Below are 112,621 nucleotides of genomic sequence, written 5' to 3'. Positions count from 1 at the left end.
CCGGTCCGCCGGGTCGTTCCGGGCCGGGCTTAGGAACTTCCTACGCTACGAACGCAGCGCCGTCAAATGGGCGGTGTTCGCAGGAGTCTGCTTCGGAGCGCTGGCGCTCGCCTGGCAGGGGTACACCTACCTCGTGGCGATCATCGCCGTGTTCATCTTGATCACGATGATCATCGAGCGGATCCGGCGCGTCGATTCCTTCGGGGTCTACGTCGTCACCTGGATCGTCGGGCTCGTGGGCTTCCCGCTCGCGGTGCCCTACTACCTCGTGCAGGGAGAGTTCACGAACTGGTTCGACCTGCCGCTCCTCTTGTTCTTCGGCACCCTTCTCCTCCTGCTCCCCTTCCTGCTGATGCGGGACTACCCCTGGGTGATCTCCCTCCCGATCCTCGTGGCCATCGTGGGGTTCGCCACCCTCGCGTTGTCGATCGTGAGCCCGGTCTACTTCACGAACCTGGTCACGGGACAGGGCTACTTCACCAAGACACTCATTTACTCGACCGTCGCCGAGGCCCAGTCGCCCTCGATCGACCAATTAATCGTCAGTTACGGAGTGATCACGTTCTTCCTCGCCTTCGTGGGCGTGGCCCTCGTCGCTTGGGATTTGGTCCGCAACAAGTTCCAGCGCTGGCTGACGCTGTTCCTCGTCTTCGGGATCCTCTCGCTCTACCTGCCCTTCTCGGCGTCGAAGTTCCTGCTGCTGGGGGCCCCGGCGTTCGCGCTCCTGCCCGCGTTCGCGATCAAGCGGCTCTGGGATGTGGGCCGTTACTCGGAGATGCGCGAGAGCATGAGCTCCCTCGCCGAGGAGCGTCGCAGTCGCTGGAGGGCGTTCCGACGCTCGATCAAGCCGCGTCACGTGCTCGTGATCATCGTCGTGGTCGGGCTCCTCGTCCCCAACGTCTGGTACGCGATGGATGCGGGGATCCCGAGCAACGAGAAATCCCAGTACTCGGCCCAGATCTACCACTCGCTACCGTCCTGGCTCCAGGCGAGCGGTGCGGGCGCGAGCGGCTACTACCTCGGAGCAGCCGGCTCCTCCATCGACACGCCGAACCTGTACGATTCCGCCGCGTACAACTGGCTCGCCATGCAGGACTCGAACGTACCGGCTCCGCAACGTCCGGCGTTCATCAGTTGGTGGGATTACGGATTCCAGGCGATCGATCAAGGTCAGCACCCGGCCGTCGCCGACAACTTCCAGAACGGGATCGACCCGAGCGGCCAGTTCCTCCTGAGCCAGAACGAGTCGATCGCAATTGGCGTGTTGGTCGCCACGCTGCTCGTCGGGGCCCAGGGCCAACCGGGCGCGACCCTGTCCGCACCGATCAACCAGATCCTCGCGGCCGACGGGGTCAGCCCGACGATCATCAAGGGGTTCTTGGTCAACCTGACGACCGACTACTATCAGGTCATCAATAACCCGCAGATCTTCCTGGCGGTCAATCCGAACACGCTCACGAGCCTGAATGCGATGTACATGGTGATCTCGTACTACATCGCGCAGGTCCTTCCCCTCAACGGGGTCGCGAAGCTCTACAACGACCTCCAGTCCTACACGGGCTGGTCGATTCGCTACTCGATGAGCGACAGCCGCCTCTTCCCATTCAGCGGCCAGAACACGGGGATCTTCTACGCTCCGGCGGACCTGACCGGGCGCGTCATCGACTCCGGTGGCAACCCCAAGACGTACTTCAACGTCACGATCCTCGGGTCCGATGGGAGGTACTACGACGCCGGCACCTTGCCGGCGTCTGTTAGCGCGGTTCAGTACTACATCAACTATTTCACGCCGTTCTACCGGTCGATGATCTATCACATCTACATCGGGTACAACGGAACCGATATCGGACTCGCGAACGGGATCCCGGGGCTCCAGGGCGCTGCCGCGAGCTCTCCGATCGAGCCCGGCTGGATGCTCCAGCACTTCCAGGTCGCCTACAAGACCGCCTACTACTGTCCGCCGGGGGAGACCTCCTCCAATCCGAACTGCAATGTCGCCATGAACCTGCCCGCCGCCACGGCGCTCGCGGCGCAGACGGGCGGGACCGCCGACACCTCCGCCACGTCGTACTTCAACGGCGGGGAGTCGATGCTGGTCTACTACGCCGGCCAGCCGCTCATCGGCACGGTCAACCTGCCGAACGGCGCGCCGGTCCCGGGAGCGATGGTGACCGTCTACGACTCATGGGGGATCCCGCACCAGATGGCCCGGACCAGCGCGGACGGCTCCTATTCCGTGATCCTTCCTCCCGGGGAGGACACCGTCAACGTGACGACCGGGACGTTCCAGGGACTCTCTCAGGCCGGCAATGTGCTCCTCTCCTCGATGAAGATCAATGTCTCCGCCGCGCAGGGGTTCGGGTACAACACCCCGAACATGGTCGTCCCCATTGTCGTGCACTCCTCCAGCCTGCAGGGTTTCGTGTACTGGAACAACGCCAACCAAACCTCCTACAACTCCTCGATCGACCAGCTCCTGGTGGGCGCGAAGGTCGTCTTCTGGGGGACCGTCAACCAGACCAAGCTCACGGCGACCACGGACGCGAGCGGATCGTTCCTGCTGTCGAATGTTCCGCCGGGCGTCTACAACTACAACATCCTCTACGACGGAACGAACTACACAGAGAGCGCGGTCACCGTGAAACCGAGCACTCCCGAGAACGCCACGGTCGGGCTCGCACCGGCGATCTTCCAGGGCACGGTCACCTTACCGAGCGGTGCCTCCGTATCGGGATCGACCGTGACCGCGATCTCGGCGACCGGCGTCGTATCCAGCACCACGTCCAACTCCACCGGCAGGTTCGTGCTCGGGAACCTCGGGCCCGGAAACTACACGGTCAGCGCGAGCGGCCCGTACGCGGGCTACCGATCGCTCGGGGAAGCCGCCATCGTGACGAAGCCCGGCGAGCGGATCAACCTGACCCTCGTGATCACCCCGAGCGTCTCCTTCGACCTTTCGGTGACGGCGAACGGGCAGCCCGTCGCGGGGTTCCCCGTCCGGTTCGTCCCGATACCGACGCTCTCCTCGAGCGCTTCGGCATTGAGCTACTACGCGACGGCCCAGGCGACGGCGATGGTCTTCACCACGAACTCGAACGGAGTGGTCTCGGGGACCCTGCCCACGGGCAACTACTCGATCTACGCGGTGGGGTACGTGGGGAACCGGCTGTATAGTGGCCTGACATCGATCCATACTCCCGCGAGCCTCGACTTTACCAATCCGACCACGCTTGCCCTCGCGCCGGCATTCCCTCTCTCGGGCATCGTGGGCAAGGCCGACGCTCAGAATTCCACGAGCACGTTCGTGATCGCCTACAACGCGGCGGGCATTTCGATCGTGACCCCTGTGAACGCGAGCGGAGCGTTCACCCTGCTCCTGCCCTCGGGCCCGTACACCGTGCAGGCGGTCCAGGGATTGAGCACCGCCGCGACCCCGGTCTACACGACGATGACCTCGGTCTCGCTCGTCTACGGCAGCACGATCTCGCTGACTCCCGTCGTCGGCAACTTCGTCCACTTCCAGTCGGGGAGCCCGATCAACTCCACCGGTCAGCTCTATCCGGCCGCATTCGCGATGGTGAACATCTCGGCCGGTCCGGGGGGTCCGACCGAGACCGCGTTCGCAGATGCGGAGGGGAGCGTGACGATGCTGGTGGCGGCACAGGTCTCCGGCGGCAGCTACTGCGTGCGAGCCTCCGACTTCGGTTTCAACACGACCCAGCAATGCGGGATCACGCCGACCGGACTGGTCGCCCTCACGCACTTCGTCGTGCCGCTGACCCCCGTCCCGGTGACCCTGACCGTCTACGGGGTGCCGGCGGGCGTTCCGATCACCGTGAACCTCACGAGCTCGAGCCCGACCGCGAGGTCGTTCACGGTCGCGGGCGGCCCGGTCTACTCGTTCACCATGTACCCCGGAGTCTACGGGGTGGGCGCTCGCGCGACGATCGGGAATAGCACGATCTTCTTGCCGCCGCAGGCGCTCTCGACCACGATCCTCGTCGGCACCAGCCAGACCCGGCTCTCGCTCTTGTTGATCTCCCAGGTCCTGGTCACCGGAACGCTCGTCGTACCGGCCGGCGTCCCGCTCTCCTCGGTCACCGTTCACCTCCGCTCCGCGCTCGTCAACACGACCGTGACGGGAACCCAGTTCGAGAAGGGCTTCTTCGCGATCCCTGGAACGTACTCCCTCTACGCGACCGGAAAGGGGAACGGACAATACTACGGAAACCTCTCTCTCGTACAGGTCGGCGACAATGCCAAGGTCACGACGCCCGTCGATCTGTCCCAGCGGGCCAACCTCGTCAACGGGACGGTCGTGGACTCGTCCGGCCAGATCCTCAACTCGAACGCGACATTGACGTTCCACGCCCCGGACCTCGCCAACGTCACCGGCAGCGCGAGCGCCGGATCGTACTCGGTCCTCCTACCGGCCGCGACGACCTACACCGTCACCTTCGGCGACACCCTCCTCGGCCCCGGCCCCAACGGAAGCATCTACACCACCTACTCGGCCGTCGGAGCGACCTGCACGGTCCCCGCGACGACGAGCACCGTCTGCACCATCGTCACGACCGCGAGGATCGACCCGGTCTGGTTCAACGGAACCTTGACGAACCCCGCTGGGACGCTTCCGGTATCGGGAACCATCCGCATCTCGGGCCCCTACCCGTCGCTGAACGTGACGACGCTCACCGCGACGAACGGGACGTTCTCCGTTCTCCTCGCCCCTGGGGAGTACACGATCTATGCGTCCGGTGGAGGTCCGAGCGACCCCCTCGCCGCGATCGGTCAGGTGATTCTGATACCGTCCGTCGGCCCCTCGTCGATCCCGCTCCAGCCGACCTGGAGCTACAGCGTAACGGTGGTCGCTCCGACGGCGGGCGGGATCGCGGGTGGGACGGTATCGTTCAGCGTGGGAGCCACCGGAACGAGCGCCACCGCCGTGTTTACGGGCCTCGCGCTCGGCGTGCCGTACACCGTCTCGTTGCCCGTGGGAAGCTACACCGTCCACGCCTATGCCGTGGGCACGCCGTACGGACCCCCCGCGAACGCGACCGTGTCCCAAACCATCTCGATCGTGCGGGGCAACCTCGCTTCGACCCTCACGCTCGCCTACGCCTTCGAGTACCGGGTCACGGGCACGCTTTCGGGGCCGACGTCCTCTACGATCCCCGGAGGAGCGAGCACGGGCTTTTCCTTCCGGCTGACGAGCAACGGCACCGGACCAGAGACCGTGCACTTCGTCGGAAGCCCGTCCTACTGGAATTTCACCTTCTCTCCGTCCACGGTCACGCTCCCGGCCGGAGCGACCTCCGGCGCCGTGAACGTCGGGGTCACCATCCGGGTGCCGGCGGGCGAGCTCGTGGCGCATCCGCCGATCGTGCTCTCGATCGTCGCCTCGAACGGGACGACCCTCGCCCAGGTCGCGCCGGCTCCGATCGTCCATGTCGTGCCGTACTACGGCCTCTCGCTCGGTTCGGTGCCGTCGACCTCCCCCGTTCAGGTCGCCCCCACGCGGATCCTGATACCGTTCTACATCGCCAACACGGGCAATATCAACGAGACGGCCACGATGAACGTCGTGGACGGGACCCGGCTCGCGAGTCTCGGTTGGTCGTACAACATCACGCGGAACGGCGCGGTCATCTCCGGGCCCGTCAAGCTCGCCGCCGGTGCGAACACCACTTACCTGCTCAACCTGACCGCCCGGGGATCGATCTTCATCCTGCCGGGATCGGTCACGATCAGCGCGGCGACGTCCTCCGCGAACTCGAGCCTCGTGCGCACCTCCCAAGTGACGGTGCCGGTCGTGACGATATCGGTCGACCCGTCGACCTTCCACCTGGTCGGAGCAGGGGTAGGTAGTCCCCCGGCGACCCTGCCGGACTGGCTCGTCCCGGTCCTGGTGTTCGTCCCGGCGATCGCGCTCCTCGTTCTGGTGGTCGTCTGGCGCTGGAACCGCACGCGCCGGTGGGAGCGACGATGAGCGGAAACCCTCGCGGCCGCATGGCCGGCCCGGTCTTCCTCGCGGTCCTATTGACGACCCTCCTCGCCGCCGGCGCGATCGGCTTCGCCGGTGGCGCGGCGGCAAGCCCGACCGCCCCACCGCCATCAGCCAACCCGATTGCCACCGCCGCATCGCCCCCCCTGACCGGATCGATCACGGGCCCGACGGTGCTCGGATACAACGCGACGCAGTTCTACACGATCAATGCGGTTGGGGGCCCGGCCTACAGCTCTTCGGGCGTGATGATCGGGAACATCACCTACTACATCGCCCTCAGCGCGACCAACCTCACCAAGGTCTCCATGAGCCCCACGAAGGGGGCCCTCATCAACTCGACCGCTCAGTTCAGCAGCCTCACCGTAAGCAACGTCAGCGAGACGGTCACGATCCACGTGATGATCTCCTCCGTCTACCTCGACAAGAACCAATCGATCAACCTGACGTACGCCGTCCTCGTCGTGAAGCCCTACACGCTCACGGTGACGATCACCGCCGGACCGAACTCCACGATCCTGAGCTTCCTGATCAACATCTATCTCGACGGCTCCTATGCGGGCAACTACAAGGTGCCCACGCTGACGCCGGGCGAGGTCTACACCATCAACTGGGCCTACCCCTCGGCGCCCCTCTCCGCGGGTTCGCACACCTTCACGCTCGCGATCCCGACCGCGGACAAGGGCCTCGTCACGTTCCCGAACGGGCAGGGCAGCTACTCCTACTCCTTCTACATCACGGGGCCCGCACCGGACTACACGCTGTGGATCGTGCTCGGCGTGGTCGCCTTCGCAGCCGTGGCCTTTATATCTCTCATCTTGGTGGGCGGCCGCCGGCGGAACCGAGGCCGTTCGTAGACGGTCCGCGGGCGGTTGGAAGATCCATCATGGCAGAGGCTGCGACCCTCGAATGCACCAGCTGCGGCAACGCCCTGCCCGTCAAGGGCTCGACCCAGTTCGTGTGCCCGGGCTGCGGGGAGGCCACGATCGGCCGCTGCCCGCGCTGCCGCGATCAGAGCGTGCTCTACACGTGCCCGAAGTGCGGGTTCACGGGGCCCTGAGCGGGCCGGGGAGTCGAGCGATGGGTCAAGTGGCCGTGCTCTTCCGCCTGATGCCCACGGGTGTCGAGACGAACATGGAAGGGATCGCGCAGGCCGTGCGGGCCGCGATGCCCGAGGGCGTCCGGGTCCGCGGCATGCAGGTCAAGGACATCGCGTTCGGGCTCAGGGCCCTCCTCGTGAGCGTCGTCATGACGGACGAGGGCGGCGTGCTCGATTCGACGGAACAGGCCCTGGCCAAGATCCCCCACGTAGAGTCCGTCGAGGTGATGGAGGAAGGCCTGCTGTAAAGCGGCGCCTCCTCTCCCCTCCGTGGACCTCTTCACCCACGTCCTCGTCGCCTACCTCATCACATTCGGGATCACGGGGCTTCAGCCCGGATACCTCGCGGCCGGCGCGCTGGCCGGTGGGCTCCCGGACGCGGACGCCCTCCTGTTCCCGTTGAGCAAGCGCTGGCCGCTGTTGCGCCACCATGGGATCACCCACTCGCTGCTCGGGGTGACCGTCATAGCGGTCGCGGGCGCCTTCCTCGCGCCTCTGATCCTCCCGGGGAGCCCCTGGATCTACTTCATCGTCATGGAGATCGGAGGCTGCGCCCATATCCTCCAGGATGGGTTCACGAACTTCTCCGTGCCACCGCTCGCTCCGTTCTCCGAGCGCAAGCTCGAGCTCGACGCCGACCGGGCGATCAACTTCTTCACGCTGATCGTGAGCGTCGTCGCCTTCTACCTCCTCCTCGGGGTCGAGCGTAACAGCGTGGCCTACTCGATCTACCTCGGCACGCTCTGGGCGCTCGCGGGGTTCTTCATCGCGTACTTCGCGTTGCGACTCTCGGCCCGCCTCTACGTCGGTCGTCGCTTGCATCGCCTCGGCGACTACGATCACGTCGTCCCGACGTCCAACCCGTTCGTGTGGATCGTGATCTCCGAGCGCAAGAGCGCCGACCGGATGCGCACGAGCTTCGCCCGCTACGTCTTCGGGCGTGGCATCACCCGGGGGCCCCTCACGGTGGACGTCCCGCTCGAGTCCCCCGGATCCCCCGACCGGCCCGTCACGAGCGCGGAGGACGCGCTCGAGCGCTCGTACCCGCTCGCACGGAACTCGAGCCGCTTCCTCGCCGACAGCTATCACTTCGGGTACGTGTGGGACGACGGCACGACGGGGTACGTCGTCACCTGGTACTCGCTCGAGTTCGGCGCGTTCGGCCGATCCGCCGCGGTGGACGTGCGCTTCCCACGGAGCGGAGGCACGCCCACCGTGAAGCACGCGTTCCGGCGGATCCCCGCGCCTTGGACCGTCTGATCGCACGACCGCGGATGCGCCGCCCCGCCTCCCCCCGGGGCTCCGACCGGCGATCCCACCGAGTCGGGGACCCGCCCGGCACGGTCATATTTCGCCCAGGGCTCCGATGAGGTGACGGATGGCCGCCATCACCTTCGATCTATGGCACACGCTGATCCAGCTGGCTCCCGAGGCCGAGGACCGGTACATCGGGCTGCAGGAGGCTACACTTGCCGAAATCCTCCGGACCTCCCCTCCTGCGCCCGGGCGCGAGCCGGGACGGGCGATAGATCCGGCCGATGCCGCCCACGAAGCGTGGACCTCGGCGCTCGCGCGCGAGGGCCGAGGTGCGCCGATCTCTGACCTCGCCCGCGTCGCGGCGGGCCACGCGGGACGGCGACCGGAGCCGGAGCGCTGGGTCGCCGCCATCGAGACCCTGGTGGCGGCCCAGCCCTTCGAGGAGGTCCCGGGGGCCCGGGACCAGCTTCGCCGGCTGGTCGACGAGGGCTACCGAATCGCGGTCGTTTCGAACTTGGTAGGAGAGAGCGGCCAGAGCATGCGCAGGGTCTTGGAGCGCCTCGACATGGCCCGGTTCATCGAGTCCTGGGCGCTCAGTGAAGAGCTTCCATGGGCGAAGCCCGCGCCGGAGATCTTCTGGAAGGCCCTCGAGCCGATCGGGACGTTGCCGGCCGATGCGGTACACTTCGGGGATCTCGGCAGTGACGTCCACGGCGCCCGGGCCGCGGGGTTCCGCTGCTCGGTCCTCTTCCAGGGAGCGCGCAACTACGGGGCCTTGTACGCGGCGCTTTCCCACACCGAGGACCGGATTGACCCGCCTCCGGAGCGGGTGCTCTCATCGTGGAAGGATCTGCCCCCGCTGCTCGAGGACCTCTTCCCCCACGATCGCCCCTCCGGCCGCGCGCCGTAGGCCGGGCCGGGGCCCGCGTCGGTGGGGTCTACTTGTACGTGGACTGGTGGACCTTGCCCTCGTCGTCCACGATCGTGATGCATTCGCCCTCGCACTCCGCGAGACACGCTTCGCACATGATGCAGTCCGGTCCAGCGATGACGGCGGACTTCTCGACCCGGAACTGGAACTTCGCGGCTACGGCCGGGTCGTCCACGGCGTCCGGGAACTTCTCGCGGGGTTGCATCTCGAACACCGTCACAGGGCAAACATCGCGGCAGTGCTGGCAACCCGTGCACTTGTTGTGCTGGACTTCTACGGTAACCATGGTCCCTTCGTCCGGGGGGTTTCCCCGATATGTACACCTGCCAACTTCCGGGGCTTATAACGGTGAACGCTCGAGGCGGCGAGGAGGGCCCCTCCCGCAACCGCCAAGGGTCCCCGGGAGCGTGGCGCCCCGGTACCTTTCTCGTGACCGGCCGAGGACCCCCGGAGGACGCATCCACCCGCACCGGACCCGTCTGCCTGCTCACGGGAGCGACCTCGGGCATCGGGGAGGTCGTGGCCGCCCGTCTCGCGGCCCAGGGCGCTCGGATGCTTCTCGTGGGCCGCTCCGCGGAGCGCGGAGCGCAGACGATCGAGCGAATCCATAGCACGGTCCCCGGCGCCGATCTCCGCTTCTACCTCTCGGATCTCTCCCGACCGGTGGAGGTCCGCCGTCTCGCGACAGAGGTCCGGGCCTCTTCGGACCATCTCGACGTGCTGATCAACAACGCCGGGGCGATCTTCTTCACCCAGACCCTCACCGCCGAGGGCAACGAGGCCACGTTCGCGCTGAACGTCCTCGCTCCGTTCCTTCTGACCGAGCTCCTGCTCGATCGGCTCAAGCCCCACCACGGGCGCGTGGTGAACGTCTCCTCGGCGGCCCATCGGACCGCCGGCCTCCACCTCGAGGATCTCGACCGCGCCCGGGGATACTCGGCGTGGGGGGCCTACGGCCAGTCCAAGCTCGCCCTGCTGATGGTGACGTACGAGGCCGCTCGGCGCCACGCGGGCCTCGGGGTCACCTTCAACGCCTGCCACCCGGGCTTCATCCGCAGCCGATTCGGCGACGCGGGGGGAACGTTCTCGGCCCGGGCCTTCCGCGTCGCGAAGCGAATGTTCGGGCTATCTCCTGAGCACGGGGCCGACACCCCGACGTACGTCGCGACGGCTCCGGAGCTCGCGGGCGTCACCGGCCGCTACTTCGTCCAGAGCCGACCCCACGGCTCCTCGCGCGCCTCTCGCGACCGCGAGGCGGCGGGTTGTCTGTGGGAGATCTGCCTCGAGCGGACCGCGGCGTACCGGGCGCCTCTTCCCTGACCGATCCGGCCTAAGCCGGAGTCGTGCGGAACCGGCTGGGCCGGCCCATCGCTTGGAGCTTGGCGTCGTAGCCCCGGAGCTGCGCGACGTGCTCGGAACACAGGGAAAAGCGCTGCCGATCGGCGTGGGGAGAGGCCGGATCCGCGAGCGCGGCGTACAGCTCGAAGCGCGTCGGTCGATCGTCGCAGGGTCCCCCCGTGGTCGGTTCGGTCTCGCCGGTCAGCGGTCGGAACGCAAAATCGTACGCCCGTCCCATGTCGCACAGCGGCCGCTGGAAGATGTGGCTCATCCGGAGCGCGCAACCGGCCGCCGAACGTAAAGCCGGCGGTCGATCGCCCCCACGGGCCCGCGACACCGCCCGGGCCGCCCTGCGGGCACCGATATAGCCGCCGAGGGGTCGGCAGGACGTGACCGATCGGATCGAACTCGCCCCCGAGACGCGCCGGTTCGCGCGAACGCTTCTCGATACGTACTCCCACGCGACGCTCGCGCTGATGATCGACCTCGGGTCCCGGACCGGCCTATGGAAGACCCTCGCGGAGGCCCCCGGCACGAGCGCGGAGATCGCCCAGCGCTCGCACCTGACGGAGCGGTACGTTCGCGAGTGGCTGAGCGCGGTCGCCGCGGCGGGCATCGTGGCCTACGAGCCGCGCCGCCGCACATTCTCCCTGGATCCCGATCGCGCGGTCTGCCTCACGGGAGACTCGCCGTACAATCTAGCGGCCGGCAGCCGAATGGCGCTTGTCGGCGCCCCTCAGGCATCCCGCCTCGTTCGGGCGTTCCGCCGCGGAGGCGGGGTCCGGTACTCGGCCTATCTTCCCGACTTCCCCCAGATCATGGATGAGCTCAACCGCCGGAGATACGACGCCTTGCTGGTGCAAGCGTACCTTCCGCTCGCGCGGGGGCTCGCGGCGCGACTGCGGGCGGGCGCGCGTCTCGCCGACCTGGGCTGTGGGAGTGCGCACACGACGCACCTCCTGGCTCGAGCGTTCCCCCGTTCCACATTCATCGCGATCGACGACGCCTCGGCGGCGTTGCGCATGGCGCGCGCCGAGGCCCGCGCCTGGGGCCTGACGAACGTCGAGCACGTGCGAGGCAAGATCGAACGCGTGACCGAGTTCGGGCCCTTCGATGCGGTCACGATGTTCGATGCGATCCACGATCTCGCAGATCCTCCCGCTGCGCTCCGAGCCGTGGCGCGCTCGCTCAAGCCGGGCGGGATCTTGTTCGCGGAGGAACCGCGAGCATCGAGCCGCCTCGAGGCGAACCTCGGGAACCCGGGGGCCGCGTTTCTCTACGGTATCAGCGTCTCGTACTGCCTGCCGGTGTCGCTCGCGCACGGGAGCGCGGGCTTGGGGACGGCGTGGGGAGTGGAGCGGGCACGCCGGCTACTGCACGCGAGCGGCTTCCATCGCGTCGAGACCCACAATGCGCCGGCGAACTCCCTCGCGGTCCTCTACGTCGCGCGTCGTCGGTGACGGGTCGGAGCGATCGATGCCGAGTATCCACGCGAACGGAGTCGAGCTCCACTACGTGGCCCGGGGCAGCGAGGGAGATCCGGCCGCACTCGTGCATGGGTCCTGGGTCGACCTACGGTCCTGGCGCGCGGTCCTTCCGGGACTCGCCGGATCGATGCAGGTGATCGCCTACGACCGTCGGGGGCACGGGCAGAGCACGTTCGTCCCTCGAGCCCACGCTCTGGAGAGTGACGCGGCCGATCTCGGCGCCCTGCTCGAGGCCACGAACCACTATCCGGCCCACCTCGTCGGACACTCCTACGGGGCGATCGTGGCGCTCCGCCTCGCCGTAGATCGGCCCGAGCTGGTGCGCAGCCTGTCGCTGCACGAGCCGCCGTACCTGGGCCTGCTGGACGACGATCCAGCAACGGCCCCCGAGGCGGAGCGCTTGCGCTCGGGCCTTCGCGCGGAGCAGGACCGGATCCGGCGCGGGGACCTGGAAGGGGCGGCGCGGGAGGTCTTCGGGCACTTCGCCGGGGACCCGACGGCGTGGGATCGGTTCCGGCCCGAGACGCGGGCCGAGCTGCTGCGCTACACTCCGCGATGGCTGGAGGAGTTCAGCGACCCGGCGACGGAACGACCCCCGGCGGGACCGGGCCTCCGCGAGCTGCTGATCCCGATCCTCCTGACGGAGGGAACGGTGAGCCCGGCCTTCCTGCACCGCATGAGCGTGGCGCTCGAGCGAGCCCTCGTTAACGCGACCGTGCGGCAACTGCGGGACGCGGGACACGATCCGCAGATCACCCACCCGGACCTCTACGTCGCCACCCTGCTCGCATTCCTCGTCGAACGCAACGTACCGACGATGTAGCCAACGCCGACTCCGATCCCGACCGCATCGCGTTCTACCTACGGCCTCCGTAGTAGGAGCGACCTCGGAGTTCGACGATCCAGGCCCGTCCCTCGCCATGCCCCGCGCGTGGGGTTGTCGCCGCCCTCGGGCCGAGAGAAACCGACGGGTCACCCCGGGGGGTTCCCGGGAGGCACTGAGGAGCGGTCGGACACGAACGGCCGGAGGAGCTCCATGACCCCCGTGCCGAGCCACTGGCCCCCGTCGATGGCAAGGACCTGGCCGGTGATGTAGCCCGCCCGAGAGCTCACGAGGAAACGAACTGCGTCGGCGATCTCCTCCGGGGTTCCGAACCGTCCCATGGGGATGCCGCGCCGGACCCGCTCGACGAGCTCCTCCGAGGTCCACAGCTGTCGATCGGTGCCCTCTGTGCGGATCGGTCCGGGAGCGACGGCGTTCACCCGGATCCCCCGGGAGGCCCACTCGACCGCGAGGGTCCGGGTGAGCGCCAGCACTCCGGCCTTGGCGGCCGCCGAGTGAACGGTTCCCGGCCCGCTCATCCATGCGTACGCCGCGATGATGTTGACGATCGAGGCGTGGGGCGAGCGAGAGAGCATGGGGAACGCCGCCCGCGAGCAGAAGAACGTCCCGTCCAGGACGATCCCCACGACGGCTCTCCATCCGTTCGGGGACAACGACTCGGCGGCGACCGGGAAGTTGCCGGCGGCGTTGTTGATGAGGACGTCGAGTCGTCCGTATTCGCGCTGGATCTCCGCGAGGAGATGATCGACCTGATCCGGCTCCCTCACGTCCGTCCGGACCGCGACGACCCGAGCCCCGTGCCGGCGCAAAGCGGCCGAGCCGCGGGTCAGGTGCTCGTCCGATCGGCTCGCGATCGCGAGGTCGTACCCGTCGTCGGCCAGCCCCGCCGCGATCGCAAGCCCGAGACCCGTACCCCCTCCGGTGACGAGTGCTACGGGCTTCGAGGTGGATTCCACGGCCACCGGGAAGGAAGCAGGGGGTCAAAAACCCCGAGGACGGCCGGCAGGGAGGGAGGAGCGAGGTCGGGGTCACCGGGCGAGCGCTTGGCGTAGCTCGTCGAGGTCCCTCGCGTTGAGTCCGACCATTCGCACCCCGTCTTTGCGCCAGATCGCCTTTCCGTCGCGGAACGCGACGAGCGTGGGGACGACGTCGATGTGAAAGATGTCCCACAGGGGACTCTCGAGGTCCGTGACATCGGCGACGGCGAGGGGGAACGGAGCGACCCCATCGAGCCTCTGGAACCGGGGCACGTAATCCCGGCAGAACGGGCACCAGTCGGCGAGGAAGCAGACTCCCCAATCTCCGGGCCGGTCGAGCCGATCCCCGCGGAACGCTTCCGCACCCCACTTCTCCATCCCTGCTCCGTGAGAAACGAGCCCGCAGCCTTATTCAAGCCGGCGCTAACGCGCACCTCACTCCGGCCGAATCCAAGGAGTGCGCGGGGGAGCGCGCCCGAACGGAACCCGTAAGCCCCTCTTCGGAATGGCGGTGCCATGACCTGGAAAGTCCCGACCGATGCACGCGCCGAAGAGATGTTCCCTCCGGAGTTGAGCGGCCGGATCGAGACCCATCGGTTCACGAGTACGGTGCTCCGCGGGAATCCATGGGGAGATCCGACCGAGCGCAGCGTGCCCGTCTACATCCCACCGTCCGGCCGCACCGAGGGCCGACCGCTCTTGATCTTGCTTTCGGGCTACACGGGAGCCGGCCCGGCCCACTTCCGTTCTTCGGACTACTTGCGCGAATCGATCGTAGCTCGGCTCGATCGCCTGATCCGGAGCGGTGCCGCCGCCGAGGCCGTCATGGTCGGGCCGGACTGCATCACGACGCTCGGAGGAAGCCAGTACATGAACTCGAGCGCCACGGGACGCTACGAGGACTACGTCGTCGACGAGATCGTTCCAATGATCCAAGCGAAGTACCGCACGGGGCCGACCGTGACCCTGGGGACTTCGAGCGGAGGGTACGGGGCCCTGTTCTTGGCGCTGCGGCACCCCGATGTCTTCCGCGCCGCGGCGTCGAACGCGGGGGACATGTACTTCGAGTATTGCTATCCGCCGGATTTCCCCCACGCCCTCCGCGCCATCCGCAGAGCCGGGGGGCCGGAAGCACTGCTACGCACGCTGTTCCAAACTCCGACCGACGGCTTCGGACCGAAGAACGAGGATCTGCAGGCGCTGTCGACGATGGCGTATGCCTCCTGCTACTCGGCGATCGACTCCGAACCGGGCCGATTCGACCTACCGTTCGACCTCGACTCCGGAGAGCTCCGGCCCGACGTCTGGGCGAGGTGGCTCGCCTGGGACCCGGTCCGCATGATCCGTGAGGAGAGGTACCGATCCGCGCTCCGGTCGCTCGCCTACGTCTACGCCGATGGCGGCCTGAAGGACGAGTTCGGGCTGGATGTCTCTTCCCGTGTCTTCGCGGCCGAGGCACGACGCCAGGGGGTCTCCATCGATCACCAGGAGTTTCCCGGAGGCCACTTCGACAAAGGCCCGCGATACGATGTGATGATCCCGCGCCTGCTCCGGGCGGTGGGCTTCCCGCCGGCCCCGAAGTGAGCGCGCGCGGTACGGCGCGGTCTCAGAACTGGCCCTCGGCGTGGTCCGTCCATTCGGAGACGGCTTCGTCCTCGCGCCAGGAGAGGACGATGAAGTACCACGTTAGGAGGAGGAGCAGGGGAAGCTCGGTGAGGTCGCGAGCGGGGGCGGATACCTGAACGGTCCCGCCGTCGAGACGACGGCCTTCCCGCACGGGCTCGACGTGCGAGAGCTCCGTCCCATCGTCGGCGAGAAGCTGCCAGGCCGGAACGAGCAGTCCCGCGCGCTTCAGGTCGTAGCGGGCGCCGCCGGCGAGCTCGATGCGATGGTGGCTGAGGTGACCGACGAGGCGGGCGAGATCCTTCTCCTCCCCCTTCCGCCGAACGGTGACGTGGGGGTTCAGGAAACCGACCCGCTTGATCGTGAACTCCCGATCGGCGATCCGAGCGAGCGCGAGGGATCCCTGGGCCCTCGTCCAGGAGAGCGAACCGACCAGCACCGGCCCCGATAGGAGCTGGAACTCGGGCGAGGTCGGGCCGACGCGGAGCCAGCGCAGGGCCTCGCGGTCGACCGACGCGAAGGGCGTAAACGCCATCGCACCCGGAGCAACTGCAGAGGTCATAACGGCACGGGCAGGGGAAGCGGCCCGGCGGCACGGTCGGCTTAACCCGGCGGGGCCTGTCGGGGAGGGGGTACCGCTCGAATGCTCCGCGAAACGGGGTTCGTCATCGGAGGAGCGCTCCTCATCGCGCTCGGCGTCAGCTTCTGGGTCGCGCTCGCGGCCGCAGGGATCGGGTGGGAAGGGGCGTACCTCTACGCGTACGTAACGCTCGGCATCGGCCTCGGCGGCTTCTTCGTCTACGTCGGACGCGCCGAGCGACGCGCGCGGCAAGCGTTCCTGGAGCGCGAGAACTCCTCCCTGCCTCGGTGAAGAAGCGACCGGCGGGTGGTTCCGGCGCGAGCAAGGCTTTTCATCTTGGCCCGAACTCCGGCCGGCGTGGCCGGGATGGGGTAGCTTGGCCTATCCTGGGGGACTGTGGATCCCTCGACCCGGGTTCAAAGCGAGACGGGGCCGTCCCCCGTTTCCTGAGACTCTCGGTCCCGGCCCTACTTCGCGCCGCGCCGGCGCGAGGTGTTCGGGCGGTTCTTCGCAGCGACCTTCGACTTCGAAGGCGCGGCGCGTCCGATCTCGAGAGAGGCGAGCGCCTCCGGTAGGCCCGTGAGCGAGTAGTCCGCCCACGCGGCCCCCCAACGTCGCAGATCCTCCGGGGTGAGGGCCCAGCCGTGAAGGCTGGTGGCGCGGGCGACCGGGAGCGCCCCGGGGACGCCGCGGCCGGCCTCCATGTCGAAGCGTGAATCTCCCACCAAGAACAGAGGAACCCCGGGGTACCGTCGGCGGTACTCTGCGAGGTGCTCGCGCTTGGTCCCGTCCTTGGAGCCTAGGACGTCCTCGAACCAATACCGCAACCCCTCTCGCTCGAGCATCAGGTCGGCCATCTCGGCCTCCGCACCGGTGGAGATGACCATGGTCCACTGCTCTCGATCGAGCCGCTTGAGCAGTTTGGGGATCTCGGGGAACGGCCCGGCGTGGGCGTAGGCCTCGGAGATCTTGCGTTGGTGGAAGGTCCGCGCGGTCGAAGCGCGCAAGGCCGCAGGGGCGTCCGGGTACAGCTGGGCGAGCTGCGCCTCGAACGGCATCCCGGTCGTGGCCAGGTAATGGATCCGACCCTCCTCGGGCGGGGTCCCGAACGCCTTGTTCAGCACGTCCGACGCCACGTGGCTGATCAGCGAGAGATCGTCCAGGATCGTGCCGTCCAGGTCGAAGACCACCACGCCCCGGCGCACCCGACGTGGAGCCACGCTCGCGGGAGCGACACGGACCGCCGGCATGGCCACGAAGGAGGACTCCGAGGCGCGGCCCACGACGGGGAGTTCTCGGCCCTCGAGCGGAGCGGCCTCCGGCGGCGTCGTTCGAGCCGCCGGGCGGGGCGGGCGAGGCTTCCGTGAGGGCATCGAGGGGCAAAGCGGAACGACCGTCTTAAGGGGGCCGGGCCTATACGCTCTCGAAGCTCCGTGCGCCCGCCGGGAGCAGTGATCCATGGTCCACCCGAGCGATTCGATCCGCGGTCGAGCGACCTCCCTCCTTGCCGGGCGGCGCATCGTGCTCGGGATCTCGGGGTCGGTCGCTGCGATCGAGGTCCCCCGGATCGCTCGCGAGCTGATACGCCATGGCGCCGACGTCCAGGCCGTGATGAGCGCGGACGCGACCCGCCTAGTGACTCCGGAGGTCATCGAGTTCGCCACGGGCCATCCTCCGGTGGTGCAACTAAGCGGGAACGTCGAACACGTTACCCTGCTCGGCCCCGGCGAAGGTCGTGCGGACCTCTACCTCATCGCTCCGGCGACCGCGAACACGATCGCGAAGATCGCGCACGGGATCGACGACACTCCGGTGACCGCCTGCGCCTCGATGGCCCTCGGCGGTGGCGTTCCGATGCTGATCGCCCCCGCGATGCACACCCACATGGGCCTCAGCCCCGCCGTCCGGGAGAACCTCGCGAAGCTGAGCTCCTGGGGAATCGAGCTGATCCAGGGCCAGACGGTCGAGGGCGAGGAGAAGCTGGCAACCCCGGAGGAGGTCGCCGCGGCGGTGCTGCACCGCGCGGCCCGCGGCCCGTGGGCTGGACGAAAGGTCGTCGTGATCGCGGGCGCCGCCCGCGAGCCCATCGACCGAGTCCGATCGATCACCAACGAGAGCAGTGGCGCTACCGGGATCGCCCTCGCCGTGCAGGCACACTTCCGGGGGGCGAACGTGGAGCTGTGGGCCGGGCCGATGCAAGTGCCGATACCCTCCTTCATCGCCACGCGGACCTGGCGAAGCGTCGCGGATCTTCGCGCGTTGGCCCGCCGCCGGGCGCGGGAGCTTCGCGAGACCTCCACGATCCTCGTGCCGGCCGCGTTGTCGGATTTCACGACCGCACGCGCGTCGGGGAAGATATCGTCCCACGATCGCGCGGATCTCGAAATAGTCTTGCGCCCGGCCCCCAAAGTGCTCCCCGAGCTGCGGCGGCTCGCCCCCCCTCCCACGCGCCTCATCGGGTTCAAGCTCGAAGCCGATCGATCCGACGCGGAGCTCGAGGCCTCCGCGCGCCGCCTGCAGCGTGCCGCCGGTCTCGACTGGGTCGTCGCCAACGACGTCGCTACGATGGGGAGCCCGACCACGAACGCCCTCGTGCTGCCTCCGGGCGGGGGCCATCACTGGATCCGGGGGACCAAGAACACGTTCGCGGGAAAGTTGCTCGACGACATCGGGCGCGAGCTCAACAACCGCCGAGCGCGACCCCCGGCCCGGGCGGCCCGATCCCGGAAGCCCGCGGTGCGGCGCCATCGGCCTTAATACGGCGCAACCTTCGCGCGGGCGAGGCGCGCGAGCATGGTCAAACTGGCCGAGTGGAGAGGCAAGGAGATCTTCCGAAAGTATGGGGTTCCGCTACCCCCCGGGCGCGTCGCCCGGAGCCCTGCGGAGGCCGAGCAGTGGGTCCGGGACGGCAGTGTACCTCTCCCCTGCGTCATCAAGGCTCAGGTGCTCGCCGGAGGCCGCGGGAAGGGCGGGGCCGTCCGATTCGCGAACACCCCGGAAGAGGTCCGCGCGGCGGCGCAGGCGATCCTCGCACTCGAGTTCAAGGGAGAGCGGGTCCGCGAGGTCCTCCTCGAAGGCAAGCTCGCGATCGGGAGGGAACTCTACGTCGCGATCACGCTCGATCGGAGCGCGCGCGTCCCCATCCTCCTGACGAGCTCCCAGGGAGGAGTCGAGATCGAGATCGTGGAGGACTCGGCCATCATCCGCCAGCCGATCCATCCGTTCCCCGGCCTCGCAGCGTACGAGAAGCGCCGCGCATCCCAGTCGCTCGGGCTCACGGGAGCCGCGAGCAGGGCCCTCTCCCCGCTGCTCGACGCCTTGTGGAAGGCGTTCAACGCCGAGGATGCCGAGCTCATCGAGATCAATCCGCTCGCGGTGGTCGGAGAGGGACTGGTCGCCCTGGACGCCAAGGTGATCATCGAAGATGATGCCGCGTTCCGGCATCCGGAGTACTCCGAGATCCGGGACGACCGGACCCCGCTCGAGGAGATCGCACGGGAGAAGGAGATCGCCTTCGTTCAGCTCGACGGCAACATCGGCGTGATTGCGAACGGGGCCGGACTCACGATGGCCACGCTCGATGTGCTCACGGAGTTCGGGGGCCACCCGGGGGTCTTCCTCGACCTCGGGGGTACGGACGACCCGGCGAAGGTGTCCGAGGCGTTCCTTCTGATGGCTCAAGCGAGACCGAGGGCCGTGTTCCTGAACATCTTCGGAGGCGTCACGCGGTGCGATACCGTCGCGACCGGTCTCGTGCAGGCGATGGGCCAGATCCCGCCGGCCGAGCGCTTCCCGCTCGTCGCGCGGATCCGCGGGAACAACGAGGTCGAGGGGATCGAGATCCTCCGCAAGGCGGGCATCACGGCGCTCTCGAGCCTGAAGGAGTCGGCCCAGTCGGTCGTCGCCGCCGCCCAGGGCCCCACGGCGGCCGGAGGTCGCGCATGAGCGTCCTCGTCGACGCCGACACGAGGGTGGTCGTCCAGGGCATCACGGGCCATCAGGGGAGCGGGCATACTCGCCAGATGAAGCTCTTCGGCACGAAGGTCGTCGCCGGTGTGACCCCCGGTAAGGCCGGCACCCAGGTCGAAGGGGTTCCCGTCTTCGACTCGGTCCGGGAGGCCGTGGATCGAACGGGCGCGAACGCTTCGTGCATCTTCGTTCCGGCGCCGTTCGCCAAGGACGCGCTCCTCGAGGCCGTGGACGCGGGCATCCGCTTGGTCGTGATCGTCACCGAGCACATCCCGTTCCACGACATGCTCATCATGTACCACTACGCGAAGGAGCGGGGCGCCCGCATCGTCGGCCCGAACTGTCCGGGCGTCGCCTCGCCGGGGAAGGCGAAGGTCGGGATCATCCCGAACGTCGTCTTCCGCCCGGGACGCGTCGGGGTCATCAGCCGAAGCGGGACGCTGACCTACGAGATCGTCAACGGGATCCGGGAGAACGGTCTTGGCCAGTCGACCTGTATCGGCCTGGGGGGAGACCCCGTGGTCGGCACCTCCTTCGTCGATGCCCTTCCCTGGTTCGAGAACGACGCGGACACCGATATCCTCGTCCTGGTAGGAGAGATCGGAGGCACCGCCGAGGAGGACGCCGCGGAGTACATCCGTCATCACTTCACCAAGCCCGTGGTCGCCTACATCGCCGGCCGCTCCGCACCCGCCGGAAAGCGGATGGGCCACGCCGGAGCGATCATCTCGCGTGGCAAGGGCACGGCGCAGTCGAAGCAGGCCGCGCTCGAGGCCGCCGGTGCGCGGGTCGGGCGGTTCCCCTTCGAGATTCCGGATCTCGTCTCCGAGGTTCTTCGGGAGCGGGGCCGCCGGTGAGCCCCGAGGCCCCGACGCCCTCCATCTGCGCGGTCCCTGGCTGCGGGGGAGAGGCCGAACGCAACCTTGCCTTGACCGAGGCGCGCAAAGCGTTCCCGCAGCTCTCGGAGAAGGGGCGCCGGGCGCATCTGTGCAAGGCCCACTACAAGGAGTGGAAGAAAGCCACCAAAGAGGCCCGCAAGCTCGCCCGTCTCGATTGGTAAACGCCGGGGAAGGGGATCCGCTCCGAAGGGAGCGGATCCGGTTGCAGTGAAGGCCGACCGGCCCTCACTGCTTACGCATCTTCTGGGCCCGCATGCGTCGGCGCATCCGCTTCTTGCGCCATTTCCATCGCATGTGGCCGCGCTTCTTCCATGCGCGCGAGCTACGTTTCATCGCACCCCAATCCGAGTGGGGTCGCGGTGCCTCTATGGCTTATTAGCGTTACCGGCGGCCGGTCGAGGGCGGACGCGGGCCGGGACGGGAAGGTTCCGCGCCCGACCCCTGTTATGTAGCGAACCCGGTTCCCCGCGCGCGTGCTCGAACCTTCCGATTTCGAGGTGAACATTCTCGAGTTCCGGCACAAGTCGTTCTCCTACGATCGGCTCGCGACCGTGGGCGGGATCGAGTTCGTCGTCTTCACCCGGACCGAGACCGAGAGCGAGAGCCGCCTGCGCCCCCACCTGATCCACCTGCGGGTCATCGTCCCTCGCGCCTCGGTCGTCCTCGACATCGGCGCCGATCTCCTGTTCCTCGCCCCGGACGGCGTGCGGCCGGGCCCGCGCGAGGCCGGCACGGCGGTCGAGTCGGCGGCGGAGGGGACCGAGTTCCGAGAGCAGGGGTTCGACTTCCGACGCGTCGCGCTCGCGCCCGACTCGTTCGTCTACGTCGCTCGCGAGGAGTTCGACCGCGTCCTCTCCGACGACGGTCGGCGCGTGCTCGGGCTCGCCTAACGCCGCCCGGTTGCGGTGGCTCGGAGATAAACAGGCGTAGCGCTCCCTCGCCCCTCCATGACCACGTTCGAACGCCGTGCCCACGCGCTCTATTCGGTGGGGCTCGTCGCGATCGCGGTCGGGCTCGTGGCGGCCACGCTCATCGTCCTCGGCACGACGAGCGAGACCGCCACCTGTCCGGCGTTCCCGGCGTGCCTTGCGTCGCCCGCGACGTGGGTCGGGTTGATCCACGAGATCGCGGCGGGTCTCCTCCTCCTCCTCACCGTCGCAATGATCGCGCTCGCCGCCGGACTGCGCCGGGAACCCGGCCATGTCCTGGGCGCTAGCATCGGGGCGTTCGTGGTGCTCGTCGGAATGGCGTCCGTCGGGGCCGGACTGGCGTCGGGCGCGGTCCCGCTCGGCCTCGCCTCGATCCAGTTCGGGTTCCTGGCCGCGCTGGTCGCTCTGATCGCGTGGGCGGCCCGGGACGCGCGCCGCATCTCTGGCGCGCCGCACGTCGTTAGAGAACGCCCATCTCCTTGAGCTTCTCCGGCAGGTAGTGGTCCGTCACATAGTTGAGGCCGTACTTCGCGAGGGACTGCTGCTCGGCCTTCTTCCCGTTCTTGAGCATCAGCTCGATCTCCGAGCGCCACTCGGCCGTTGCGAAGCGCGGGTCGGAGAGCTCGGCCTGCAGGGCCTTGATATCGACCTCGCTGAGGCGGTCGGACGGAAGGTCGTAGTTCTCGATGTCGGAGGCGGTCACACCGAGGAACTCCGCTCCGGGGGTCGCCAGGTACTGGGAGATGTGCGCGGTCTTGATCGCGCCGTAGGCGACGCTCGCGAAGATGCGGAACGACCAGGGATCCCCGTCGGTGAACACCACCACGGGCAGTTTCAGCTCCTCGTTCACGCGCTTGAGGAAGCGGCGCGTCGAGCGGGCCGGCTGCCCCTTCAGATGCACGAGGAGCGCATCGTTCGCTTCGTCGAACCCGTTCTCGGCGAGCCGGTCGACCATCCCGCCGCACTCGATCGCGATGACGAACTTGGCCTTCGCCTTCACGAACTCGATCTTCTCCTTCTCGACGTTCGACGGGAGCGCGTATCCCCCGTCTCCGACATCCTCCCGGCAGTTGATCGTCTTGACCGCTCCTTTGCGGTTCCGCTCACGGATCGTGATGTCGCCGATGATACTGGCTCCGTTCTCCTCGGGGTGGAGGCGGAAGTCCTCGCGTAGGCGCGAGCACATCACCTCGAGATCCTCGACGAGGAGGTTCGATTCGTCCTCGCTGTGGAACTTGCCCTCCTCCCATCCTTCGCTGATGTAGTAGAGCTCCCGCAACGTCGACGTCTTCCCGTCGCGGGCCATCTCGTTGATGAAATCGACAAGGTAGAACGTCCTCAGGAGCATCAGGGCGCCGTCGAGCTTGCGCGCGCTCCGCGTCCCGGTCGCCTTGCCGAGCCGCCAGACGCCTTCGCGCATCTGGAAGGCGATGTTCTGCTTGGTCCGCAGCGGCAGGCGCATCCGCGGGATCTCGCCATCGACGAGCTGGGAGTGGATGAGCCGCGCGAGGTCGATCGTGGGCCGCAGGGCATCGGCCCGGACCTTCGGCTCATCCTCAGCTTTCGTCTTCGGAGACGTGGGCGCTCGCTTCCGCGGCATCGTAGTCCACCTCCTCTTCGTCGGTAGGGCCGTTCTCGGCGGCCTCGGCCGCCTCGATGATCGCGCGGGGGAGGCGTACGTCCCAGTCGCCGGGGAGCGGATCGGCGCCCAGGAGATGAGCTTCGTCGACGCCGGCCACGTAGAAATCGAGGTCGTTGGCCTCGACGTCGGTCCGGGCGGGGAACCGAAGCTCGATCTGGGTGCGCGCGTTGGAGGCCAGCTTTTCGAGGGTCCACCAGGCCCGTCCGAGCCCGCGGTCGATCCCCTCGGGAGCCGGCGCGTACTCGGCGAGCGCGAGCGTCGTCGGGTCGACCTCCAGGAAGACTTCGAGGACGCGGGGCCGAGCCGTGTAGTTGGTGATCTCCACCACGATCCGCACCGAGCGCGCGTCGGCAACGACCGTGGGTTCGAGGGTCACCACGTCCATGATCTTCGTGATCACCGGGGCGAGATCGGGCACGGGCTGGTCGATCAGGCGGCTCGCCTTCTCCGCGAGCCGGGGCAGGATCTTCTGGATGATCGCGAACTTGTCGCTCGCGAACTGGCGCCGCCCGACCCGAGAGAGATGGGTCTTCAGGTGACGGGCCGCGGCCTGGATCGCCAGCGTGAGCTCGCGGTCGAGGTCCTCGTCCTCGGCGAGCGCCTCCTTCGCCTCACTCGTGAACGGGATCTTGGTGGAGGCCACGTGCACGAGCAATAGGCACGGGCCCGTCGGGAGCCCGTTCCCACCCTTCTGATCGAGGCCGTAGCGCCGCCAATCGATCGAGCCGACGGCGCTCGTGATCGCGCAGGCGCCCTGCTGGAAGAGCAGGGGGACCCGATTGGCGAACCGGAGGAGCTGCAGAGGCTGGTCGGCCGGCAGCCCACCGCCGTAGACGAGGCCGACCTCCACGAGGAACGGGAACCCTCCGCGCACCTTTGGGGGCCGGCTGACGGGAGGCGCGAAGAAATCCGGGCGCACGTCGCCGAGCACGTTGCGCAGTCCGCGTTTGATGAGCATGGGGCCGATCGGGGAGAGACCCTCCGCCGAGGGGGCCACCAGTTCCACACTGCGAAGGCCGGCGAGGAGCTTCTCCTGGGCCTCGCCCGAGAGCGACGCCGGTGCCTCGCTGCCTTTGAGGCCGGCCGCCGCTACGACCTCGCGCGAGGTCCGCACGCTCACGCCGGCGAGGTCGCGGGAGAGCATTTCGCGGATGTTCTCACGCTTGGAGGCCTTCAAGAGGTAGCCGAGCTCGCCGAGCTCGAGTCCGTACGGATGCGGCAGCGTCTCCTTGGAGATGGGCGGTAGATCGCTCGTCGCGCGTTCGAAGGTGACCTTGGTCCCGTCCGGCTCCACGAGAACGATCCGCGCGTGCGGGTTGACGATCGCCGTGCCGCGGAGATACTCGAGCGGAGACTGCCGACCGCGAACGTACTTCGCCTTCAGGACGAGCTCGATGCGCGTGCCGTGCTCCCGGTCCCAGAGCCGGACCTCTTCGGAGATGATCCGGGGGAGGTTCTTTTGGGTGTCGAGGATGAGCTCGAGCACCCGCGCTCCTTCCTCCTCGGCGATCTTCGAGGTGATCCGGGCCGGGCGAGCGGTGGTGAGGCCCGCGTACAGCACCGCCGCCGAGATCCCGATCCCCTGCTGCCCGCGCGCCTGGCGGTTGGAATGGAATCGGGAGCCGTAGAGGAGACGGCCGAAGACGTTCGGGATCTCGCGCCGCACGATCCCCGGCCCGCTGTCCTCGACCGCCACCCGCAGCCGGTCGCCGCTCTCGCCCTCCTTCGAGATCTCCACCCGGAGGTCGGGCAGGATCCCGGCCTCCTCCGAGGCGTCGAGGCCGTTATCGACGGCCTCCTTGACCGTCGTCAGGAGGGAGCGCTGGGGGTTGTCGAACCCCAGGATCTGGCGGTTCCGCTCGAAGAACTCGGCGACCGAGATCTCGCGCTGCTTCGACGCCAATTGCTCGGCGATGGAACGGGCCGGGGCCACGAGAGTGCGAGGCACGATGGACCTCTATAAGTCCAAGGTTGGAGTCGAACGAAGCTCGATCCGGACGGCGTCCCGAGGTCAGAAGAAGTAGCGGCGCACGGTGAGCATGTAGACCACCAGGATCACGAGGAGGGCGAGGAGCACCGTGAAGGAGCCGGTCAGGACCAAGTAGGCGACCCCGGCGAAGGCGAACACGGTGACCGTCCACAGCGCCCAGACCTCCTGGCGCCACAGGCTGGTCGCCACCCCGAGGCCGACCCCGCCCACGACAAGCGTGATCATCGCGCCGAAGGGTCCCGCGAGGATGCCGGCGAAGTTGAGCGGGGCCGGTAGAACGCTCGTCGGCGTGGCCCATCCCATGTAATGGGAGATGAGGAAGAAGGCGGCTCCCACGATGGCGAGCATGCCGGCGGCCGCGATGAGGGCCGAGAGCACCGCCACGCCGATCGGGCGGCGTGGGACGTGGGCGAACGTCTCCCAGGACTCCGGGAGGTGGTCGAATTCATGGACCGTACCGTGGGCTGCCGGAGACATCGTTGGAGTCCCGTCCGAGCCGTTCGATGCGGCGGAGGCGACTATGTAGGTTTCGCTCCAGCGGAACGCTCAGAACCGGCGCTCGGCCGCCCCGTGGGCCAGCCGCTCGAGCAGCACGCGGTACGGTCCCGGGGGAACCGGAGCGAGCGCGCGGATCGCGCGCTCGGCCCAGAGCTGGGATTCGAGGGTGATCGGCTCTCGGACCCCCGCGGCATCGGCAAGCTCCCGCATGCGGATGAGGTGGCTCGCTTTCTTGTGCCGGCGCTGGAACAGTCGCTCGAACTCGGTCTGGCGCTTCGGGTCGAGCCGAGCGTAGGTCTCGATCGCGACGAGGGTGGGGTTTCCCTCCCGGAAGTCCGCGTAGAGCGGCTTTCCCAATAGGTCCGGGTCGCCGTAGACATCCAGTAGATCGTCCCGGATTTGGAAGGAGATGCCGAGCGACCGGCCGTACGTGCCGGCGGCGTCGATGGTGGCTTGGGGAGCTCCGGCGAGCTCCGCGACCGAGGAGAGGGCCGCCGCCACGATCGACGCGGTCTTCCGCTCGACCACGCGCAGGTAGTGTTCCCGGCCCGAGGCGAGATCGAACAGGGTATTCTCCTGGAGCACCTCGCCCTCGACCAGTTCCGCGCAGGCCTCCCCGCATCGGACGATGATCGCCTTCGGGTACTCGGCGGCGAGCTCGAAGGCGCGAACGAACAGGTAATCGCCCGTCACGATGGCGAGGGCCGTTCCATACGCACGGGGCATGGACGGCCTTCCTCGGCGCAGATCGGCGTGATCGATGACGTCGTCGTGCACGAGACTGGCGGTGTGAATGAGCTGGAACGCGGCCGCGAGCGACAAAAGGGGTTGGGTGGTGGTGGCGCCGAGGGCGCGCGCCATCGTCGCCATGAGGAGCGGACGCACCCGCTTGCCACCGGTGGAGCACGCGTAACGCGCCGCCTCGCTCAGTTGGGAGTACTGCGAACCCAGCGCCTGCTCTACCCGCCAATCGACGTCCGCGAGGTCGCGAACGAGCACCGGGAGGAGCGCGGAGAGCTCCGCGAGGGCCTCCGCCCCGATCGTTTGTCGGACGACCGCCTCGAGGGCCGAGGAATCGATGCCTGCGTCCGGAAGTGGATGACTGCTCGTCACGAAGCCCTCCCGAGGCGGCGCGGCCACCTCAGGCGCATCACCGCATCCAATCCCGACGCTCCAATATATCTCATTCCCAGCGTCAGGGCGAGGTCCGAACGGACGACCCGGTCGGTCGTTTCCTTGATCCGGTGGCCTCGGGCGAGGGGGGGGGCGAGGACCGAGCGCCAGGCAAGATCGTACTCGGAGAGAGGCGCGCCTTCCCGGGCGTGCCGCGCCGCCGCACGGCCCGCGAGCCAGCCGCTGAGCATCGCCGTCGGGATCCCTCCGCCGTTCGTGGCCATCACGAGGTTCGCGGCATCCCCACAGAACAGGGCCCGGCCGAACACGAGCGTGTCGGGCGGGGGCCCGATGGGGACCCACCAGCGGGTCCGGTCGCGGGCGACGCCGAGCCGCTCCCGCTTGAGGAAGCGGTCGAGCAGTGAACTGAGCGATTCGCCGGGCGGTAGCTCCGTGACACCGAGGCCGACGTTCGCGTCCGTCGAGCGCGGGAACGACCAGGCGTACCCTCCGGGAGCCGAGCGCCCGAAGTACAGGTCGATCTCATCACCGCCGACCCCGTCGGCGGTCGCGGTGATCATGCGGAACATCTCCCGGGAGGGCGCGAAGCCCACCGAGCGGGCGACGGTCGAGGTCGGGCCGTCGGCCCCGATGATGACCTTCGCGCGGACGGTCGTACCGTTCACCATCTCGACCCGCTCGCCGCTCACGCGCGCGACCCCAACGGGGTAGCGCAGCTCGGCCCCGGCGCCCTCGGCCGCGCAGGCCAGGGCCTTGTCGAACGCCCGTCGGGAGACCATGTAGCCCGCGAGTGGGAAGCGGAACCGGTGGCCCGAAGGAGAGACGCATGCCATCCAGTGGGTCTCCCGCAGGATCGTCTCCGGGGGGATCTGGAACGCCTCTTCGATCAGCTCGGGGGAGTGGAAGATGTCGGCGAGCTCGCCCGGGGTAGGCAGGAACTCGCCGCATTGGACGGGCTCTCCGAGCTCGGCGCGGCGGTCGAGCAGTAGGGTCCGCGCGCCCGCTTCGGCCGCGGCACGGGCGGCGAGGGAGCCGGCCGGCCCGGCGCCGACGACCACCACGTCGAACTCCTCCATAGGGCTCACGGTCCGGCGATGAGGAAGTGCTGCGCGGCGCTCTGGATCGGTCCGAGGATCACCTGAGGGAAGATGCCGAAGGTGACGATGACGACGGCGATGAGGGCGATCGTGCTCGCGCGGGCGTACCCGAGCCCGCCCACGGGGATGCGCTCGGGCGCCGGCGCGGTCGGGCCCGCCGCCGGGACTTCCACCACGGGATCTGGAGCGTCGAAGAACATCACCTTCAGCACTCGCCCATAGTAGAACACGGAGATCGCGCTGTTGAGCAGACCGGCGACCGCGAGCCAGATGAAGTAGCCTTGCGCCTGGACCGCCGAGCTGAACAGCACGAACTTCGACACGAAGCCGACCGTGAGCGGAACGCCCGCGAGGCTCAGGAGGATCAGCGCGAAGGCGACGCTCAGCCACGGCCGGCGCTGGCCGAGCCCCTTCCAGTCGGAGATGAGTGGGCCGATCCCGAGGCTCGCGACCGCGGCGACGACGAGGAAGGCCCCGGTCTTCATGAACGTGTGCGAGAAGATCTGCAGCGTGGCCCCGGCGATCGCCGGCGAGGTGGCGATCACAATGCCGATCATCATGTAGCCGACCTGGCTGATCGAGGAATAGGCGAGCATTCGCTTCATCTCCTTCTGCATCAGCGCGAGCACGTTGCCCACGGTCATCGTCACGACGGCGAGCACCCCCAGCACGATCTGGAAGATCGGCCCCGTGTTCAGCACTCCGGCGTTGAACGGATTGCTGGTGCCCGTGGTCGTGAAGAACAGCACCGGCCCCAAGAAGACCAGGAAGAACGCGAACAGCCCGATCTTCTTCGTGCCGCCCGCGAGGAACGCCGAGACGTCCGACGGAGCGCCGTCGTACACGTCGACAGCCCAGGCGTGGAAGGGGACCAACGTGACCTTGAACGCGAGCCCGGCGATCAAAAGACCGTATCCGAGGAGGATCAGCGTGGGGTATCCGACCGCGCCACCAACGCTCCGGATGTAGTACAGGTTCGTCGATCCATACGCGCCGAAGAGCAGTGACGCTCCGAAGAAGCTGATCACGGTCGAGAGCGCGCCGATGACGTAGAACTTCATCGCGGCCTCGAGGGAGCGGGGGTCGCGGCGCGTGTACCCGACGAGGAGGTACGTCGAGATCGCCGTCACCTCGATCGCGAGGAGCAGGAAGATCAGGTCGGAGGCGATGCCCACGAGGAGCATCCCGAGCGTGGCCATCCCAACGAGCGCGTAGAAGACCGCGGCGCCCTTCTCGTAGCTCGGTCGGCTCATCGAGGCGAGGCTCACGAGGAGGGTCGCCGAGAGGAAGATCGCCTGGAAGACGAACCCGAGGCTCGTGAACGAGTATAACGGAGTTCCCACGACGGCGAGCGAGATGTCAATCTGGCCCGCCGGCACCGTGGAGAGCGCGGCGAACGGAAGGAACCCTAGATCGGCGATCACGAACAGGAGCGCAAGGAGCGTCGCCCCGACCGTGATCGACCCGAACACCTCGATCCGCTTGACGCCGAGGACGTCGAGGATGAGCACGAGGAGAACGCCCACCAGGACGAGGATCTCCGGGAGGAACGGCAGCGCGAAATCCGCGAAGGTCATCGACCGCCTCCGTTCATCCGTGCCACCCCGTGATCGGCGACATCGTGATCACGTTCACGAGCAGGAACGGCAGTACCCCGAAGATGACGGTGAGCGCCGCGAGCATGCCCATCCCGAGCCCTTCGGCCGGCGGGACGTCGTGCGCGTCGTTCGGGATCCCTTTCGGAGGACCGAACAGCACGCGCTGCATCATCCAGATGTAGAACGCCGCGGTGACGACGAGCCCGATGAGCGGGATCAGCACGAGGTACGTGAGCCCGTCCCACGTGGCGAGCAGGGCCGCGAACTCGGCGGGGAAGCTGATCAACGCGGGTAACCCGAGCGACGCTAAGCTCCCGATCATGATCAACGAGGCGAGGATCGGCGTGCGCGAGTTGATGCCCCCGACGCTCGGGATGTCGCGCGTCCCGTAGGTATGGTGGAACGTCCCCGCCCCCATGAACAGGAGCGCGCTGACAACGCCGTGCGCGAACATGAGCAGCACCGCGGCCGTGAGCCCGAGCGCGGAGTTCAGGGAGATCGCGAGGAGGACGATCCCCATGTGGTTGATCGACGAGTACGCGATCATCCGCTTGAGATCGCGCTGGGAGAGCGAGAGCACGGCTCCCCAAACGATCGACAGGAACGCGACGAAGAACAGGATCGGATCGACCTGGGTCAGCGTGGTCGGTAGGATGATCACCGCCCACCGGATCAGCCCGTAGCCTCCGAGCTTGAGCAACAGCCCGGCGAGCAGGACCGAGCCTCCCGTGGGAGCCTCGACATGCGCGTCGGGCAGCCAGGTGTGGAACGGTACGATCGGGAACTTGACGCCGAAGCCGAAGAACAGCGAGAGGAAGAGCACCACCGGGACGATCCCTGTGAGACCCTGGGCCGCGGCGTAGATCGAGGAGAAGTCGAACGAGCTGGCCCCGGAGTAAAAGACGAGGGCCAGCAGACCGATGAGCATGACGATCGATGCGACGTGGGTGTACACGAAGAATTTGAGCGCGGCGTACCGGCGGTTGGGGCCGCCCCAGTACCCGATGATGAAGAACATCGGGACGAGCACGGTCTCCCAGAACAGGAAGAACAGGAGGATGTCGAGCGAGACAAAGACCCCGAAGCTCCCGAGGCACGTCATCAGGACGAGGCCGAACCAGGCGGAGGGGCGCTTCGTCTCGTTCCAGGTGTACACGACCGTCGCGATCTGGAGGAACCCCGTCAGCAGGATCAGGATCAGCGAGATCCCGTCGATCCCGACCGTGAAGTTGATCTGCAGCCAGGACAGGCTGATCCATGGATACGACTGGTACTCCCCGAACTGCGGGACCAGCGAGCTCGACCGGCCCGGCCAGCTCGTGTAGCCGAGGAACATCAGGCCGATCTCGAGGAGGAAGACGACCGAGGTCGCGAGCGCCACCCAGCGGGCCCACCGACCGCTCGCGAAGGTGAGCACCGTGCCGGCCGCCAGCGTGCCGAGGGTGATCGGTATGATCGGGAGGGTCGAGAAATCCATCTAGCCACCTCCGAACAACGACGCGAGGTACGGCGCGACGAACAGCAGGAGAACGAACACCGCGATGACCCCGGCGACGACATACGCGGCGTAGTCGGAGACGAGCCCGGTCTGGATCCGACGCATCCCGTCGCTCATCGAGCGGAACGAGCGTTCGAACCCCTTCACGGCACCGTCGATGACGAACCGGTCGAAGAAATCGGCGGCCCGGGCGACCGTGTACATGCCGACCATCCCGACCCAATCGTAGGCCGCCTTGACGTGGTACCGGGCGAGGAGGAGGTTGCGGATCGAGTGGGCGGGCGAGCTCGCCCTGAGCTCGTAGACGCGGCCGTTGCCCCAGAGAACCCACGCGAGGAGGATCCCGGCGCCGGCCAGCGTCACCGAGATCGCCGAGAGGAGGAGGTCGGTCGGTCCGTACGATGGGGGCACGTTGGTCGCAAGGCCGGGGATCCCCGTGAACAGCGACCCGAAGCTCGGGACGAAGACGAAGAGTCCGGCGACGACCGCGAACCCGGCAAGGACCATCATCGGTACCAGCATCACCCAGGGGACCTCGTGCGCCGCGGGCAGGCTGGCATCTCGGGTGCGTTCGCCGGAGAAGGCGAGGAAGTAGACCCGGAAGATGTAGTAGGCCGTCAGGAAGACCGTTACGAAGGCCAGGATGAAGAACGGCCAGTACTCCGGGTGCGCCCCGAGCTGGCTATACACCGACGCCAGGACGTCGTCCTTGCTCCAGAACCCGGCGAACGGCGGGATCCCCGAGAGCGCGAGCGCGCCGATTAAGAACGCGATCGACGTGTAGCGCATCTTCTTCGCAAGACCGCCCATCCGGAACAGGTCCTGCGTGACGATCGTGTGGATGATGGCGCCCGCGGCAAGGAACAAGAGCGCCTTGAAGAACGCGTGCGTGAACAGTTGATACAGGCCGACCATGGCGAAGCCGGCTCCGACGGCGAGGACCATGTAGCCGAGCTGACTGATCGTCGAGTACGCGATCACCCGTTTGATGTCGGTATTGACGACGGCCATGGTGGCCGCGTAGAAGGTGGTGAACCCTCCGACCGCCACGATCGCGAACAGGACGGTCGAGGTGTACCCTCCGAGGAAGATGCTCCCCACGACCAGCAGATAGACGCCGGCGGCGACCATCGTCGCAGCGTGGATGAGCGCGGAGACGGTCGTGGGGCCTTCCATCGCGTCCGGGAGCCACACATCGAGGGGGAACTGGGCGCTCTTGCCGGCGGCTCCGCCCAGCAACATGAGACCCGCGACGGTGAGCAGCGTGCTGCTCCCCGGGGCGCCGATCGGGATGAACGACGTACTCCCGTGGACGAACAGGAAACCGTTCGCGGCCCAGCCGCCGTTCGGGCCGGTCATCGCGTAGACCGAGAAGTAGATGAAAATTCCGAGGAGGAACATCACGTCGCCGATCCGCGTGACCAGGAACGCCTCCTTCGCCGCGCTCGAGGCGCTCGGCTTGCGCCAGTAGAACCCGATGAGGAAGTACGAGCAAACGCCGACGAGCTCCCAGAACAGGAAGAACTCGAGCAGGTTGTCGGAGAGGACCACGCCGAGCATCGCCGTCAGGAACAGCGAGAGCAGCGCGTAGTACCGAGGGAGACCCTCGTCGTGGTGCATGTACCCTACGGAGTACAGCATCACGAGGAATCCGACGACCGTGACCACGATGAGCATCAACGCCGAGATCGGATCGACGAGCGTCCCCACGACGAAGGAGACCCCGTTGGCGAACGGTCCGGAGGCGCCGACGTGGAACCAGGTGTAGCTGACGTCGGTGTACGAGTTCGGGTTCAGCATCTCGCCGACCGCGATGAGGACCCCGAGCACCATCGCCGCTCCCGAGAGAAGGACCGCGATCCAGCCTCCGTGCTCGAACCGTCCGAGGTGCTTGCCCAGGACCCCGATGATCACGAAGGCGAGTGCCGGAAGGAGCGGTACGAGGAACGCCCAGCCGAACAGGATCGATAGGTCCATCGAGACTCCTCCTCAGTTCCTCAGGGTGGTCGAGTCGGCGACGTTGATCGATCCCTTCGAACGGTTGAGCGCGAGCACGATCGCGAGTCCCACCGCGATCTCGGTCGCGGCGAAGCCGATCAGCACGACCGCGATCGACTGACCGGATAGCCCGCTCGTCGATCCCGCGTTCACGGGCGCCAGCGCGGCGAAGTAGACGAAGTTCAGGATCGCGGCGTTCATCCCGATCTCCAGCGAGACCAGGAGCAGGATGAAGTTCCGACGCGTGAGGATCCCGAAGATCGCGATCGCGAAGAGCGCGAAGGACAGAGCGAGGAACCCGGTGATCGCGAGCGTCGTCATCTATTCGCGACCCTCCCGTACGAGGTAGATCGCGCCGATCAGCGCGCTGAGCATCACGAGACCGAGAAGGAGGAGCCACGGCCCCCCGGGGCCGAAGAGGTTCTGGGAGAGGAGGGACGGGTCGTAGGAACGGACGGTGAGCTCACCTTGGGGGAACTCGGGTAAGGCGATCAGCAGGAAGATGAACGCCACGACGGCGAGCGCCACCGGAACCGCCGTGATCCCGGTCGCGGCCTCCCGGGAGAAGATCCGCTTGCGCGTGACCATGATACCGAACAGGAGCAGGATCGTCACCGCGCCGGCGTACACGCCGAGCTGGAGGACCCCCAGGAAGGGGGCGAGGAGGAGGAAGTAGAGCGCGGCGAGGTCGACGAAGAACACCCCGATCCAGACGATCGTGTGGATCAATTCGCGCACGAGCAGGGCCAGCGTGCCCGTGACAATCGCGATCAAGGCGAGGGCGAGGAACGCCAGTTCCTCGGGGCTCACGTGCGAGTCCCCCAGAACAGGCATTCCTTCGGGCAGACGCTGATGCAGGTACCGCAGCGCACGCAGTCGGAATCGTTAACGACCGGCTCCTTCCAGATCCGCTTCGCGACCTTCTCCCCGGGCTTCGGCTCGGCCTTCGGGATATCGAGCATGGTGATGCAATTGGTGGGGCAGTCCCGCGCGCATGCGTTGCATCCGATGCACAGCGGCGGTTCGAGCAGGATCGCGTCCTCGTTCGCCGGCCGCTCGACGCGGACCGGATTCATCGGAAGCTTTCGCTCGAAGACTTCCTGGAGCTTCTGGGGGGAGTAGACCATCTCCGCGCGCTTGGTGACCGACAGCTCGTAGCGCGTGGTCATCGTGAGGCAGCCCTCGGGGCAGGCGTCCGAGCAGAAGCCGCAGTAGCTGCACTTTCCGTAGTCGATCTGGGGGCTCTTCTTCGGGTGCTTCGGGTCCCCACCGGGGACCGTGACCATGTCGATGCACAGATCCGGGCAGCTGAACGCGCACAGGTTGCAGCTGATGCACGTGGCGATGTTCAGCGCGTGCACGCCTCGGTAGTTGTCCCAGATGTGCCCGACCCCGATGGGCATGCCGGAGCCGACCCCGACGCGGTCGCGGAACTTCGGGTCCTCGAGGCGCTCGAACGGGTAGACGATCGTGCTCGGCCGGATGAGGCTGCGACCGAACTGACGGGCCGCCGTGAGCATCGGCCGGGCGACCCACAGGATCGACCGGCTCGGCTTCGTTTTCTCCTCGGCCTGTGCACCCGCCATGGATCGTTGCCTGCTCATCCCCCCAGGTTCGGGAGGCAACCGAAGACCGGGATGCACTTGGCGAGGACGAGTCCCGCCGCGAGCACGATCGAAACGAGGCTGAGCGGGATCATGCGGTTCCAGCCCACACGGAGGAGCTGGTCGGTGCGCACGCGAGGCAGCGAGGCTCGGATCCAGACGAAGACGGTGAACACCGCGTAGGCCTTGAGCATGAACCAGAAGATGCCCGCGAGCGGGAAGCTCGTCCAGGCGCTCGGCACCCAGCTCGGCATCGTCCAGCCGCCGAGGAAGAGCAGGACGATGAGGAAGCATCCGAGGAGGACTCGAACGTAGTCGGTGAGCATGAAGTACGCAAACATCATCCCGCCGTACTCGGTGTTCCAACCCTCGACCAGCTCCGCCTCGGCCTCGGGGAGATCGAACGGGATCCGTTCCATCTCGGCGAGCATTCCGGCGACGAAGACGACCATCGCGAGGAAGAGCGGTCCCCAGTACCAGTAGTTCTGCTGTTCGGCGACGATCGTGTCGAGGCTGAACGTGCCGGAAACGATGACGACGGCGACGATCGCGAGGAGGATCGGGACCTCGTAAGCGATCATCTGCGCGGCGGAGCGCATCCCGCCGATCAGCGAGTACTTGTTGTTGCTCGACCAGGCGCTGATGAAGATGAAGAGCGGCGCGAAGGAGAAGATCGTGATCGCGAGCAGGAGGCTCAGGGGGAGATTCCCGGAATTCCATCCCGTGGAGATGGGGAGGATGGCGAAGATGACGAGGCTCGTGACGAGGTAGGCGGTCGGGCCGACGAAGAACCCCATCGAATCCGCGTCCCGGGGGCGCACGGTGTCCTTGCGGAACAGTTTGAACCCGTCCGCGAAGTTCTGCAGGAGCCCGGCGTAGCCGACGTGCATCGCGCCGCGCCGGTCCATGAACCGCCCGAGGAGCTTGCGCTCCCACCAGATCAGGAAGATCGTGTTGAGCATGCTCGCGGCGAGCAGGATGACCCCGAAGATCAGGATCCCCAGCGCATCGATCGTGTTCCCGTTCGTCAGCCAACCCTGGATCGGCGCCGGAAAGATCGATCCCACGCCGTTGAGCAGGATCGACGAGAGAGCGGTGGAGACGGAAAGCAGCGAAGTGGTCATCGATCGTGCGCCCTCCTACCGGTCGACTTCCCCGACGCAGACGTCGACGCTGCCCATGATGGGGGGGATGTCGGCGACCCGGTAGCCGACCAGGTACTGCCGGGCCGCGCTGACGTTGGCGAACACGGGCGAGCGGAACTTTACGCGATAGGGGTGCTCGGATCCTTCGTTCACCACGTAGGCGAGCGCCTCGCCGTGCGGCTCCTCGATCGCGGAGAAGCCGAGCCCCTTCGGATAGTTGCGCTTGAGCAGGTAACCCTCCCGGCCGACGGGAGCGTACGGCGCTCCGAGCCAGCGGGGAAGCTCCTGCGCCAGCACCGGCCCCGGGTGGTGCTCGAGCCAGTCGAGCGTCTGGCGGATGATTCGGATCGACTGGCGCATCTCCTCCATCCGTACGAGGTAGCGCGCCGTCACGTCCCCCGCCTCCGCGAGGGCGACATCGAACTCGAGCCGGTCGTACGCCGAGTAGGGCCGGTCCTTCCTCAGGTCGCGGCGGACGCCCGCGCTTCGGAGCATCGGACCGGTGATCCCGTGATCGATGCAGGCCCGCGCGTTCATCACGCCGAGGCCGTCGCAGCGCTTGTGGAAGATGTCGGAGTTGAGGCAGAGCTGGTCGTACTCGACGAAGCGGTCCATGAGCCAGTCGCAGACCTTGCGCGCCTCGCCGATGAACCCCGGAGGCAGATCGTTGCGAACTCCGCCGACCCGCATGTACTCGCATGTCATCCGGGCGCCCGTGTAGCTCTGGAAGAGATCGAGGACGAGATCGCGGTCCCGCATCCCATAGAGGAACGGCGTCATCAGCCCGATGTCCTGGACAAAGGCGGCGTACCACATCACGTGGGAACCGATCCGCTGGAACTCGTCGCTCATCACGCGGATGTACTCGGCGCGCTCGGGCGGCTCGACGTGGAGCGCCTGCTCCGCCGCGAGGACGTACAGGTGCTCCCAGGACAGTCCGGCGACGTAGCAGCAACGATCCATCAGGGTGATCACTTCGTTGTAGTGACGATCCTCGCTGATCTTCTCGATCCCTCGATGCAGGTATCCCATCTCGGGGTCGACGTCCAGGACCTGCTCCCCGTCGATCTTCACGCGGAGATTCCACAGGCCATGCGTCATGGGGTGCTGGGGCCCCATGTTGATCCACATCTCAGACATGGCGCGTCTTCACCTCCAGTTCCTCTGGCTCGTGAAGCTTGAAGGAGCGGAGCAGCGGGTTGAACGCGTACCCATCCGGCATCAAGAGGTGGCGCAGGTCCGGGTGGTGGTCGAACTGGATCCCGACGAGCTCCCAGGTCTCTCGTTCGTGCCAGTTCGCGCCGGGCCACACCGCGCTCGCGGTTTCGATGTGCGGGGCGTCTCCGACCAGGTCGGCCGACAAGAACAGGTAAGCGACGCGGCGATCGGACCAGACCGTGTAGATGACCTCGCGGTGGTCCACCCAATCGATGCCGCCGACCATCGACAGATGGTCGAAGCCGAGGTCGTCGTGCACCGCGCGGAAGACCTCCAGCGCCGCCTCCGGGCGGAACTTCACTCGGCCGAGCGTCCGGGCAAACGGGATGAGCGAGAGCATCCGGTCGCCGAGGTGACGAGCGAGTTCCTGAGCCCACTCCTCCGCTGCCATACCTCCCCTACAGCGCCCGCGGAGTCCCGAGCGGGACTACTCCTTTCGCTCCCGAATGAGCTGTTCGAGCTTCAAGATCCCATCGAGCATCGCCTCCGGGCGCGGCGGGCACCCGGCGATGTAGAGGTCCACGGGGACGAGCTTGTCGACGCCAGGCACGACCGAGTACGCCGTCCGGAACGGGCCACCGCCGGTGGCGCAGTTGCCCATCGCGATGACCCACTTCGGCTCGGGCATCTGCTCGTAGAGCGTGACGAGCTTGTGCGCCACCTTCCACGTCACGGTCCCGTTGACGATCATGAGGTCGCACTGGCGCGGAGACGAGCGCGGCACGACCCCGAAGCGCTCCGCATCCCAGCGGGCGCCGAACGCCGCCGCGAACTCGATCGCGCAGCAGGCGAGGCCCCAGTGGAGTGGGAAGAGCGAGTTCCGTCCGGCCCAGTTGAAGATGGGCCGGGTCAGCTTGTCCCGGCCTTGCTCCGCGATCATGGCGCCGAGGGCCTCCTTCGCGGCGGGGATAAACTGCTGGGCGCGGAGCGCCTCAATCTCAAGGAACGGAACGGCGGGGGCCGCGTCGGCCATCGGAAGGACCGAGGACGGCATGGCGGGGGCGGGAGCCAGCGGTCGAGGGACGTTCTCGGGAGCCGCGCTCATACGACCCACCGGCGCTCGCCGCTGAGCGCGTAGTAGATGCCGATGATCGCCAGAATTGCGAACCCGAAGGCGATGAAGGCGGGGTACCAGGAGGAGTTGACGCCCCGGAACGTCAGCGCCCACAGCGCGAGAATGAACCCGATCACGTCGACCGCGACGAACACGATCGCGAAAGCGTAGTGCTGGGTGGGGAAGTCGATCTGCGCCTCACCCTCGGCCTCCTCGCCGCATTCGTACGTCGTGAGCTGAAGGTAGGAGCGCCGTCGCTTCGCCCCGAGCATGCGGTTCGCGAAGATCGAGCCGATGCCGAAGGCGGCCGCGATGCCGGCGAAGACGAGGAAAGTGTCCAGTCCCGCGTCCATCCGTGCTGCCCTCCTTCCGGTCGGCCTCTGTTCCGTTGGACCCCATTTCGTTATTTAAGGCCTGACCCGGGTTCGGGCGAACGGGCCGATTTCCTGCCGCGGGGCTGACGGGGACCGGACCCCGTTATCTTCCGGGCATCCTGATGGCGTTCGTATGCGTGAACCGGAGTTCCGGCCGCCGCTCGCGCTGGTCGGGAAGCACCTGGAGCTGGTCCCACTCCAGACCGAACACGCCCCGGCGCTCTCGGAAGCCGGTCGAGATCCGAAGGTTTGGACGTACATCCGATCCGGCGCCGCGACGACGCTTTCTGCGATGACCGCTCAGATCGGAGTACTGCTCGAGCGTCAACGAGCGGGTACCGATCTCTGCTTCACGGTCCGGCGGTTGCCCGGCCACGAGCCGGTCGGGATGACCCGGTTCCTACGGGTCGATCGGGAAAGTCGTGGCGTAGAGATCGGTGGGACCTGGTACGATCCCGCCTACTGGCGGACCCCTCTGAACACCGAGGCGAAGTACCTGCTCCTCCACCATGCCTTCGACGTCGAGCACGTCCACCGGGTCCAGCTCCAGACCGATGCGCGGAACGTACGCTCGCAGCGGGCCATCGAGCGGCTGGGAGCGGTCCGGGAGGGCCAGATGCGCGAGGACGTGCTCATGCCGGACGGCGTGTGGCGCTCTTCCGTGCTCTACAGCATCCTCGAGTCCGAGTGGCCGGCCGTGCGCCGGAGCCTGGAAGAGAAACTGGCCCGTCCCTGGCCGACTCCCGCCTGAGGCTCGGCGGTCCCGCGAACGCTACTGCGACGGGAACTTCGGCGGGCGCTTCTCGCGGAACGCGCGGATGCCCTCGGCGAGCTCCGGCCCGCGGGCCGCCTCGACCGCGCCTCGGCGCTCGAGCGCCATCTGCCCCTCGATGCGTTCGGTGAATGCCGAATGGAGAAGCCGCTTGGTCCATCCGTAGGCGAACGTCGGTCCGCGGGCGAGTTCGTCCGCCCGTTCGATGCGACGCTGCTCCAGAGCCCCGGGCGCGAGCACTTCGTGGACGAGCCCGAGCTCGAGCGCCCGCGCGGCCGGGATGCGCGCGTTCGAGAACAACATCTGTTGAGCGAGCCCGATACCGAGGTAGTGGGGAAGGAAGTAGGTCAGTCCGCCGTCCGGGACCGCCCCGAGCTGGGAGAACGCCGGCACTAGGACGGCGGAGTCGCTCGCGATGCGCCAATCGGCCGCGAGCGCGAGGGATAGACCACCGCCGGCCGCCACGCCCGGCAGGGACGCGAGCACCGGCTTCGGCATGCTGACGATCTCGCGGATGGCGTGCTCCATCTCGGCCGTGAGTTCGTGGAACAGCTTCGGGAGCGTTCCGGTGGCCCGCGCTTCCTCCATGACGGACACGTCTCCGCCCGCGCTGAACGAGTCACCGGCTCCGGTCAGCACCACGACCCGGGCGGCGGTGTCGAGGCTCGCGCGCTGGAGCGCTTCGCGCAGCGAGGTCATCGACAGGACATCGAGCGCGTTGCGCCGCTCGGGCCGGTTGATCGTGATCGTGAAGACGGCCCCGTCGCGCCCGGCTCGGATCGGCTCCATACTCGTCCCGGTCCCTTCGGGGCTCCGGCCCATATAGGCCCATCGGGGACGACGGGCCGGAAGTCCTACGGCCGCTCGGTCGACGTCGGGGGAGCCTTCTTTGGAGGGGTGGGGGGCGGTACCGGTGCGATGTCGTCGGCGCCCGGCAGATCCGGCGTCGGGGTCTTCGCGCTGTGGCCGAAGGGAGCCACCATCCGGGTCGACTCGGCGGACTCCGCCTTGATCTCGTCCTCGATCGATTGGATCTCCGTCAGGAGTTCTTCCTGTCGTGGGATCGGCCCGAGGATGCTGTCCATCGTTCCGATGTGTTTCTCGAGGTCCTCCATCGAGTTGAGTGGGCGGTCGGGGGTTTGCCGCCCGGCGCCGAGGTACTCCGAGGCGCCCTCCATCAGGCGCGTGAACTCGAAGGGGAAGAGGATCTTGGTGGCCTGACCATCGCCCACCCGCTGTAGGGTGTCGAGCGAGAGCACCGTGAGGGCCTTCGCATCGAGCGCGGTCGCGCCGAGAGCGAGGATGCGCAAGCGCTGGGCCTCTCCCTGCGCCTGAAGGATCGTAGCCACCCGCTGGCCCTCGGCCTCGAGGATGGCGGACTGCCGCACGCCTTCCGCTTGCAGGATGCGGGAGCGCTTCTGACCCTCGGAGACCAGGATCGCCGAGCGCTTCTCTCCGTCGGCGCGCAGAACGGCCGCGCGTCGCTGGCGTTCGGCGGAGGTCTGTTCCTCCATCGCCGTCTTAACCGGGCCGACCGGGTCGACTTCCTTGATCTCGACCGCCTCGACCCGGACGCCCCAGCGGTCCGTCGCCTCGTCGAGGATGTCGCGCAGCCGGGTGTTGATCCGCTCGCGGTTGTACAGGATCTCATCGAGTTCCATGTCGCCGATCACGGACCGGAGCGTGGTCTGCGCGAGCGCGACGGTAGCGAGGTGGTAGTTCTGTACCTGGAAGATCGCCTTCGGCGCGTCGACGACCTTGATGTAGATGATCGCGTCGACGTTCGTGGGCGAGTTGTCCTTCGTGATCACTTCCTGACGGGGGACCTCGAGGACCTGCGTTCGCAGGTCGATCTTGAGGACGGTGGCGAGCGGGCTGACGATGTTGAACCCGGGGTTGATGATGCGCTTGTAGGATCCGAGCAGGGTGACGATCCCCTGCTGGTACGGTTGGATCGTGTAGATCATCCGGGCCAGAAGAACGAGGAGTACGAACAGCGCGATGACGACCCCGACGATCAGACCCGTGTAATCCATCGGAATCAACCCTCCACGCGCCACCGGCCCAGCGAACGGGCGAAGCTAACTGTTTCGATACCGGTCATGGGGGTACTCCCGACGGTTCCGAGACCGATGCGATGACTTCCACCGACACCGACACGCCCGAGCCTCCGACCACCCGGACGTGGGTCCCCGGAGCGATCGCCACGTCGGCGCGGGCGGACCAGACCTCCGAACCGATGCGGACCTTACCGCGGAGAGTGTCCGGGAGCACCGGGGCGATGATCACGCCTTCCTGACCGACCAGCGTTCCGACCGTGGTCGACATGGGAGCATGAACGGGCGCCACCCACCTGTAATAGGGAATCTCAAGCAGGGCCCCCGCGACGGCGGCCACGATGATCAGGATGATGCCAAAATCGCTGTCGAGAAGGGCGTTCGGAAGGAAGATCCACAGGAACCCCGCCATCAAGAGGACCGATGCCGGGATCAGCAGCAGCGCTCCGGGGTGGATCAGCTCCGCCGCGAGCAGGATGATCCCCGCGACCAGGAGGATGATCCCTATCGTGTCGTCCACCACGGATGCGGCTCCGCGACATCGAACCGTCGGCTGCCCATAAGGATTGACCGGAGGTCCCAGGCGCCGGCGCGCCCCGAGTCGCTAGCGGATGTAGGTCTGGGTGCTCGCGAGATCGAACCGGGGAACGATGCGGATCCGGCTCCCGTCCCCTCCGGCGGCGTACGAGAGGAAAGGGTACATTTGCCAGAGGTCGCCTTCGGCCATGTGGGTGGCCGGATGATCCGGTCCGAAGGCGGTGCGCGTCACCCGCGCCGTCACCTGCCGAACCGAGCGTTCGTCGATGTAGCCGATGGAGTGCAGGTATTCGTGGGCGAGGATCACGTAGACGAAGGAGTTGAACTCCCGAGTCGAGGTCGCGTGCTCCCGCATCGCCCGAAGGAGCCCTTCGTTCATCACGATCACGTTCCCGGCGACCTGCCAGTACGCGCCGACCGCGGGTGGGAGGTTCGATAGCGCGAGGCCGAGGCCCGGGCGCTCCTGTCCGAGCACGTAGTGGACCGCTCCCCGCACGACCCGGAAGACGGCGTCGAAGTCGGCGGGGCGGTCGAGCGTGACGGCAAGGGTGAACGGCCGAGGCTCGTGCGGGAATGCAGGCGGTTCGGGGCCTACGCCCGGTGACCCCACCCGGGGTGTGCCCGGGGCGAGCGGCAGGATCGACATCGCCTGAACAACGTCGCCCATCCCTGATATAGCGGTGGTTACGGAGGAACCACCTACTGGGGCGGGCGAGCGGCTCGCCGGAGGCACCCTCCAGGAACTCCCGACAACCTATCATGCCTCGCGCGGTGGCGGCCGCGCATCATGACCAATCCTCAGGAGATGGCCTTCCCCCGCCGCAAAGAGCGTTTCGAAGACCGGCGCAAGGAGTCGCAGGACCGCAAGGTCCTGGACGAGTTCTTCGACCACGCCACGCTCCTTGCGGTCTCCCGGCTCATGCACCGCGGAGCGTTCGACACGGTGGACTACCCGATCTCCACGGGCAAGGAAGGCGGCGTCTTCCGGGCGACGAAGGGTAGTGAGTACCGCGCTGTGAAGGTCTACCGCATCGGCAACACGACGTTCCGGCACCTGCCTCCCTACACCCTGGAACAGCTTGGGCGGGAGACGAGCGTCGGCAACTTTGCAGGATTGATCAGCGCCTGGACCCGTCGCGAGCATACGATCCTCGGCCAGCTCACCGCCGCGGGGGTGCGCGTGCCCAAGCCGTACGTCCACTTCCGCAACGTGCTCGTGATGGAGTTCATCGGGACCGACGGAGGTGCGGCCCCGCGACTGCGGGACGCCACGGTCGACGACCCGGCGGCCCTGTACGAGGACCTGGTGGCTCAGCTCAGCCTGATGATCCGGCCCGGGCGGCTGGTGCACGGCGACCTCTCCCCGTGGAACGTCCTCTACTGGGAGGGCAAGTGCGTCCTCATCGACGTGGCCCAGGCGATCCCGGCGGACCATCCCGAGGCGCGCCGTCTCCTCGATCGCGACATCGCGAACTTCGTGAAGTTCTTCAAGGGGCTCGATTTCAAGGTCACGAAGGAGGAGTTCCTCCACGCGATCGGGGCCGACCACGTGGGGAAGCGCTCGTAACATGCCGACGCTCTACGCCCGCATTCCCGACGACCGGATCGGGGTCCTCATCGGCCCCGGTGGTCAGACCAAGCGCGAGATCGCCCGTCGGACCGGGGCGAGCATCACGATCGAGGACGAGGGGCAGGTCCGGATTACCTCCCCCGACACCGAGCCCGAGCACGCGATGATGGGACGGGACGTGGTGCTGGCGGTCGGACGGGGATTCTCTCCTCCGCGCGCGCTCCGCCTCACCAAAGAAGGCACGGTCCTCACCATCCTGGACATCAAGTTCGAGACCGGGAAGCGCGCGAAGGGGGCGCTGCGTCGCATCCGATCGCGCCTGATCGGCACGGACGGTCGCGCGCGGGCCCGCATCGAGGAGCTCTCGGGCTGTTCGGTGAGCGTCTACGGAGCGACCGTCTCCCTCATCGGCGAGGAAGCGCAGATGGAGCGCGCGACGCGCGCGGTCGAGCTGCTCCTGCGCGGCAGCGAGCACTCCACCGTCTTCCACCTCCTCGCTCGCCTGCGCCGCGACGACCTGGCCGCGGAAGCGCTCGACCCGCTGGACGATGACGAGCTCGCGGGGTGAGTCGTGGCGAAGACGGTCGCGCTCGACGGACCTGCGCTCGCGTGGGCTCGGCGACAGTTCGCCCGGTACTACGCCGAGACAGTGGTCGAGCCACCGTACCGGTTCGCGCGCCGCGAGTTCGCGGCCTTCCCGTTCTCGACCGAGACGCTCATGCGCCGGCACGAGGCCTTCCGGACGGTGGAGGAGTATCGAGCCTGGCTCCCCCGTGAGGTCCCGCGCCACGTCTACTATTCCACGGCGTACTACCGCAAACCTTCCGAGCCGACCATGGCGGCGAAGGAGTGGCTCGGGGCGGACCTTATCTTCGATCTGGATTCGGATCACCTCCGGGGGGCCGAGCACCTCGATTACGCCGGCCAGCTCGCGCGGGTCAAGGTGAAACTGCGCGAACTCGTCGACGACTTCCTGTTCGGGGATTTCGGCATCGATCCCGCGGACGCGTCGCTCGTCTTCTCCGGCGGTCGCGGGTACCACGTCCACGTCCGGAACGAAGCGTTCCTCAGTCTCACGAGCCCGGAGCGGCGCGAGCTGGTCGATTACCTCGTGGGTTCCGGGTTCGATCCCCACGACGCGGTCACGGCGAGGTCCGCGGGAGGCCCAAGCTCGTGGACCCCGTCCGACGCCTCCCCCGATGAGACGGGGGCCCCGGGCCACCTTCCGGGCAAGGTCCGCCAGCTCGCGCCTGCCGACGCTCCGGGTTGGAAGGGCCGGACGACGCGCGCGGTCCTCGATCTGCTCGCGCACTGGGAAGCGATCGGGGTCGACGAGACCGCGAAGGAGATCGCGGCCCTCGGGATGGGCCCGGCGCGCGCGAAGCGGCTTGCCCGGATGTTCGTCGAGGAGGGCGGAAGCCGGAGGGTCCGGACGAGCCTCAGCCTCGATGTCTTCGACAAGGATCTTCCCAAGGAGTTCTGGGACGCCGTGCTCGCTCGGGCGGCGATCCGGGTCGAGGGCGAGACGGATGCTCCCGTCACGACGGACATCCATCGGCTCATCCGCCTACCGCGATCGCTGCACGGTGGTACGGGATTCCGTGTTCTACCGTTGACCCGCGAGACGCTCGACGCGTTCGATCCGTTCCGCGACGCGCCGCTGCGTTCGACCGGTGAGGAACGCCAGCGCGTGACGTTCACGACGGTCGTTGACTACCCGTTCCCGGAGGGCGTGCGCGGCACGCCCGGCGCGTCCGAGGAGCTCTTCACGCCGACGGCGCTGTTCCTGGTGTTGCGGGGGGAGGCGGAGCTTCCGCCTTCACCGGGATGACGAGCCGGCCGATGCGCTCGATCGCGGCCTCGACCTGATCCCCGGCCTGGAGGCGTCGGCTCTCCTTGCCGAACTCGAAGCCCGGGCTTCCCGCGAGCGTGCCGAGGGAGATGAGATCCCCCGGCTCGAGGGTGATGCCGCGGGAGAGGTGCTCGATGATCTCGGGAATGCGGAAGATGTAGTCGTTGGTGTCGCCGCCCTGCCGCACGACGCCCCCGACCTTCAGCTCCATGACGAGCGGGTACGGGTTCCCCATCTCTTCCTTCGGGACGATCCAGGGACCGACCGCCATCGTTGCGTCGAACCCTTTGCCCATCACCCAGTCGACGACGCCCTCGCTCGGGTACTGCAGGTCGCGGTAGCCCATGTCGAGCACGATCGTGTAGCCCGCCACGTAGTTCATCGCCTCGGACGCCGAGATGTGCTTGCCGCGCTGACCGATCACGATGGCGAGCTCGAGCTCGACGTCGGGGAACGTCCCGGCCGGGTTCAGGACGAGCGGCTCGCTGGGGCCGACCAGGCTATTGAAGAAGCGGGTGAACACGTACGGCCGGGCCGGGAGCGGTTTCCCTTGCTCGGCGACGTGGCTCTTGGAGTTGGACGCGAGACAATAGATCTTCACCCCGCGCACGACCGGGGCGAGGAGCTTCACGCCCTCCTCCGGCTTGAACAGGAAGCGGGCGCCGGTCGCGGCCCGCGGGGTCCACCCGGCCTTGCGACGGCGATCGATGTAATCGATGATCTTCTTCGTGATCTCGACCGACTCCGCGCCGCCTGCGAAGAACGACTGCATGTCGCGGAAGCGGCTCGGGTCGGCGCCCTTGACCGGGTTCACACCGTAGTAATCGCGGCACGCGGTGTCGAGATCGATGTACTCGTTCGAGTCGGTCAGCATCCCGAAGTGGAACTGGTCGGCGAGCGAAAAGTGCACGAGCTTCATGAGCGGGACCTCGGGCGGGTCGAACGCCGATAGCGGATAAGGCGTGCGACGGGGTGTGCCCTCCCTCACGGTGGAAGCGGCGGGGCCGCGCGAGGCGGGCCGTACGAGGCGACGTAGCCGGCCCCGAGACGATCGACCGCGAGGAGGTCGAGCGGAAGGACGTCCTCCATCCGGCGCGCCGCCGGGCCCGATACGACCGGCGGAGCCTCGTGCTCGCCGATGATCAAGGGCGCGATGTAAATCGTGAACCGGTCGAAGAGGCCCGGCTTGAGCGCGCTCGCGAGTACTCGCGCCCCCCCCTCCACTAGGAGGCGACGGTGGCCCCGCGCGTGGAGCTCCGGATAGAGCCGCTCGAGGTCCACGCGCTCGGCGCCCGCAACGATCGTCGTAACGTGGGCCGGGTACTGTCGCGCGCACCGCTCGCTCGTCGCGATGATCGTCGGGAGACTTCCATCGAGGAGACGGGAGGTCGCCGGAAGGCGTCCGGCCGAATCGAGCACGATGCGTGCCGGAGGGCTTCCCGGCGCGCCGTCCAACAGCTCCCAGTGGACGCGCAGGGACGGATCATCCGCGATCGCGGTCCCGACGCCGATCACGATGCCGTCCGACTCCGCCCGGAGGCGCTGCACACGGGCGAGGTCCTCTGGACCGGATAGGCGCGCGCGCGCTCCACGGTCGAAGGCGAGACGTCCGTCGGCGGAGGCGGCGCAGTTGACCCAAACGAGCGGCCGGGGGAGCGTCATCCGATGCCCTACACGGGGAGCCGCAAGCGAGCGACCTCGGTTTCGATCGGCCCGGTGGCGTCCCCGGCGCTCTTCAGGTCGATGAGGTTGATGGTCACGTTCTCGAGGGCTCCCTCCGTTGCGGCACGCAGGAGAGCGAGCGCCGTGACGATGTCGCTCGCCAGGGCGGCCTTGGTGCGGGGTTGCACCGCATGCAGGCGCTGCGCGATCGCATGGGCGCGGCGAGCGGTCTCGAGCGGGACGTGGGCGGCCGCTCGTACCGCCGCGACGTAGGCGTCCTTCAGGGCGGGGTCCTCCGGATGTTCCTTCAGGGACCTGCGAGCCGCGCGGACGGCATCGTACGCTCGCGCGTCCTCCTCGATCCCGCGCAGGAAGTCGGCCCGGGCCGTGATGCACTCCCGCCGGACGGACACGAGCTCGGCATCGGGCGCCGCCGGTAGGATCGAATAGGAGAGGACCATCTCCCCGAGGGCGGCGCCCAACGCGCCGGCCGCCGCCGAGGCGCTCCCCCCTCCCGGGGTCGCCGTACGCGCCGCGAGACGGGCCGAGAATGACGCGAGGGATTCCGCACCCGGCGCGTCCGAGGAGACCGCCCGGACCTTCCGCTCGAGGATGGTGGAGCGATCGAACCGGTTCAACTGGAGATAGAACTCCGCCGCGTCGAAGAGAGCGTCCTCGGGAACCACCCCGACGATCTCCGACTCCTCGACGCCCACACCGAAACGTTCCGCCTCGCGCCGCACCTGCTCGAGCGCCCGGTGGATCGGGGTCTTGCGATAGTCCGTGAGGTTCATGGAGACCTGCGCGCGATTGCGCTCCTTGATCTCGAATCCCAGCGCACGGACCTCTGCCAGCCCGCCGTCCCGAGAGCGGACGGCTTTGGCGATCTTCTTCGCGATGCCGACGTCGGGCGTCGTGAGGTACGCGTTGAACGCGATCAGGACCGGCCGAGCTCCGATCGCCACGGCTCCGGCGGTGGGGTGGACCCGGGGCTCCCCGACGTCCGGGGCACGGTCCGGGTTCTTGCCGATCTCCTCTCGTATCCCCTCGAACCCGCCCTTGCGGACCGCGGGAAGATCCGCGCGCTCCGGTCGTCGGGCCGCCGAACCGTAGAAGTAGACGGGAATCCCTAGTTCCTTCCAGACGCGCTCGCCCAGACGCTCGGCGAGGCGCACCGCCTCCTCGACCGTGGCCCCTCCGAGGGGCACGAACGGGACCACGTCCGTGGCGCCCATCCGGGGATGCTCTCCGGTGTGGTGCGTCAGATCGATCACCTCGGTGGCGACCGTCATCATACCCATCACCGCGTCCATGAGGCCCTCGCCTTCTCCGACGAGGGTGATGACGCACCGGTTGTGATCCGCGTTCCACTCCACATCGAGCACCGCCACGCCCGGGACCATCCGGGCGGCGTCCGCGATCCGCCGTATCTTCGATTCGTCGCGCCCCTCGGAAAAGTTCGGGACGCACTCGAAGGGCGTCATACCGCGGCTCCCTCGAATCCATCGAGCATCGTCTGGCGCCCTCGGGCGGTCACCGCAGGCGTCGGTCGCGGTGCGACGCGAAGGCCGCGCCGCGCACGGTCGATCGCGGAACGGACGCGTTCCTCCGAGAAGCCGTGATCGTCTACCAACCGGCGTAGGACGGCCGCGTCATCGATCGGCCGGAACTCGGGCACGGGGATATCGACCGTGTCGGGGTGGCGGAAGATCTCGCCCACGTCCGCCCCCTCCTTCGGGTCGATCCCGACGCGGGCGAGCGTCGCATCCCACCCGAGGTGCTCTTGGACGAGCCTCAGGGCCTTCTTCGGACCGTAGCCCGCGGCGCCTTCGTTGAAGTCCGTGCCCACGATGATGCCGACCAGGATCAGTTCGTCACCATCGATTCCCAGCGTCGCCAGTAGCCGGTCCCGGTCGATCAACTGGGCGCCGGCATCGACCCCCTTCGAGCGACGCGCGGCGAGCCCCCGGACGAGCCGAGGCGCACCGAACAGGAGACCGTCGTAATCCTCGGAGGCGGAGGCCCAGACCACCCCGGTGGCCGCCATCCGCGCCGCCTGAGCCTCGCCCTCGCTCGGGGCCCGGACCGTCGGGATGCCGAGCGAACCGAGCAGATCGATCGCTTCTTCGGCCATGGTGGGGGTAAGGCGTGAGGTCTGAGCGGCCTTGCGCCGGGCGGTCTGTAGATCGCCGGCGGCGAGGGCTTCCTGGCGCTGCTCCTCGGCCCGTTCCTTTGCGCGGAAGCGCGACCGTAGCGTCCCGGCCTTCAGGTCCGGGGGCCGGCCATCGAACACCCACACGGGACGGACGCCCTCTCCCAGCAATGCGGTCGTCCGGTAGAAGACACCCATCAGGTGGCTCGTGGGCCGGCCACGGGAGTCGGAGAACGGTTCGCCGTCCGCCTGACGCACGGTCGCGAGGAACTGGTAGATCGCGTTGTAGCCATCCACCGCGACCGTCCGGCCCGCGAGCGCGCTCCAGGGGAGCTGCTCCGCGTGAACAATATCTTTGAACGGGAGCCCCACGAACGCTGAGAGTGGCGCCCAGTACTTGGGGTTAACCGCGGGCGGCGGGAGGCGGGGTTCGGAGCGCAACGTACCGGGCGAGCCTTCATCAAGGGAGGGCCGCTGACGGTCCCCCGGAGTTGGCTACGATGGCTACCCGCACGCCCCCAACGGCTGTCCTGCCCCGAGCGCCGGAACGTTCGTCCCCGACTTCCGCTCCGCCCAATGATCGGGTGCCCCGATTTTCCGCAGACTACATGGACCGGTCGGCGGACCCGTGCAAGGACTTCTACCGGTTCGCCACCGGACAGTGGCTCGATCGGAACCCCGTGCCCGCGGACAAGTCCCGGTGGAGCGCATTCGACGAATTGTTCGAGCGGAACCTCCAACAGGTTCGCGGGATCCTGGAGCAGGCCTCGAGCGGGCGGAGGGGATCGGCCCGCACGCCGCGCGCGCAGGTCGGCGACTTCTTCGCCTCCGCGATGGACGCCGCCCAGCGGGAGAAGCTCGCATTCCGACCGATCGCACGCGAGAGCGAGCGGATCCGGGTCGTTTCCTCCACGCGCGACCTCGTGTCGGCGCTCGCGGAACTCCACCGTCAAGGGATCCCGGGACTCTTCCGCACCGCCGTCGCGCCCGACGAGAAGAACAGTTCGATCTACGCGCTCTATCTCATGCAGGGGGGTCTCTCGCTCCCGGATCGCGACTACTATCTCAAGAGGGAGTTCGCCCCCGTGCGGCGAGCCTACATCGCCCACATCTCGAAATTGCTCGGCCTGTGGGGGGAGCCCAAGGCCCGTGCCGCGGCCGCTGCCCGGACCGTTCTTCGCATCGAGACCGAGCTCGCGAAAGCGAGCCGGTCGCGCACCGCACTGCGGGATCCGGAAAAGAACTACAACCGGACGACTCCACAGGAGCTCATCGGACGAACCCCGTCGCTTCGGTGGAAGGAGTACCTGTCCATGCGCGGCGCAGGCCAGGCACCGTACCTGGTGGTGGGTCAGCCGGAGTTCTTCGACGCGGTGAACCGGGCCCTGCGCACGCACTCCATCGCCGAGTGGAAGGTCTACCTCCGCTGGCACCTCCTCCACGCGAGCGCGCCGTACCTGCACGCGGCCATGGATGCCGAAGACTTCGACTTCTTCCACCGTCGCCTCCTCGGCCAAGAACAGCCCGAGCCCGACTGGAAGAGAGCGGCGATGGTGGTCGACGACGGCCTCGGCGAGGCGCTCGGCCGGGTCTACGTGCAACGGTACTTCCCGCCCACCGCACGGCAGCGGATGGCCGATCTCGTGAAGGACCTGCGGGAGGTGTTCCGCGAGCGCCTCGAACGCGTCCCCTGGATGACCGAAGAGACCCGCCGGCGCGCCCGCACCAAGTTCGATCGGTTCACCACGAAGATCGGCCACCCCGAGCGCTTTCGGGATTACTCCCGCGTGCGGATCTCCCGCCGGGACTACGTGGGAAACATCCGGCGCGCGGCGGCCTTTGAGATCCAGCGGATGATTGTTCGGGTGGGCATGCCGGTGGACCGGAGCGAGTGGCAGATGACGCCGCCGACCGTCAACGCCTACTTCGACCCCACGCTCAACGAGATCGTCTTCCCGGCCGGCATCCTCCAGCCCCCGTTCTTCGACCCGGCGATGGACGATGCCGTGAACTACGGAGGCATCGGCGTGGTCATCGGGCACGAGATCACGCACGGCTACGACGACCAGGGCCGCAAGTACGACGCCGACGGGAACATGCGGGATTGGTGGGATGCGGCTGATTCGGCCGAGTTCCAGCACCGGGCCCAGCGGATCATCGACCAGTACGGTGAGTTCGAGCCGCTTCCGGGCACCCACGTCAACGGAGAGCTGACCGCCGGGGAGAACATCGCCGACCTCGGAGGGGTGGGCATCGCCTACGAGGCCCTGCAACGACGCCTTGCCGATGGGCGCACCCCCGATGTGAAGATCGACGGCCTGACGCCGTCCCAGCGATTCTTCATCGCCTACGCGCAGATCTGGCGCTCGAACGTGCGCGAGGCGGAGCTCCGTCGGCGTCTCACCATCGATCCCCACTCCCCCGGTCGGTTCCGTGCCATCGGACCCGTCTCGAACCTCCCGGAGTTCTGGACCGCCTTCGGGGTCGCCCCGGGCGCCCCGATGCGCCGCCCGGACGATCGTCGCGTCGCGATCTGGTAGCGGCCGAGGGCGGATCGACCGTCGGCGGCAGGGGTCAGGTCTAAATCCCCACAGTCGCTGGTGGGAGACGAGGTTCTCCATGGTCTTCCGCTGGACCGACGAACCGAACTCCCCGCTCCAGCCGGGAGCTGTGGTGATCTCCTGCTTCCCGAGCGCGGGCCTCGCGACCACGGTCGCGGCGCTGTACATGATCCGCACCCTCAAGCTTCCTCGGATCGGCCGCTTCGAAGCTCCGGATATGATGCCGATCGCGGTCGTCCAGGGCGGACAGGTCCATCCCCCGATCCGTGTGTACGGGCGCAAGGACTTCGCCGTCGTCGTCTCGGAGTTTCCGCCCACTCCTTCTCAGGCCACCGCGCTCGCCAGCACGATCATGGAGGGTGCCGCGGAGCGGAAGGCCCGTTGGATCCTCGGCCTCGAGGGGGTCATCCCGCATCCGGAGGGCGATACCGACGAGGATACGGAACCGCCGGAGGAGACGGTCTGGGCCGCGATCTCGCGACCCGATGCGGGCATCCTGCGCGCGTTCGCGCCCAGCGGCGTGCTTCCCCTCGAAGAGGGGATCATCGGAGGCGTATCGGGCTCGCTCCTGGTCCAGGGGATCGGGGGCCCGCTGCCGGTCGCGGTGCTGCTGGTCAGTGCCCGCGCCGGTGAGGGGTACCCGGACCACCGGGCGGGAGCGACGCTGATCGAAGCGGTCGATCGGATCCTCCCCGAGATCCACATCGACACCGGGCCGCTCCGGGCACAGGCCGAGGGGATCGAGAAGGCTCTGCGCGCCGCGATGAAGGGTCATGCGGGCCAAGGCGAAGAGGGAACGAAGCCTCCGATATCGCCGGAGATGTACCGGTAGGGGCGAACTACTCCGAGACGAATGCCTCGGTGTAGGAGAGCAGGTAGAACGATCCCGCGATCATCACGACGAACAGTCCGACGATCGATAGCGGGTTCGAGCCGAAGTAGACGATTGTCACCCCGATGAGGGCGGCGGGCACGAGGATGAGCAGGATGAGGGTCAGGAGCTTGCCGTCCATCGCGCGACTTCGATGCAGTGCCGATTATAAGGTTGTGGTCGCCGGCCGGGGTGTCAACCGGCCGGCGACCGGGCGGAGCGGTAGAGTGCCCTAGCGGAGCTCCCGCGGACGCATCTCGGTGACGATCTCGATCGTGAGGCCGGCCTCGAGAGGCGACGCATCCGCCGCGGGAAGAGGGCTGGGGAGCGACGGAGGGGTCACCCCGGTCGGGGTCGGGTCGGTCGAACGGACCACGGGGCTCGAGAGCTCGGACGGCACCACGGCCGACGACGTCCAGTTCGCGGTGATCGCGGATTCGAATTCGCCGATGATTGAGGACTGGATGTGTTCGGAGACCACATCGGCCCAGTAGCCGGCGACCTTGGTGAACGCGACGGGCCCGAAGGTGTGGACGAGCGATTCATTGTCCAGGACCTTGAGGGTCGCGCGTCCGCGGTTCTGCTTCTCCACGAACGACTGGACCATCTGGAGACGGCCGACCGCGCGCTCGGCGAGCGCCCGGCGCTCGCCCTCGCAGCGGAACGGCTTGACGACGAACGTGCTGACGAGGTGCCCGTGCCGGCTGGCGACCTCGAGGACGTGGGGGAGCGCGCCGCTCCCGGCACCGCCTCCAAGGCTGCCGAGGATGACCACGAACGTCGCGCCATCGAACAGACGTTCGAGCGCGGGCTCCGCCGCGCGCGCGAGGACGCCGCCGATGAACGCCGAACCTCCCGTGTCGATCTCTTCGCCGGTTTCGGGGCCTAGATAGATCCGACGGTCGAACTCGTCGAACCCTTGGACCTTGGGATCGCAGTTGATGGCGACGGTCTCCAGGTGCCGGATCCTGCGTCGGGCGACCTCGCGCCCGATCCGAACTCCGCCCCCGCCGACCGCGACCAGGACGAACCGGATGTCGTGGCCCAACCGCCAGCCCTCCGGACCGTCGCTCGTGTCCACGGCGCCGTTCCCCAGCGCCGGGTTATGCTCGTCGATTGCTCGCTGCTCCGTCTCGTACGTCGCCCCCACCCCTGTTCTGCATCGCGCTCGAACCCCGCTGACCACGTCTTACCGACCGACCATCCCCTTCCGTTCGAGGTCGCGGCCGCTCTCGCCGAGCGCATGCACCTTGGCTCGGCTGTCCACGGCGTCTCGAACCCGCTCCCGCCCGTGCTTCGCGAGGTCGACCAGTTCGTGCTTGTGCTCGTAGTGGCGGACGGCCTCGGCTAAGAGATCCGCCACGGGTCGGCCATTGGCGATGGTTTTGGCGTATGCTTCCCAGGTCGCTACCTCGTCGGGGCGCAGGCGGACGGGGACCTCCATGAGGCCCTCCGAATCCACGCGGGGGGTCGGTGCGGCCGACAGCGCTCGGGCGCGAAGAAAGGCGTGCAGCGCCCCCCGCACGAGCTCCGAGCGGCTCTCGAACTCGCCGTCCGCGACGAACGAGTCGAGCAGCTCGAGCTCCTTGCGGTTGCACCGTAGGGCGATGCGCGCTTCCTCCGGGTCCTTCGGGGGAGACGTCCGCTCGCGAGAGCGACCGTTTCCCCGCTTTGAAACGTTGTCGAACACGACTGCGCCAAATGAACACATTTTCAGCTACTTAAACATGCGTCGCGCGCTGCCTCAGTAACGAGCCTACTAGGTCCGATCGCGCCGCCTCTGACGTGTCAAACGGATTACATGCCCGGTCGAACGGGCAACTTCTCCGTTCTCCGCGTGTATAACCGTCTCGCGGTTCACGGCCTCCGGGCCGCACCGGACGTGGTACCGACCGACTCGTTCGCATGACGGCGTCCCATATGGGCCGACCACTCGGGCTCAAGCTTCAAATGCGGGAGGGGGTCGTCCGGTGCCGAAGAGCCCCGGTTTGCTCGGAAGTAGGAAGTCATGAACCCACGGATCCGTCGAAGGCGGTTGCGACGCGGCCGGCGTGGAGTCTCCCCGATCATCGCCACGATCCTCCTGGTCGCGATTACCGTGATCATCGCTGGGGTGCTCTACACGCTCCTGATTCCGCTCCTCGGACACTCGGGTACGCCGTTACAGTCTAACTTCGCGTTCGGCACTTCGACCGTGCATCAGCCGGCCGTCGGGCAAATCGGCTGCGCGGCAGGCGACTACTGCTGGGCGGTCCAGATCCAGACCGCGGACCACGGTGTGGCGCCCTCCTCATTCAGCCTCTACGTGCAAAACGCAAGCGGCCTCACCGTCTCGACCACGAGTTGGAACTTCACGTTCATCGACGCATCCAATCATCTCGTGGCGTACGCTCCCGGTCCCCAGGCCGGATCGAGCACGGGATGGACCGCAGGTCCGGGATACTCGACGGACAATGCATTGACCCTTGCGATGACGCTGTGGATCGACACCGGTTCGGCGCACGGGCAGCCCGGCGGGAACATCCTGTACGCGACCGGTCAGGGTACCTGGTACGATTCGATCTACACGACGCTCTCGTAGAGTCGAGATCGGGCCGGCTCCAACCACCCAGTCCGCTCCCCGGAGCCGGCGTTCGCCGTTTCGTCTAGCCCTTTGGAGCGGACGGAAGGGGAGATCCGCCCGAGGGTGGGGGCGACGTGAGCTTCGTTCCGCACTTCCAGCAGACCTTCTCTCCCGGGTAGACGACCGCCGCACAGTTGGGGCAGGCCGCCTCGGCGACCGGAGTCAGCGCCGGGGGAGGAAGGGCGGGCGCGGGTGCCGAGGGGGACGCAGCGGCCGAGGCGTCGGCATCGATGGGAGGCGGCGGGTTCGCGCGCGCGGCCTGATCCAGGCGCTTGCGCTTGCGGTTCTTGAAGACCATGTAGATGAGCAGCGCGATGAAGAAAACGAGCCCAAGGTAGAACAGCACGGCCTCGTAGATCGTTCCGATGAGGAGGCCGTAGGTGCTCCAGTAGTTCCCCGTGATGGGTCCCTCGATCCCGTTGTACGTCGGGTCCCCGATCAGGAACGTCCAGGTCAGATTCCCGGTCGTGACGTTGTGGAATGCGACCGCCATCTGCCAGGACCAGATGTTGGTCCCGTTGAGCTGGTCCGTGAAGGATTCGACCGTGCCGTTCGTGAGACCGCCGGGCAGCGTGCGGTTCAAGAGGTAGAAGGTGTAGCCGCCGGCGCAGTTCGGGGAGGTCGTCCCGGTCGCACCGGGACAGGTACTGATGAACAGATCGAGCCACAACGCACGGCTCGATTGAGGCGGGAGGTACTTCGGGTAGAGCGATACGTTCCAGGTGAACGTCGAGCCGGAGGCCGAAACGAACGGCGAGACAGCGGCGTTCTGGAGGACGGCTCCTCCGTTGCCGTGCGGTAGGTTGGTGGAGGAAGATGCGGCCGAGGTCGGGGTCAGGATCGCGCCGGTCTCGATGACCGTGATGATCGGGGCGCTCACGACGAGGATCACGATTCCCATGATCGCGAGGGTGCGGGGGCGGCTCGTTCCGACCCAGATCGGGAGACCGAGCCCGAAGACGAGCATCGCAACGATGGCGAGCAGCGGGCCGCCGATGTACGTGTACGTGACGACGACGACGGCGATTGCGAGGAGAATGAGGAGGATGAACCCCAGACGGGTTCTCAGGAAACTCTTAACGGCGCGACCCGGCTGCACGGAACGGCACGATAGTCCGCCGTGCGTTTATTAAGACGATGCAGGAAGCAGATCCCCTCGCACGGATTTCCTCCATCCGCTACGCGCTCGTGATCCTGGACGGCCTTGCCGACCGCCCGATTCCCGAGAACGGCGGTCGTACTCCGACCGAGTCGGCGTTCACGCCGCAGCTCGATCACGCGTGCACGATCGGCCAGCTGGGCCAGGTCGTGGTGCTCGGTCCCGGGATCGCACCCGAGTCCGACGCGGGGGTCTTCGCGCTCCTCGGGTACGATCCGGTACGCGACTCCCCCGGGCGCGGCGTCCTCGAGGCCGAAGGGGCCGGCATCGACCTCGCACCGGGGGACGTGGCGTTCCGCCTGAACTTTGCAACCCTCGGCCCGGACGGGCGGATCCTGGATTCCCGAGTCGGCCGGTCGCTCGCCACGCTGGAGGCGATCGAGCTCGCCCGAATGCTCACCGCTCGGGACCTGTTGGCCACGGAGGGGATCCGGGCCGAAGTTCACGCGACCGTCGGGCACCGGGGAGTGCTCTGGTTGAGATCGACCCGCGTCGGTCCCCTCTCGGCCGATGTCTCCAACGCGGATCCCTTCTACGAGAAGATTGGGGGCATGGGCCAGGCGCGAAAGGCCACCGACCTTCATGTGCCGAGCGTCGAGCCCCTCGACGGGTCCCCCGAAGCGGTGCGAACGGCTCGCGCGACGAATCTGTTCCTGGAACGTGCCCGAGCGGCGCTCGCCGACGATCCGGTCAACACGCGACGCGCCCGAGCCGGGGCCAAGGTCGCCAACGGTCTCCTCGTGCGGAACGCAGGGTCCCTCGCATCGACTCCGCCGCCGACGTTCTCCGCGAAGTACGGCCGAGCGGGAGCTGCCGTCACGGAGATGCCAGTGGAGCGGGGGATCGCACGCGTCCTCCACCTCGAAGATCGGTACCTCGGACCGATGGGGCTCGACCGGGACGAGGGGTACCGAGAGCGTGCGGCCGCGACGCGGGCCGCCCTCGACGCATTCCCCTTCGTGTACGTGCACCTCAAGGGTCCCGACGAGCCCGGCCACGACGGAGACGGTCGGCTCAAGCAGGAGATCATCGAGGCGATCGATCGATCGTTCTTCGGGCCCTTCCTCGACGGGCTCGATCTACGGCACGTTCGGATCGCTGTCACGGCGGATCATGCGACTCCCGTCGTTCTGAAGGGCCACTCGGACGACCCGGTGCCGTTGCTCCTCTTCGGGGCCGGGATCACCCCCGCTCCGGGAGGACCTGAGCGACCGAAGTTCGGTGAGGCGAGCGCGGCTCGAGGCGCCCTGGGCACCCTCGCCGGCCGCGAAGTGTTGCCGCTGCTCTTCGACGGGCCGGACGGTCGACCTGAATGAAGAGCCGGGCGCTCGTCGTCCCTCGCATCCACGGCGAGCAGGCGCGCCTCGAGCTCATGCGTCTCGGGGCGTTGCGCATGGATCTGCGCATTCTGCGCGACGGGGAGTGGATCGTTCTACCGGTCGTCGAGGGCGCCGAGATCCCCTCGGGGTTCGGCGAGGCGAGCGAGAGAGAGTTCGAGCCGTTCACGGTGCCTCACGCGCGCGAATACCGCGACCTCGTCCAGCTGCCTGCGACCGAGCGGGAGCTCCTGCCTCGCTCGTTCGATATCGTCGGAGATGTCGTGCTGATCCGCATTCCTCCCGAATTGGAGAGGTGGGGCCCCGACATCGGAGAGGCGCTCTTGCGATTCGTTCCCGGGGCTCGGATCGTCGGGGCGGACCACGGGGTCCACGGGACGGAGCGGCGTCGACGGCTGGTCCCGCTTGCCGGCGCGGGGGATTTCCGGACGATCCATCGGGAGAACGGGATCGCCTTCGACATCGATCTGGAACGGGCCTACTTCTCTCCCCGCCTCGCCCGCGAGCACGCGCGCGTAGCGGAGGATGTCGAAGCAGGCGAGGAGGTGGACGACCTGTGCTGCGGCATCGGACCGTTCGCCGTCACGCTCGCCCGAGACGGCCGCGCGCGTCGGATCACGGCCGTCGATTCCAACCCCGCCGCGATCGCGCTCTTGCGCTCAACCCTCTCGCGCTACCCCTACGCCGATCGAGTGGAGCCCATCGAAGCCGACGTAGCCGCCTTTCTCTCCTCGGCGAGACCCGTCGATCGCGCCATCCTGAATCTCCCTCACGAAGGGATTAAGTATCTACCCTCGGTAGGAACGATCGTCCGTCCCGGCGGAGTCGTACACTACTACGAAGTGACGGCCCGCGAAGGCGCGGACGTGCGCGCGGAGGATCTGGTGAATCGCATCGGCGGTCGCGCCCACTGGAGCTTGATCGATCAGCACGTCGTGCACCCGTATTCCCCGCAGGACGACCTCGTCGCCTTCCAGTTCGTACGGGCCGACCCCACGGAGGATGTATGAGGAACATCGTCGCGCTCGCGGACGTCTCCGAGCGCGACCACGCGCTCGTCGGGGGCAAAGCGAGCAAGCTCGGGGAGGTGGTCCGCGAAGGGCTTCCGGTACCCCCGGGGTTCGTGGTGACGACCGACGCGTACTCCAGCTTCGTGGCGATCCCGACCTTGCGCAAGGAGATCGCGACGGCGCTCGGTCAGCTCGACGTGTCGAAGTCGGACAGCGTGGAGACCGCATCCCAACGCATCCGCGCGGCGTTCGACCGGACCGAGTTCCCCCCGGAACTCCGCCGGGAGATCGTGGAGGCGTACGAGTCGTTCGCCCGCGAGCACCTCGTGCGCTTCTCTGCCGTCCGCTCGAGCGCCACCGCGGAGGATCTCGAAGGCGCGTCGTTCGCCGGACTCCAGGACACGTATCTCAACGTGGGGGGTACGGAAGCGATCCTGGATGCGATCCGCCGCTGCTGGAGCTCGGTCTTCACCCCGCGTGTCATCTCCTACCGCGGTCGGAAGGGCTTCGAGCACGCCGACGTGAAGCTCGCGGTGCTCATCCAGAAGATGGTCGAATCCACTGTCAGCGGGATCCTGTTCACCCGGGACCCGAACACCGGTGAGAACCACATGATCATCGAGGCCGGCTGGGGCCTCGGGGAAGCGATCGTCGGCGGCGAGGTCACGCCCGACCACTACGTCATCGACGGCATCAGCCAGCAGGTGGTCCAGAAACTGATCTCCGAACAGCGCGTGCGCATCGTCCGCGCGGAGGGGGGCGGGAACCGGCACGAGGCGATCCCGGCCGCCGAGCAGAACGTGCAAAAGCTCTCGGACGAGCGGATCCTCCGGCTCGCGTCGCTCGCCCGCGTCATCGAGTCGCACTATCGGCGGCCGATGGATGTGGAGTGGTGCGCCGACGCCCACGCTCTCTATATTGTCCAAGCCCGTCCCGTGACCACGATACCGAACAAGGAGGCCCGGAGCGCGGGAGCCGCAAAGGCTCCCTCCCCCGGCCAGGCGCAAGCCGCTCCGATCGAGGCCGCACCCGAGCCCGAGGCCGCGATCCTGCGCGGATTCGGAGCGAGCCCCGGGGTCGCGAGCGGCGTCGCGCGGATCCTCCAGGGCGCGGCCGACATGGAGAAGCTACGCCCCGGTGAGGTGCTCGTCACGTCGATGACGACGCCGGACATGGTGCCCGCGATGGCCCATGCGGCCGCGATCGTCACGGACGAGGGCGGGATGACCTGTCACGCAGCCATCGTCTCGCGCGAGCTCGGTGTCCCGTGCGTCGTCGGGACGCGGACCGCGACCCACACGATCGTCGACGGGACCGAGGTCACGGTGGACGGAAAGACCGGTCAGGTCTACCGCGGGCGGCGCGCCGCCCCGGCTCCGACACCGGCGGCGAGCGTGCTGGGCATGGGAGGACACGCCTCTCCCGTCACCGCCACGAAGATCTACGTGAACGTCGGCGTACCGGAAAAGGCGGCGGAGTACGCTCAGCTCCCGGTGAATGGCGTCGGCCTGTTGCGCATCGAGTTCATCTTCACGGCCCACGTTCGCGAGCACCCGCTCAAGCTCCTGAAGGAGGGCCGCAAGGAGGAGCTCGTCCGCCGGCTCGCCGACGGGCTCGCCAAGGTCTGCCAGGCGTTCTACCCGCGCCCGGTGATCATCCGGACCTCCGACTTCAAGACGAACGAGTACCGCGGGATGCCCGGCGGAGAGGCCTACGAACCGGTCGAAGAGAACCCGATGATCGGCTGGCGCGGCTGCTCTCGGTACATCTCGCCGGTCTACCGACCGGCGTTCCTGTGCGAGCTCGAGGCGATCCATCGCATCCGGACCGAGATGGGTTTGAAGAACGCCCATGTGATGCTGCCGTTCGTCCGGAACACCTGGGAGCTCGAAGAGATCGCGACGATGATGCGCGAGGCCGGCCTGCGGCGGTCCCGGGACTTCCAGCTCTATCTGATGGCGGAGGTCCCGTCCACCGTCCTCCTCGCTCGCGAGTTCTCCAAGCATTGCGATGGGTTCTCCATCGGCTCGAACGACCTTACTCAACTCGTGCTCGGGGCCGACCGCGATTCGGAGACGCTGGGCCGGATGGGATACTTCGACGAGCGCGACCCGGCGGTGCTGCGCGCGATCGAGCTCCTGATCGAGGGGGCCCACGCCGAGGGTCGGACCGTGGGGATCTGCGGGCAGGGCCCGAGCGTCTACCCCGAGTTCGCCGAGTTCCTGGTCCGTCAGGGGATCGACTCGATCTCCCTCAACGCGGACACGGTGATCCCGACCATCCGTACGATCGCCTCGCTCGAGCAGCGACTCAAGCTCGAGAGCCTGCGCCGTCCGAACGAGTGACCGTTGGCGGAGCACGCGGGGGCCTCCATCGAGGAGTTCCGGGAGCCCCGGGGGAGGGCAATGCGAGGGAGATCTCCGACGCGAGCTCGTACTCGCGGAAGGTGCGAACGGGATGGAAACCGAGGGTCACGAGCCGCTCTTCCAGTCGGGCGGAATCGGCGAGGACGAAGTACGGGCAGCCAGGCCCGGCGATTTCCTCCGCCACGACCCAGCCGGTGAGATCGCTGGCCACGCCACGTCCCCGTGCCTCGGGCTGCGTCGTGACCCCGAAGATCCCGGCCATGTTCCGGTAGCGATAGAGGAGGGCGGCGCCGACCGGCGCGCCGGAGAGCTCGGCCAGGACCGGAACCAGGCGCTCGTGCGGGTTCGGGTGGTGGATCGCGACCGATAGGGCCGCGGCGAACTCGGGTCGCTCTCGCTCGGAGGTCCAGAACGCGGCCACCCGGTCGAGTTCGGACTCCTTCGCGATCCGCACCCGGGTCGGTCCTCGACTCGCGCGCGTTGCCCGGGGCTCCCCCACGAGGACCGTCAGGGGCTCGGGCCGGGCTTGGAACCCGAGCCGGCGCAGGTTGGTGTCCAGGTACGCGGGGACGGGAACGGGGACGCGGAAGGTCGGACGGAGGGCGCGCTGGAAGTAGTGATCCAGCGCGCGCTCGAAGAACGCCGTCTGGCGCTCCCGTGCGATGCCGAGCTCCTGCACGAAGTTGAACCGGGGGACGGCTACGTGCTCGTTCGTGACGAGCCGGGCACCGGCGAGCTCGAGCGCGTATCCCCCCAGCGTCAAGACGAGCTGCGCTTCGGTCTCGAGCGCGGCGTCCGCTGCCCGCTCGTCCTCTAAGGTGGCCATCGTACCCCCGGAGCGCCGCCCCCCTTAACTTGTGGAGGACGCGCGGCCCGACCCCCGATACCCACCGGAGGTGCGGCCCTCGGCGCCGATGCCGGGCCCCGAGCTCCTTCCGAGGCGAGACGGCCCGAACTGTAAATACACCCCATTCCTGACGCGGGCCAGAGGCACCTTCGTTCATGGAGATCCCATCGGTCCGACCGCCCGCGGTGATCGCCGTCATCGGCGCCGGCAACATGGGCAGCGGGATCGCGCAAACGTGCGCCCAATCCGGTTTCACGGTCCGGGTTCGGGACGTCGATGCGCCGATGCTCGAGCGCGGCCGCGGCCTCATCGAGAAGATGCTCGCGGGCGCGATCCAACGCAAGAAGCTAACGCCGGCCCGGCGCGAGGAGATCCTCGGCCGCATCTCGTTCACGACCGATCTTCGTGCCGCGGTCGACGGGGCCGCCCTCGTGATCGAGGCCGTGTTCGAGGACCGAGGGGTCAAGGCGAAGCTCCTCGGCGAGCTCGGTCCGCTCGTAACGGCCCAGGCGCTCGTCGCGACGAACACCTCCTCGCTCTCCGTGACCGAGCTCTCCCGGGGCTCCCCGCACCCGGAGCGCTTCGCGGGCCTGCACTTCTTCTTCCCCGCCGCAATCAACAAGCTCCTCGAGGTGATCGGTGGGGAGTCCACCGACCCCGGGGTCCTGGACGCGCTCGAGCAGTTCGCCTACCTCACGCGCAAGGTGCCGATCCGCGTCGCGGACCGAGCCGGCTTCGCGGTCAACCGCTACTTCGTCCCGTACCTGAACGAGGCCGCGCGTCTCGCGGAAGAGGGCGTGGCGAGCCTCGCGACGATCGAAGAGGTCGGGCGCGAGCTGTTCGGGGCCACCCTCGGCCCTTTCGAGCTGATGAACGTGACCGGGATCCCGATCGCGGCGCATTCGCAAGAGTCGCTGCACGCCGCCTTCGGAGCGGCCTACGCGCCGTCCCGTCGCCTCGAGGAGCAGCTCCGCTCGGGCACGCCCTGGGCGTGGAAGGAGACGGCGGTCGAGCCTCAGCACAAGACCGCAGCACGCGAGCGCTTCCTCGGCCTGACGATAGGGATCGCGACCCGGCTCGTCGAGGAGGCCGTCGCCACGCCCGAGGCGACCGATCGAGGCGCGACGGTCGGACTGCGTCGGGCCTGGGGACCGTTCGCCCAGCTCTCGTCGATCGGCATCCCCGAGGGACTGCGCCTGGTCGAGCAGTATGCAAAGCGGTGGGGCGACGCCTTCCCGATCTCTGCGGAACTGCGACGGCGGGCCGCGGCGGGCGATACTCGCTGGCCGATGCGCTACGTACGGGTCGAACATCGTGGTCCGGTCGCATGGGTCCTGCTCGACCGACCGGAGGTGCTCAACTCCCTCAACTCCGATCTCCTGGAGCAGATCGAACGTGCGTTCCACGGCCTCGAGTCCGATCCGAAGGTCCGGGCGGTCGTCCTCGCCGGCTCCTCCCCAGTGTTCGCGGCCGGTGCGGACATCGCCGAGATGGAGCGCAAGAGCCTCTCCGAGGGCGTCGAGTTCGGCTACATCGGTCAGCGCGCCGCGCGCCGTGTCGAAGCGTTCCCGGGGCCCGTGATCGCGCTGGTCGAGGGATACGCGCTCGGGGGGGGTCTCGAGCTCGCGCTGGCAGCCGACTTCATCGTCGCGGCGCAAGGTGCCCAGCTTGGGCTTCCCGAGGTGACGGTCGGGATCCACCCCGGCATGGGGGGAGCCTCGCGACTCACCCGTCTCATCGGCAGGGCGAAGACCAAGTGGCTGATCTACACGGGGATTCCCGTGGGGGCGGAGGAAGCCCTTCGCCTCGGCTTCGTCGCGCAGGTCTATCCCGCGGACACGGCCCGGGAGGAGACCCAGAAGCTCGCCGAGACGATCGCGAGCCGCGCACCGCTCGGGGTGCGTTGGATCAAACGAGTGATCGACGATGGCATGGACGCACCGCTCTCCGCGGCCCTCTACCTCGAGGGCCAATCGGCCGGCCACACGTTCGGCACGCGCGACCGCACCGAAGGGATGCGTGCGTTCCTGGAGCGGCGCCCCCCCAAATTCGAGGGCAAGTGATCCGCCGCTAGGCGTGCGACGCGGCGAGCGCGCGGTAGGCGGCCGCGTCGAGGAGCGCTTCGGGCGGGATCGGGCGGTCGAGCTGGATGCGGAGAATCCACCCCTGGCCGTACGGGTCCTTGTTGATCAGGCCCGGGTCGGTCTTCAAGGCCGTGTTCACGGCGCTGATCCGTCCGTCCCCCGGGGCATAGATGTCGGCGACGGTCTTGACGGACTCGAGGACGAGCGCGGAGGCTCCGGCCCTTACCGGCTTACCGACCGCGGGAAGATCCACGTACACGATGTCGGTGAGCTCGCCCTGGGCGTGGTCGGTGATGCCGATCGTTGCCTGATCGCCTTCGATCCGAACCCACTCGTGGGTCTTCGTGTAGCGCAGCTCCTCGGGCGTTTTCGCTTCTGGTGTCATGTTCCTAGTTCCCAACTTGCGGCGTAGTCCCGTTGCGCGTCCGTGCGCTCATCGATCTGGATGCCGAACGGCGCGAGGGCGGCGCGTGCCACCTCTCGGTCCAGTTCGGTGGGCACCGCGTGCACCTTGCGGCTCATCGAGCGGCCGTGCTTCGCGATGTGCTCGGCGCTCAGCGCCTGCAGGGCGAAGGAAAGGTCCATGATCTCGACCGGGTGGCCCTGGCCGGCCGCGAGGTTGACCAGGCGTCCTTCCCCGAGGAGGTAGACCTTCCGTCCGTCCGCGAATGCGTACTCCTCCACGTGCGGGCGCACGGGGCGGTGGGAGATAGCGACTCCCTCCAGATCGGTCCGGGAGACCTCGACGTCGAAGTGGCCGGAGTTGGCGAGGATGCATCCATCCTTGATCACCCGGAAGTGCTCGGTCCCCACGATGCCCGTGCTGCCCGTCACGGTCACGATCATATCGGCGTGCGTCGCGGCATCCAACATGCGCTGCACGCGGAAGCCGTCCATCCGCGCTTCGAGCGCCCGGACCGGGTCGATCTCGGTCACGATGACGTCGGCCCCCATGCCGCGGAGCCGCGCGGCGATCCCCTTGCCGCACCAACCGTATCCGGCGACGACCGCGACTCGCCCCGCGATGAGGAGGTTCGTCGCGCTGAGGATGCCATCGATCGTGGATTGGCCCGTTCCGTACCGATTGTCGAAGAGATGCTTCATCTCGGCGTCGTTGACGTCGATCGCCGGGAAGAGGAGCTTGCCGGACTTCTCGAGCGCGCGCAGGCGCGTGATCCCGGTCGTGGTCTCCTCGGTCGAACCCCGAACGCGCCCGGCGTCCTTCCGCTTCGTGTGAACCAGCGCGACCAGATCGGCCCCATCGTCGACGATGATATCGGGGTCAGCTTCCAGCATCGCCGCGATCCCCGCGTTGTACTCCGCGATCGACTCACCCTTCACGGCGTGGGTATCGATCCCCGCATCGACCAACGCCGCCACGGGGTCGTCATCGGTGGAGAGGGGGTTTCCGGCGGCGAGGTGGACCTCGGCGCCCCCGGCCTGGAAGGCGAGCGCGAGTGCGGCGGTCTTCGCCTCGACGTGGAGGACGGCGGAGAGCGTGAGCCCCTGGAACGGCTTCTCGACTTCGAAGCGTCGGCGGATCCCTTCGAGGACGGCCATGTGCGTCCGGGCCCATTCGATCTTCTGGCGTCCCCGCTCCAGATTCCCCGGCATGCGAAAGTCGAGCATCCATGACGGACGCACGTTAAAGATGTCGCACGGCCGACCTCAGAAAAGCTCCTCGTCCGAGGGCTCGGGCTCGACCGGTGGATCGACGGGGTGGGAGTCCCGTTCCTCCCGCTTCCTCCACGCGCGGAAGCTGTAGTACGACGGCTGCAGCTTCCACCATGCCCAGAACTCCGCCTCGGGGTAATCCTCCCCGAGCTCCCCCGCCGCGGCGGCGCGGTAGTGACTGACGAACTCCTCGTAGGCTTGCCGCTCTCCTTCGCTCGCCTGGACCACGGTGGGACGGTCCGGAGCCTCGGTCGCGCACTCGGGGCAGATCCCGACGTCGGCTGGGATCGCCGCTCCGCAGCTGGGGCAGGGGACCGGCTTGGTCTCGAACCAAGTGCCGCACCGCGGGCAGGTCTGTTCTCCCGCCGCGACCAGCGTTCCGCACTCTCCGCACTCCCGCGTTTCCGACGTCCGGCCCCGGCGCAGGAGCAGGACCAGCAACAGCACCGCGACGATGATCGCGACTCCGATGGCGATCCCGAGCCAGAGGGTGAACGAAGATGCGGACGACGCCTCCGAGCCCAAGGAGACGGTGCCCGCCGCTCCGTACACCGGAGCGGAAGCCGTGTTGTACGTGGCCTCGATCGAAAGGGTGTAGACGACTCCCGCAACCAATCGCGACGAGGAAAGTGTGAGGTTGAACGTTCCCGCCGAGGCGTTCGTCTCCGCTAGGACGAACCCAGCCCCGCCGGCGGGGGTCGCGATCAGTTCGATGAGTGCTCTTCCGGAGCCGTTGAACGAAATGGTGCCGACGCTGGTGTAGTTCGAGTCGACCCGGAGCGTCGATGGATACGCCTGGAACGTAAGGATCCGGACGTAGGAGGGCAGGATCCCGATCGGCGCCGTGGTTCCAGCCGAGCCTCCATCCCCGATCGATGATCCTCCGTTCCACACGAGCGCGAAGGCGAGCGTGGCCGAGAACGCGCCGTTGGCGCCGATCACAGACTCGGAGAGATTCCATGCGAGATCGATCGTGAACGTCCCGTTCGACGGAATGCTCTCGTTCGTGAGGGGGAGGGTCGACACCACGATGCTTCCTCCCGAGGGCGACTGGTAGGCCATCGTGGCCGAGAGGTTTACCACCGGGGCCGTGCCTGTGTTCCGAATGGGGACCTGCACGCCAAGCGTCTGACCGATGTGGGCCGTCGCCGTCGAAGGGACTCCGTCGACGGTGTAGGACAAGCTTCCGATTGAGAGTCCCGCCGCGTATTCCGGGAAACTGGTCGTCGGAGCACGGTCGGGCGAGGCGTTGGTGAGGCCCTGCGGATACGGAGTAAGGGAGAACGAGAACGAGGCGGTCGCCACCCCAGTGAGCGGCGGGACGATCTTTGCGTTGTATGAACCGAGGAACACCCCGGATGGCAGCGTAGCCGCAGTGACGTTGACCGAAACGAGGAGCAGGAAAGCCACGCCCGGACCGGGGTCGGTCGTGGATGTCACCCCATACGTCGAGATTCCGTGTGCAGAGTCCCACGATTGCACGTACCCCCACAGGATACGGTTGCTGCTGCCGAGGTCATTGAGGGCGTTGACCGTCGCGTTGGTAGCCCCGCCACCTATTGCATAGTACGCGAGGGCGCGGGCGTCGGGAACCGGGATGCCTCCTCGACCTGCGACGGGAAAGGCTGCCCACCGGAACAAGTATGCATTGCTAGACGAATCCGGCAATATTGCAGAAGTGGCAGACGCGCCTGGGTTCGGCGTGGGTATAACTAGGCTGGCCAAGAGAGCAGTTGCCCCATGCTCAAGGAGAAGCTTGTTCGAATCCCAGGGGTATGGAGAGGAGAGCGAGACCGGCGAGCTCGGAGCACGGTTCCAATTGATTCCGAGAGTGGTATCCCCCGCGGTAAGTCTAGAACCATCCCCGGTGACTGAGAAATCGTACACCAGGCGAGGAAGGAGGACCAGGTCGACCTCGGAGATATTGGCGGTTCCGAACGCAGTAGCCCCGAAGTCAATCGAGATCCCGGGGGAAGTTCCCGCGAAGGCGCCAGTCAGATTCAGGTACTGGAGCATACCTAGCTGGTTGATGCTACCTACGAGAGCTGAAGAGAGTGGGATCACCGCCGTCGCTCCTTCTGATCCAGGGCCGAAGCTGATGGAATTGAGGGGCCACGGTGTCCCGTTGTAGTCAACCGTTATCACCGTCGATACTTGAGTTATCGACGTGTAGGTGATCTCGACGTATCCCGAGTAGATTCCGGTTGGATACAACCAGTCTTGCAGGAGATTGATCGACGCCGTCGGTGTGCTGAAGGAGGTCACCCTCCTACCTGATCCCGGACTGATCTGGAAAGCCAGAGTAGAGGTGAGCGGAAGAGGTCCTGGCATTCCGTTGGCGCTGGTCTGGGTGTCGTCGGCGTAAACATCCTTGCAGGTGCTGTTCAATAGCATGAGTTGAGCACCATTCTGAGCTGAGAGCGATGGAGCGTACGATGTATCCGCCACGATAGTCGGCCCGAGGGATTGGTACGCTGTGCTGTTCGCCGCGGGATTGGCCTCGATCGTTGACTCGTTCAATGTCAGGCTTGCGCTGGGGCCATATACGTCGATCCAGCCCGGAAACTCGAAGCTCGAGTTCCAGACAGTCATCTGGCCCGTGATATTCAGATGAAGTTTGAGGTACGGATCGGAGCCGGTTGCCGCCGTCGTTAGGGTCGCGTTCCAAAACTGCACGCTTCCCTCGTCGCGGAACGAGTAGATGTGACTGAGCCGTTGCATCGGAGTTCCCGTGTCCGAAACGAACTGTTGGATCGAGAACGTGATGTTCCGAATGATCAGAACTCCACCCGGGAGAACGGTGACGTTTCCAGATTGGGTGTAGGTGGTGCCCGGCCCCGACGATTGGAACACGCACGGTTCGGCTCCCGGGCGCACGATCAGGTCGTTCGGCGCAAAGGGAGACGTGCCGCACGCAGGCGCGGCGCCCGCGATCAGTAGGGTCGAGCCGGAATCGCCCGAGCCCGGGATGACGCTCGACGGAGCGCGGGAGGCCGGTGCGATCAGAGCGGAACCGGCCAGGAGAAGAACACCGAGCGCTACGACGGCGAGACTTCTGGCATTCGCAGCTCCCGACCGGGCGTACCGGGGCGGAGGTCGGACACGGCTCACGTCCATCTGGAGGATGCCGCGGTCCTTGAGACCTTCCTTTGGGGTTCCCCGGGCGCCCCGGACGGTCGATGCGCCTAGGTTTGGGGGTTCTCGACCACGATCTTGCCGAAGAGATCCGCTCCGTCGAACCGGCGGAACGCCTCGGGTGCCTGCTCGAAGGGGAAGACGGAATCGACGACGGGTTTCAGCCGTCCGCTAGCGAGGTGGCCCAGCACGTCGTTGAATTCGCGGAAGTTGGCCATCGTGCTGCCGCGGATCGACGCCTGGCGCCAGAACAGCGTGCGGAGATCGACCTCGACCGTCGGGCCGGCGGTGGCGCCGATAACGACCACGCGTCCTCCGCGGGCCAGCGCGCGGACGGATCTTGGGACCGTCGCGGCACCGTTCGAATCGAAGATCACGTCCACGCCCCGTTTCTCGCTCCACTGCCACAGGACCTTGTCGAGCGGGTGGTCGGCATCGAAGGAGAGTGCCGCATCGGCGCCGAGCGCGCGCGTCCGCTCCGCCTTCGCGAGCGTCCGCGAGGCGACGGCGACGTTCCCGCCCAAGAGCTTCGCGATCTGGACGGCCGCGGTGGTGGTTCCACCACCGGCACCGATGATCGCCACGCGGTCCCCGGGGCGGACGCCGCCGACCGTGGCGAGCGCCCGCCACGCGGTCTGGAAGACGAGGGGAGCTGCGGCAGCGTCCGTGAAGGAGAGCCGCTCGGGCTTGGGGTGCACGTTGCGGCGGGGGACCACGACGAACGTCGTGGCGCTTCCCTGCGTGTGCTCGCCGAGGATGCGATAGGCCCGGCACAGGGCTTCCTCACCGGCCCGGCAGGCCTCGCACGTCCCATCCGGGATCCCCGGATTGATCAGAACGCTCGATCCGATAGCAAGGTCGTCGACGCCGGCTCCGAGCGCGTCGACGATTCCGGATCCGTCGGAGCCCAGCACGTGAGGGCGTTCGATCGGGACGCCCGGGATCCCCTCGAGCGTGAACCGGTCCAGCCGGTTGAATGCGGCCGCTCGGATGCGGATCCGAACCTCGCCGGGACCGGGAGTGGGCTCGGGGATCTCCACGAATCCGATCCGGTCGAGCCCGCCGTGCTCGGAAAACCCGAAGCCGCGCATGGTCCTGTCACTTCGACCCGGTGCGTTCCCACCGAGTTCCAGTAGCATCGTCCTCGAGTTCGATTCCCGCCGCGCGCAGAGCGTCGCGGATCCGGTCGGCCTCGGCGAAATCTCCGCGGGTCCGGGCCCGGGTCCGAGCCTCGATCGCGACCCCGACCGCGGCCGCGAGATCGCTCGACCCGCTCTCCTCGACCTCCTCAAAGAGCCCGAGCGTTTCCTCGACCCAGCGGTACGGGGCGGCCAGCGTCGCGAGCGCTCCGCTCGACATGCGGTCGAGCTTGGGCAACCACTCGGCCACCCGGTGGCCCCAGACGAACAATTGCGCGATCACCTCGCGCGTTTGGAAGTCGTCCGCCAGGGTTTCGTCGAGGCGGTCGACGAGATCGGCCGAGGCGCTCGCGAGCTCCTCCGGCAGCTCCTCGCCGACGCGTTCGGGCGCCTCCTGGTCCCATTGGGACCGGAGGCGCCGGTAGGGAAGCGACAGGCGAGCGTACGCTTCGCGGGCGGCCTCCAGGCTCTCCCCCCGCGTGAATTCGAGCGGGCTGCGGTAGTGCGCGTTGAGGTAGTAGAAGCGCAGCACCATGGGGCCGAACTCGTCGAGCGCCTGGGTGAGCGAGTAGACGTTGCCGAGCGATTTGGACATCTTCTCCCCGCCCATCGATACGAGGCCGGCGTGCATCCAGAAGTTCACGAGGGGCGCGAGCCCGGTCGCTGCCTCCGCCTGGGCGATCTCGGCCTCGTGGTGGGGGAACTTCAGATCGAGGCCCCCTCCATGGAGATCGTAGCGCGGACCGAGCAGTCGCGCCGTGATCGCGGTGTCCTCGATGTGCCAGCCGGGTCGTCCCGGGCCCCACGGGCTCTCCCAGCTCGGCTCGCCCGGCGTCGCAGCCTTCCAGAGCACGAAGTCCTCGGGCGCGTGCTTGTTGCGATCGATCTCCAGGCGCGCTCCGGGTCGGAGCGCTTCGACCTTCTGACCGGAGAGCTTGCCGTAGCCGGGGAACTTCGCGACCTCGTAGTAGACCGAGCCGTCGTCCGTTCGGTACGCGAATCCGCGGTCCACCAGTTGGCCGACCTGTTCCAGGATCTCGGGGAGGTAGTCGGTTGCGTGCGGGTAGTACTGGACCGACCGGACGCCGAGCCGCTCCATCGCCTCGCGCCACTCCCCGAAGTGCCGGTCGGCGAGCGCGAACGGGTCGACGCCGAGCTCTCCCGCACGGCCCAGAAGCTTGTCGTCGATGTTCGTAACGTTCTGGACGTAGAACATCCGATATCCCCACCGTGCGAGTGCCCGAGCGACGACGTCGAACACGACCGCCACGCGGGCGTGACCGATGTGGGCTTCGTCGTACGGGGTCAGTCCGCAAACGAACATGCCGACGCGCGGGGGGAAGCGCGGCACGAAGAGCCGGCTCTCCCGGGAGAGCGTATCGTAGATCGTGACGCGACGCATCGTCTAGGCCGCCCTGAGGCCGGCTCGCAGGTCGTCCAGGAGGTCGTCGGGATCCTCGATGCCGCAGGAGAGGCGCACGAGGCCGCCGCCGACCCCGTGGGCCTCGCGCTCCCGGCGCGGTACGCTCGCATGGGTCATCGAGGCCGGGTGCTCGACGAGCGACTCCACGCCTCCCAGGCTCTCCGCGAGGGTGAAGATCCGAAGCGCCCGCATGAAACGGCGCGCCGCCGCGGAACCGCCGCGGAGGTCGATGCTGATCATTCCGCCGTAGCCGTCCATCTGCCGGCGGGCGAGCGCGTGCTGCGGATGGCTCGATAGGCCGGGATAGTGAACGATACGGACCTTCCGGCTCCGTTCCAGCAGCTCGGCGGCGGCCTGCGCGTTCGCCCCGTGGGCGCGCATCCGCACTCCGAGCGTGTGGAGTCCGCGGAGCACGAGATAGCTATCGAACGGGCTCGGAACGGCTCCCGCGGCGTTCTGGATCCACGCGAACCGGTCCCCCAGGGCTGCGTCCCGGAGGACGAGCGCGCCTCCGAGAACGTCCGAATGGCCTCCGAGGTACTTCGTGGTCGAGTGCAGCACGATGTCCGCGCCCCGCTCGATCGGGCGTTGGAGGGCCGGGGACGCGAACGTATTGTCCACGGCCAGGAGCGCTCCGGCGCGGTGGGCGAGGCGGGCGACCGCGCTGAGGTCGATGATCCGGAGTAGCGGATTGGTTGGCGTTTCGAGGTACACGAGATCGGTCGGGCCCGCGGCCAGGGCCTCCCGAAGCGCGTCGAGGTCGGTCATGTCGAGGTAGTCGATCTTGAGGCCGAACTGGCGGCGGTGGTGCTCGAACAGGCGCCAGGACCCGCCATAGAGATCGTTGACCGACACGATCCGCCGCCCCGTTCCGTAGTTCTCGAGCAGGCTGACGAGCGCGCCGAGGCCCGAGGAGAAGGCGAGGCCCCGGGCGCCGCCCTCCAGGTCCGCGAGCGTGCGCTCGAGGACATCGCGGGTGGGATTCGCCGTCCGCCCGTAGACGTATCCTCGGTTGCGGTTCGGCGCCTCCTGGGCGAAGGTGCTCGACAGGTAGATGGGGGTGTTGACGGCCCCGGTGGCCGCGTCGGGAGGCTGGTGGGCGTGGATCAGGCGGGTATCAAATCGCATGGCTCCCTCCTTCCTCCGATAGGAACCCGAGCAGATCGTACCGGGTCAATAGTCCGATGGGGGTCCCGGTTGCGGGTTCCCGGACCAACAGCGCGCGCTCCTCCTTCAATCGGTGGAGCACGGTCGCCACGGGCGTGTCGGCGCCGACCTCGGGGAAGGGGGGCAGGAGCACGGAGGCGACGGTGCGTTCGACGACGGTCTCGTCCTCGAGCATCCGACGCAGGATCTCCTCCTCCTGAACGCTCCCTAGGTTCGCGCCCGAGGCGAGGATCGGCATCTGCGAGAACCCGTGCCGGCGCAGCAGGGCCAGCGCATCTCGGACGCGCGTGGTGGGCTCGGCGGTCACGAGCGCGGGGAGGCCTCCCTTGCGTGAAAGCAGGCTGCGCGCGGTGGCGCCGGGGTCGAGGAACCCCTTCTCGCGCATCCACTCGTCCGAGTAGAACTTCGAAAGGTACCGGTCGCCGGAATCCGGCAGAACGATGACGATCGTGGAGCCCGCGGGCACCGGGCGCGTGGAAAGCCAGCGTAGGGCTCCGACGACCGCGGATCCGGACGAGCCCCCGACGAAGAGCCCCTCTTCCCGGGCGAGGCGGCGCGCCATGGCGAACGACTCGGCGTCGTTGACCTCGACGAACTCGTCGATGAACTGGAAGTGGATCGACTTCGGGATCATGTCTTCCCCGATGCCCTCGACGAGGTAGGGAGCGACCTTCGTGACCTGCTTCGTCCGGAAGTAGGTCCCGAGGATCGACCCCGCCGGGTCGACCGCGACGATGCGGACCGACGGGCGGTGTTCCTTGAAGTAGCGTCCGATCCCACTCAGCGTTCCCCCGGTCCCGACCGTGGCCACCACGGCCACGAGGTCCTCGCCGCCGTTGCGATCGATCTCGGGCCCGGTCGTGCGGTAGTGGGCGAGCGCGTTGCCCTCGTTCTCGTACTGGTTGGGGTAGTACGCCCCGGGGATCTCCCGCGCGAGCCGACGCGCGACCGAGTAGTGGCTCATCGGGTGCTCCGGCGGCAGCTGGCTCGGGGTCACGACCACGCGCGCGCCGTACGCGCGCAACAGCCGTATCTTCTCGGAGCTCATCTTGTCCGGGATCACGAACACACAGCGGTACCCCCGGACCGCGGCCACGAGGGCGAGTCCGACCCCCGTGTTCCCGCTCGTGGCCTCGACGATCGTTCCGCCCGGCCGGAGCAGACCCGTGCGCTCGGCCTCGTCGATCATCGAGGTGCCGATCCGGTCCTTGACCGAGCCGCCCGGATTGAGGAACTCGAGCTTGACCAGCACCCGGTAGGGGACTCCCTCGGTCACCCGACGCAGCGGGATCGCTGGAGTATTCCCGATCAGGTCGAGGATCGACGTGGGGGGGTCCGCGGGCGGGGTCATCCCCCGCCCGATTGGGGGGCGGCCATAAACGCTTGCCTCGCCCGTCCCTCCCGCGGTCCGGTCAAGTACGAACTCGTTCGTTCCTCACGGTCGGATGTCTTAAAGGGCCCCAGACCAAAGCCACCCTCGGAGGAAGATGCCCGGTTCCCTCGAAGCGGACGTGATTCGCTCGCTGCGTGATCTCAAGGAGGCTCCGGCGCGCACCGTCCGTCAGGACCTCGAGCACCGGGGGGTCCGCGTGGCCTACACCACGGTGGCGACGACCTTGTCCCGCCTCCACGCGAAAGGGGTTGTCAAGCGCCGCCGGGAAACCTGCCGAGGGGGCGAGCGCTACGTTTACCGACCCGCCGACTTCGAGCGGAAATACCTCGTCAATCTGCTTAAAGGGGTCGTCGACATGTTCGGCCCGGCGGGGGTCGTCCATCTGAACGAAGAGATCGAGAAGCTCAACCCGGCGGAGGAGCAAGAGCTCCGTCGGAAGCTGGGTCTGTAGGTCGTTCGGGGATCTGCATCGGCATGGATGCGCCCGTACTGGGGATCCCGTTTCTTCTCGTGGTCGTCTGGGTGGCGACTGGCGTTGGGTTGCTCGTCGCGGTCCGCCGATCCGGCTCGCCCATCGTCCTCCGGCTTGCGGCGACCTTCCTCGCGTTGTGGGCGGTGCTCGTCACGACCGCGCTCGCTTGGGTCGTCGTCGAAGGAGGCTGGGGCGGGGCCGCAGGGCTTGTGCGATCGCCCTTCATGCTCTTCCAGCCTCAGTTCGCCTCGGTCTGGGCGCTCGGGGCGGTCGGCGCGTTCGTCGTTTTCGCGCTCGCGTTCCTGATCAACCAGCTGGTCGGTCGCGGCTGGCTCAGCATCCTCCAGCCCACCGTGATCCCCTGGCCGGAGCGTCTGCCATCTCCGGGAAAATCCATCGCTCTCCTTGGCTTCCCGGATGCCCGGGTCGACGCCTTCAGCTTCACCCTCGTCGAGTTCGGGGGCCCGCGCCTCGTCCGCCGTCGTGAGGTGATCCTGCTCTCGAGCGGCCTTCGCGCGACCCTGACGCCTGAGGAACTCGAAAGCGTGATCGCCCACGAGCTCGGCCATGTCCGAGACCTGGACGGCCGCTACCTGACATTCTTCCGCACGTTCGCACGATTGATGCGATGGGATCCGGTGCTCGGTCGGGTCGCGAGTGCGCTCACACGGCGCGAGGAGTACCGCGCGGACGACGAGGCGGTGGAAATGACCCACAATCCGCGCGCGCTCGCGCGTGCGCTGTTCAAGGCCAGTACGAACGGGGGCGGCGAGCTCGGGATCCGTGCGGTGGGGTTCCTCGGTCTCGGCGGCGAACGGGGCCGCGCCGAAGCGTGGCGCCGGATCCGCCGCCTCGTGGCCCGCGCCGAGTCCGACGCCCCAGCGGGGGCTTTAGCTGCTAACGGTAATAGATATACATAGGTGATAGTCTATCGCTGTAATATGGATGTCCTCCTGCGTATCGGTGATGCCGCCTCCCGGCTCGGGCTCACTGTCACGACACTCCAACGATGGGACCGGCAAGGGAGGATACGGGTCGTGCGGACCCTCGGTGGGATGCGGCGTATCCCGTTGTCCGAGGTCCAACGCCTCATGGGCGAACAAGAACTTCGGTCGCCCATCCTCTACGCCCGCGTCTCCTCGCACGGCCAAAAGGACGCCCTCGAACGACAGAAGGAGCGCCTTCAACGAGCGTTTCCGGGGGCAGAACTTCACACCGATATCTGTTCGGGTCTCAAGTTCGACCGACCCGGGTTTCTCGCGGTCCTCAAGGCCGTACAGGAACGGCGCGTCTCCCGCTTGGTCGTGGCCTACGAGGACCGACTCGCCAGGTTCGGTGTGGACCTGCTCCGCCAAGTCTTCGCCGCCTACGGTACGACCCTTGAGGTTCTCGACCCGAAGCCCAAGGACAGACCCGAGTCGGAATTGGCGAACGACCTCATCACCATCATCACCTCGTTCTCGGCGCGACTCTACGGGCTTCGCAGCCACAAGACGAAGCGGCTCCTCTCCGAGGCCCGCAAGGTGCTGAAGGGCCCGTGATGGTTCAACGCGCCTATCACACGGAACTGGACCCGACCAACGTCCAGCGGACGGCCCTCCGCCAGCACGCCGGGTGCGCCCGGTTCGCCTACAACTTCGGCCTCCAGCGGAAGGAAGAGACGTGGTGGTTGAACCAACTCCCGGTCCCACGCATCAAGAATCCGACGGCCATCGACCTGCACCGTGAGATCAACTCCCGCAAGCAGAGCGACCTCGGGTGGATGTACGAATCCTCGAAGTGCGCCCCGCAGGAGGCCCTGCGGGACTTGGATCGCGCTTTCAAGAACTTCTTCGAGGGGCGGGCGAAGTATCCGAGGTTCCACTCCCGCCGCTCGGGGCGGAGTTCGTTCCGTCTTACCGGGGCCGTCAAGGTGGAGGACGGCCACATCACACTCCCACGGATTGGTCGGGTGAGGCTCAAGGAGCGTGGCTATCCCCCGGCCGAGGTCCGCCTCCGCTCGGTTACGGCATCGGAGAGGTCGGGGCGGTGGTATGTCAGTGTCGCGGTTGAGGAGGAACGTCCCCTTGTGGCATCTCCGACGGGCGGGGTCGTGGGCGTGGACCTCGGCATCGACGTTCTCGCCACCGTGAGCGACGGGCGGGTCATCGAGAATCCCCGCGCCTTCATGGCGCGACAACGGAAACTCCAGCATCTCCAACGGGAGGTATCGAGGAAGAGGAAAGGAAGCCACAACCGAGAGAAGGCCAGAGACCGACTGTCCCGGTGCCATGCGAAGGTCGCGGACCTGCGCACGGACGCGATCCACAAGGCCACGACGATGTTGGCGAGAGCCAAGCCCGTCATCGTGGTCGAGAGTCTGCGTCCCGCGAACATGCTCCGCAACCACTCGCTCGCCCGTTCCCTATCGGACGCCTCCTTCGGGGAGTTCGTCCGGCAGTTGGAGTACAAGTGCCGGTGGTACGGGTCGCGCCTCGTCAAGGTGGACCCGTTCTACCCGAGCACGAAGCAGTGCTCCCGGTGCGGGAACGTGAAGGAGGAGATGCCGCTCTCCGAGCGCGTCTATCGATGCGCGAAGTGCGGATTTGTACTCGACCGGGACCTGAATGCCGCTCGCAATCTCGCGAGGGTCGCCGCCAGTTCGGCGGAGACGGAAAACGCCTGTGGAGAGATGGCCTCCAGGAGCCGCGAGGTTCTTGCGCCGCCTCAAGGAATCAGGAACCCAGCATCGTTGGCGCCTGCCGCCAATGTCTAGGTATGGGAGAACGGATGCCGACGGTGGGTAGCCGGCCGGGCCGAGCCGTTTCACGGAGCGCGTGGACCGTCCTCGTCGTGCTCGCGATCGGGGTGGCCGCTCTTGCCCCGGCCGGCACCGCCAACGCCACGTTCTACCCGCCTCTCCCGGTGTTCGTGGGCAACCACATCCTCGGGAACCTCTCCGGCCCGACCCTGAACGCCGGGTCCTCCGGGACCCTGAGCCTGACCGTACAGGACCTCCTCCCGTGGCCGATGTCCGGCATCGCACTGACACTGGACATCTATGCGATGGGATCGAACGCAGGTCCCGCCACGCCGGTCGGGAACTCGATGACCCCACTCCTCACCGGGACGAACGGCGTGAGCGGGTCGAACATCACCTTCCCCGTGCTCGCGCTCGCCCCGAGGCAGGTCGCGGTCGTTACGGTCCCCGTCACCACCTCGGCATCGATCGGCGCCGCGTCCTTCCTCCTCCGGACCGCCCTCGGATTCACGGCGAACGGCACCCGATACCTGCTCGAGTCGCGCGGATGGTTCAACTCGGCGGTGTGGCAGAACGCGACCGAACTCGTCAACGGTAGCGCGACCCTCAACCTCGCCGCGCTCGGGGTTTCGGGCGTCACCCCCGAATCCTCGATCATCGTGCAGACGGTCACGTGGGCGTGGGTCGTCTATGGGATGATCGCCGGAGCGATCGCGCTCGTGGGCCTCGGGGCGTTCTTCTACTTCCGGCGAACCGGGTCAAGCGCCGGCGCGAAGCGGTCCCCGGGGGCGAGCCAGGCCCCGAGCGCCTTGGGCAAGAGGCGCAAGAGCGATGGAGACTGAGCCAGTAGCCGACGTGCCACGTGCGTCGGGAAATCGATGTCGCCGAACGCGACGATCGTGCCGAGCAGATTGGACTCCTTCAGGACGTCGATGAGACGATCGTAATCGGTGTCCGAGAGGCGAACGAACAAGCGGCGGAGGTGGAGCGCTCGGTCGAACTCCTCGCCGAGCTCCCCCCACCAGCGGCGGTCGTACTCCGAGAGAACACGCGCGGAGAGCTCGTTCCGGCGTAGCGCGCCATCGGCGACGTCGGCCGCGATCTCCGCGCACCGCATTCCCGTGAAGATCCCGCCTCCGGAGAGCGGCTTGACTTGGCCGGCGGCGTCGCCGACCAGGAGGACCCCGTCCGCATGGGTCCGCGGCACATGGCCGATCGGGATCCCGCTCACGAGGTAGGCGGTGGGGTTGCTCAAGCGCTCGCCGAATCGGCGCTCGAGGTGGCCGAGGAGCCGCTCGAAGTGGACACGCGCGCTGGTGCCGTCGGCGTCGGCTGCGATCCCGACCCTGGCCCCGCCCGTACCGTCGGGGATCCACCAGCCGAAGAGACCCGGCGCGAAGTCGTGTCCCAAGTACACTTCGACCCGGTCGGGGTCGCCGGGGCTCGTCGCGAACTCTGCTTCGAATGCGGGTAGGATCTCCACCGGACGGCGCAGGCCGTACGCCCGAGCGACGGCGCTGGTCACGCCGTCCGCCCCCAGGACGAGCCGGGCCGCAATCTCCCGGCGCTCTCCGCCGAAGCTGGTGAGCTCAACGTGCGCCCGGCCGTTCGTCGATCCTCGAGCGCGGTCGAACCGGGTCGAGCTCGAATAGCGCGCACCGGCGCGAGCGGCGCGGTCGGCGAGGTAGATATCGAGTCCGGCCCGGTCGATGACATACGCGCGCGGCTCCGCCGCCGTGAACTCGATCGAGCCGAGCGACGGGCCGAAGACGCTCGCCCCGTGGACCGGCCGCCGGACGAACCGATTCGATCCGGCGAGATCCAGCACGCGTTGGGAGACGAGGCCCGCGCACTGGACGGGGTATCCAATGCGATCGTGCTCTTCGATGACGAGCACGTCGTAGCCGCGTCGAGCGAGATGGTAGGCTGCGTTCGAGCCGGCGGGGCCGGCTCCCACGACGAGGACGTCGACCTCCTCCACGGTGCCTCGAACCCCGTGCGCGCTATAATCCCGCGGACGCCGCGCGCGCCTCGCGCCACGGCGTCGCCACGAGATCGGTCCGTTGCCGCGGCTGCACCGCCGAGGCATCCGGAGTGACCGAGAGTCCGCTCTGGAAGGCGAGGTGTCCGGTCCATGCGATCATCGCTCCGTTGTCCACGCACAGCGATCGCGGTGGGGCGAACATCGTGCCTCCGCGCTCCTCGACCATCGTGCGCACCATCCCTCGGAGGCGCTCGTTGCAGGCGACGCCTCCTCCCAGAACGACGGCGCCGTGCTTGCGGTGGGCGAGCGCCCGCTCGGTGATCTCGGTGAGCATCGAGTACGCCGTTACCTCGACCGAATAGGCGAGATCGGTGCGTTTCGCTCCCTTCGCGTGGAGGGCCAGCGTCGCCGTGAGCATCCCGGAGAAAGCGACATCCATCCCGTGCACCGAGTACGGGAGCGGGAGGAGCTCGGTGCCGAGCCGGGCCTCCGCTTCGATCGCGGGCCCGCCCGGGAAGGTGCCTCCGAGGGCGATCCAGAGCTTGTCGAGGAAGTTCCCGATCCCGATGTCGATCGTCTCCCCGAGGACGCGGTAGCGGCCGCGACCGTAAGCGATCACCTGCGTGTTCCCACCGCTCGCGTACAACAGGAGTGGATCGTCCAGTCCGCTCAGGACCCGAGCGATCTCGACGTGGGCGACGCAGTGGTTGACGGGAACGAGAGGGAGATCCCAGGCGAGGGAGAGCGTGCGGGCTACGGTCGCTCCGGCGCGCAGACAGGGGCCCAATCCCGGGCCCTGCGCGAAGGCGACCGCCTCGAGGTCCTTGGGTCCGAGATGCGCGGCCCCGAGCGCGCGCTCGACCAGCCCCGGCAGGAGATCGACGTGGTGATTGGCCGCCTCCCTCGGGTGGATCCCTCCGCTGGGCGGGCGATACATGTCGGAGGCGATCGCGAGGACCTCGGCCGACTCGGAGACGATCCCCACCGAAGCGGTGTGCGCGGTCGATTCGATGCCGAGGATCGCCATCGGAGTGTCCGAGGGGACCGGGCGAATAAGCCCGTCGAACCGGCACACCGAGGGAGCCGCTCCGCGCTGCGCGCGTCCCCGGGAGTCGACGGGTCAGACCCTAGCACGGAATCCAACGAAACCCGATTTTGTTGAACTATGACTTATGTTCCAAGGAGCGGCTCCATTTCCTCTGCCATGAGCGCATCCAACGGCGACTGGAGGAGAACCCGGGGCCGCAACTTCACCCGCGGGGGCGCGTGCGCCGTCGCCCTCGGAGTGATCCTGCTCGCGATTGCGAGCGTGCCGATCGGTTCCGCGGCGCCCGCCCCGGGGGCGACCACGGTCGCGAACGGCGTGACGATCTGGGCCTACGGAGGGACCGAGAACGTCTCGGTTGATTGGCAAGGTGAGCACGGCCAGTTCATCGGGAACGCATCGTACGGGTTCTCGACGACGCTGACCCAAACGAACACATCGAACACCACCTACTACCTCACGGAGAACCACACGGTCGGCGCATCGGTGCGACTGACCTACTGCCAGCCGGACTGCGCGTCGGCGAACTTCTCCTCGAGCTTCGACGCCCATGCATGGGAAGAATGGACGAGCGTCGCCGACTTCACGATCTCGGGCTCGGTCACGTTGCGGAACGGATCGTCGGTTCCCGCGCTCGCACTCACCCGCGCATCGACGCAGGCCGTGGCGAACCTCTCCGAGACGCGATCGTTCACCGCGAACGGAACGACGCACCTCGTGCGAGAGCTCTTCGTCGCCGCGAGCGCGAACCTGTCCGTCGACTTCGCACCCGCGCTCGGACTTCTCCCGTTGAACCTGACCGAAGCGGAGACGTGGACGGCCACGAGCCAGTTCACCGCCTCGGGAAACTGGCAGACGAGCTTCATGTCGGTCGGCCCGGACGGGTCGCTCAACGCGAGCCGATCGGGGAATCTGACCGGTAGTGGGAACGTCACCCTCTACGGATCGGACGGCCGCCTCGAATCGGACACTCTCCGTCCCGTGCAGGGGGAGAGCTGGACCCGTATCGCCGTCCGTCTCGGCTCCCCGATGGAACGGCACGGGTCGAGCGACCTCGGTCTCGGCTTCGATCTCCAGGATGGGTTCGCCCTCGTTCCGCGCGTTGTGGACATCTGGGCCGATACCGGCGACTGGGGCTCCTCGATGGCCCTCACGACCCACGCAGATGCCTCCGGGATCGACAGCACGGGAGTGCTGGGCTCGCACCTGGGTCTCGACTCGGCCGAGTGGAGCTACACCACCAGCGTCAATTCGTACGGCGCTCCCACGAATTCGAGCCCGAGCGTGGTCCAGGGGACTCCTCTGTCCCCGAGCGCGGCGCAAGCGAGCGCGGCCTGCCTCACCGAGGGGGCGTGCGCAAGCAGCGTGTCGGGTCCGTCCGGAACTGTCGCGAGCGCGCCGTGGGTGCTCGCGGGCCTGGCCGCAGCCCTCGTGGTCGGTGTCGCGGCGGTGGTGCTGCTCCGGCGCACCTAGAGCCGAGACCGGCAGATTCCTGCCGCCCCCATCGGGAGAGATGCTTCCGCCCCGCCTCGGCGCCCAGAGGACGCGGGGCCGCGGGAACTACGACTCCAGGATCGAGTCCTCGGTCGACTCGACGCGGAAGCCAACCCGCTTTCCTCGCAGCGAGGCCTGGATCCGATCGGCGAACTCGAGCGATTCTTGGATCGTGACGTCGCGGCCCCAGTCGTAAACGAAGTCGTAGCCGCTGGCCCCACGCTGGAATCCCATGTCCTGAAGGATGTCGGCGACCTCGGAGTACGGCGCGCCTTCGCTGTCCAACGCCAGCAGTAGGAAGGTCCGGGTCATCTCGTGCCTCTGGGTGCCGAACTCCAATGGGATTCCGACCCTTAAGCCTCGTCGGGGTCGGCCTCTTCGGGTTCGTGCGGACGCTTCGCGTGCGCCGTGACCCGTACTGCGACGCCCCGGCGCAGGCTGCTCATCTCGTGGGGAGCGAGCAGGAGCCGGCCCACGGCGAGCAGCACGTCCTGGGCATCCACCAAGATCCCGGTCTCGCCGATCCGTAGATCGGGATCGGCGCCGAGGGCGAAACGCGAGAACAGGCTTCGGCCCTCGCGCACGAAGCCGGTCGCGTCCGCATGGACGATCACCCGCGCCCGAGGAGGAGGGAGTACGGTCCGGAGCATCTCGGCACCACGGAAGGACGGGCGGGGAAGCCCGTCGTTGCCGATCTGGAAGACCGGGATATCCCCGGCCAAGATCCCCCGGAGGCGACCGGTGCGCCGCGAGCGCTGGCCCCGGAGCGGGTGCCGGGCGAGCGCCTCCGTGGAGGATGGATCGTACTGCCAGAGCAATCGGGACCGGACCTCGAGGTCCGTCCACTCCTCGGTCCAGTCCCGCTCGAGATCGAACTCCTCGGATCCGGTGGCGCGCAACTCTGCGGTCAGGTCACTCGGGGTTCGGCGACCCGTAGACTCGAACTCGGCGGAGGAGAGACAGGGTCCGATCGGGTACAGCTCGAGCAGTTCGACCGGCACCCTCCCGAACGGGGTCTCGGACTCCCATCGAACGGGCTCTCCCGTCCGGGTCGAGAGAGGTACTCGGGAGAGGTAGTCGGGGGAGAGTGCGATCCGAGGGAGGGTTCGGGCCGGCGAGAGCCCGCGGGTGTATCGCGCAAGGCGCTCCCGGAACAACCGCACCGCGGGGCGATCGTAGCTGGACGGACCGGTCTCGCGGAAGGCCCGACGGCTCGCCGGCTCGGTGGGAAAGAACACTTCTCCCCGTCCCAGCGCAGCGGAGAGCCCGGCCCGGAGCGCGGGGTGCGCGGTCGCTCGTCGTTCGACGAGCTCCCACAACGTTCCGTCCCGGATCGCCTGGCGGACCACGCCCATCTCGGCGGCGGAAGTGAGCAGGTTGTGCTCCGCGATCCGCCGCTCTCGCTCGGCGGGCTCCAGTTTCGCGACCTCGGGCAGCGGGATCTCCTCGCAGAGCGCGCAGCGGCAGGTCCGCTCCCGCAGCTCGTCGATCGCGATACTGCCTTCGGGGAAGAGCAACCGGCCTCGCCGGGCGAACTTGTGATACGCCGACGAGTCGAACAGGTCCACCCCGAACAGCGCGGCGAACGCGAACGTCATGGGATGGCCGGTCCCGAAGAGATGGACGACCCGGCCGGGGGAGAGGTGCGGACGCGCCGACGCGATTGCACGCGCGAGCTCCGCGAAGCGGTACTGCTCGAAGAGCGGGACGACGCCGCCGATCGCCAGCACGTCCCCGAGCGCGCTCGCTTCGCGCGCGGAGCGAGCCCGCAGGTCGTCGAAGGCTCCGCCTTGGACCGGCACCGCGAGCAGTCCCGCCCGTGCGCGTCGGGCGGCGCGCGCTCGCTCGATCGTCGTCTCGACCCCCGCCTCCGCCTCCGCGTGGTCGACGCCCGGTTCGACGAAGACATCGAGCACCGTCGCGATGTCGCTGCCGATGCCGTTCTGGAATTCGAGGATCTCCTCCGGGCCCACCTCGACGTGCCCGTAGGCGTGCTGCTGGAAGGCGCCGGAGTCGGTCATCACGGGCCCGTCGAAGTCGAGGAGGCCGTGGATCCCGCCGCGCTCTGCGGCCTCTCGCAGCGCCGGGGTTCGCCAGGTGATGTACGAAGAGGTGATCACCGCCCCCAACCCGAAACGCCGGCGGATCTCCGAGGTCGATACCGGTTGACGGGTCGGGTCCGGGTGGACGACGGGAAGGAGCGCGGGGGTTTCGACACGCCCGTGGGGAGTGTCGAACCGGCCGATGCGCGCGAGCCCGTCCCGGTCGAGCAGCTCGAACTCCACCATCGGTGCGTGCGACGCGGGCGGCCGATTAACTTTGGCGGCGTGCAGGAGCCGGCGTCCAGCTCTCGCGGATCCGCGTCAGGAGCCCGACGAGCATGGGGAAGGTCAGCTTCCCGGTGTTGGTGTTCTGCGGGCTCGGATGGTACGACGCCCACAACAACGGTCGGCCGGGTCCGATCGTCGCGACCGCCCCGTGCGAGAACGGCGTTCGGATCGGGCCGACGCCATACACCTCGGGGACCGCCGCCCGGATCGCGTCCCACGCGATCGAGCCGAGGGCGAGGATAGCTCGGGCATTGGAAAGGAGGCGGAGCTCGCGATCGAGGTACGGCCGGCAGCGAGAGCTCTCCTCGGGAGACGGGCGGTTGCCCGGGGGGACGCACCGAACGGCGGCCGTGAGATAGAGATCGGTGTAGCGCAGGCCATCGGCGCGTCGGTTCGAGGTCGGTTGGTTCGCGAACCCTGCCGCATGGAATGCCCGGACGAGGAAGGCGGCCGAGCGGTCGCCCGTGAACATGCGGCCCGTCCGATTCGAGCCGTGCGCGGCGGGGGCGAGCCCGACCGCGACCAGCCGAGCGTCCGGGTCGCCGAAGCCCGGGACGGGTTTCCCCCAGTACTCCTCTTCTCGGTACTCACGCTTGCGGACGGCGGCCACCTCCTCGCGGTAGCGCACGAGCCGCGGGCAGCGGCGGCAGGCGACGACCTCGGTCCGGAGCGCGGCCAAGGAATCCGTCATGCAGGCCGGACCGATTCCGGGCATATCCGTTCGCCGGAGAACCCGCGGGAGACTCACCGGGAGTGACGCAGTCCTTTACTTACCCCCCGCCTCCAGCCCTCATGGCCGACCAACACGTGCCCAAGGGTTCCCGCGTCCGTCTCGGGACCATCGAGGGCGATCTGGAGGTCGAGAAGAACGTGCGCATCGACGTTGACGGCCTTCTGAAGGTCTTGGGACGCGCGAGCTTCGCCGGCGACGCCGAGATCGCAGGGAACGTCGAGTGCGCCTCGCTCCGAGCCGACCACGCGGACCTTCTCATCCACGGCAACCTCGAGGTAGCGGAGGACCTCGAGGGTGAACGGTCCTCGATCCGGGTCGACGGAACGTTCCGGGCGCGTGACGTCGACATCGACAAGCAGCTCGTCGTACGCGGCCCGGCCACGGGCGAGCGGTTCGAGATCGGCGGATTGCTCGACTGCAGCGACACCCTCACGGCGCGCCGGGTCTCCGTGGGAGGGCGGGTCGTTGTCCGGGGAGCCCTCAAGGCGGAGAAGCTCGACGTCGGCGGAATGGCCGAGCTCGCAACGGTCGAACTCGACGAACTCGCCATCGGAGGGCGGATCTCGCTCCAGGGAGGAGAGATCCGCCGCTCGATCACCGTGGGCGGCACGATCGATGCGACCGGCCCCCTCACCTTCGGCTCCCTGGACGTGGGCGGGAAGGCGCGCCTCGGCGCTCCCTCCAAGGGCGGGAACATCGACATCGGAGGCGTGTTCCGAACCGACGGGGATCTTCACTTCGCACGACTCGAGATCGGTGGGATCGGATCGATCCACGGAAACGGTACCGGCCAATCGGTGGAGGTCGGAGGCAAGCTCGATGTCCTCCGATCGCTCGAGGTCCAGGACTCCGTCGAGATCGGCGGGATGCTCGAGGTCGGAGAACGCCTCACCGCCGCGCGCCTCGAGGTCGGGGGAGCGGTGCGTGCGTTGCGCGCTATCATCTCCGGCGAGGTCGAGGTCGGGGGCTCCGTCGGCACGACCGAGGGCCTCAAGGGTCGCCGGATCCGAGTGGGCCGCAAGACCCAGGCCCGCGGAGCGCTCGTGGGGGACCGGGTGATCCTCGAAGCGGACTCCGAAGCGGAGGAGATCTACGCCGGTAGCGTGGAGCTCGGTCGGGATGCCCACGCGACCCGGATCTTCGCCGGGGAGGTCGTCCTCGAACGGGGTGCCACCGCCGATGAGGTCCGGTACACGCGATCGTTCGGGGAGCAGACCCCTGGGTCGGTTCGTGGGTCCTTGCAGAAGGTGGACCATCTCCCCACGTTCCCTCTTTGAAGGGGGGGCCTCGAACCGTGTGGGACCGGCCGCGTGAGGGTTCAGGGACCGCGCGTCGCCGCGAGCAGACCGACCTCTACGCTACGATCCTAGAGGTCGTCAAACGTCACCACGGTCGGGCCCGGGTCACCCGTGTCTCCTACGGCGCCGGCATGCCCGTCGACCGCCTGTGTCGATCGATTGATCGGCTCATCGCGCTCGGCCTGCTCTCGTCGGACGAATCCGATGGGCACACCGTCTACCAAGTCACCGTTCGAGGGCAGGAGTTCCTGAACACGTACTGGAGGATGCGGGCGTACACCGAGGCGTTCTCGGGCTCCTCCGGGGCAGCGAGCGGACGCTGACCGCGCCCCCCGTGCGGTTGGACGCGACCTGCGGGGACCCCAAGGGGCCGATCGAGCCCTAACGGAGCGTCACGAAGCCGACGACGGGCCTCACGGCCGGGCACCCGCCCTTCGGATCGAACGGAGCTTCTGCCGCATGGGAGCGCGCGTCTCGAGCGTTGCGGCCGGAGAGACGCTGGAGCAGCTCGCGGAGGCGATGCGCGCCGGGAAATCTGCGAGGAGGGTCGTACGGACGCGCAAGGAGTTCCCGGTCGCTTGCGCGGAGTTCGCAGGCTGCGTTCATCGGTGGGCGCTCGGAGGACGGCGGCGGCATCACCACGCTCCTCATTCCCGGGGACGAGAGGGCGGACATGGAGGCGGGAACCCTCCCTAGGAGGACATGCCTAGCGCACGGAGGGCGCTCACGAACGGTGAGCCCTTCGGCCGAGGCTGCGTCAGGTGTACCGCGGGACCTTGCGATCGACCTGGGCGGACCAGGCGTCGATGCCCCCGGAGAGATTCGTGACGCGCGCGTACCCCTCGCCCTCGAGGAAACCGGCGACCATTTCGGAGCGCGAACCGTGGTGGCAGTAGACGACCACTTCTCGGTCCCGTGGGATCTCGGCGAGCCGTTCGGGGACCTCGTACATCGGGATGTGGATCGAAGGCTGGATCGCCGCGGTGACCCGCTCCTCGTCCTCACGGACATCCAAGAGCAGCAAACTCTCTGGTTCTTCCGAGAGCCGGCGGGCCACCTCTTCCGGCGTCGTCCGTGCAACCATCGTGCAGCCATCGAGCGGGGCGGGCATATTCCTTTCTACACCCCCCCACCGCCCCTATCGGTCGCGCGGGCGGAAACGCGTTAGGCGGGCCCTATATGCTCGCTCGGGCTCACATCCGACATGCAGTTCCGTGACCCGGTCTGCGGAATGATGGTCGACCCGGCCCGCGCCCCGGCGAAGGGGACGTACGGCGGCGAGACGATCTACTTCTGCAGCGAGGGCTGCCGCAAGACGTACGAGCGCACCCACCCCAGCGCGTAGACTCGGGGCGCGTAGTCGAACGGCTCGGAGGGCGCGCGCTCGATGGCGACCGACCCGATCTGCGGGATGTTCGTCGACGAGAAGAGCGCCGAGCTCACCCTACTGCGCGAGAGTCGAACCTACTACTTCTGCTCCACGACGTGCCTAAAGGAGTTCTCCGCCCCGGAGCATCAACTCGCCCAGCTCCAGCTCCGACTCGCGATCGCCTGGCCCCTCTCCGCGGTGATTCTCGTCCTATCGTACGTGTACTCCCCGCCGGGATGGCCTTGGGTCGCGCTCGCGCTCGCGGGGGTCGTCCAGTTCTACCCCGGCCTCGATTTCTACCGCGGGACCTACGATGCGATCCATAACCGCGTCTGGAACATGGACATACTCATCGCGGTCGGAACCACCGTCGCCTTCGCGTACAGCACCGCGGTGGTGGTCGCGCCGGCGGGGCTACCTCACAACTACTACTTTGACGCGTCGGCCCTGATCGTTACCCTCATCCTGACGGGACACTACCTCGAACATCTCACCCGCGAGAAGGCCCGCGGCTCCCTGCGCAAGCTCCAGGAGCTGCTCCCGAGCACGGCGAGGGTTCTGCGGGACGGAAGCGAGGTGGAGGTCCCGGTCTCGGAGGTCCAGGCCCGAGACCGCTTCCGCGTCCGCCCGGGGGCGCGTGTCCCGACCGACGGCGTGATCCTAGAGGGCCATTCGGCCATCAACGAAGCGATCCTCACCGGGGAGAGCCTGCCGGTAGAGAAGAGCCCCGGCGATTCGATCATCGCCGGGTCCATCAACGGGGAAGGACTCCTCACGGTAGAGGCGACGAAGGTCGGAGAGGACACGCTGCTGGCCCAGATCGGCCAGCTCGTGGCCGAGGCCGAGACGAGCCGAGTGCCCCTGCAGAAGCTGGCCGACCGGATCGCCGCCACGTTCGTCCCCGTCGTGCTGGTCCTGGCGGTCCTGGCGTCCTTCGCCTGGGCCCTGGCCGGCGTGGGCCTGACGATATCCCTGCTCGTTCTGGTGTCGGTGGTCATCACGGCCTGCCCTTGCGCCTTCGGCATCGCGACCCCCGCCGCGATCATCGTGGGAACCGGGAGGGCCGCCGAGGAAGGGATCCTCTTCAAGGGACGCGACTCCCTCGAGCGCGCGAGCCAGGCGGACGTGGTCCTTACGGACAAGACGGGGACCCTGACCCGCGGAGAACCTTCTCTGACCGACATGCTGGCCATGCCGGGAGTCGATCCGGCCCACCTCCTCAGCGTCGCGGCGGGCCTGGAGCAGGGCTCCGAGCACCCGCTGGCCCAGGCGGTGCGCGACGCCGCGGCCCGGCGCGGCTCGACCATCTCCCCGGTTCGCTCGCTCACCGCCGAACCCGGACGAGGGATCCGCGGCGAAACAGATGGAAGGACGGTCTCGATCCTTCGGGGTGCCGCCGCCCGGACGGACCGTTTGGAACTCGGCCCCTTGGTCGCGGATTCCCGCAGGCTCGAGTCGGAAGGGAAGACGTGGTCAGTAGTCCTCGAAGAGGGGCGCCCCTTGGGAATCCTCGGCTTCTCCGACGAGGTCGCTCCCGGCGTCCGAGCGGCGATCTCGGCCCTGACTCAGGACGGTATCGCCGCGATCATGGTGACCGGCGATCACGAGGCCGCCGCGCGACGTGTGGCGGAGCAGGTGGGGATCGCCGTGGTGCACGCCAACGTGAGCCCCCAGGAGAAGTTGGCGATCATCAAGGAGTACCAAGCCCAAGGGAAGCACGTCGCCTACGTCGGCGACGGCATCAATGACGCACCGGCGCTCGCGGCCGCAGACCTCGGCATCGCGATCGGCGCCGGCACCGACGTCGCCAAGGAAGCCGGTGGGGTGATCCTCGTGCGGTCGGACTTCCGAGGAGTGGCCCTCGCGCTGCGCACCGGACGCCGGACCGTGGGGAAGGTCAAGGGAAACCTGACGTGGGCGCTCGGGTACAATGCAGTTCTGCTCCCGATCGCGGCCGGTGCCCTGGTCCCCGTCTTCGGCCTCGGCATCTACAACGTACTGCCCATCACGGGGGCTCTCGCCATGGGTCTCTCGTCCACCTCGGTCGTACTGAACTCACTTTCCCTTCGATTCGTCTCTTTGGCCCATTGACCCGTGGGATACCGCGTCAAGCGCGCTTGACGGGCGCTTCTAATCTCCTTCCGCCGTCAAGGATCGCATGGTGCGATCCTCCGAACCCGGGAGGAGGCCGGCTTCCAGCCGGCAGCGGCGAGTCATCGTCGTGGTCGTGACGGTGGTGATCATCGCCGGCGCGTTTCTCGCGCTGACGATCGTGCCGTACAACTCGGCATCGAAACCGATCACGGTCTCGTCGCAGGCGGGCGCAACGACCGCCGTATCTATCCCCGAGGTGGGGTGGGTGACGGTTCACTTTTCCCCAGGGGCGGGGGTGCGAGCGATGCACTATTGGATGGAAGGATCGGGCGGGATGATGTTCGACCACTCGATGATGGACGGGACCGACTCCTACTCGTTCTGGTCGTGGGGCGGGACGTACCAGTGTGGCGCGGGGTTCGCGGGCGCGGGCTCCGGTATGGTGACGGTCTGGGTGAATGCGACCTGGGGCGTGCTCTAGGCGATCGACTCCGGGCCCGGGCGCCTGCTTCGCCCACTCGAACCCGTCGGAACACGACGTACGTGAAAGGCTGGCGGGCCCCCCACGGGGTCCGATGGATCTCCCGACGCTCCCGAAGGAGTCGGAAGCCTCTCGCGAACTCCGACTCGAGCTTCCTCCCATCGTACCGAACGACGTCGAGGCCGCTGCAGGTCTCCGGCCCATCCAGAGCAAAGGCGGCGAGGATGACGTGGCCCCCCACGGGTACGCTCCGGCGGGCCAGCCGCACGTAGGCTCTCCGATCCTTGGCGTCGGTGAGGAAGTGGAAGAACGCCCGGTCGTGCCAGACGTCAAACCGAGCCAGCCGGTCCACGCGGGTGACGTCGGCACGGATCCAACGAACGTTCGGTTCGCCGGTCTCCGAACGCTTGGGACCCAGTTGGACCGCCGCGTCGGCGATGTCGACGACCGTGACCTGGTGGAAACCATGCTCGGACAGTCGGCCTGCCAAGGGCGAGGTTCCGCCTCCGATGTCGACGATTCGACTGCGACGGTTCGCTACCCCTCGTAGCAGACGAAGGGAAGCGGTCGGTTCATCCTGGTGCCAGCTGAGCTCGTCCTCGCCTTTGGTCCGGTAGATGGAGTCCCAATGCCGGCGTCGAGAAACCATGGGGCCCGTCGCATCCTGACCTTCAAGGGCAGGTTGGGCAGCAGGCCTGCTCCACGGAGCAACAGGCACAGCACCGGCAGCAATCCGAGCACGAGCAGCACGCACAAGCAATCTCGGCGGACATCCCCCCGGGAAGGCCGAGAGGATTCATGACAGTTGCCTAGAACGTCCCGGAGCGATGCGGAGAGCGAAGGGACCGACACGGTAGCGCCGCCGCTCGTTTCGGTTGGTTCCGCGATCCCTCCGGGGACGAAACCCGGCGGCTGGAGCGTCCCGACGCACCGTTCGCTTTTAGACCAGCAAGCTTTGCGGCCCGCTGGACACGGTTGCGAAGGCGAGTCGTCCATCGACCGAGGAGCGGGGCGCACGCTCCCCGACCGCATCGAGACGACTCCCCAGCGCTCCCGTCGATCCGAGGCGAACCACATGGCCGATATGGATTCGACGTGCATCAACACCCTCCGATTCCTCTCCGTCGACTCGATCGAGAAAGCGAAGTCCGGCCATCCCGGCCTGCCGCTCGGCGCGGCGCCGATGGCCTACGTGCTCTGGGATCGGTTCCTCCGTCACAACCCTCGAGACCCGCACTGGTGCAACCGGGACCGCTTCGTGCTGTCGGCAGGACACGGTTCCGCTCTGCTGTACTCGCTCCTCCACGTGACGGGGTACGACCTGCCCATCGAGGAGCTCCAGCGGTTCCGGCAGTGGGGGAGCCGGACCCCCGGGCACCCCGAGTACGGACTCACTCCGGGCGTGGAGGCCACGACCGGCCCCTTGGGACAGGGATTCGCGATGGGCGTGGGGATGGCAATCGCGGAGCGGCATCTCTCCGCCACCTTCAACGAGGAAGGCTTCCCGCTCGTGGACCACTACACCTACGCGATCGTCTCCGACGGAGACCTGATGGAGGGGATCGCCTCCGAGGCCGCTTCGCTCGCCGGAACGCTCGGTCTCGGCAAACTGATCTATCTCTACGACGACAATCACATCTCTCTCGAGGGGCCGACGGAGTGGGCGTTCACGGAGGACGTCGCCGCACGGTTCGTCGCGTACGGCTGGCACGTCCAGAGGGTCCCCAACGGGAACGATCTCCCCGCGATCGAGGCCGCGATCCGTGCCGCGCAGGCAGAAACGGCGCACCCCTCCCTCATCTGCGTGCGCACCCACATCGGCTACGGCAGTCCGGTTCAGGACACTCGCGAGGCGCACGGAGAGGCACTGGGGCCGGTCAACCTCCGGGCGACGAAGGAGAAGCTGGACTGGCCGCTCGAACCTACTTTCCTGGTTCCGGTTGTGGCCCGCATGCACTTCGGCGAGGCCGTTGCCCGTGGAGCGACATGGCAGAAGGAGTGGGAGACCCTCCGGGAGAGGTTCCGGATCGCGTACCCCGTGAAGGCCGCCGCGTTCGATGGACAGATCACCGGGACACTTCCTCCCCGATGGAGCTCGACCCTCTCGACCTTCGCTCCCGCCGACGGGCCCATGGCGACGCGGGACGCCTCCCAGAGGGCGCTGGACGCCCTCGCGCCGACTCTCCCGGCGCTCGTCGGCGGAGCGGCCGATCTCTCCCCCTCGACGAAGACGCTCCTGCCGGGGTCTCCGGACTACTCCTCCGTGGAGGCGAAGGGACGCAACTTCCACTTCGGGGTTCGAGAGCACGCGATGGTCGGCGCGCTCAACGGCATGGCGCTGCACGGAGGGCTCCTCCCGTACGGCGGGACGTTCCTCATCTTCTCCGACTACGCGCGGGGCGCCATCCGGCTCGCGGCGCTCCAACAGACGCACGTGATCCTCGTGTTCACGCACGACAGCATCGGAATGGGGGAGGACGGCCCCACTCACCAGCCGGTCGAGCAGCTGCTGAGCCTGCGCGCGATCCCCGGCCTCAACGTCATCCGTCCGGCCGATGCCAACGAGACGATCGCTGCGTGGCGAGTCGCTATCGAGCGGCCGGGTCCTACGGCCCTTGTGTTCAGCCGCCAGAAACTCCCGATCCTCGATGCCGGTAAGTATCCCATCGCGGAGGGCGTGCCCCGCGGCGGGTACATTCTCTCGGAGGCGGCGTCCGCTCCTCCGAGGCTCGTGCTCATCGCGACCGGGTCGGAGGTGTCACTCGCGCTGGCCGTTCAACAGCGGATCGCCGGCACTGGGGTGCCGGTTCGTGTGGTCTCCCTGCCGTCGTGGCGCCTCTACGACGAACAGCCCCGCTCCTACCGCGAGTCGGTCCTTCCTCCCGGAGTTCCCAAGATCTCGATCGAAGCCGGAGTGACCCTCGGCTGGACTCGATACGTCGGGGAGCATGGAGCATCGATCGGGGTGGATCGGTTCGGCGCGTCCGCGCCCGGCCCCATCCTGCAGAAGGAACTAGGCCTCACGGTCGAGCACGTGGTCGAGGTCGCCACGCGCCTGCTCGCCGCGTCCTCGAAGGGGGCTTGACCGTGAAGCCCCTGGCCGCCCTCCTCGCCCAAGGCCAATCACCCTGGCTCGATTACATCCGACGGAGCTTGCTCACCCACGGCGATCTCGCGCGGATGGTGAACACGGACGGCATCACGGGCGTCACGATCAATCCTACGATCTTCGAAAAGGCGATCGCCGGCAGTACCGACTACGACGCCGCGCTGAGGGTGCTCCTGGCCCGCGAGCCTCACCTCTCCGCCGCCGAGCTGTACGAGCGCCTCGCGATCGAGGACGTCACCCTGGCGGCCGACATCCTGCGCCCGGTGTACGATCGGACGAAGGGAGCCGACGGGTTCGTCAGCCTCGAGGTCGCGCCCGGACTGGCGCACAACACCCCGGGTACCATCGCGGAAGCGCGCCGCCTCTGGGCGTCGGTCCACCGGCCGAATCTCCTTATCAAGGTCCCCGCGACGCCCGAGGGGATCCCGGCGATCCAGCAGTTGCTCTCGGAGAACATCAACGTCAACATCACGCTGATGTTCTCCCTCGCGCACTACGAGGCGGTCGCCCAGGCGTACCTCGCGGCGCTCGCCCGCTCCTCCGCGCCGTCCCAACTCGCATCGGTCGCGTCGATCTTCGTCAGCCGCATCGACACGGCCGTGGACAAGCTCCTCGACGCCTCGACGGACCCGCGGGCGAACGCCCTCAAGGGAAAGATCGCTATCGCCAACAGCCGCGTGATCTACGCCCGGTTCCAAGAACTGTTCGAAGGCGCGGCGTTCCCCGCGTGGGCGAAGCAGGGCGCCCGACCTCAACGACTCCTGTGGGCCAGCACCAGCACGAAGGACCCGAGCCTGCGCGATACGTTGTACGTCGAGGAGCTCGTCGGGCCCGAAACCGTGGATACGATCCCGCCGGCCACTCTGGCCGCGTTCGAGGACCACGGGGTCGTCCGGGGCAACACAGTCACCGAGGGAGTGCCCGAGGCCCGAGACCTGTTGAAGCGGGCGAAGGAGGTTGGGATCGACCTCGTCCGGATCACCGAGGCCCTTCAGGTCGAGGGCGTCGCGGCGTTCGCGGCTTCGTATGCGCAACTCCTCGCCTCTCTCGACACCCGCAAGAAAGCGATCCTCGCCGGCGCGATCGATCCGCAGGTGTGGAACCTCGGGCCCGCCGCGAAGAGCGTGGAGCTTCGGATCCAGTCCTGGCAGGACGCGCACGTCGGTGATCGACTGTGGCGAGGCGATCCCACGCTCTGGCCGGCCGCCGCCGCTCCGGACGTGGCCGACCGACTCGGCTGGCTTCGACTGCCCGAGACGATGCGAGACGCGCTGCCCGCGCTCCTCAAGTTCGCGGAGGAGGTCCGAGCGGACGGGACCCGCCACGTCGTCGTCCTCGGGATGGGCGGCTCCTCCCTCGCGCCGAACGTGTTCCGAAGGATCTTCGGCCCCCGCGAGGGCTATCCGGAGCTTCTCGTGCTGGACAGCACGCATCCCGACGCGATCCGCGAGGTGCAGAGTCGCATTGATCCTCGACACACCCTGTTCGTCGTCTCGAGCAAATCGGGGACGACGACCGAGCCGCTCTCCTTCCATCGGTACTTCTGGGAAGTGCTGCGGGCGGCCGGCGAGGCGCCCGAGCGGCGATTCATCGCGGTCACCGATCCCGGCACGCCGCTCGAGAAACTCGCACAGGATCTGAAGTTCCGGGCCACGTTCCGCGCGCTCCCCACCGTGGGAGGAAGGTACTCCGCGCTCACGATGTTCGGGCTCGTCCCCGCTGCGCTCTGCGGCGTGGACGTCCTGACGCTCCTCGATCGCGCCCGGACGATGGGTGCGGCCTGTGCTCCCTCCATACCCGTTCCCGAGAATCCTGCTCTGAGATTGGGGGCGACGCTCGGAGAGCTCGCGACGCACGGCCGCGACAAGCTCACCTTCTATGCCTCGCCGAGCTTCGCCCCGTTCCCGGACTGGATCGAACAGCTCGTCGCCGAGAGCACGGGGAAGACCGGCAAGGGGATCGTTCCGATCGTAGATGAACCGATGCTCGCGCCGGAGGTGTACGGGCCCGATCGCTTGTTCGTTGAGATCGAAGAAGGAGATGGGGTGAATGCCGCGCTCGCATCGCACACCGCCCGACTGGAGGCCGCGGGGCACCCGGTCGTACGGTTGCGCGCCCGCGAGCTCGTCGACCTGGGGCAGGAGTTCTTCCGCTGGGAGCTCGCGGTGGCGAGCTCGGGGATGATCCTCGGGATCGACCCGTTCGACCAACCGGACGTGGAGCTCGCGAAGGAGCTCGCGCGACGGGCGATGGCTCCCGCCGCGCCCGGGGCGCCGACCCCGGAGGTGGAGACGGTTGCGGGAGGCGACCCCGCCGCCCTCTCGAACGCCGTGAGGGCCTGGCTCGCCACCTGCCGACCGGGAGACTACGCGGGCATCCAGGCGTACCTGGCTCCGAGCGCGGAGACCTGGAGCGCGCTCGAGGCGATCCGCCGGCGAACGCTCGAACGGATGCATGTCGCGACCACGCTCGGGTACGGGCCGCGCTTCCTGCACTCCACCGGCCAGCTGCACAAGGGAGGCCCGAATACCGGTCTTTTCCTCCAGCTGGTCGATACCCCGCGCCAGGATCTCGAGGTTCCCGGAGCGGGCTACACGTTCGGGCAACTGATCCGTGCGCAGTCGCTGGGAGACTACCAGGCGCTGCGCCACAAGGGGCGCCGGGTCCTGCGCGTCGATCTCGGAACCGACGTTGCGGGGGGCCTCGGACGCGTGCGAGAGGCGCTCGATGGCTGATGTGTCCCTCCTCCTGTGGGACGTCGGCGGCGTGCTGCTCTCGAACGGCTGGGACCACGCGGCGCGCCAGGCGGCCGTGGAGAGGTTCGATCTTGACCCCGCCGAGTTCGAACGACGGCACGGGCAGGTGGAGACGGACTTCGAGACGGGCCGGACGGACCTCGAGGCCTACCTCTCGGCGACGGTGTTCTACCTACCGCGGACGTTCGGTCGCGAGGAGTTCCGTCGGTTCATGCACGCTCGATCGACCCCGCACCCGGTGGCGCTCGCTTTCGCCCGCGAGCTCCGTACCGCGGGAAGGTTCGTGATGGCGGCGCTGAACAACGAGTCGCGGGACCTGAACGAATATCGCATTCGGACCTTCCATCTGCCCGAGATCTTCCACCTCTTCCTCAGCTCGTGCTACACGGGCCGACGCAAGCCGGATCCCGAAGCTTACCGATATGCACTGGAGATCACTCAGCGCGACCTCGACGAGGCGCTCTTTCTGGACGACCGACGTGAGAACGTCGAGTCGGCCGCCCGGCTCGGCCTGCGCACCCTCTGGGTGCGAGACCCCGACCGGATCCGTGAGGAGCTCGCCTCCGCCGGCATCGTCGCGGGGTGAGAAGGAGCAGATCGATGAAACTCGGAATGATCGGACTCGGAAAGATGGGCGCCAACATGGCCGTGCGACTCGTGCGCGGAGGCCACACCGTGGTCGGGTATGCGCGCACGAAATCGGTCGTCGATGGCGCGGTGGCGCAAGGGGTGACCGGGTCGAGTTCGCTCGCCGACCTCGTCCGACAGCTTCCCACCCCGAGGATCGTGTGGCTGATGATCCCGTCCGGGGCTCCCGTCGATCAGGAGTTGGAACAGCTCCATCCGCTGCTCGCGCCGGGCGACCTCATCGTCGATGGAGGGAACTCGTACTACCGGGACACGCTGCGCCGCTCGGAGCTGGTGAAGAGCTGGGGGTTCCGATTCGTGGACGTCGGTACGAGCGGTGGGATCTGGGGGCTCACGGAGGGCTACTCGATGATGGTCGGCGGCGACCCCACCGACGTCGAACAGATACGGCCGATCCTCGAGACGCTCGCCCCGGGCCCGACGAAGGGATGGGGTCGCATGGGAAAGATCGGCTCCGGTCATTTCGTGAAGATGGTCCACAACGGGATCGAGTACGGCATGATGCAGGCCTACGCGGAAGGATTCGCGGTCCTCCAGGCGAAAACGGACTTCGCGCTCGATCTGCACCAGATCTCGGAGGTCTGGCGCTACGGGAGCGTGATCCGTTCCTGGCTGCTCGAGCTCACCGAGTCGGCGCTCGCGGAGAACCCGACGCTCCAGGGCATCCAGCCCTGGGTCGTCGATTCGGGCGAGGGCCGCTGGACCGTGACCGAGGCGATGGACCTCAACATTCCCGCGCCGGTCATCACGCTCGCCCTCCAGCAGCGACTGCGCTCGCGCGAGTCCGATCCGTTCGCGGAACGCCTATTGGCGATGATGCGCAACAAGTTCGGCGGCCACGAAGTGAAGAAGGACGCCTGACCATGGACTCCCCCGCCGGCGAGCCGCACATCTTCGTGGTTTTCGGGGCCACGGGCGACCTCATGCAACGAAAGATGCTCCCGGTGCTGTACCACCTCGCCGCGCAGGGCAAGCTCCCGGGAGAGACCGTCATCCTCGGAGTCGCCCGCCATCCGCTGGACGACGCGGCGTTCCGGAAGCAGGCCGCCGCCTCTCTGCTGGAGGAGAAGGCCGGTGCGGAAGCCGACGTGCGGGTGTTCTGCGAGCGCACCCTCTACTACCAACCCCTCGACAACCAATCCGGTACCGGATACCAAACACTTCGGGGCCGCATCGAACAGGTCGAGAAGGAGCACGGGCTCCCGGGGAACCGGATCTTCTACCTTGCACTCCCCCTCGAAGCGTTCGGTCCGACGCTTCAAGGGCTGGGCGAGGCGGGCTTGAGCAGGAGCCCCGGATGGACCCGGGTCGTCATCGAGAAGCCGTTCGGCCGCGACCTCGCATCGGCCGTGGCGCTCAACGCGCTCGCGCACCGCTACTTCGAGGAGAAGCAGATCTACCGGATCGATCACTACCTCGGCAAGGAGACGGTCCAGAACCTGTTGGTCTTCCGCTTCGCCAACGTGTTCTTCGAATCGCTGTGGAACCGCGACCGCATCGACCACGTAGAGATCACCGTGGCCGAGAGCCTCGGCGTGGAAGGTCGAGCCGGCTATTACGAGAGTTCCGGCGCGCTGCGGGACATGGTGCAGAACCACGTCACCCAGCTCCTCACGCTCGTCGCGATGGAGCCGCCCGCCACGAAGGATGAGGACGCGATCCGCAGCGAGAAGGTCAAGGTCCTGCACAGCGCCGTACGGATCGCGCCGGGCGACGTCGTGCGCGGGCAGTACGGGCCGGGAAACCTCAACGGTCAACCGTTGCCCGGGTACCGGCAAGAGCCGGGCGTCCCACCGGACTCGGACACGGAAACGTACATCGCGCTTCGGCTGAAGGTCGCCAACTGGCGCTGGCAGAACGTGCCGTTCTTCCTGCGGACCGGAAAGCGCCTCCGGGCCAAATCGAGCCGGGTCGTGGTAACGTTCAAGGCCCCGCCGGTCTCGTTCTTTCAGACGGAGCAGGAGTACGCGGTCAACCCGGATCGAATCACCATCCTCTTGCAGCCTCAGGAAGGGTTCGAGCTCGCCTTCGAGATCAAGATCCCCGGCCGCGAGATGCGGGTGCAGACGCACCGGATGAAGTTCCACTACGCCGACGTCTTCGGCGAGCTCCCCGACGGTTACGAGACGCTCCTCGTGGACGTGATGGGAGGAGACGCGAGCCTCTTCGTCCGGGACGACGAGATCGAGGAGTCCTGGCGTCTCTACGCGCCGATCCTGGAGCACCCTCCGGCGATCGTGTTCTATCCGGCGGGCTCCGACGGCCCGGTCGAGACGCAGAGGCTCGTCGAGGAGTGGGGGCACCGGTGGGACCCCGGTTAGAACGGGAGATCCGGGTCTTTCCCGATCCGACCCGCGAAGCTGAAGCGGCGGCACGCCACCTCGCCGCGCAGGCGCGAGCGGCCGTGCGAGCGCGCGGTCGGTTCTCCTGGGTGCTCGCGGGGGGCCGCACGCCCGAGGCACTCTACCGGCTCCTCGCACGTCGGTGGCGCTCGCGCTTCCCGTGGGAAGAAACGGAGATCTTCTTTGGCGACGAGCGGTGCGTGGGTCCTCGGGGCCCCGAGAGCAACTACGCCATGGCGCGGGAGGCGCTGCTCGCCCATGTACCGATCCCCCGCCGACAGGTCCACCGCCTTCGAGGAGAGCTTCGGCCCGCGTCCAAGGCGGCCGAGGACTACGCGCGTCTCATCGGACCCGCGCCGCCCACGGGGGCACCCCCGCGCTTCGATACCGTGCTCCTAGGGCTCGGGCCGGACGGTCACACCGCCTCGCTCTTTCCCGGAGCGCCGGCCCTCCGAGAGCGAACGTGCATGGTCGTCTCCGTACCGCGCGCGGGCCACCCCCCCTGGGTCCCGCGGCTGAGCCTCAGCCTGCCGGCGCTCGCATCCTCCCGAGAAGTTCTGTTCTTGGTCGAAGGCTCGGAGAAGGCCGCTACCGTAGCGAGGGTCCTACGAGCCGGGCCCCGCGGCAACTCGAAGCTGCCGGCCAGCCTGGTGCGCTCGGCGGGACCGATCCTCTGGTTTCTCGATCGCGCCGCGGCCTCGCGCGTGCCGCGCGCGGCGATCGGCCCGGGCCCACTGCCGAGGGAGAAGCGCCACCCGGCGCGCGGCTAGCGTCGGGGTCGGCGCCGGGTCGTTGGGGACCGGGATCGCGCACGCTTCGGACCGGTCCGGCGTTCGGTCAGGTCGACCCACTCGGTGGGGTCCTGCCACAGGCGGAATCCACCGATGATGGCGTGCTCGTTGCTCCCGGCGCGGGTGCGCGGAGGGAGCTTGCGGATGAGGCGCGCGTTCCCTCCCCCGAGGACGACTTCGTCCGGCTCGAGAGCGGCGGCGAGCACGCCGACCACCTTGCGCACCTCCTTGGACCACTTCTTCCGGCCGTACCGCTCGAGCGAGGCCTCTCCCACGTACTCTTCGAACGTCCGCTCCTTCTTGTACGGGAGGTGCGCGAGCTCCATGGGCTGGAGCTTGCCCTCGATCACCATGGCCGATCCGAGACCGGTGCCGAGCCCGAGGAAGAGCATCCGGCCTTTCCGGTAGCTCCCGAGCGCCTGCATCGCCGCGTCATTGACGACGTGCACCGGATGCCGGAAGGCCCGGGTGAAATCGAAGCCGACCCAGCCGGGCCCGAGATTGTGGGGGTCCTGCATGATCCGACCCTTCGTCACGACCCCCGGGTAGCCGATGGCCACGACGTCGTACTCGTGCCCTCGCAGCCGCGTCTGGAGCTGCCGAACCATCCGACCGGGTGTCATCGTCGGGCCGGAGACGATGCGAATCCGCCGGGCCCGATCGGAGAACGCGGCCCGGACATGGCTTCCGCCGACGTCGAGAACGAGGATCTGCAGGCCCGTGCGCGGAGGAGGGGGCGACATCGTGGGTCCCAAGGACGCGAGTCGGTTAAGCCGCGTGGTCCGGGGCGCGTCGGGAGGCGCCGTGGGGCGGCCGCGCGGTCCGCGGAATGAGAACGGGGGGCCGGAGCTCCCGTGGGTATCCGCCGTGAGGGGTTCCGCGCGCGCCGCGAGCCCTCGCGACGGGGGGTCCCGGACGCGTCGGATCCTGCTCCACGCGCGTCGATCCTAGCGGATTTCGGAAAGCCTTATGGGTCGGAGCCCAGTCGAGCGGCACCGATGGGCGACCAGGACCTTTCGAGCGAGCTCCAGGGTCAGGGCTACCAGCTAGTGGGCCGCCACAGCGCGGTGAAGCTCTGCTACTGGACCCGCGAGTCCCTCGTGAACAAGCGCGATTGCTACAAAGGCCGATTTTACGGGATTCAGAGCCACCGGTGCCTGCAGATGTCCCCAGCGATCGACTCGTGCAATCTGCACTGCCGCTTCTGCTGGCGCAACCAAGGCTGGGAGAACGACGAGACGATGCCCGAGTACGATGACCCCGAGACCCTCATCGATCGGTCGATCGAGGCGCAACGGCGGATACTTTCCGGGTTCAAGGGGGACGACTCGATCGATCTCGACCGCTGGAAGGAGTCCCAGGCTCCACGCCACGTCGCGATCTCGCTGACCGGCGAGCCCACGCTCTACCCGAAGATGAACCGCTTCCTCGAGCTCTGCCACACCCGAGGCATCACCACCTTCCTGGTCACGAACGGCACGAACCCCGACGCCTTGCGCCACCTCGATCCGCTTCCGACGCAACTGTACGTCTCGGTCACCGCGCCGAACGCCGAAGTGTTCCGTCGATTGACCCTGCCCGCGCAGGAGGACGCGTGGGAACGGCTGCAGGAGTCGCTCGAGATCATCCGCGATCTCAACACGCGCCGGGTCGTCCGCCACACCCTGGTCAAGGGATGGAATCTCGGCTGGGTCGACGCCTACGCCGAGATGGACCTCACCGCGCGACCGGACTTCATCGAGCCGAAGGGCTACGTGTACATGGGAAAGTCCCGTCAGCGGCTCGGCAAGAGCCACGTCCCGACGCACGAGGAGATCGGCCATTTCGCCCGCCAGCTCGCGCGCCGGACCGGCTACCAGGTGCTCGACGAGTCTCCGGACTCCAAGGTCTATCTTCTCGGAGAGAGCGCCGAGGGGCGCTACCTGCCCGGGCTGGGCCCGAGCGGCGAGCTTCCCATGGTCGCCTAGGGCGATCGGGGCAGCAGGCGGGTCAGACCACCCACGGGCGTGTACGAGTCGATCTCAGGCACCTCCAGGGACTCCGGCATGGGTCGATGGAACCGGTTGAACCAGATCGGTCGGATGCCGGCGCCGAGGGCCCCGCGCACGTCGCTTCCCCAGGAGTCCCCGATCATCACGGCCTCCTCCGGGCGGGCCTTCGCCTTCCTCAGGGCGATCCGGAAGATGCGGGGATCGGGCTTGGAGACGCGGGCGGCCTCCGAGATCACGAGGAAGTCGAGACAGCCCTCGAGGCCGATGGCCCGGATCTTGTCGTCCTGCTCCGCTACCTGATTGTTCGTCACGACCCCGATCGTCGCTCGCCCCTGCAGGCGATCGAGCACGGCGCGGGCTCCGGGCACGGGGCGACGGGCGCGGAGGTAGCGCCTCCGGTACTCCTCGGAGAAGCGGGCGGCTTCCTCTCCATCGATCTCGAACCCACTCCAGGTGGCGAGGCGGCGGAACCGGAGGAGACGAGCCGCGTCGGGGGTAAGGGTGCCCGCGACGACCTCCGGGTGGATCGCTTCGAGCATGCGCGAGTACTCTCGGAAGAGCTCGTCCACGGAGTGCTGGGCGAGGCGCCGGTCCTTTCGACGGAGGTGGGCGATGCCCGAACGGCAGGCCCGTGTGTGATCGAAGAGCGTATCGTCGAGATCGAAGAGCACGACCTCCGGCCAAGCGAGCCGCAGCGAGGACCGGGAGCGAGGTGAGTTCATGGACATCCTCCGGCAGATGGGAGGCATCGGTGCATGCGCGTAACGTTCGACCGGCGACTAGCCGAGCCGCCAGCTGAGGATCTCGACCAGGATGGAGACCGCGATCCCGAGCCCGATGATGATGAACGGAGGGATCTTGACCGCCCTGGTCTCCTCCATGTCGTAGTATTGGATGAGACCGGCGGCGCTGGAGAAGCCGCGGTTCTTGCTCTCGGGCATGTTCGACCAGCCGACGCGAGGTAGGATATATAATCGCTACCAAGAGCCGGTGCTCCCGAGGTCCCGGGCCGGATCCGCGGGACCGGCGCGATGGATCGCCGCAGACCCTACCGACGGTAGATTCCGGACTCGAAGACGAGGTCCTCGAGCGAGCTGCGGACGCTCGCGCTGAGCCGATCCCCCATCATCGAGAAGCTACCGGAAAAGAGGCGCTCCAGGAACGGTCGAGGTGGGGCGACATCGATCGTCTTGCGCGCGGGGATGCCCGTCATCTGCGAGAGAGCCTCCAGGGCCATCTCCCGGTCCCCGAGATCGTCCACGAGGCCGAGCTCCCGCGCCCGGGCTCCGGTCCAGAACTCACCGGTCGCGAGTTCCTGGATCTTCTCGATGGGCTGCTTGCGCTCCAGCGCCACCATCTTCACGAACGCGTCGTAATCTTGGTGAACGATAGCGGTCAGCTTCGCTCGCTCCTCCTCGGAGAGAGGCCGCAGTCCCTGGTAGGCGTCCTTGTGGCGGCCGGCATGCAACAGCTCGACCGAGACCCCGACGCGCCGCAGCAACTCTTGGACGGCGATGTGAGGGAACACGACTCCGATCGAACCGACATTCGACTCGGGGTAGGCGAAGATCCGGCGCGCGCCGAGCGCGGCCATGTACGCTCCCGAGGCGCCCATCGATCCGATCGACGCCACGACCGGTTTCATCTGGTCGAGTCGCTTGATCGCAAGATAGAGATCCATCGAGGCGACGGCCTCGCCCCCGCCGCTCGAGATGTCGAGGAGAACCCCGCGGAAACGTCCCCGCTCCCGGATCGCCTTGAGCATCCGCGTGAACGGCTCGACGGACCGTTCGCGGATCGTCCCGCGGAACTGTACATGGGCCAATCGTTCGCGCACCATCGGCGGCCTTGCGACCTTCGAAGACCGCCACGAGTTATAATCCCGACGCAGCCCCGCCCGGTCCGGCTACCGAGGGGCGAGGACGTAACCTCATGTCTTGGCTCCCCCTCCCGCGGGAGCGTGGAGCTCGAACCCTCCGCGCTCGACCTCGCTCGCCCGCCCGCGGCCCTCGAGGAGCTCGTCGACTGGTTCGAAGCGCTCAGCTACGGGCTCGTGCTCCTCGAACCCTACCCGCTGACCGAAGTGCGCGGGGCCGTGGACCGATTTCACCAGGAAGTTCGCCTCCACTCCGATCGTGCGGAATCCCACCTCGCGCACGGTCCGCTCCGGACCGACCCCCTCGGGCGCACCCTCACCGAACTGGTCCGGGCGGACCACCGCTGGTTCGAGACCTCCTTCGACCAGCTCGATTGGTTCCTGCGGATCGCGGAGGAGGACGGTCATGGAGGCAACCGGCAAGCCCTCGGCCAGTACGGCCGCCTTGTGGCCGACGCCGTCCGCCGGCACCTGGCCGATGAACGGCTCCTCGCTTCGATGAGCTCGGCGTCCACGAAGGACTAATAGCCTGCCCTTCTCCCACAGATCCAGGCTCTCCATGGCGGCGCGTCCGTACGAAGCGGTGTGGGTCGAGAAGTATCGCCCCCACTCGCTTTCCGAGATGACGGGCCAGGAGACGATCATCCCGCTGCTGCGCACGTACGCCGAGAAGCGCTCGATGCCCCACCTCTTGTTCGCAGGACCGCCCGGGACCGGAAAGACGACCGCCGCACTCGCCCTCGCGCGGGACCTCTACGGCGAGAACTGGCGCGACAGCTTCCTCGAGCTCAATGCGTCGGACGAACGGGGGATCGACACCGTCCGCACGAAGATCAAGGAGTACGCACGAACCGCCCCGATCGGCGGGGTCGGCTTCAAGCTGCTGTTCCTCGACGAGGCCGACAACCTCACGGCCGAGGCTCAGGCATCGTTGCGGCGCCTCATGGAGCGCTACTCGCTCTCGTGCCGGTTCGTCCTCTCGTGCAACTACTCCTCTCGGCTCATCGAGCCGATCCAGTCCCGCTGCGCGGTGTTCCGCTTCCGCGCCTACTCCTCCGAGGCGATCCGCTCCCAGCTCGAGCGGATCACGAAGGCGGAGGGAAAGCGCGTCGACGATGACGCGTACGAGGCGATCATCGCGGCGGCCACCGGCGACATGCGTCGCGCGACCAATCTGCTCCAGCTCGCGGCCACCCACGCCGACCACGTGACCCGGCAGACCCTGCAGGCGTACACGGCGGTGCCGCTGCGCAGCGAGGTGGAAGGGATGCTCGGTGCGGCGGTGAAGGGCGACTTCCTAGCCGCGCGCTCGCAGCTCTACGCGCTGTTCACGGACCGAGGCGTCTCGGGCGAGGACATCCTGCGCGCGCTCCACAGCTACCTCGCGGACGACCGCAAGTCGCTCTCAATCCCCGTACGAGCCCAGCTCGATCTGATCGACCAGCTCGGAGAGGTCGATTTCCGCATCGCCCAAGGTGCCTCCGACCGGATCCAACTCGAGGCCGTCCTCGCGCGGATTTGCGCGGGCGCCCTCGCGGGGAGGTGAGCCGTCCCTGGCGCGTCAGCGCCGCGTCAGCGGTAAGCCGGCAGTGCCCCGGCGCGCCATCGCCGAGGGCGAGCTGCGAGTCCGCCGGACGACCCTCGCGCGCATCCGCGCGCGGCGCGTGGCCAAGGGAGACCCGGTGGCGGCGGGCGAGCTCGCCGGGCTGCTCGCGATGAAGCGGACCGCGGAGCTCATCCCTCACTGCCACATCGTTCCACTCACGGCGAGCCGGGTGGAGATCACCGTGAGGCGCGATCGCGTCGGGGTCCTCGCAGAGGCCGAGACGATCGGCCGCACCGGGGTCGAGATGGAAGCCCTCGTAGGGGCGAGCATCGCGCTACTGACGGTCTGGGACATGGTCAAGTACTTGGAGAAGGATGGCCGCGGCCTCTACCCCGAGACGGCGCTCGGTCCGGTCCGGGTACGGATCAAAGAAAAGGGAGCTCTGCGAGGTCGATGACGACGGAAGAGAAGGGAAGCACGCACGCGCCGCGCCATCACCTCGGAGGCGAGCGGGCCATCGGGTTCGGTATCCTGTCGGTGACGGATACCCACACGGAGGAGGACGATCCGTCCGGTCACCTCGCGCGCGACCTCGTCCAGACGGGCGGCCACAAGCTGGTGCACTATCATCTCGTCGCGAACTCGATCGCGGACGTGCGCGACGCGCTCGATCCGTGGATCGCCGATCCCAAGGTCGAGTGCGTGATTACGGTCGGCGGCACGGGTGTGAGCTCGCGGGACCTGACGGTCGCGGCCATCGAGGGGATGGGTGCGAAGCGTCTGGATGGGTTCGGAGAGCTGTACCGCTCGCTGAGCTTCCAGGAGGTGGGCCCGCTGGCGGTGCTGAGCCGGGCCGGACTCTACCTCATCCAGCAGAAGCCGGTGTTCGCGCTCCCGGGCTCGGAGCGCGCGGTGCGCACGGCGATCGAGAAGTTGATCCTGCCGTCGGTCCAGCACCTGGTCGAGGAACTCGAGCGCTAGGCCCCTCTCGGCGCCGAGCGCATCGAGAGCGCGCCCAGCGGCGGAGGGCCGCTGTCGAGGATCTGCGGCGGGACTCCCTGCGCCTGGCAGAAATCGCTCCACGCGGTGTTCGCATTGGCGTGGTGGGCGAGGAGGACCCCCCGGCTGCCGAGGGAGGCCCATGCGCTCTTCAACTCGAATCGCGCACGCACGACCTCCGGGCCGTTGTCGTAGAAGAAGAGGTCGAGGTCCCGCGCGCCGGCGAGGATCGTGCGCAGGTGCTCCTCGTTGTTGCCGAGCTCGAGGATCCAGCGGGACCGCAGAGCCGGGGGAACGAACTGGCCCACCGTGACGTTCTCGATACCGGCCGAGCGACCGGTGGTCGCCCCGGGGCCGAGGGAGGTTAGTTGTCCGGCCCCGTTCGCATCGAGCGCCGCGAGGATCCAGGCCGTAGAGTACCCCGGGCGCACCCCGGTCTCCACGAGCCGCACCGGCCGCAGGGCCCGGACGAGGAGGTACAGAAGGGGACCCTGGGGCAGCTCGCGGACGAAAGCGAAGTTCGCCCCCCGCGCGAGAAGGAGATCCGCGAGCACCCCCCGCGCGAGCTCCTGGCGGTAGCGGTGGAGCTCGGGGACGGTGACCCCCGCGAGCTCGGCGACGCGGGTGAGGGAGGCCGGGCGGTAGAAGAGCATCCGATGCCGGATCGCCTTGTGGGCCGCCGGCGACAGCAGAGCGCTCGGCCGAGGAGCACGCGCCGCAGCACGCAGCGCCGCCGACTCCCTCATGTCCCACCGAAGGGCCCTCGACTAAAAATATCTGGTCCCAAAGGGTGGGAGGTGGACTCCGCGTTCCGGCATCATTTAATACGCCACGTTTCTCCAAAGGGTAGAGGTAGAGCACGATGGCGGTCCAAGAGATCAACGGGAGCCAGTACGACACATTCACGGGGAAGAACGCCGCGGCGGTCATCGACGTCTGGGCGCCCTGGTGCGGTCCGTGCCGGATGGTCTCCCCCATCGTCGACCACCTCAGCGAGAGGTACAACGGCAAGGTCGCTTTCGGAAAGATGAACTCCGACGACAACGGCGAGAAGGCCGGGGCCCTCGGGATCATGAGCATCCCGACGATCCTGTTCTACAAGCAGGGCAAGCTCGTCGACCGCATCGTCGGGGCGTACCCCGAGGACGTCATCGACGAGCACGTCCGGCGACTGCTCTGACTCTCCCGCCCGAGGCACGGGCGCCGCGCGCACGCGGCGTACGTGATCCGAGGTCCGACCGGTAGGTCGGCAGGGCCACCCGGGGGCTCGGCCGCATGACGGTCGACTCCACCGAGACCCAGCTCGCGCGCTACTCCTTCCAGCGCAAGCTCGACGAGATCGCGGCGGCGAAAGGGCGAGCGACGGAGCTCGTGACCCTGTACGTTCCGCCGGGCAAGCAGATCTCCGAGGTGATGGGATACCTGCGAAATGAGTACGCACAGAGCTCGAACATCAAGAGCCGGGTCACGCGCAAGAACGTGATGTGGGCGATCGAGTCGCTCATGGGCCGGGTCCGCCAGTTCAAGGAGCCGCCTCCCCACGGCGTCGCCTTCTTCGTGGGCAGTAAGGCCGTCGGCGCAGATCGCTACGAGCCGGTGACGTTCATCGTCGAGCCGCCGGAGCCCCTCAACACGTACATGTACCGTTGCGATTCGACCTTCTTCCTCGAACCGCTCCTCTCGATGGCCCACGAGCCGGACCTCTGGGGACTGGTCGTGATGGACCGGGCCGAGGTGACGATCGGCTTCCTGCGGGGGAAGCGGATCGAAGTCGTGCGGAATCGCCAGTCCCTCGTTCCGAGCAAGCACGGTCGCGGCGGGCAGTCGGCGCACCGGTTCGAGCGGATGATCGAGCACGCCGCACACGAGTTCTTCGTGAAGATCGGGGAGATGTCCAACGACATCTTCCTTCCGAAGAAGGACATGCTCAAGGGGATCCTACTCGGCGGGCCGGGCGCGACGAAGGAGTACTTCTACAAGGAGAACTACCTCCACTACGAGCTCCAACAGAAGATCGTCCAGCCGCTGTTCGACACCGGCTACACGGACGACTTCGGCCTGAAGGAGCTCGTCGAGAAGGCGACCCAGACCCTGCACGGGATGGAGGTCACCGAGGAGAAGGCGATCGTGCGACGCCTCCTCGCCGAGATCCGCAAGACCGATGCGGGCCTCGCCGCGTACGGCGACGCCGAGGTCACCCGCGCCCTCGGGGCGCGCGCCGTCGACATCCTTCTCGTTTCGGAAGGCCTGCGCAAGCGCAAGGTGGCGTTCCGGTGCTCGGCGTGCTCGACCCCATTCACCCGCACCCTTCCAGACGCCGAGGTCGACGCGTTGCTGGCGGGTCCCTGCCCCACGTGCGGTCAGAGCATGCTCACCGAGACAACCTCCGAGGACTATGTCGAGGGTCTCTTCCAGCAGGTCCAGGCGATGGGCGGAGAGGTCCGCCTCATCTCGACCGAGAGCGAGGAGGGCCAGATGCTGACGAAGGCGTTCGGAGGCGTAGCCGCCATCCTGCGCTACCCCTTGCCCCGGACCCCGAGCGCGGGGCGGCGCGCGGAGTAGGAACGACCTTACCAGAGGTTCTGGAGCGGGTCGTCCTCTACGGGCGGAGGCGCGGGCTCGGTCGGTTTGGCGGGAGCGTCCGTGCGTGCGATAGAGCCCCCCGGTGGGTAGAGCGCGGCGTTCGGGTAGATCGGAGGGGGAATGCGCCGCCGCTGTGCGATGAGGAGTCCCCCCACGACGACGGCGATGGCCACCGTCCCGATGCCGAGGAACGCGATCGGCAGCAGCCCGTTCCCGGCGAACGTCGGCGTCGTGGGGTTGCTACCGGTGGTGCCGCATGCGACCGTTCCCTCGAGGCAGTTCGAGGTCGAGCTCGCCTGGGCGGGCGTGAGCGGGGCCCCCTGGACGGTGCTGGAGTTCCCCGAGCTACTCGGGTCCGGGGCGGAGATGGCGGTCGAGTAGCTCCAGGCGGAGGCGATGAAGCTCTCCGGCCCACTGCCGGAGCGAGGGCCGAGGTCCGCGAGCGAGGTCGTGGCGGTGGTGTTGCCCATGGCGCGCGAAGCCCAGGCCGCGGTGGAGGACGATTGGAGGAGGTTGGCCACGTTCGGCAGGATCGCGAACCCATCCATCAGCTCGAAACCCGCCCGGAATCCGACGCTTCCCAGCGTCGGGAGCACGGCGAGGCGCAGCGCGACCTGCGTGAGGCCCCGATCCGCAAGGAGGAGCGAACCTCGATCGATCCCGCCGAGGGTCGCGATCCCGCTGCCCGAGAGGTTGCCGCTGCTCTGGCTCGAGCCGGTCCGCCCGTGCGCGTTGGCCGATAGGTAGCTCGACTCCCACGATCCGACCGCGGTGAACGCAGCCGATGCGATCCAGCTTGAGCCCAGGGTCAGGTTGAGGGGGAACAGGCCGAGCGCCGGCGCGAAGTCGAGGGAGAATCGAGTGGAGGCGGACGCGAACAGCTGGTCGACGAGACGAACCGATCCGCTGCGATCGGTCGTGAGTTTCTCCGTGATGTTGGCGGCGCTCGAGGCGCTGGAGCCGGCGATGCCGACCGCGCCGACGGAGGACCCATCGTGCAGGGTCACGGAGACGGCCGTGGTGAAGTTCGTGACGTCGTTCCACGTCTCCCACGCCCGATAGAAGTACTGTTCGGTCTCGATCGGCTTCTCGCAGTTCGGCCGACAATAGGTGAGATTGATCAGCGCTCCGACCGTCTGATTCTCCGACAGGCTGTACGTCGTCGCCGAAGTGTTCGTCTGGATCAGGACCACGGAAAATCCGTACGTCGCGTAGCCCTCGTACATCCCGTGCATCGCCGGCCAGGTGACGTTCTCGGTGGTGAGGTTGCCGTACGCCCACGGGGCCGGTGGGGCCCCCGGTGCCGCGCCAAGGGCGGGAGGGGCGGCGGTGACGCTCCCTACTGGAAAGGTCCATATCGCCAGGGTGGCTAGCAACGCAGTGACCGTAATCGCTCCGGCGCGCGCGGCCCACCGGGCCCGCCGTCGAGTGGTGGCTCGCATGGTCGACACGGAATCCCGCCCTTGCGAGATAAGCACGAGTGTGGTTCGGACCCCTCACGGCTGGACGCCATGCTAGACTTTCGCGTCGGAGGCCGGAGACGGACCGAGGTCTCCCCGGAGGTGCCGGCGTGCGCCCTCTGACGGACGCCGAGGCCCGCGTGATCGCCACGCTGCTCGCCGCGCGACCGGACCGGGAACGGGAACGGCTCCGTCAAACCGGCATCCCTCGCTCGACGTACTACACAGTGCGCCGGCGCGCGTACTCCGAGGGCTGGCTGCACGATCGGTACGTCCCGGACCCCTCTCGGCTCGGATTCTCCTATGCGACGTTCCTTGTGGCCCGGCCGTTCCTCGATCGGTACGCCGACTTCCTGAACGCCCGGCCGACCGGGCCGCTCACCGAGGTCGTTCTCTGGGCGAGCCCCCAGATCTCCCTCGCCGTGTTCCTCCATAAGACCCCCGAAGCCGGCGCCAAGGAGGTGGCGCGCTGGGAGCGCGAGCGGTTCCTCGCATCGAGCCTGCACGTCACGGTGCCTCTCACCGCGCCGAGCGTCCCCGTCTATTTCGATTTCGAGGGGCTCTGGGACCACCTCGCCGGCCTTGATGGCACGAGTTCCTATCCGCACGGCCTCGGTGGCGCGCGGCCGGATGGAGCCGAGGGCACGGACTCCGATGCGCCCCTGACGCCCCACACGCGCTGGGCGTTCGGGCACCTCTTGGCGCGTCCCATCGACGCCGCGGAGCGGGGCGAGGACGGGCACATGCTCGGCGCCTTCGGACTCCCCTATTCCGAGCGTCGCCTCTTCTTGAACGGGTGGGTCACCCACCGGGTCTTCCTCGAGCCTTCGCGCCTTCCGCCCTACATGGGCCGAGCGGCGGATCGCGTCCACTTCATCTCGGGAATCCCGCGCCCCGGAGCGCGGCCCGAACGACTGTTCGAGGCACTGACGGCCAAGTGCCGAGTGTTCCCCTTCCTGTACGTAGTCGGAGAGAACCGCTGGCTGTTCGGTGCGCTGGGTGGCTCGTCCCCCGAGACCGGACCCGGCGCTGCGGCTCCCGGCCGTCGCTCGGTTCTGAGCACCTTGCGGGAGGCGATGGAGGCGATCGAGATCGTCCACGACGCGTCGACGAGCTTCTCGATGGCCATCGACCATCGGTACGACCTCCTCGTCCCGAACTCGTCCTGATGCGGGAAGGGATCCGGCTCCGGGTCGGAACGGTGATAAGACCCCCCCTGGGTGGGGAGGCGAGGGCGCGTAGCCTAGCCTGGACAACGCGACGCCCGCCGGTACTTTCCCCGTTTGGGTCCCGGACCGGCCGATTGTAAGCGGGACACCGACGACCTTCTTCGAGCCCTCCGCAAGCGTAGGACAACCCCTTCCGCCCCGGCTTCGGCCGGGGCGTCTTTCTCCATCGGCCCGTGCGCGCCGCGCCTCTGCCCGCTCTGCCGGGTCTTCCACGAGGCGGGAGGGCCGTGCCTTTGAGCGCACGCCCCGACGACCTGGGGGCGGGCTTCGACCTCGCGTTCAACGAGGAGCGCGCCCTCCGCGACCTCGCGCGGCCCCTGCCGTGCGCGCCGGTTTCCTCGACCGACGGAGTGTCGTGGGTCCTCCCCGGTCACGGTGCGCCGCGCGAGACGTGCGGTCAGTTCCGAACGTGGGGCCACCGTGAGAGTTCGGGTTGGGATTGGTGGAAGCAACGGCGCTCATGCGGGCGGTTCGACTGCCCGATGTGCTACCAGGAGTGGGCCTCGCGCGAGGCGGGAAGGATCTCCGACCGAGTGATGCTCGGGCTCGGGGCGCACCTTCAACGGGTGAGCCTCGGTAAGTCCGCGCACCCGCAGTGTGGTTGCGTTCGGCAGGGAACGCTCGACGGCGATTCGTTCCCGACGCTCGGGCCGGAGTGCGTGCGAGGAAAGAACGGCGCGGTCGTTCACTGGCGGTGGACGCGCGGTCGCCGACAGGCGGTCCATGTAGTCATTCCTCCGCCCCCCGCCTTGTGGCACTTGACTGCGACACTCGACGGCTTCCTGACTCTCCGCGCTCTCGCGTACTCCCAGGCGAAGGCCGCCGGCGTCGACGGGGCGTGTATGGTCTTCCACGAATACCGCCTCGGCGACCGATGGGACAACTCTCGGGGTGGAACATGCGTCGCTGGTCCTCACTGGCACGCGATCGCTGATGCGTGGACGGTGCCGACCCGTGCGGAGGACATCGCCGAAGGCAAGTGGGCGATTTGGAACGTGGGCCTCCGTGACTCCGTGTACGCGACCGCGCTCTACCTCCTCTCACACGCTCCCCGCGCCGAGCGAAGCTCGGGA

The 112,621-nt window shown here is 67.8% G+C and carries 109 protein-coding genes, 1 tRNA gene and 2 pseudogenes (2 of these 112 cut by a window edge); 56 read left to right on the top strand and 56 right to left on the bottom strand.

Annotated features, from left to right (window positions below; translation table 11 throughout):
• The 6 genes from VMV28_07900 to VMV28_07875 all read left to right on the top strand — a co-directional run.
• Positions 1-5,989, top strand: partial view of a carboxypeptidase regulatory-like domain-containing protein gene (locus VMV28_07900; protein ID HUZ80519.1) — the 3' portion only. Its footprint begins 599 nt before the window's first position; the window shows 5,989 of its 6,588 coding nt (coding positions 600-6,588); the start codon falls outside the window, past its left edge; its stop codon occupies positions 5,987-5,989.
• A complete protein-coding gene (locus tag VMV28_07895) occupies positions 5,986-6,861 on the top strand; it encodes a hypothetical protein (protein HUZ80518.1) in 876 nt (291 codons plus the stop codon). The genes VMV28_07900 and VMV28_07895 overlap by 4 nt, the downstream gene beginning before the upstream one ends.
• Before the next feature lie 29 nt (positions 6,862-6,890).
• The gene (locus VMV28_07890) at positions 6,891-7,064 is read left to right on the top strand and encodes a zinc finger domain-containing protein (protein HUZ80517.1); all 174 of its coding nucleotides are present in this window, start codon (positions 6,891-6,893) and stop codon (positions 7,062-7,064) included.
• Between the two features lie 20 nt (positions 7,065-7,084).
• On the top strand, positions 7,085-7,351 hold the full coding sequence (locus tag VMV28_07885) for an elongation factor 1-beta (protein ID HUZ80516.1): 267 nt from the start codon (positions 7,085-7,087) through the stop codon (positions 7,349-7,351).
• A 22-nt stretch (positions 7,352-7,373) separates the two neighbouring features.
• Positions 7,374-8,363: a metal-dependent hydrolase gene (locus VMV28_07880; GenBank protein ID HUZ80515.1), complete on the top strand. Its 990-nt coding sequence runs from the start codon at positions 7,374-7,376 to the stop codon at positions 8,361-8,363.
• Positions 8,364-8,481: 118 nt separating this feature from the next.
• Complete coding sequence (locus tag VMV28_07875; protein ID HUZ80514.1) at positions 8,482-9,270, top strand: HAD family hydrolase; 789 nt, start codon at positions 8,482-8,484, stop codon at positions 9,268-9,270.
• 28 nt (positions 9,271-9,298) lie between these two features.
• On the opposite strand, the gene VMV28_07870 is transcribed toward VMV28_07875, so the two are convergent.
• The gene (locus VMV28_07870; GenBank protein ID HUZ80513.1) at positions 9,299-9,577 is read right to left on the bottom strand and encodes a 4Fe-4S dicluster domain-containing protein; all 279 of its coding nucleotides are present in this window, start codon (positions 9,575-9,577) and stop codon (positions 9,299-9,301) included.
• 62 nt (positions 9,578-9,639) lie between these two features.
• Here VMV28_07870 and VMV28_07865 point away from each other — a divergent pair, with 62 nt between their 5' ends.
• The gene (locus VMV28_07865; protein ID HUZ80512.1) at positions 9,640-10,611 is read left to right on the top strand and encodes an SDR family NAD(P)-dependent oxidoreductase; all 972 of its coding nucleotides are present in this window, start codon (positions 9,640-9,642) and stop codon (positions 10,609-10,611) included.
• 10 nt (positions 10,612-10,621) lie between these two features.
• On the opposite strand, the gene VMV28_07860 is transcribed toward VMV28_07865, so the two are convergent.
• On the bottom strand, positions 10,622-10,900 hold the full coding sequence (locus tag VMV28_07860) for a hypothetical protein (GenBank protein HUZ80511.1): 279 nt from the start codon (positions 10,898-10,900) through the stop codon (positions 10,622-10,624).
• A gap of 118 nt (positions 10,901-11,018) precedes the next feature.
• On the opposite strand from VMV28_07860, the gene VMV28_07855 reads away from it, so the two are divergent.
• Both VMV28_07855 and VMV28_07850 read left to right on the top strand, forming a co-directional pair.
• Positions 11,019-12,089 (top strand): class I SAM-dependent methyltransferase, encoded by a 1,071-nt coding sequence (locus VMV28_07855; protein HUZ80510.1) that lies wholly within the window; start codon positions 11,019-11,021, stop codon positions 12,087-12,089.
• Positions 12,090-12,105: 16 nt separating this feature from the next.
• A complete protein-coding gene (locus VMV28_07850) occupies positions 12,106-12,939 on the top strand; it encodes an alpha/beta hydrolase (protein ID HUZ80509.1) in 834 nt (277 codons plus the stop codon).
• Positions 12,940-13,088: 149 nt separating this feature from the next.
• Here the strand turns inward: VMV28_07850 and VMV28_07845 are convergent, their stop codons facing one another.
• Together VMV28_07845 and VMV28_07840 are read right to left on the bottom strand one after the other, a co-directional pair.
• Positions 13,089-13,916, bottom strand: coding sequence for an SDR family oxidoreductase (locus VMV28_07845; protein HUZ80508.1), 828 nt, complete (start codon positions 13,914-13,916; stop codon positions 13,089-13,091).
• 72 nt (positions 13,917-13,988) lie between these two features.
• Positions 13,989-14,315 (bottom strand): thioredoxin family protein, encoded by a 327-nt coding sequence (locus tag VMV28_07840; protein HUZ80507.1) that lies wholly within the window; start codon positions 14,313-14,315, stop codon positions 13,989-13,991.
• 138 nt (positions 14,316-14,453) lie between these two features.
• On the opposite strand from VMV28_07840, the gene VMV28_07835 reads away from it, so the two are divergent.
• Positions 14,454-15,521 (top strand): alpha/beta hydrolase-fold protein, encoded by a 1,068-nt coding sequence (locus VMV28_07835; protein ID HUZ80506.1) that lies wholly within the window; start codon positions 14,454-14,456, stop codon positions 15,519-15,521.
• 22 nt (positions 15,522-15,543) lie between these two features.
• Here the strand turns inward: VMV28_07835 and VMV28_07830 are convergent, their stop codons facing one another.
• Positions 15,544-16,095, bottom strand: coding sequence for a hypothetical protein (locus VMV28_07830; protein ID HUZ80505.1), 552 nt, complete (start codon positions 16,093-16,095; stop codon positions 15,544-15,546).
• 108 nt (positions 16,096-16,203) lie between these two features.
• Here VMV28_07830 and VMV28_07825 point away from each other — a divergent pair, with 108 nt between their 5' ends.
• Together VMV28_07825 and VMV28_07820 are read left to right on the top strand one after the other, a co-directional pair.
• Positions 16,204-16,431, top strand: a complete 228-nt coding sequence (locus VMV28_07825; protein HUZ80504.1) for a hypothetical protein — start codon at positions 16,204-16,206, stop codon at positions 16,429-16,431.
• A gap of 69 nt (positions 16,432-16,500) precedes the next feature.
• A tRNA-His gene (locus VMV28_07820) sits at positions 16,501-16,607 on the top strand.
• Here the strand turns inward: VMV28_07820 and VMV28_07815 are convergent.
• Positions 16,608-17,513: an HAD hydrolase-like protein gene (locus tag VMV28_07815; protein ID HUZ80503.1), complete on the bottom strand. Its 906-nt coding sequence runs from the start codon at positions 17,511-17,513 to the stop codon at positions 16,608-16,610.
• 85 nt (positions 17,514-17,598) lie between these two features.
• On the opposite strand from VMV28_07815, the gene coaBC reads away from it, so the two are divergent.
• The 7 genes and pseudogenes from coaBC to VMV28_07780 all read left to right on the top strand — a co-directional run bounded on the left by coaBC (position 17,599) and on the right by VMV28_07780 (position 22,420).
• On the top strand, positions 17,599-18,897 hold the full coding sequence (coaBC, locus tag VMV28_07810; GenBank protein ID HUZ80502.1) for a bifunctional phosphopantothenoylcysteine decarboxylase/phosphopantothenate--cysteine ligase CoaBC: 1,299 nt from the start codon (positions 17,599-17,601) through the stop codon (positions 18,895-18,897).
• 33 nt (positions 18,898-18,930) lie between these two features.
• Positions 18,931-19,548 (top strand): annotated as a pseudogene (locus tag VMV28_07805) (ATP-grasp domain-containing protein).
• 3 nt (positions 19,549-19,551) lie between these two features.
• Positions 19,552-20,085: a hypothetical protein gene (locus VMV28_07800; protein HUZ80501.1), complete on the top strand. Its 534-nt coding sequence runs from the start codon at positions 19,552-19,554 to the stop codon at positions 20,083-20,085.
• Complete coding sequence (gene sucD / locus VMV28_07795) at positions 20,082-20,966, top strand: succinate--CoA ligase subunit alpha (protein HUZ80500.1); 885 nt, start codon at positions 20,082-20,084, stop codon at positions 20,964-20,966. Before VMV28_07800 ends, sucD begins: the two co-directional genes overlap by 4 nt.
• Complete coding sequence (locus VMV28_07790) at positions 20,963-21,169, top strand: hypothetical protein (protein ID HUZ80499.1); 207 nt, start codon at positions 20,963-20,965, stop codon at positions 21,167-21,169. Before sucD ends, VMV28_07790 begins: the two co-directional genes overlap by 4 nt.
• A gap of 312 nt (positions 21,170-21,481) precedes the next feature.
• Positions 21,482-21,898, top strand: coding sequence for a hypothetical protein (locus VMV28_07785; protein ID HUZ80498.1), 417 nt, complete (start codon positions 21,482-21,484; stop codon positions 21,896-21,898).
• Positions 21,899-21,955: 57 nt separating this feature from the next.
• Positions 21,956-22,420 (top strand): hypothetical protein, encoded by a 465-nt coding sequence (locus VMV28_07780; protein HUZ80497.1) that lies wholly within the window; start codon positions 21,956-21,958, stop codon positions 22,418-22,420.
• On the opposite strand, the gene VMV28_07775 is transcribed toward VMV28_07780, so the two are convergent.
• The 16 genes from VMV28_07775 to ndhC form a co-directional block, all read right to left on the bottom strand.
• The gene (locus tag VMV28_07775; protein ID HUZ80496.1) at positions 22,398-23,537 is read right to left on the bottom strand and encodes a DNA topoisomerase IV subunit A; all 1,140 of its coding nucleotides are present in this window, start codon (positions 23,535-23,537) and stop codon (positions 22,398-22,400) included. The genes VMV28_07780 and VMV28_07775 overlap by 23 nt on opposite strands.
• Positions 23,494-25,512, bottom strand: coding sequence for a DNA topoisomerase VI subunit B (locus VMV28_07770; protein HUZ80495.1), 2,019 nt, complete (start codon positions 25,510-25,512; stop codon positions 23,494-23,496). The genes VMV28_07775 and VMV28_07770 overlap by 44 nt, the downstream gene beginning before the upstream one ends.
• Positions 25,513-25,590: 78 nt before the next feature.
• The gene (locus VMV28_07765) at positions 25,591-26,046 is read right to left on the bottom strand and encodes a hypothetical protein (protein HUZ80494.1); all 456 of its coding nucleotides are present in this window, start codon (positions 26,044-26,046) and stop codon (positions 25,591-25,593) included.
• A 69-nt stretch (positions 26,047-26,115) separates the two neighbouring features.
• Entirely contained in the window at positions 26,116-27,180 is a 1,065-nt protein-coding gene (locus VMV28_07760; GenBank protein ID HUZ80493.1) for a polyprenyl synthetase family protein, read from the bottom strand.
• A complete protein-coding gene (locus VMV28_07755; GenBank protein HUZ80492.1) occupies positions 27,177-28,277 on the bottom strand; it encodes a geranylgeranyl reductase family protein in 1,101 nt (366 codons plus the stop codon). The genes VMV28_07760 and VMV28_07755 overlap by 4 nt, the downstream gene beginning before the upstream one ends.
• 5 nt (positions 28,278-28,282) lie before the next feature.
• On the bottom strand, positions 28,283-29,875 hold the full coding sequence (locus VMV28_07750; protein HUZ80491.1) for an NADH-quinone oxidoreductase subunit N: 1,593 nt from the start codon (positions 29,873-29,875) through the stop codon (positions 28,283-28,285).
• A gap of 13 nt (positions 29,876-29,888) precedes the next feature.
• Positions 29,889-31,373, bottom strand: a complete 1,485-nt coding sequence (locus VMV28_07745) for an NADH-quinone oxidoreductase subunit M (protein ID HUZ80490.1) — start codon at positions 31,371-31,373, stop codon at positions 29,889-29,891.
• Positions 31,374-33,371, bottom strand: coding sequence for an NADH-quinone oxidoreductase subunit L (gene nuoL / locus VMV28_07740; protein ID HUZ80489.1), 1,998 nt, complete (start codon positions 33,369-33,371; stop codon positions 31,374-31,376).
• A gap of 12 nt (positions 33,372-33,383) precedes the next feature.
• The gene (gene nuoK, locus VMV28_07735; protein ID HUZ80488.1) at positions 33,384-33,713 is read right to left on the bottom strand and encodes an NADH-quinone oxidoreductase subunit NuoK; all 330 of its coding nucleotides are present in this window, start codon (positions 33,711-33,713) and stop codon (positions 33,384-33,386) included.
• Entirely contained in the window at positions 33,714-34,202 is a 489-nt protein-coding gene (locus tag VMV28_07730; GenBank protein ID HUZ80487.1) for an NADH-quinone oxidoreductase subunit J, read from the bottom strand.
• Complete coding sequence (locus tag VMV28_07725; protein HUZ80486.1) at positions 34,199-34,978, bottom strand: 4Fe-4S binding protein; 780 nt, start codon at positions 34,976-34,978, stop codon at positions 34,199-34,201. The genes VMV28_07730 and VMV28_07725 overlap by 4 nt, the downstream gene beginning before the upstream one ends.
• A 14-nt stretch (positions 34,979-34,992) precedes the next feature.
• Entirely contained in the window at positions 34,993-36,120 is a 1,128-nt protein-coding gene (locus tag VMV28_07720) for a complex I subunit 1 family protein (protein HUZ80485.1), read from the bottom strand.
• A 15-nt stretch (positions 36,121-36,135) separates the two neighbouring features.
• The gene (locus VMV28_07715) at positions 36,136-37,281 is read right to left on the bottom strand and encodes an NADH-quinone oxidoreductase subunit D (protein ID HUZ80484.1); all 1,146 of its coding nucleotides are present in this window, start codon (positions 37,279-37,281) and stop codon (positions 36,136-36,138) included.
• Positions 37,274-37,750 (bottom strand): NADH-quinone oxidoreductase subunit C, encoded by a 477-nt coding sequence (locus tag VMV28_07710; protein ID HUZ80483.1) that lies wholly within the window; start codon positions 37,748-37,750, stop codon positions 37,274-37,276. Before VMV28_07710 ends, VMV28_07715 begins: the two co-directional genes overlap by 8 nt.
• Positions 37,751-37,786: 36 nt before the next feature.
• Positions 37,787-38,404, bottom strand: coding sequence for an NADH-quinone oxidoreductase subunit B family protein (locus tag VMV28_07705; GenBank protein HUZ80482.1), 618 nt, complete (start codon positions 38,402-38,404; stop codon positions 37,787-37,789).
• Positions 38,401-38,766, bottom strand: a complete 366-nt coding sequence (ndhC, locus tag VMV28_07700) for an NADH-quinone oxidoreductase subunit A (protein HUZ80481.1) — start codon at positions 38,764-38,766, stop codon at positions 38,401-38,403. Before ndhC ends, VMV28_07705 begins: the two co-directional genes overlap by 4 nt.
• Positions 38,767-38,920: 154 nt before the next feature.
• Here ndhC and VMV28_07695 point away from each other — a divergent pair, with 154 nt between their 5' ends.
• Positions 38,921-39,538: a GNAT family protein gene (locus VMV28_07695; GenBank protein HUZ80480.1), complete on the top strand. Its 618-nt coding sequence runs from the start codon at positions 38,921-38,923 to the stop codon at positions 39,536-39,538.
• A gap of 21 nt (positions 39,539-39,559) precedes the next feature.
• Here VMV28_07695 and VMV28_07690 read toward each other — a convergent pair whose 3' ends face one another.
• The 4 genes from VMV28_07690 to VMV28_07675 all read right to left on the bottom strand — a co-directional run bounded on the left by VMV28_07690 (position 39,560) and on the right by VMV28_07675 (position 42,799).
• Positions 39,560-40,348 carry an enoyl-CoA hydratase-related protein gene (locus tag VMV28_07690; GenBank protein HUZ80479.1) on the bottom strand — a complete coding sequence of 263 codons (789 nt, stop codon included), beginning with the start codon at positions 40,346-40,348 and terminating at the stop codon, positions 39,560-39,562.
• Between the two features lie 65 nt (positions 40,349-40,413).
• Positions 40,414-41,595 (bottom strand): SPFH domain-containing protein, encoded by a 1,182-nt coding sequence (locus VMV28_07685; GenBank protein ID HUZ80478.1) that lies wholly within the window; start codon positions 41,593-41,595, stop codon positions 40,414-40,416.
• Between the two features lie 64 nt (positions 41,596-41,659).
• Entirely contained in the window at positions 41,660-42,136 is a 477-nt protein-coding gene (locus tag VMV28_07680; protein HUZ80477.1) for an NfeD family protein, read from the bottom strand.
• Between the two features lie 84 nt (positions 42,137-42,220).
• Complete coding sequence (locus tag VMV28_07675) at positions 42,221-42,799, bottom strand: hypothetical protein (protein HUZ80476.1); 579 nt, start codon at positions 42,797-42,799, stop codon at positions 42,221-42,223.
• 141 nt (positions 42,800-42,940) lie between these two features.
• On the opposite strand from VMV28_07675, the gene VMV28_07670 reads away from it, so the two are divergent.
• Genes VMV28_07670 through VMV28_07660 form a run of 3 tightly spaced genes read left to right on the top strand, consistent with a single transcriptional unit; the run spans position 42,941 to position 45,554 of the window.
• Positions 42,941-43,720 carry an RIO1 family regulatory kinase/ATPase gene (locus VMV28_07670; protein ID HUZ80475.1) on the top strand — a complete coding sequence of 260 codons (780 nt, stop codon included), beginning with the start codon at positions 42,941-42,943 and terminating at the stop codon, positions 43,718-43,720.
• A gap of 1 nt (position 43,721) precedes the next feature.
• Positions 43,722-44,291 carry a KH domain-containing protein gene (locus tag VMV28_07665; GenBank protein ID HUZ80474.1) on the top strand — a complete coding sequence of 190 codons (570 nt, stop codon included), beginning with the start codon at positions 43,722-43,724 and terminating at the stop codon, positions 44,289-44,291.
• Positions 44,292-44,294: 3 nt separating this feature from the next.
• Positions 44,295-45,554, top strand: coding sequence for a DNA primase small subunit domain-containing protein (locus VMV28_07660; GenBank protein ID HUZ80473.1), 1,260 nt, complete (start codon positions 44,295-44,297; stop codon positions 45,552-45,554).
• On the opposite strand, the gene VMV28_07655 is transcribed toward VMV28_07660, so the two are convergent.
• From VMV28_07655 to VMV28_07640, 4 genes are all read right to left on the bottom strand, one after another.
• Positions 45,490-46,494: a fumarylacetoacetate hydrolase family protein gene (locus tag VMV28_07655; GenBank protein HUZ80472.1), complete on the bottom strand. Its 1,005-nt coding sequence runs from the start codon at positions 46,492-46,494 to the stop codon at positions 45,490-45,492. The genes VMV28_07660 and VMV28_07655 overlap by 65 nt on opposite strands.
• Positions 46,495-46,559: 65 nt before the next feature.
• Positions 46,560-47,237: a dihydrofolate reductase family protein gene (locus VMV28_07650; GenBank protein ID HUZ80471.1), complete on the bottom strand. Its 678-nt coding sequence runs from the start codon at positions 47,235-47,237 to the stop codon at positions 46,560-46,562.
• An 8-nt stretch (positions 47,238-47,245) separates the two neighbouring features.
• Positions 47,246-48,721, bottom strand: a complete 1,476-nt coding sequence (ftcD, locus tag VMV28_07645; protein HUZ80470.1) for a glutamate formimidoyltransferase — start codon at positions 48,719-48,721, stop codon at positions 47,246-47,248.
• Positions 48,718-49,761: a flap structure-specific endonuclease gene (locus VMV28_07640; protein ID HUZ80469.1), complete on the bottom strand. Its 1,044-nt coding sequence runs from the start codon at positions 49,759-49,761 to the stop codon at positions 48,718-48,720. The genes ftcD and VMV28_07640 overlap by 4 nt, the downstream gene beginning before the upstream one ends.
• Positions 49,762-49,997: 236 nt before the next feature.
• Between VMV28_07640 and VMV28_07635 the strand changes: the two genes are divergently transcribed.
• Both VMV28_07635 and VMV28_07630 read left to right on the top strand, forming a co-directional pair.
• Positions 49,998-51,929: a M13 family metallopeptidase gene (locus tag VMV28_07635; GenBank protein ID HUZ80468.1), complete on the top strand. Its 1,932-nt coding sequence runs from the start codon at positions 49,998-50,000 to the stop codon at positions 51,927-51,929.
• A 79-nt stretch (positions 51,930-52,008) separates the two neighbouring features.
• Positions 52,009-52,782: a PAC2 family protein gene (locus VMV28_07630; protein ID HUZ80467.1), complete on the top strand. Its 774-nt coding sequence runs from the start codon at positions 52,009-52,011 to the stop codon at positions 52,780-52,782.
• 7 nt (positions 52,783-52,789) lie between these two features.
• Here VMV28_07630 and VMV28_07625 read toward each other — a convergent pair whose 3' ends face one another.
• The 3 genes from VMV28_07625 to VMV28_07615 all read right to left on the bottom strand — a co-directional run bounded on the left by VMV28_07625 (position 52,790) and on the right by VMV28_07615 (position 54,511).
• Positions 52,790-52,963, bottom strand: a complete 174-nt coding sequence (locus VMV28_07625) for a hypothetical protein (GenBank protein ID HUZ80466.1) — start codon at positions 52,961-52,963, stop codon at positions 52,790-52,792.
• Positions 52,964-53,053: 90 nt separating this feature from the next.
• Positions 53,054-53,971 (bottom strand): hypothetical protein, encoded by a 918-nt coding sequence (locus VMV28_07620; protein ID HUZ80465.1) that lies wholly within the window; start codon positions 53,969-53,971, stop codon positions 53,054-53,056.
• 39 nt (positions 53,972-54,010) lie between these two features.
• Positions 54,011-54,511 carry a hypothetical protein gene (locus VMV28_07615; protein HUZ80464.1) on the bottom strand — a complete coding sequence of 167 codons (501 nt, stop codon included), beginning with the start codon at positions 54,509-54,511 and terminating at the stop codon, positions 54,011-54,013.
• 318 nt (positions 54,512-54,829) lie between these two features.
• Here VMV28_07615 and VMV28_07610 point away from each other — a divergent pair, with 318 nt between their 5' ends.
• Entirely contained in the window at positions 54,830-55,402 is a 573-nt protein-coding gene (locus tag VMV28_07610) for an archaellin/type IV pilin N-terminal domain-containing protein (GenBank protein ID HUZ80463.1), read from the top strand.
• 64 nt (positions 55,403-55,466) lie between these two features.
• Here VMV28_07610 and VMV28_07605 read toward each other — a convergent pair whose 3' ends face one another.
• Entirely contained in the window at positions 55,467-56,543 is a 1,077-nt protein-coding gene (locus VMV28_07605; GenBank protein ID HUZ80462.1) for a hypothetical protein, read from the bottom strand.
• Positions 56,544-56,581: 38 nt separating this feature from the next.
• On the opposite strand from VMV28_07605, the gene VMV28_07600 reads away from it, so the two are divergent.
• From VMV28_07600 to ppsA, 3 genes are read left to right on the top strand one after another with little or no spacing between them, the layout of a single operon-like run.
• Positions 56,582-57,919, top strand: coding sequence for an alkaline phosphatase family protein (locus VMV28_07600; GenBank protein HUZ80461.1), 1,338 nt, complete (start codon positions 56,582-56,584; stop codon positions 57,917-57,919).
• Entirely contained in the window at positions 57,916-58,950 is a 1,035-nt protein-coding gene (locus tag VMV28_07595; protein HUZ80460.1) for a class I SAM-dependent methyltransferase family protein, read from the top strand. The genes VMV28_07600 and VMV28_07595 overlap by 4 nt, the downstream gene beginning before the upstream one ends.
• The gene (ppsA, locus tag VMV28_07590) at positions 58,947-61,295 is read left to right on the top strand and encodes a phosphoenolpyruvate synthase (GenBank protein ID HUZ80459.1); all 2,349 of its coding nucleotides are present in this window, start codon (positions 58,947-58,949) and stop codon (positions 61,293-61,295) included. The genes VMV28_07595 and ppsA overlap by 4 nt, the downstream gene beginning before the upstream one ends.
• Here the strand turns inward: ppsA and VMV28_07585 are convergent.
• Positions 61,261-62,142 carry a GNAT family N-acetyltransferase gene (locus VMV28_07585; GenBank protein HUZ80458.1) on the bottom strand — a complete coding sequence of 294 codons (882 nt, stop codon included), beginning with the start codon at positions 62,140-62,142 and terminating at the stop codon, positions 61,261-61,263. The genes ppsA and VMV28_07585 overlap by 35 nt on opposite strands.
• A gap of 176 nt (positions 62,143-62,318) precedes the next feature.
• On the opposite strand from VMV28_07585, the gene VMV28_07580 reads away from it, so the two are divergent.
• Positions 62,319-64,226 (top strand): enoyl-CoA hydratase-related protein, encoded by a 1,908-nt coding sequence (locus VMV28_07580; protein HUZ80457.1) that lies wholly within the window; start codon positions 62,319-62,321, stop codon positions 64,224-64,226.
• A 7-nt stretch (positions 64,227-64,233) separates the two neighbouring features.
• Here VMV28_07580 and gcvH read toward each other — a convergent pair whose 3' ends face one another.
• The 7 genes from gcvH to VMV28_07545 all read right to left on the bottom strand — a co-directional run bounded on the left by gcvH (position 64,234) and on the right by VMV28_07545 (position 74,136).
• The gene (gcvH, locus tag VMV28_07575) at positions 64,234-64,632 is read right to left on the bottom strand and encodes a glycine cleavage system protein GcvH (protein ID HUZ80456.1); all 399 of its coding nucleotides are present in this window, start codon (positions 64,630-64,632) and stop codon (positions 64,234-64,236) included.
• Positions 64,629-65,861 (bottom strand): adenosylhomocysteinase, encoded by a 1,233-nt coding sequence (locus VMV28_07570; protein HUZ80455.1) that lies wholly within the window; start codon positions 65,859-65,861, stop codon positions 64,629-64,631. Before VMV28_07570 ends, gcvH begins: the two co-directional genes overlap by 4 nt.
• A gap of 54 nt (positions 65,862-65,915) precedes the next feature.
• The gene (locus tag VMV28_07565; GenBank protein HUZ80454.1) at positions 65,916-69,032 is read right to left on the bottom strand and encodes a zinc ribbon domain-containing protein; all 3,117 of its coding nucleotides are present in this window, start codon (positions 69,030-69,032) and stop codon (positions 65,916-65,918) included.
• 74 nt (positions 69,033-69,106) lie between these two features.
• Positions 69,107-70,147, bottom strand: coding sequence for an alcohol dehydrogenase catalytic domain-containing protein (locus VMV28_07560; GenBank protein HUZ80453.1), 1,041 nt, complete (start codon positions 70,145-70,147; stop codon positions 69,107-69,109).
• Between the two features lie 7 nt (positions 70,148-70,154).
• Positions 70,155-71,597, bottom strand: coding sequence for a cysteine--tRNA ligase (gene cysS, locus VMV28_07555; protein ID HUZ80452.1), 1,443 nt, complete (start codon positions 71,595-71,597; stop codon positions 70,155-70,157).
• Positions 71,598-71,600: 3 nt separating this feature from the next.
• The gene (locus VMV28_07550; GenBank protein HUZ80451.1) at positions 71,601-72,746 is read right to left on the bottom strand and encodes a PLP-dependent aspartate aminotransferase family protein; all 1,146 of its coding nucleotides are present in this window, start codon (positions 72,744-72,746) and stop codon (positions 71,601-71,603) included.
• Complete coding sequence (locus VMV28_07545) at positions 72,736-74,136, bottom strand: pyridoxal-phosphate dependent enzyme (GenBank protein ID HUZ80450.1); 1,401 nt, start codon at positions 74,134-74,136, stop codon at positions 72,736-72,738. The genes VMV28_07550 and VMV28_07545 overlap by 11 nt, the downstream gene beginning before the upstream one ends.
• A 136-nt stretch (positions 74,137-74,272) precedes the next feature.
• On the opposite strand from VMV28_07545, the gene VMV28_07540 reads away from it, so the two are divergent.
• From VMV28_07540 to VMV28_07520, 5 genes are read left to right on the top strand one after another with little or no spacing between them, the layout of a single operon-like run.
• A complete protein-coding gene (locus tag VMV28_07540; protein ID HUZ80449.1) occupies positions 74,273-74,629 on the top strand; it encodes a BlaI/MecI/CopY family transcriptional regulator in 357 nt (118 codons plus the stop codon).
• A gap of 23 nt (positions 74,630-74,652) precedes the next feature.
• On the top strand, positions 74,653-75,570 hold the full coding sequence (locus tag VMV28_07535; GenBank protein ID HUZ80448.1) for a M48 family metalloprotease: 918 nt from the start codon (positions 74,653-74,655) through the stop codon (positions 75,568-75,570).
• A 21-nt stretch (positions 75,571-75,591) separates the two neighbouring features.
• Complete coding sequence (locus VMV28_07530) at positions 75,592-76,191, top strand: IS607 family transposase (GenBank protein HUZ80447.1); 600 nt, start codon at positions 75,592-75,594, stop codon at positions 76,189-76,191.
• Positions 76,191-77,405 carry an RNA-guided endonuclease TnpB family protein gene (locus tag VMV28_07525; GenBank protein ID HUZ80446.1) on the top strand — a complete coding sequence of 405 codons (1,215 nt, stop codon included), beginning with the start codon at positions 76,191-76,193 and terminating at the stop codon, positions 77,403-77,405. Before VMV28_07530 ends, VMV28_07525 begins: the two co-directional genes overlap by 1 nt.
• Before the next feature lie 14 nt (positions 77,406-77,419).
• Positions 77,420-78,232 (top strand): hypothetical protein, encoded by an 813-nt coding sequence (locus tag VMV28_07520; GenBank protein HUZ80445.1) that lies wholly within the window; start codon positions 77,420-77,422, stop codon positions 78,230-78,232.
• On the opposite strand, the gene VMV28_07515 is transcribed toward VMV28_07520, so the two are convergent.
• Complete coding sequence (locus VMV28_07515; GenBank protein HUZ80444.1) at positions 78,130-79,371, bottom strand: NAD(P)/FAD-dependent oxidoreductase; 1,242 nt, start codon at positions 79,369-79,371, stop codon at positions 78,130-78,132. The genes VMV28_07520 and VMV28_07515 overlap by 103 nt on opposite strands.
• 22 nt (positions 79,372-79,393) lie before the next feature.
• Complete coding sequence (gene kae1, locus VMV28_07510; protein ID HUZ80443.1) at positions 79,394-80,401, bottom strand: KEOPS complex N(6)-L-threonylcarbamoyladenine synthase Kae1; 1,008 nt, start codon at positions 80,399-80,401, stop codon at positions 79,394-79,396.
• A gap of 177 nt (positions 80,402-80,578) precedes the next feature.
• Here kae1 and VMV28_07505 point away from each other — a divergent pair, with 177 nt between their 5' ends.
• Positions 80,579-81,892 carry a hypothetical protein gene (locus VMV28_07505; GenBank protein HUZ80442.1) on the top strand — a complete coding sequence of 438 codons (1,314 nt, stop codon included), beginning with the start codon at positions 80,579-80,581 and terminating at the stop codon, positions 81,890-81,892.
• A gap of 87 nt (positions 81,893-81,979) precedes the next feature.
• On the opposite strand, the gene VMV28_07500 is transcribed toward VMV28_07505, so the two are convergent.
• The 3 genes from VMV28_07500 to VMV28_07490 are packed head-to-tail and all read right to left on the bottom strand — an operon-like array spanning position 81,980 to position 84,934.
• Positions 81,980-82,225 carry a hypothetical protein gene (locus VMV28_07500; GenBank protein HUZ80441.1) on the bottom strand — a complete coding sequence of 82 codons (246 nt, stop codon included), beginning with the start codon at positions 82,223-82,225 and terminating at the stop codon, positions 81,980-81,982.
• A gap of 41 nt (positions 82,226-82,266) precedes the next feature.
• Entirely contained in the window at positions 82,267-84,201 is a 1,935-nt protein-coding gene (gene tgtA, locus VMV28_07495) for a tRNA guanosine(15) transglycosylase TgtA (GenBank protein ID HUZ80440.1), read from the bottom strand.
• Positions 84,202-84,226: 25 nt separating this feature from the next.
• Positions 84,227-84,934 carry a uracil-DNA glycosylase gene (locus tag VMV28_07490; protein HUZ80439.1) on the bottom strand — a complete coding sequence of 236 codons (708 nt, stop codon included), beginning with the start codon at positions 84,932-84,934 and terminating at the stop codon, positions 84,227-84,229.
• A 101-nt stretch (positions 84,935-85,035) separates the two neighbouring features.
• Between VMV28_07490 and VMV28_07485 the strand changes: the two genes are divergently transcribed.
• Both VMV28_07485 and VMV28_07480 read left to right on the top strand, forming a co-directional pair.
• Complete coding sequence (locus VMV28_07485; GenBank protein HUZ80438.1) at positions 85,036-86,253, top strand: hypothetical protein; 1,218 nt, start codon at positions 85,036-85,038, stop codon at positions 86,251-86,253.
• Positions 86,254-86,270: 17 nt separating this feature from the next.
• Positions 86,271-86,597: a winged helix-turn-helix domain-containing protein gene (locus VMV28_07480; protein ID HUZ80437.1), complete on the top strand. Its 327-nt coding sequence runs from the start codon at positions 86,271-86,273 to the stop codon at positions 86,595-86,597.
• 58 nt (positions 86,598-86,655) lie between these two features.
• On the opposite strand, the gene VMV28_07475 is transcribed toward VMV28_07480, so the two are convergent.
• Both VMV28_07475 and VMV28_07470 read right to left on the bottom strand, forming a co-directional pair.
• Positions 86,656-86,880, bottom strand: a complete 225-nt coding sequence (locus tag VMV28_07475; protein ID HUZ80436.1) for a hypothetical protein — start codon at positions 86,878-86,880, stop codon at positions 86,656-86,658.
• A gap of 151 nt (positions 86,881-87,031) precedes the next feature.
• A complete protein-coding gene (locus VMV28_07470; GenBank protein ID HUZ80435.1) occupies positions 87,032-87,385 on the bottom strand; it encodes a rhodanese-like domain-containing protein in 354 nt (117 codons plus the stop codon).
• A gap of 93 nt (positions 87,386-87,478) precedes the next feature.
• Between VMV28_07470 and VMV28_07465 the strand changes: the two genes are divergently transcribed.
• The 3 genes from VMV28_07465 (at position 87,479) to VMV28_07455 (ending at position 90,218) form a co-directional block, all read left to right on the top strand.
• On the top strand, positions 87,479-87,619 hold the full coding sequence (locus VMV28_07465) for a YHS domain-containing protein (protein HUZ80434.1): 141 nt from the start codon (positions 87,479-87,481) through the stop codon (positions 87,617-87,619).
• Between the two features lie 42 nt (positions 87,620-87,661).
• A complete protein-coding gene (locus VMV28_07460; GenBank protein ID HUZ80433.1) occupies positions 87,662-89,734 on the top strand; it encodes a heavy metal translocating P-type ATPase in 2,073 nt (690 codons plus the stop codon).
• Between the two features lie 67 nt (positions 89,735-89,801).
• On the top strand, positions 89,802-90,218 hold the full coding sequence (locus VMV28_07455; GenBank protein HUZ80432.1) for a hypothetical protein: 417 nt from the start codon (positions 89,802-89,804) through the stop codon (positions 90,216-90,218).
• Between the two features lie 280 nt (positions 90,219-90,498).
• On the opposite strand, the pseudogene VMV28_07450 reads toward VMV28_07455, so the two are convergent.
• Positions 90,499-90,867, bottom strand: a pseudogene (locus tag VMV28_07450) (class I SAM-dependent methyltransferase).
• Between the two features lie 426 nt (positions 90,868-91,293).
• Between VMV28_07450 and tkt the strand changes: the two are divergent.
• From tkt to pgl, 6 genes are read left to right on the top strand one after another with little or no spacing between them, the layout of a single operon-like run.
• Positions 91,294-93,303: a transketolase gene (gene tkt, locus VMV28_07445; GenBank protein HUZ80431.1), complete on the top strand. Its 2,010-nt coding sequence runs from the start codon at positions 91,294-91,296 to the stop codon at positions 93,301-93,303.
• A 2-nt stretch (positions 93,304-93,305) separates the two neighbouring features.
• Positions 93,306-96,062, top strand: coding sequence for a bifunctional transaldolase/phosoglucose isomerase (locus VMV28_07440; GenBank protein HUZ80430.1), 2,757 nt, complete (start codon positions 93,306-93,308; stop codon positions 96,060-96,062).
• Positions 96,055-96,669, top strand: a complete 615-nt coding sequence (locus VMV28_07435; protein ID HUZ80429.1) for an HAD family phosphatase — start codon at positions 96,055-96,057, stop codon at positions 96,667-96,669. Before VMV28_07440 ends, VMV28_07435 begins: the two co-directional genes overlap by 8 nt.
• Positions 96,670-96,683: 14 nt before the next feature.
• Complete coding sequence (gene gnd / locus VMV28_07430; protein HUZ80428.1) at positions 96,684-97,592, top strand: decarboxylating 6-phosphogluconate dehydrogenase; 909 nt, start codon at positions 96,684-96,686, stop codon at positions 97,590-97,592.
• 2 nt (positions 97,593-97,594) lie between these two features.
• A complete protein-coding gene (gene zwf / locus VMV28_07425; GenBank protein ID HUZ80427.1) occupies positions 97,595-99,052 on the top strand; it encodes a glucose-6-phosphate dehydrogenase in 1,458 nt (485 codons plus the stop codon).
• The gene (gene pgl / locus VMV28_07420; GenBank protein ID HUZ80426.1) at positions 99,037-99,843 is read left to right on the top strand and encodes a 6-phosphogluconolactonase; all 807 of its coding nucleotides are present in this window, start codon (positions 99,037-99,039) and stop codon (positions 99,841-99,843) included. The genes zwf and pgl overlap by 16 nt, the downstream gene beginning before the upstream one ends.
• Here the strand turns inward: pgl and VMV28_07415 are convergent.
• Positions 99,840-100,607, bottom strand: a complete 768-nt coding sequence (locus tag VMV28_07415) for an ROK family protein (protein ID HUZ80425.1) — start codon at positions 100,605-100,607, stop codon at positions 99,840-99,842. The genes pgl and VMV28_07415 overlap by 4 nt on opposite strands.
• A 255-nt stretch (positions 100,608-100,862) precedes the next feature.
• Between VMV28_07415 and twy1 the strand changes: the two genes are divergently transcribed.
• Complete coding sequence (gene twy1, locus VMV28_07410; GenBank protein ID HUZ80424.1) at positions 100,863-101,831, top strand: 4-demethylwyosine synthase TYW1; 969 nt, start codon at positions 100,863-100,865, stop codon at positions 101,829-101,831.
• Here twy1 and VMV28_07405 read toward each other — a convergent pair.
• The 3 genes from VMV28_07405 to sppA all read right to left on the bottom strand — a co-directional run bounded on the left by VMV28_07405 (position 101,828) and on the right by sppA (position 103,695).
• Positions 101,828-102,577 (bottom strand): HAD family hydrolase, encoded by a 750-nt coding sequence (locus VMV28_07405; protein ID HUZ80423.1) that lies wholly within the window; start codon positions 102,575-102,577, stop codon positions 101,828-101,830. The two genes, twy1 and VMV28_07405, sit on opposite strands and share 4 nt — an antisense overlap.
• A 57-nt stretch (positions 102,578-102,634) precedes the next feature.
• Complete coding sequence (locus tag VMV28_07400) at positions 102,635-102,796, bottom strand: preprotein translocase subunit Sec61beta (GenBank protein ID HUZ80422.1); 162 nt, start codon at positions 102,794-102,796, stop codon at positions 102,635-102,637.
• A 107-nt stretch (positions 102,797-102,903) separates the two neighbouring features.
• Positions 102,904-103,695 carry a signal peptide peptidase SppA gene (gene sppA / locus VMV28_07395; GenBank protein HUZ80421.1) on the bottom strand — a complete coding sequence of 264 codons (792 nt, stop codon included), beginning with the start codon at positions 103,693-103,695 and terminating at the stop codon, positions 102,904-102,906.
• A gap of 120 nt (positions 103,696-103,815) precedes the next feature.
• Here sppA and VMV28_07390 point away from each other — a divergent pair, with 120 nt between their 5' ends.
• The 4 genes from VMV28_07390 to VMV28_07375 are packed head-to-tail and all read left to right on the top strand — an operon-like array spanning position 103,816 to position 106,258.
• On the top strand, positions 103,816-104,256 hold the full coding sequence (locus tag VMV28_07390) for a hypothetical protein (GenBank protein ID HUZ80420.1): 441 nt from the start codon (positions 103,816-103,818) through the stop codon (positions 104,254-104,256).
• A gap of 34 nt (positions 104,257-104,290) precedes the next feature.
• Entirely contained in the window at positions 104,291-105,277 is a 987-nt protein-coding gene (locus VMV28_07385; protein ID HUZ80419.1) for a replication factor C small subunit, read from the top strand.
• A complete protein-coding gene (locus VMV28_07380) occupies positions 105,207-105,734 on the top strand; it encodes a cyclic pyranopterin monophosphate synthase MoaC (GenBank protein ID HUZ80418.1) in 528 nt (175 codons plus the stop codon). The genes VMV28_07385 and VMV28_07380 overlap by 71 nt, the downstream gene beginning before the upstream one ends.
• Positions 105,731-106,258, top strand: a complete 528-nt coding sequence (locus VMV28_07375) for a MogA/MoaB family molybdenum cofactor biosynthesis protein (GenBank protein ID HUZ80417.1) — start codon at positions 105,731-105,733, stop codon at positions 106,256-106,258. The genes VMV28_07380 and VMV28_07375 overlap by 4 nt, the downstream gene beginning before the upstream one ends.
• On the opposite strand, the gene VMV28_07370 is transcribed toward VMV28_07375, so the two are convergent.
• Positions 106,255-107,022, bottom strand: coding sequence for a class I SAM-dependent methyltransferase (locus VMV28_07370; protein HUZ80416.1), 768 nt, complete (start codon positions 107,020-107,022; stop codon positions 106,255-106,257). The two genes, VMV28_07375 and VMV28_07370, sit on opposite strands and share 4 nt — an antisense overlap.
• Before the next feature lie 116 nt (positions 107,023-107,138).
• On the opposite strand from VMV28_07370, the gene trxA reads away from it, so the two are divergent.
• Both trxA and prf1 read left to right on the top strand, forming a co-directional pair.
• Positions 107,139-107,456, top strand: coding sequence for a thioredoxin (gene trxA / locus VMV28_07365; GenBank protein ID HUZ80415.1), 318 nt, complete (start codon positions 107,139-107,141; stop codon positions 107,454-107,456).
• Between the two features lie 95 nt (positions 107,457-107,551).
• Positions 107,552-108,838: a peptide chain release factor aRF-1 gene (gene prf1, locus VMV28_07360; protein ID HUZ80414.1), complete on the top strand. Its 1,287-nt coding sequence runs from the start codon at positions 107,552-107,554 to the stop codon at positions 108,836-108,838.
• 8 nt (positions 108,839-108,846) lie between these two features.
• On the opposite strand, the gene VMV28_07355 is transcribed toward prf1, so the two are convergent.
• Entirely contained in the window at positions 108,847-110,301 is a 1,455-nt protein-coding gene (locus VMV28_07355; protein ID HUZ80413.1) for a hypothetical protein, read from the bottom strand.
• A 128-nt stretch (positions 110,302-110,429) separates the two neighbouring features.
• On the opposite strand from VMV28_07355, the gene VMV28_07350 reads away from it, so the two are divergent.
• Positions 110,430-111,488: a hypothetical protein gene (locus VMV28_07350; GenBank protein ID HUZ80412.1), complete on the top strand. Its 1,059-nt coding sequence runs from the start codon at positions 110,430-110,432 to the stop codon at positions 111,486-111,488.
• A 293-nt stretch (positions 111,489-111,781) separates the two neighbouring features.
• Positions 111,782-112,621, top strand: partial view of a hypothetical protein gene (locus VMV28_07345; GenBank protein HUZ80411.1) — the 5' portion only. 267 nt of this gene lie beyond the right edge of the window; the window shows 840 of its 1,107 coding nt (coding positions 1-840); it begins with the start codon at positions 111,782-111,784; its stop codon lies beyond the right edge, outside the window.

It is taken from the genome of Thermoplasmata archaeon, from assembly GCA_035532555.1.
GTDB lineage: Archaea > Thermoplasmatota > Thermoplasmata > Lutacidiplasmatales > UBA184 > Lutacidiplasma.
This window is presented reverse-complemented; position numbering and strand designations above follow the sequence as displayed.

Excerpts from the sequence above, each read along its gene's own strand:
- VMV28_07625 (HUZ80466.1), bottom strand. The coding sequence starts at position 52,963 with ATGGACGGCAAGCTCCTGACCCTCATCCTGCTCATCCTCGTGCCCGCC.
- tgtA (HUZ80440.1), bottom strand. The coding sequence starts at position 84,201 with ATGGTGGAGTTCGAGCTGCTCGACCGGGACGGGCTCGCGCGCATCGGC.
- VMV28_07630 (HUZ80467.1), top strand. The coding sequence starts at position 52,009 with ATGGTCTTCCGCTGGACCGACGAACCGAACTCCCCGCTCCAGCCGGGA.
- zwf (HUZ80427.1), top strand. The coding sequence starts at position 97,595 with ATGGACTCCCCCGCCGGCGAGCCGCACATCTTCGTGGTTTTCGGGGCC.
- VMV28_07460 (HUZ80433.1), top strand. The coding sequence starts at position 87,662 with ATGGCGACCGACCCGATCTGCGGGATGTTCGTCGACGAGAAGAGCGCC.
- VMV28_07570 (HUZ80455.1), bottom strand. The coding sequence starts at position 65,861 with ATGCCGGGGAATCTGGAGCGGGGACGCCAGAAGATCGAATGGGCCCGG.
- VMV28_07775 (HUZ80496.1), bottom strand. The coding sequence starts at position 23,537 with ATGCCGCGGAAGCGAGCGCCCACGTCTCCGAAGACGAAAGCTGAGGAT.
- twy1 (HUZ80424.1), top strand. The coding sequence starts at position 100,863 with ATGGGCGACCAGGACCTTTCGAGCGAGCTCCAGGGTCAGGGCTACCAG.
- VMV28_07610 (HUZ80463.1), top strand. The coding sequence starts at position 54,830 with ATGAACCCACGGATCCGTCGAAGGCGGTTGCGACGCGGCCGGCGTGGA.
- VMV28_07835 (HUZ80506.1), top strand. The coding sequence starts at position 14,454 with ATGACCTGGAAAGTCCCGACCGATGCACGCGCCGAAGAGATGTTCCCT.
- coaBC (HUZ80502.1), top strand. The coding sequence starts at position 17,599 with ATGGTCCACCCGAGCGATTCGATCCGCGGTCGAGCGACCTCCCTCCTT.
- VMV28_07535 (HUZ80448.1), top strand. The coding sequence starts at position 74,653 with ATGGATGCGCCCGTACTGGGGATCCCGTTTCTTCTCGTGGTCGTCTGG.
- sucD (HUZ80500.1), top strand. The coding sequence starts at position 20,082 with ATGAGCGTCCTCGTCGACGCCGACACGAGGGTGGTCGTCCAGGGCATC.
- VMV28_07455 (HUZ80432.1), top strand. The coding sequence starts at position 89,802 with ATGGTGCGATCCTCCGAACCCGGGAGGAGGCCGGCTTCCAGCCGGCAG.
- VMV28_07465 (HUZ80434.1), top strand. The coding sequence starts at position 87,479 with ATGCAGTTCCGTGACCCGGTCTGCGGAATGATGGTCGACCCGGCCCGC.
- VMV28_07695 (HUZ80480.1), top strand. The coding sequence starts at position 38,921 with ATGCGTGAACCGGAGTTCCGGCCGCCGCTCGCGCTGGTCGGGAAGCAC.
- VMV28_07665 (HUZ80474.1), top strand. The coding sequence starts at position 43,722 with ATGCCGACGCTCTACGCCCGCATTCCCGACGACCGGATCGGGGTCCTC.
- VMV28_07560 (HUZ80453.1), bottom strand. The coding sequence starts at position 70,147 with ATGCGCGGCTTCGGGTTTTCCGAGCACGGCGGGCTCGACCGGATCGGA.
- VMV28_07825 (HUZ80504.1), top strand. The coding sequence starts at position 16,204 with ATGCTCCGCGAAACGGGGTTCGTCATCGGAGGAGCGCTCCTCATCGCG.
- VMV28_07885 (HUZ80516.1), top strand. The coding sequence starts at position 7,085 with ATGGGTCAAGTGGCCGTGCTCTTCCGCCTGATGCCCACGGGTGTCGAG.
- VMV28_07830 (HUZ80505.1), bottom strand. The coding sequence starts at position 16,095 with ATGGCGTTTACGCCCTTCGCGTCGGTCGACCGCGAGGCCCTGCGCTGG.
- gnd (HUZ80428.1), top strand. The coding sequence starts at position 96,684 with ATGAAACTCGGAATGATCGGACTCGGAAAGATGGGCGCCAACATGGCC.
- ndhC (HUZ80481.1), bottom strand. The coding sequence starts at position 38,766 with ATGGACGCGGGACTGGACACTTTCCTCGTCTTCGCCGGCATCGCGGCC.
- VMV28_07725 (HUZ80486.1), bottom strand. The coding sequence starts at position 34,978 with ATGGCGGGTGCACAGGCCGAGGAGAAAACGAAGCCGAGCCGGTCGATC.
- VMV28_07765 (HUZ80494.1), bottom strand. The coding sequence starts at position 26,046 with ATGTCTCCGGCAGCCCACGGTACGGTCCATGAATTCGACCACCTCCCG.
- VMV28_07485 (HUZ80438.1), top strand. The coding sequence starts at position 85,036 with ATGGCCGACCAACACGTGCCCAAGGGTTCCCGCGTCCGTCTCGGGACC.
- VMV28_07520 (HUZ80445.1), top strand. The coding sequence starts at position 77,420 with ATGCCGACGGTGGGTAGCCGGCCGGGCCGAGCCGTTTCACGGAGCGCG.
- kae1 (HUZ80443.1), bottom strand. The coding sequence starts at position 80,401 with ATGGCGATCCTCGGCATCGAATCGACCGCGCACACCGCTTCGGTGGGG.
- VMV28_07715 (HUZ80484.1), bottom strand. The coding sequence starts at position 37,281 with ATGTCTGAGATGTGGATCAACATGGGGCCCCAGCACCCCATGACGCAT.
- VMV28_07490 (HUZ80439.1), bottom strand. The coding sequence starts at position 84,934 with ATGACGGATTCCTTGGCCGCGCTCCGGACCGAGGTCGTCGCCTGCCGC.
- VMV28_07415 (HUZ80425.1), bottom strand. The coding sequence starts at position 100,607 with ATGTCGCCCCCTCCTCCGCGCACGGGCCTGCAGATCCTCGTTCTCGAC.
- VMV28_07580 (HUZ80457.1), top strand. The coding sequence starts at position 62,319 with ATGGAGATCCCATCGGTCCGACCGCCCGCGGTGATCGCCGTCATCGGC.
- VMV28_07875 (HUZ80514.1), top strand. The coding sequence starts at position 8,482 with ATGGCCGCCATCACCTTCGATCTATGGCACACGCTGATCCAGCTGGCT.
- VMV28_07585 (HUZ80458.1), bottom strand. The coding sequence starts at position 62,142 with ATGGCCACCTTAGAGGACGAGCGGGCAGCGGACGCCGCGCTCGAGACC.
- VMV28_07405 (HUZ80423.1), bottom strand. The coding sequence starts at position 102,577 with ATGAACTCACCTCGCTCCCGGTCCTCGCTGCGGCTCGCTTGGCCGGAG.
- VMV28_07860 (HUZ80511.1), bottom strand. The coding sequence starts at position 10,900 with ATGAGCCACATCTTCCAGCGGCCGCTGTGCGACATGGGACGGGCGTAC.
- VMV28_07655 (HUZ80472.1), bottom strand. The coding sequence starts at position 46,494 with ATGAAGCTCGTGCACTTTTCGCTCGCCGACCAGTTCCACTTCGGGATG.
- VMV28_07435 (HUZ80429.1), top strand. The coding sequence starts at position 96,055 with ATGGCTGATGTGTCCCTCCTCCTGTGGGACGTCGGCGGCGTGCTGCTC.
- VMV28_07850 (HUZ80509.1), top strand. The coding sequence starts at position 12,106 with ATGCCGAGTATCCACGCGAACGGAGTCGAGCTCCACTACGTGGCCCGG.
- VMV28_07355 (HUZ80413.1), bottom strand. The coding sequence starts at position 110,301 with ATGCGAGCCACCACTCGACGGCGGGCCCGGTGGGCCGCGCGCGCCGGA.
- VMV28_07505 (HUZ80442.1), top strand. The coding sequence starts at position 80,579 with ATGAGCGCATCCAACGGCGACTGGAGGAGAACCCGGGGCCGCAACTTC.
- VMV28_07895 (HUZ80518.1), top strand. The coding sequence starts at position 5,986 with ATGAGCGGAAACCCTCGCGGCCGCATGGCCGGCCCGGTCTTCCTCGCG.
- VMV28_07890 (HUZ80517.1), top strand. The coding sequence starts at position 6,891 with ATGGCAGAGGCTGCGACCCTCGAATGCACCAGCTGCGGCAACGCCCTG.
- VMV28_07470 (HUZ80435.1), bottom strand. The coding sequence starts at position 87,385 with ATGCCCGCCCCGCTCGATGGCTGCACGATGGTTGCACGGACGACGCCG.
- nuoK (HUZ80488.1), bottom strand. The coding sequence starts at position 33,713 with ATGACGACGCTCGCGATCACCGGGTTCCTCGCTCTGTCCTTCGCGCTC.
- VMV28_07870 (HUZ80513.1), bottom strand. The coding sequence starts at position 9,577 with ATGGTTACCGTAGAAGTCCAGCACAACAAGTGCACGGGTTGCCAGCAC.
- VMV28_07720 (HUZ80485.1), bottom strand. The coding sequence starts at position 36,120 with ATGACCACTTCGCTGCTTTCCGTCTCCACCGCTCTCTCGTCGATCCTG.
- VMV28_07400 (HUZ80422.1), bottom strand. The coding sequence starts at position 102,796 with ATGCCCGAGAGCAAGAACCGCGGCTTCTCCAGCGCCGCCGGTCTCATC.
- VMV28_07370 (HUZ80416.1), bottom strand. The coding sequence starts at position 107,022 with ATGAGGGAGTCGGCGGCGCTGCGTGCTGCGGCGCGTGCTCCTCGGCCG.
- VMV28_07750 (HUZ80491.1), bottom strand. The coding sequence starts at position 29,875 with ATGACCTTCGCGGATTTCGCGCTGCCGTTCCTCCCGGAGATCCTCGTC.
- VMV28_07540 (HUZ80449.1), top strand. The coding sequence starts at position 74,273 with ATGCCCGGTTCCCTCGAAGCGGACGTGATTCGCTCGCTGCGTGATCTC.
- gcvH (HUZ80456.1), bottom strand. The coding sequence starts at position 64,632 with ATGACACCAGAAGCGAAAACGCCCGAGGAGCTGCGCTACACGAAGACC.
- cysS (HUZ80452.1), bottom strand. The coding sequence starts at position 71,597 with ATGCGTCGCGTCACGATCTACGATACGCTCTCCCGGGAGAGCCGGCTC.
- VMV28_07670 (HUZ80475.1), top strand. The coding sequence starts at position 42,941 with ATGACCAATCCTCAGGAGATGGCCTTCCCCCGCCGCAAAGAGCGTTTC.
- VMV28_07755 (HUZ80492.1), bottom strand. The coding sequence starts at position 28,277 with ATGGAGGAGTTCGACGTGGTGGTCGTCGGCGCCGGGCCGGCCGGCTCC.
- prf1 (HUZ80414.1), top strand. The coding sequence starts at position 107,552 with ATGACGGTCGACTCCACCGAGACCCAGCTCGCGCGCTACTCCTTCCAG.
- VMV28_07595 (HUZ80460.1), top strand. The coding sequence starts at position 57,916 with ATGAAGAGCCGGGCGCTCGTCGTCCCTCGCATCCACGGCGAGCAGGCG.
- VMV28_07815 (HUZ80503.1), bottom strand. The coding sequence starts at position 17,513 with ATGCCCTCACGGAAGCCTCGCCCGCCCCGCCCGGCGGCTCGAACGACG.
- VMV28_07710 (HUZ80483.1), bottom strand. The coding sequence starts at position 37,750 with ATGGCAGCGGAGGAGTGGGCTCAGGAACTCGCTCGTCACCTCGGCGAC.
- trxA (HUZ80415.1), top strand. The coding sequence starts at position 107,139 with ATGGCGGTCCAAGAGATCAACGGGAGCCAGTACGACACATTCACGGGG.
- VMV28_07385 (HUZ80419.1), top strand. The coding sequence starts at position 104,291 with ATGGCGGCGCGTCCGTACGAAGCGGTGTGGGTCGAGAAGTATCGCCCC.
- VMV28_07650 (HUZ80471.1), bottom strand. The coding sequence starts at position 47,237 with ATGACGCTCCCCCGGCCGCTCGTTTGGGTCAACTGCGCCGCCTCCGCC.
- VMV28_07690 (HUZ80479.1), bottom strand. The coding sequence starts at position 40,348 with ATGGAGCCGATCCGAGCCGGGCGCGACGGGGCCGTCTTCACGATCACG.
- VMV28_07475 (HUZ80436.1), bottom strand. The coding sequence starts at position 86,880 with ATGAACGCAGCCTGCGAACTCCGCGCAAGCGACCGGGAACTCCTTGCG.
- ppsA (HUZ80459.1), top strand. The coding sequence starts at position 58,947 with ATGAGGAACATCGTCGCGCTCGCGGACGTCTCCGAGCGCGACCACGCG.
- VMV28_07635 (HUZ80468.1), top strand. The coding sequence starts at position 49,998 with ATGGACCGGTCGGCGGACCCGTGCAAGGACTTCTACCGGTTCGCCACC.
- VMV28_07545 (HUZ80450.1), bottom strand. The coding sequence starts at position 74,136 with ATGACCCCGCCCGCGGACCCCCCCACGTCGATCCTCGACCTGATCGGG.
- sppA (HUZ80421.1), bottom strand. The coding sequence starts at position 103,695 with ATGGTGCGCGAACGATTGGCCCATGTACAGTTCCGCGGGACGATCCGC.
- VMV28_07500 (HUZ80441.1), bottom strand. The coding sequence starts at position 82,225 with ATGACCCGGACCTTCCTACTGCTGGCGTTGGACAGCGAAGGCGCGCCG.
- VMV28_07840 (HUZ80507.1), bottom strand. The coding sequence starts at position 14,315 with ATGGAGAAGTGGGGTGCGGAAGCGTTCCGCGGGGATCGGCTCGACCGG.
- VMV28_07375 (HUZ80417.1), top strand. The coding sequence starts at position 105,731 with ATGACGACGGAAGAGAAGGGAAGCACGCACGCGCCGCGCCATCACCTC.
- nuoL (HUZ80489.1), bottom strand. The coding sequence starts at position 33,371 with ATGGACCTATCGATCCTGTTCGGCTGGGCGTTCCTCGTACCGCTCCTT.
- VMV28_07675 (HUZ80476.1), bottom strand. The coding sequence starts at position 42,799 with ATGTCGATCCTGCCGCTCGCCCCGGGCACACCCCGGGTGGGGTCACCG.
- tkt (HUZ80431.1), top strand. The coding sequence starts at position 91,294 with ATGGCCGATATGGATTCGACGTGCATCAACACCCTCCGATTCCTCTCC.
- VMV28_07705 (HUZ80482.1), bottom strand. The coding sequence starts at position 38,404 with ATGAGCGCGGCTCCCGAGAACGTCCCTCGACCGCTGGCTCCCGCCCCC.
- VMV28_07525 (HUZ80446.1), top strand. The coding sequence starts at position 76,191 with ATGGTTCAACGCGCCTATCACACGGAACTGGACCCGACCAACGTCCAG.
- VMV28_07600 (HUZ80461.1), top strand. The coding sequence starts at position 56,582 with ATGCAGGAAGCAGATCCCCTCGCACGGATTTCCTCCATCCGCTACGCG.
- VMV28_07530 (HUZ80447.1), top strand. The coding sequence starts at position 75,592 with ATGGATGTCCTCCTGCGTATCGGTGATGCCGCCTCCCGGCTCGGGCTC.
- ftcD (HUZ80470.1), bottom strand. The coding sequence starts at position 48,721 with ATGACGCCCTTCGAGTGCGTCCCGAACTTTTCCGAGGGGCGCGACGAA.
- VMV28_07745 (HUZ80490.1), bottom strand. The coding sequence starts at position 31,373 with ATGGATTTCTCGACCCTCCCGATCATACCGATCACCCTCGGCACGCTG.
- VMV28_07685 (HUZ80478.1), bottom strand. The coding sequence starts at position 41,595 with ATGGATTACACGGGTCTGATCGTCGGGGTCGTCATCGCGCTGTTCGTA.
- VMV28_07780 (HUZ80497.1), top strand. The coding sequence starts at position 21,956 with ATGACCACGTTCGAACGCCGTGCCCACGCGCTCTATTCGGTGGGGCTC.
- VMV28_07550 (HUZ80451.1), bottom strand. The coding sequence starts at position 72,746 with ATGCGATTTGATACCCGCCTGATCCACGCCCACCAGCCTCCCGACGCG.